We start from the raw sequence: 115,343 nt of genomic DNA on the forward strand, positions 1-115,343 counted from the left end.
GAGCGGCGGGCGCGGCTTCCTTCTTCGGCGCATCCTGTTTCGCAGGCGCTTTCGCGGGCGCCACTTCACCCTCGCCCGACAGGAGCAGAATGACCGTGCCGACCTTCACGCCATCGGCGCCCTCGGCGACAAGGATCTTCTCCACGGTGCCTTCGTCCACGGCCTCGAATTCCATCGTCGCCTTGTCGGTCTCGATCTCGGCCATCAGGTCGCCGGCCCTGACCGTATCGCCTTCCTTCACCAGCCATTTGGCGAGCGTGCCCTCCTCCATCGTTGGCGAGAGCGCGGGCATTTTGATCTCGATCGGCATTCAATTCCCCGAGGAACGGTGGGTAGTTCCGATCGTCTCTCGCGCCGCACCCTTGCGCGGTCAAGCCCATGGGCCGATAACCGATCGCATTGGGGGGCATTGGTCATGCGCATCTATCTGACCGTGATCGACGATACGCCGGAGGCGGAAATCGCGCTGCGCTTCGCCGCGCGGCGGGCGGTGAAGACGGGGGGCGGCGTCGAAATACTCGCGCTGGTGCCCAAGCAGGAGTTCATCGCCTTCGGCGGCGTGCAGGCGACGATCGAGGAGGAGGCGCGGCTCCACGCCGAGGGGCTGGTGGCGAAGGCCGCCGGCACGTTGATCGAGGAATCGGGCCTGCGCCCGTCGATCACCGTGCGGCAGGGCGACGGGCGAAAGATCATCCGCGAGGTGCTCGCAGCGAATCCCGATATCTCCGCGCTGGTGCTGGGCGCCGCGAACAATGGCGCGCCCGGCCCGCTTGTCGCGCATTTCGCCGCCGATCTCAGCCTGTTGTCCGTCCCGCTGATGATAATCCCCGGCAATCTCGATCAGGCCGCGATCGACCGGCTCAGTTGATTCCCGGATGATGCGGCTTGCCTGAACGCGCGCGCCGCGCCACCGTCCGCGGATGCGCATTCTCCTGCCCCTCGCCGCCGCCACGCTGATCGCCACCCCCGCCGCCGCGCGCGATGCGCCATCGCCCGAGCGGCTGCGCGGCACGGTGGAAAAGCTCGTTTCGTTCGGGACACGGCATTCGCTCTCATCCGCCACCGATCCCCGGCGCGGGATCGGCGCGGCGCGCAACTGGGTGGCGGGCGAGTTCGTCGCGCTGTCAAGGCAATGTGGCGGATGCATCACCGTAGAGCGCTTGTCCCGCCGCTTCGTCGTCCCGCGTGCGCCCAATGGCGTGGTAATCGAGGACATTCTCGGCATCCAGAAGGGCACAGACCCCAACCGCTTCATCATCATCGGCGCCCACATCGACAGCCGCGTAACCGATGTGATGAACGTCACCGCAGATGCGCCGGGCGCGAACGACGATGCCTCCGGCGTCGCGCTGGTGATGGAGGCGGCGCGCATCCTGTCGAAGGAGAAATTCGCCGCCAATATCGTCTATGTCGCTTTCTCCGGTGAGGAACAGGGGCTGTTGGGCGCCACCCTGCTGGCGCAGACCGCCAAGGCGCGCGGCTGGCAGGTCGATGCGATGCTCAACAACGATATCGTCGGCAATTCGGTCGGCCAGGGCGGGGTGAAGGTCGCCGATCGCGTCCGGGTTTTCTCCGAAGGCATCCGTTCGAGCGAAAACCTCGCCGAGCAGATGGAGCGCCGCGCGATCGGCGGCGAGGATGATGGGCCGAGCCGCGCGCTGGCGAAGGCGATCCGGGGTGTCGCGGGCGCCCTTCCGGGCGGATTCAACGCCTTCCTCGATCGTCGGCCCGATCGCTTCGGGCGCGGCGGCGATCACGAACCCTTCCTGCGTGAAGGCTATCCGGCGGTGCGCTTCACCGTCGCGGTGGAGAATTGGGATCGCCAGCATCAGGATCTGCGCACCGAGAACGGTCGCGCCTATGGCGACACGGTCGACGGCATGGATTTCGATTATCTCGCGAAGGTGACCGCGATCAACGTCGCCACGCTGGCGCGACTCGCGGCGGCACCGGCGGCACCGGCCAGCGTCTCGCTCGCCGGCGCGCTGGGGCTGGACACGCGGGTCACCTGGTCGCCGGTGCCGGGCGCGCACGGTTATCGCATCCACTGGCGCCGCGCCGACCAACAGGACTGGACCGATTCGCGCGACGTGACCGGCGCGACCGATATGGTGCTGAAGGAGGTGCCGGTTGACGATCACTTCATCGGCGTGTCCGCGATCGGCGCGGATGGCGCGGAGAGCATCGTCTCATTCGGCGGGCGCGCGCCGGCAAAGTGACGCGCGCGATCAACCTGAAGCGCGGCTGACCAGGCTTTTCAACGATCGTTCAGTTGCGATTCGGCAGAACGATCGGACGGGAGTGGATGCCTTGAGCGAAAGGAATTCACATGAACACGTCACGGATCGCCATGATCGCCTGCGCGCTTGGCGCAATTGCCGGGCTCAGCACCGCCGCCTCCGCTGAAACACGCTGGGGGCGCCATCATCCGCGCCAGCACGAGGTGCTGAAGCGCGCACATCACCAGATCGCGCGCATCAATCACGAGCGGCGCGAAGGCGAGATCACCGGCGCGCAGGCCCGCGCCGATCGCGCCACCGATCGCGCGATCATGCGGCAGGATCATGCCGATGCGCGCGCCAATGGCGGGTACATCACGCGCGCCGAGCAGCGCCAGTTGAATGCCGAGGAAAATGCCCAGAGCCGCACGATCGGCAAATGACGGGATCGCGCCTCGCCTCGGCAGCGGGCGGGGCGCGTTTTCAGCGCCGCCGCGGCTTGTGTCTGCGCGTTGCTCGATGCGCGGGCCTTGGCGTATAGGTGACTGTATCGCTGGCGATCGCAGGCCCCATTCGCTCCTTCCGGATGGTAACCGTCGTGATCGTGGGGGCGGGATAATAATAGCCGTCGGCGTAATAGCCCGGCGTCGTGCCGGTGGTACTCGTCGTCACCACCGTCGTTCCATCCGGGCTGCGCACGACGCTGGGCGGCGGCAACGGCTGCTCTCCATAATAACCTGCATCCAGGCCCGGCCCGTCGAGGCGATCCCAGTCCACCCCCGCAACCCAATCATAGACGCGGCCACGCGTGTCGATCAGCACCGCATCGTCGTAGTAACGCGACCAATTGTAGCCATAGGGCGGCTGCGGCAATCCATAGCCGCGCCAATCGCCGACATACCAATCGGGCGCGACCCAATAAGACGGCAGAACGCGGCCACGCGTCGGCTGACGATAGGCCCGCCAGCCGCCCGGCGCCCCGGCCCCGCCCCACCAACGCCCGTCAACCCGCCCACCCCAGCGGCTTTCGCGCCGGGGATGATGGAGCGGCGCTGGCGGTACGCCATGCCAGTCCCCGGCAGGGCCGCCCGGCCCCGGCACCGCGACGCGCTGGGCGCTGGCTACCCCGGCGGTGCCAAGAAGCGTCAGCGCGGCGACCGACAGGATCAGCGTGCGCATGTCATTTCTCCCTGTTTTCAAGCCGCAACGATCAGGCAATCCCTGACGGATTGCTTACCATCCCGCCGGGGGAGTCTCCAGCACGGGCACTGTCCCGAATCGGATCAGGCGATACGCTCCGCGATCAGCGCCACCAGCACCTCGCACCCCGCCGCATCCTCGGCATCGAACCGTCCGACATTGGGACTGTCGAGATCGAGCACCCCGATCAGCCGCCCGGCGAACACGATCGGCACGACGAGTTCGGACGCGCTCGCCACGTCGCACGCGATATGCCCGGCGAAGGCGTTCACGTCCTCCACCAATTGCGTCGCCCGCGTGCTCGCCGCCGCGCCGCACACGCCCTTGCCAAGCGGAATGCGGATGCACGCCGGCTTGCCCTGAAACGGGCCAAGCACCAGTTCGTCCCCGATCATGCGATAGAAGCCCGCCCAGTTGAGATCGGGCAGATATTGCCACAGCAACGCGGCGGCGTTGGCCATATTGGCGATCGCATCCGGCTCATTCGCGGTCATCGCGTCCAGCGCGCGCGTGAGTTCGCGGTACAGTTCCGCCTTCGATCCGGCGGCGATATCGAATTGATACATGCACCCGATCTAGGGCGGCCCGCCCGATCAATCCAGCCACACCCGCGCGGATGGCAGCCAAGCGGCCAAACTGCTACCAGCCCGCGCCATGCTGCTGCGCGTCAACCATCGTCTGGAAATCGAGATCGAGGAATCCGCCACGCGTTCCGGCGGGGCGGGCGGCCAGCACGTCAACACGACGGACAGCGCGGTGATCCTGCGGTTCGATCTGGTGGCCGCCCCTTTGCCGGTAAGCGTCAAATACAGGCTCGCGCATCTCGCCGGCTCGCGGATGACCAGCGACGGCGTGCTGATCCTGCGCGCGGAAGGCTCGCGATCGCAATATGACAATCGCGCGGAGGTACGCGCGCGGCTGATCGAACTGGTCAATCAGGCACTCGTCGTCCCCAAGAAACGCCGCCCGACCAAACCGACCAAGGGCTCTCAAAAACGGCGGGTCGAGGGCAAGAAAGCGCGGGGCGATATCAAGGCCGGGCGCGCGAAACCACGAGAATAACGCCGCTTCATGCGGCTGGCGCGTCGAACCCCGCGCTCACGAAACGCTCGGGCCATGGCGCTGTTGCCGCGACATCCGCCTTGCCGGCGCGCGGCACGATCAGTTCGATGGCGTGGAGCATCATTCCGGCTGGATGGGGGGTGCCGTAGAACGGGTCGCCGGTCACCGCGTGGCCGAGCCCTTCGAGCGCGTGGACGCGGATCTGATGCGTGCGCCCGGTCGCCGGGCGGAATTCGACGAGCGCGCGGCCATCGCGGGTATCGAGCAGCCGCCAGGCGGTGCGCGCAGGCTTTCCCTTCGGATCGGTGGTCATCCGCCAGCCCTTTTCGCGCGTCGATACCTTGCCCAGCGGCAGGTCTATCTCGCCCGCCTCGCTCTCGGGCACGCCATCGAGCACCGCGATATAACGCTTCATCACCGCCCCCGCCTCAAACGCCTGTTGCAAACGGGCGTGGGCCTTTGGGTTGCGCGAAAGAAGCAGACAGCCGCTCGTGTCGCGATCGAGGCGATGCACCGCCTGCGGCCAGCGGCGGAAGCCGAAGGTCAGGCTGTCGAGATGATTCTCGAGGCTGATCGAGCCATCGCGCGGCCGATCGACCGGCAACCCCGCGGGTTTGTCGATTACCAACGCCTCGCCGTCGAGGAAGAGCACCCGGTCGCCCAGCATGACGCGCCCCTTGCCACCAAGGGCGCGCGGAGGCCAGAGAAAGCCGCATGAATCTGCGCCCCTTGTTCCTGATCCTGTCACTGCTCGCCGCGCCGGTGGAGGCGCAGGTCTGCGGCGGGACGAGCGCCAGCGTCGCTGCCGACGGGCGCGCGCTGGGGCATCTGCCTTATGGCGACGTGCCGGATCGCGATCTCGTCACGGCCCCGCCGGGGGTGGCGATCCTCGGCACATGTCGGCTGCGACCGGAGGCGATGGCGGCGTTGCAACGGCTGCTCGCGGCGGCGGCGGGCGATCCGGCGGTGGAGGGGCAGCTCTATGCGCTGTCCTGCCATCGCTCGATCGAATCGCAGGAGGCGACCTTCTGCAAGCCGCGCGCCGAGGCGAGCGACGGCGATCGCTCGATCTCCGTCGCGCCGCCGGGACATAGCGAGCATGGCACCGGCTATGCGCTCGATTTCACGGTGCGCCCGACCGACGGCTGCCGCGATGCCGAGGCGTGCATGGCGGCCAAGCCCGCCTTCCGCTGGCTGCGCGAAAACGCGCCGCGCTTCGGCTTCGAACTGTCCTTCCCGCCGGGCAACAGCCAGCGCGTGAAATGGGAACCGTGGCACTGGCGCTGGGTGGGGACGAGCGCCGACGAGCCGGGCGCGGCACGCGCGCGCTTCATCTTCGCGCGCGCCCGGCGCGAATTTCCGGCCGATCCGGCGCTCATTGACAGGCTTGCCGCCACGCCGGGCGGCGCGACACAGGCTCAGGCGAAGGAATAAGCGTCCATCGCCAGCACGCCATAAGTGTAGCTGTGGTGGAGCCTGCTCGCCCGCGCGCCCTCCCCACCCGCGCCAAGCGCACCGGGGAGCGGCAGGAAGTGATCCGGCGTCGGATGGTTGCGATGCCCGTTCGGGCCAAGCGCGATCGCATCGAGCACCGCCGGCGTGTCTCCAGCGGCCAGCCGATCATGTATCCAGTCGGCGAACGCGCTCACCCATTCGGGTGTCGGTGAATCGACCGTCCGGCGCCCGGCGAACACCTCGCGCAGGTTATGCGTCATGCTGCCCGATCCGATCACCAGCACGTTCTCCGCGCGCAGCGGCGCCAACGCGCGGCCAATGCGATAATGCCAGTCCGCGCCATGGGCCGTACTGATCGAGAGCTGGACGACCGGGATATCCGCCGCCGGCCAGCCAAGCAGCAGCGGCACCCACGCGCCATGATCGAATCCGCGCACCGGATCGGCCCGCACCGGAACGCCCGCCCCCTCGACCAGCGCGGCGACGCGCTCGGCGAGCGCCGGCGCGCCGGGCGCGGGATAGCGCAGACGATAGAGTTCGTCTGGAAAGCCCCCGAAATCGTGGATCGTCCCCGGATGCGCGGCGGTGGTCACCACCGCGCCGGGCATGTCATAGTGCGCTGAGAGCATGACGATGGCGTCCGGCCGCGCCAGCGTTGCGCCCAGCCCGCTCAGGAAATCGCGCGCCGCGCTCGGCTCGGCAACGATCATCGGCGATCCGTGAGAGACGAACAATGCGGGCTGGGTATTCATGGCGATGTCCTCGAAAATGCGGCGCCGGTGCGCTGAACGACGCACCGGCGAACGACTTCATCCCTTCAGCTTCGCGGCGGTCTCGGCGATGCGGCGGCCCTGATAGCGCGCGCCGTCCAGTTCCTCCGCGCCGGGCTGGCGGCTGCCGTCGCCATTGGCGATCGTCGTCGCGCCATAAGGCGAGCCGCCGCGCACCTTGTCTACGCCCATCTGCTCGGTGAAGCCGTAATCGAGCCCTATGATCGTCATCCCCTGATGCAGCAGGTTGGTGATGATCGAGAATAATGTCGTTTCCTGACCGCCGTGCTGGCTGGCGGTGGAGGTGAAAGCGCCGCCAACCTTGCCGATCAGCCCGCCACGCATCCAGATGCCGCCGGTCGTATCCCAGAACGCCGCCATCTGGCTTGGCATCCGGCCATAGCGGGTCGGCGCGCCGACGATGATCGCGTCATAATCGAGCAGCGCCTCCGGCCCCTCGATCACGGGATGCGCGGTATCGGTCTTGAAATGCGCGGCCTTCACCACCTCCGGCGGCGCGGTTTCGGCGACACGGCGAATATGAACCTCCGCACCAGCGGAACGCGCGCCCTCGGCCACCGCGTCGGCCATCTGCTCGATATGGCCGTAGGACGAATAATAAAGAACGAGAACCTTGGTCATCACATTGCTCCCATCGGGAAAGGGGGTGCCGCCCGGCGGGGGAAGGCCGGGCGGCGGGGGAAGGAATTATTCGGAATCGACGAGCACAAGCTCCGCATCCTCCTCGGCGGTGATCGTGAAGCTGCGGCCACCAGACAGCGCCGCGCCGTCTCGCGCCCCGAACGCCTCGCCATTGATCTCGATCCGCCCGGTGGCGGGGACGAGATAGGCATGGCGCCCCTCGCCCAGATCATAGCTGACCGTCTCGCCGGCCTTCAGCGTCGCGCCCATCACACGGGCGTCGGCGCGGATCGGCAGCGCGCCCGCGTCCTCGGCAAACCCGCTCGCCAGCGTGACGAAACGGCCCGAACGATCCCCTTTGGGAAACGGCTTGGCGCCCCAACTCGGGCTGCCGCCACTCGCGCGCGGCATGATCCAGATCTGGAACAAGGTGGTCGGCTCATCCTCCAGATTATATTCGGCGTGGCGGACGCCCGAGCCAGCGCTCATCACCTGCACGTCGCCAGCCGCGGTGCGGCCGCGATTGCCCATCGAATCCTGATGGGTGATCGCGCCGGTGCGAACATAGGTGATGATCTCCATGTCGCGATGCGGATGCGGCGGGAAGCCGTTCTGCGGGGCGATCAGATCATCGTTCCACACGCGGATCGCGCCCCAGCCCATCCGGGCGGGATCGTAATAATCGGCGAACGAGAAATGATGACGGGCATCGAGCCAGCCGTGATTGGCGTGGCCCAGGCTTTCGAACGGGCGGCGTTCGATGCCGCTATTGGCCTTTGTCAGTGTGTCGGTCATGGCAACCTCCATTGCTTGACCGGAAGATAGGCCGGCGCGATGATCGCGAAAACGGAAACGAATGAAACGGATCGTTTCCAAAATGGAGCATAAGATGCGGTTACCCGATCTTGAAGGCTGGGCGACCTTCGCCACCGTCGTCGATCACGGCTCGTTCAGCGCGGCGGCGATCGCGATCGGCGTATCCAAGGCGACCGTCTCCAAGACGGTCGCGCGGCTGGAGGCGTCGCTCGGCCAATCCTTGTTCCACCGCACCTCGCGCCGCCTGACGCTGACCGAGGCGGGCAAGCCGCTCGCCGAACGTGCGCGGCGGATGCTGGCGGAGGCGGTGGCGGCAGAGGAAGCCGCGCACGACGCCGCCGCCGCTCCCGCCGGGCGCGTGCGGCTCGCCGCGCCGATGACTTTCGGAGTCAGCAATGTCGCGCCGCTGATCGCGGAATTTCTTGGCCTGCATCCGGGGATAGAGATCGAACTCGCGCTATCCGACGCGCGTGTCGATATCGTCGCGGAGGGCTTCGATATCGCGCTGCGCATCGCGGACCTGCCGGACAGTTCGCTCCGCGCGCGGCGGCTGTGCGCGATCGCCAGCCATATCGTCGCCGCGCCCGCCTATCTGGCGCGCCACGGCACGCCGCACCATCCGGGCGAACTCGGCGAGCACCGGCTGCTCGGCTATACCAACGTCACCGGCCCTTGGCGCTTTCGCGGGCCAGGCGGCGCGGAGGTGGTGGTGCGCGCGGAAGGGCCGCTCGCCGCCAATAGCGGCGACGCACTGATGCCGGCATTGCTCGCCGGGCTGGGCATCGCGCGGCTGCCGGATTTCATCCTCGGCGATGCGCTGGCCAGCGGGCAGGTGATCGAGATCCTGCCCGATTGGCGCCCGGCCCCGGTCGGCCTGCACCTGCTCACCCCGCCCAGTCCGTTGCGCCCCGCGCGGGTGGAGGCGCTGATCGCCTTCCTTTCCGAACGGCTGCGCGATTGAGGTGCGCGCGCGATGGCGGGTTGATCTGTCATTTTCCCGGAGTATGAGCGCCGCCATTGAGCCAATCCCGACTCGCCACAAGGACGCCTGAACCCAATGCCCCGATCTAGCCCGTTGTCGGGCGACGGAGACAGTAGAAGCCGCGCTTCGCTGCCCCCGATCGCTCCCGGCCCGGTGGCGGTTCGCAACGGTCGGCACGACGCCTGACCGCGCGCTCCTCCTCGGGCTCATCACGAACCCGATGGAAGTCGCAATGACCAGAATTTCAATTTTCACGGCAGCCGCCGGCTGCCTTGCCGCGCTCGTGCCTCCCGCCGCCGCGCAGACCACCGACCAGCCGACGCAGGATTGGGCGGTCCACGGGCAGGCCAGCTTCGTCGTGCAGGGCGTGGGCGGATTCGCCGCGCCCTATTCCGGGGCGAACAGCCTGGCGCCGCATCAGGTGCGCGAAACCGGCGATGTCACCGCCTTCATTGGCGCGCGTCCGTGGGCGGGCGCCGAAATCTGGGCCAATCCGGAAATGGATCAGGGCTTCGGCCTGTCGGACACGCTCGGCATCGCGGGTTTCCCCAGCGCGGAGGCGTATAAGGTGGGGCGGGCCAACCCCTATTTCCGGCTGCAACGCCTGTTCATCCGCCAGACGATCGGGCTGGGCGGCGCGCGTGAGGCCATGGCGCCCGGCGCGAACCAGCTCGGCGGGATGCGCGACACTGATCGCATCGTCATCACCGCCGGCAAGTTCGGCGTCGACGACGTGTTCGACACCAATGCCTACGCCCATGATCCGCGCGGCGATTTTCTCAACTGGTCGGCGGTGAGCGCTGGCACGTTCGATTATGCCGCCGATGCCTGGGGCTATTCCACCGGCGCGGCGGTGGAACTCTATCGCGGCGCATGGGCCGTGCGGCTCGGCGCGTTCAACCTGTCCAAAGTGCCCAATGGCGAAACGCTGGAGCGCGATTTCAGCCAGTATCAGATTGATGCCGAGATCGAGCATCGCCACGCGATCGCCGGCCATCCGGGCGCGGTGCGCGTCACATTGTTCCGCAATCACGGGCGGTTCAGCCGCTTCGACGAGGCGCTGGCGCTCGCACAGGCGACGGGCGCGGCGATCGACCCGGCGCTGACGCGGCGGCCGATGACGCGGCTCGGCGTGCATTTCAATCTGGAGCAGGAACTCGCCGGCGATCTCGGCCTGTTCGCGCGCGCCGGCATCGCCGACGGCGCGATCGAGCCTTATGATTTCACCGACATCGACCGCACGGCGCAGATCGGCGCGGTGCTGCGGGGCGCGCGCTGGCGGCGCCAGAACGATCGCATCGGCCTCGCGCTGATCGCCAACGGCATATCGGCGGAACATCGCCGTTTCCTCGATGCCGGGGGGATAGGCGTGCTGGTCGGCGACGGGCGATTGCCGCACGCGGGCGCGGAGCGGATCGCCGAATTGTTCTACGCCGCGCGCCTCACCCCCGCGCTGGAGGCGACGATCGACGCGCAGCATATCGCCAACCCCGGCTATAATCGCGATCGCGGGCCGGTGAACGTCCTCGCGCTCAGGCTCCACGCCGCGTTCTGACTTGCCAGCGGCGCGGACTTCGGCCCTTAACTGCCGCCATGCGCGAAGATCCCCTGCTCGACCATGAGGAGCCGGTGCCCCCCGGCGTCGCCCACCCCAGCCCGCTGATGCTGGGCGGCGGGCTGATCGCGCTCGCCATCATCGCCGCGCTGGCGGCGGGCGCGCTGGTCACGCGCCATCCGTTCGGCTTCGATCGGGCGATCATCCTCGCGCTGCATGAGGCCGGGCCGATGTGGCTGCGCCATGCGGTGATCGACGTGACCGCGCTGGGCGGCGTAACCGTGCTGGCGTTCGTGGTCGCCGCGACCACCGGGCTGCTGCTCGTCCGCCGCCTGTGGCTCACCGCGGCGCTGGTCGTGGCGGCGACGACGATCGGCTCGCTGGTGGTGGACGTGCTCAAGACGATCTTCAGCCGCCCCCGCCCCGAGATCGTCGACCACATCGTCGCGGCGAATGGCTACAGCTTCCCGAGCGGCCATGCCGCGAACAGCGCGATCGTCTATCTCACCATCGCGGCATTGGTATCGCAAGTGACGCGCGGTCACGCGACACGGCTCTATATCGCGCTGATCGCGGGCACGCTGGTTGCTGCGATCGGGCTGAGCCGTGTATATCTCGGCGTCCACTGGCCGTCCGACGTGCTCGCGGGGTGGAGCTTCGGGACGTTATGGGCGCTCGGCTGCTGGTCGATCGGGGCCAAAGCGCGGATGCGTCTAATCCACCAGCGCGAGTAGCCGCCGCGCCGCCTTCAGATGCGGCGCGTCGATCATCCTGCCGTCGATCTGGAGCACCCCTACCCCCGGATTGGCCGCGAACGCCGCCACCACCGCACGGGCGTGGACTATCTCATCGGGCGAGGGGGTGAAGGCTGCGTTGATGACCGCGATCTGGCTCGGGTGGATCGCCATCATGCCGGTGAAGCCATCGCGCCGCCCACGCGCGGCATAAGCGGCAAGCCCGTCGAGATCGCGGAAATCGGGATAGACCGTCTCGATCGCCGGCACCCCCGCTGCGTGCGCACCGAACAGGGTGAGCGCGCGCACCACCTTATAGGGATCGGTATAGCCGCCATCCGCCTCGCGCGCGGTCGCCGCGCCGATCGCCGCGGGCAGATCCTCCGCCCCCCATGTCAGCCCGGCGAGCCGTGCACCGCCATAAGTGCCGAGCGCGAACACCGCGCGCGGCGTTTCGCTCGCGATCGGCAGCACGACATAATCGCCCGCCAGCCGCGCGCACAGATCATCGACCGACGCGCCGCCTTCGGCCTTGGGCAAGGTGATCCCCGCGACCGGCAGCCCCGCCAGCGCCGCGAGATCATCCGCCACCAGCGCCGAATCGAGCGGGTTGATCCGCACGAACAGCGCCGGCCCGTCGGCCACCCGCGCGACGAATTCCCGCACGGCCTGCCGCGCACGCTCCTTGCTGGCGAGCGCCACCGAATCCTCCAGATCGAGGATCAGCGCATCGGCCCCCAGCCCCAGTGCCTTTTCCATCCGCTCGGGCCGGTCGCCGGGGACGAACAGCAGCGACCGCAGCCTCATTCGCCCATTCCCGCGAGCTTGCGTTCCCACGCCAGCGCGTCGCGCACGATCCCGTCGAGGTCGTCGCGCTTCGGCCGCCACGGCAACGCCTTGAGGATCGCACGGTTATCCGCGACCAGTTCCGCCGGATCGCCCGCGCGACGCCCCTCGAATCGGCGCTCGATTTTCATGTTGGTCACGCGATCGACCGCGTCGAGCACCTCCATCACGGAGAAGCCGCGCCCATAGCCGCAGTTGAGCGTGTGGCTGTCCGCCGGTCGCGCGATCAGCAGCCCCAGCGCCGCGACATGCGCGTCGGCGAGATCGGAGACGTGGATGTAATCGCGCACCCCCGTGCCGTCGCGGGTGGGGAAATCGGTGCCGAACACGCCGACATGCGCGCGCTTGCCCGTCGCCGCCTCCACCGCGATCTTGATGAGGTGAGTCGCGCCGATCGTCGATTGCCCGCTGCGCGCCTGCGGATCGGCGCCGGCGACGTTGAAATAGCGTAGCACGCAATAATTGATCGGATGCGCCGTCGCCACGTCGCGCAGCATCGCCTCGGTCATCAGCTTCGACATGCCATAGGGATTGATCGGCACGGTCGGATCGCCTTCCGCCACCGGCACCTTGTCCGGCGTGCCATAAGTCGCGGCGGTGGAGGAGAAGATGAAATGCGGCACGCCCGCCACCACCGCGCTCTCGATCAGGCTGCGCGAGGCAGCGGTGTTGTTGCGATAATATTTGAGCGGATCGCTCACCGATTCGGGCACCACTACCGATCCGGCGAAATGCAGGATCGCGCGCACGCGATGTTCGCTGAGCACATCACGGACGCGATCGTCCTCCACCGCCATCTCGATCAGCGTCGCACGGGGGTCAACCGCCCAGGCGAAGCCGGTGACGAGATTGTCGAGCACCACCACATCATATCCGGCGTCGAGCAGCGCCAGCACCGCATGGCTGCCGATATAGCCGGCGCCGCCTGTCACCATCACCTTGCCGTCGAATGTCATCCGCCACTCCTTTGCGTGGGCGTTAGCGGCTTACTACATTGGCCGCAAAGGAGACCTCATCCCATGATCGAATATGCGACGCTCGCCGGTGGCTGCTTCTGGTGCACGGAAGCGGTGTTCAACGACGTGATCGGGGTGGAATCGGTCGAGAGCGGCTATATCGGCGGCACCGCGCCCAACCCCACATACAAGCAAGTGTGCGGCGGAGACACCGGCCATGCCGAGGCGATCCGCGTCGGCTTCGATTCCGCACAGGTGAGTTATGCCGACCTGCTCGACATCTTCTTCGCGACGCACGATCCGACGCAGTTCAACCGGCAGGGCAATGACATCGGCACGCAATATCGCTCCGCGATCTTCCCCATGAGCAACATGCAGGAGGAGCAGGCCAACGCGGCGATCGCGCGGACGCAGGCCAATCACGACAAGCCGATCGTCACCACCATCGAATATGCCGACGAATGGTGGCCGGCGGAGGATTATCACCAGAGCTATTGGGAAGGGGAAGGCCAGCGCAATCCCTATTGCATCGCCTCGATCCCGCCCAAGCTGCAAAAGCTGCGCAAGAGCTTCGCGGCGCGCGCGAAAGCGGCAGCAGTCAGCGAGGAGTAACAGAGGATGACGATGCGCAACCTGCTCGGCGCCCTGACATTGGGCATGTCGGGCTTTGCCCCGGCAGCGGCGGCGGCGCCCCATTATCCGCAGATCGCGGCGATCGACGCGCAGCCGACCGCTGCCGAGGCGGCGATCGTCCGCAGCGTGCTCGGGCGGTCGTTCGGGAAGGAGTGGAGCGATTACGAGAGATCCGGTCACCGGGTGGGCTTCACGATCGGCCATGGCGATCTGAACGGCGACGGTCGCCCCGATCTGCTCGTTCTGTTCAACGATCCCGGCTTCGGCTATTGCGGCGCGGCGGCGTGCGCGGGCTATGCCATATTGGCGACACCGCAGGGCTATGCGGCCAAGCCGATCGACCTGGCATATTTTGTCGAGCGGGTGGTGATCCTCCCCACGGTCCATGGCGGGATGCACGATCTTCGCTATGACGACGCGCACGTCGTCTTCAAGTGGAACGGCAAGGGATATCAGTGAGCCGTCCTCGTGGCGCTCAATCGCGGGATTTCGTCAGTTCCTTGCGCATCCTGACGAGCGGCACGGGCACCCCGTCAACATCGTCGGTGACCGTCTCGACCGGGCGATAGCCGCAGGCGGCATAGAGCGGCTGTCCGCTCATCGTGCCCATCAGCTCGATCGCGCCGAACCCGGCTTCCGCCGCGACCCGCTCGCAATGATCGAGGATCAGCCGCCCGACGCCGCGCCGCGCGAAATCGGGATGGGTGTACATCGCGCGCACCCGCGCCGCATCGCGCGCCGGATCGAGCAATTCGGGCCGGCGCAGCGACACGCTGTGATCGCCGCCATATAGCGTCGCGCGGTTGCTCCATCCGCCGCATCCGGCCAGCACGCCATCTTCCTCGACCATGAAATAGGTGCGATCGGCGATCAATTGCGTGTCCAGCCCCATCACCGCGCGGCTCGCGACGATCTGCTCGGGCGAGAGGAAGCCCTGTTGCAACGTGTCGATCGCCAGCGCCATCACGGCGCGCAGCGCGGGCAGATCGGCTTCGGTCGCGGTGCGGATCGTGAAGGTCATGTCGCTCCTCTAACCTGTCGTGACATAGCATGGATCCCGTCCGTCATTCCCGCGAAGGCGGGAATCCATAAGCACAATCGTTCCAGTTCCAGCCGCAAGGCCAGCGCGAATGGATTCCCGCCTCCGCGGGAATGACGAAGCATTCCTAGCGATGCGCGGCGCGGCGCAGCCGGTCGTTGATCGCCGCGCCGATCCCCGCGTCGGGCACCGGCGCGACCGCGATTCGGCCCGGCTTGCTGGCGTCGGCGCGGTGCAGCGCATCGAACAGCCGTGCCGCCGCCTCCACGAGATCGCCGGATGCGGACAATGTGTCGTCGCCCTCGACCGCGCCGAAGCCGATCAGCCATTCCCCGGCCTCTGCTCCAGTCGCATCGAGCCGCAGCGGCTTGGCCGGCGCATAATGCGTGGCGAGCTGGCCGGGCGCCGTTACCTTTCCCGCCGCTTCAGCCAGCGGCAAGCCCAATTGTTCGGAGGAAATCGGGCCGGGGCGCAGGATGCGGCCCTGCATCACGATGGTCGATTCCAGCCCCGCCGGGCACGCCCCATCATCGACGATCAGCGGCACCCGTTCGCCAAGGCTCGCCGCGACATGCTCTGCACGCGTCGGGCTGATGCTGTTGCTCGCATTGGCGGATGGGGCGGCAAGCGGCTTGCCCGTCGCGGCGAGCAGCGCCCGCATCGCGCGATGCGCCGGCACCCGGAGCGCGATCGTATCCAGCCCGGCGGTGACGAGCGCGGCGATCCCCGCATCGGGCCGCGCGGGCAACACCAAAGTCAACGGCCCCGGCCACCAGTTGGCCGCCAGCGCGCGCGCGACATCATCGAATATCGCGATCCGCTCCGCCGCCGCGAGGTCCGGGACATGAACGATCAGCGGGTTGAAGCTCGGCCGCCCCTTGGCGGCATAGATGCGCGCCACCGCGCGCGAATCGGTCGCATCGGCGGCGAGGCCATAGACCGTCTCGGTCGGCACCGCGACGATGCCGCCGCGCGCGATCTCCGCCGCCGCTTCCGCGATCGCCGCTGTGCCGTAGCGTCTCAGGCCGGGGTGTTGAGCTGTCATCCCATGGGGCTATAGCGGCGCGCGCAAGGAGATAGAAATGCCCTTCACTGCCCCGATCACCGAACAGCGCTTCATCCTCGATCATATCGTGCGCCTTGGCGAACTTGCCGCGACCGATCGCTTCGCCGCGGCATCCGATGACGTGATCGACGCGGTGCTCGAAGGAATCGGCCAGTTCGCGGCCGGCGAATGGGCGCCGCTCGCCCGCGCCGGCGACACGGTCGGCGCGAAATGGACGGCTGACGGCGTGGTGATGCCGGCGGGCTATCCGCAAGCCTATCGCGCCTTTGTCGAGGGCGGCTGGGGCACGATCGGCGCGCCTGAAGCGTTCGGTGGGCAGGGGCTGCCCTTCACGATCCAGACGGCGGTGCTGGAAACGCTCGGCACCGCGAACATGGGGTTCGCGCTCTGCCCGATCCTGACCGTCGGCGCGATCGAGGCACTGGCGCATCACGGCACGCCGGAGCAGCAGGCGGCCTATCTCCCACGCCTCACCACCGGCGAATGGACCGGCACGATGAACCTCACCGAGCCGCAGGCGGGCAGCGATGTCGGCGCGCTCAAGACGATGGCGAAGCCGCGCGGCGACGGTAGCTGGTCGATTAAAGGGACGAAAATCTTCATCTCGTTCGGCGATCACGACATGGCGGAGAATATCGTCCACCTCGTGCTGGCCCGCACCCCTGACGCGCCCGCCGGAACGCGCGGCATCTCGCTGTTCCTCGTCCCCAAATACCGGCTCGACGCCGATGGCAATCCGGGCGCATTCAACGACGTTCGCGTCGTCTCGATCGAGCACAAGATGGGGCTGCACGCCTCCCCCACCTGCGTTCTTTCGTTCGGCGACCATGACGATTGCATCGGCCACCTGATCGGCGCGGAACATGCCGGGATGCGCGCGATGTTCACGATGATGAACAACGCCCGCCTCAACGTGGGCCTGCAAGGCGTGCAGGTGGCGGAAGGCGCGACGCAGAAGGCGGTCGAATATGCCCGCGAGCGCATCCAGGGCACGCGCGGCGGCCAGCCGACCGCGATCATCGAATTTCCCGACGTGCGCCGGATGCTGATGCGGATGAAGGCGCAGACGCTCGCCGCGCGCGCGCTCGTCTATTACGCCGCCGGTCAGGTCGATTACGCCGGGCTGGGCGACGCGGCCGCGAAGGACCGGCTGGAGTTGGTGACCCCGCTCGCCAAGGCGCACGCCACCGATATCGGCAATGAGGTCGCTAGCCTCGGCGTGCAGATCCACGGCGGCATGGGCTTCATCGAGGAAACCGGCGCGGCGCAATTCTTCCGCGAGGCGCGGATCACCCCGATCTACGAAGGCACCAACGGCATTCAGGCCGCCGATCTCGTCGGGCGCAAGCTCGCTTTGTCGAACGGCGGCGCCTTCTCCAGCCTGATCGCCGATATCCGCGCCGAGGCGCAGGACGCCGGGCTGATCGCGCTGGTCGACGCGTGCGAGCGCATCGGGCGGCGGCTCCAGACCGCCGATGCCGATGACCGGCTGGCGGCGAGCTATCCCTTCCTCAACATGCTGTCGGTCGCCACCGCCGGCTGGCTGGTCGAACGGCTGGCGCGCGAAAGCGCCGATGATGCGCCGGGGCGCACGCGTCGCGCGATCGCGGCCTTCTATCTCGCGCAGATTCTGCCTGAGGCCAGCGGGCAGATCGCCGCTGCCGAGGCCGATGCGAGCGCGCTCTACCGGCTCGACGCGGACGCCTTCATGGCCTGACTCACGTGTCGTTCAGCCGATCCGTGCGTTATGGCGCGGTGAACTGGACGATCGCCGCGCCGGAGAACCGCCACCGCCTCGTCGCCGCACTGGCGGCAGCGGTGGTGCAGGTGCTGCTCGTCTGGGCATTGCTGAGCGGGCTGACGGTGCGCATCCCGCATGTGATCGCGCGCAGCATGGCGGTGTTCGGCGTGCTGCCCGATCCGCCACCGCCGCCCAAACGCGTCCCTCCGCCGCCACCACGCCACCGCGTCGCCGCGAAGGGCAGCCCCTCGCCACCCAATCTGCGCTCGCAGGCCACCCCGGTCGCCGCGCCCATTCCCGTGATCCCGCTGCCGGTTCCCCCGGTGATGGTCACCACGCCCAAGCCCTATATCGGCGCACAGGCAACGACCGGGGCGAGCGACGTGGCCGGCCCCGGCACCGGCGATGGCGGGCAAGGCAATGGCTATGGCGGCGGCGGCGATGGAGACGGCGGCACCGGCCCACGCTGGCGCAGCGGGCGGCTGAAGGATTCGGATTATCCCGCCGATGCCGGGCGCGCCGGCGTCAGCGGCACCGTCTCGGTCCGCTACCTCGTCGGCACCGACGGGCGGGTAACCGAATGCGACGTGACCCGTTCCAGCGGCAGTGCCGCGCTCGACGACACGACATGCGGCCTGATCCGGAAACGCTTCCGCTTCTCCCCCGCGCGCGATGGCAGCGGGCGCCCGGTGCCGGCGTGGATCGTCGAGAATCACACATGGGTGATCGAACATGATCCGACACCGCCGGATGAAGGTGACCGGCGCGGGCGATGATGCCACGATCGGCGGCGGCGCATGGAAACGGACCCGGCGATGCTTCGTGCGCGTTGACGCCGCATCGAAGGAACGATCCATGCCGGCGGCATCCAGTCTCCGCAGCGCGATGGTTGATGCCCAGATCGCCGCGCGTGGCGTGCGCGATCCGGCGGTGCTTGGCGCGATGCGCGTCGTCCCGCGCGAGCGCTTCGTCCCCGCGCACCTCCGCGAACTCGCCTATGAGGACATGGCGCTGCCGATCGAGGCGGGGCAAACGATCTCCCAGCCCTATATCGTCGCTTATATGATCGAGAGCGCGGGAATCGCGCGCGGCGCACATGTGCTGGAGATCGGCGCCGGCTCGGGCTATGCCGCCGCGGTCATGAGCCGGATCGCGGACAAGGTCTATGCGGTCGAGCGCCTGGCGGAACTCGCCGATCGCGCGCGCGAACGGATGGCGGCCCTCGGCTACACCAATGTCGAGATACGTACCCGCGACGGGATAGATGGTTGGCCCGAGGCAGCGCCGTTCGATGCGATACTCGTCGCGGCGGCGGCCCGCTCAATCCCCGAACGCTTGCCCTGGCAACTGGCGATCGGCGGCCATCTGGTGATGCCCGTCGGCAAGCGCGACCAGCAAAGGCTGGTGCGTGTGACGCGCCGCGCCACCGCTGCCTTTGATGAAGCCTGTCTCGGCGATGTGCGCTTCGTCCCGCTGATTAGCGCGCATGGGCAGGCGTAGCGCGCAAGGACAAGGTCAAAAGACGCTATGCGCTACACGCGCTCCGCCATCAGATCGGCCAGGTCCAGCCCGAGCAACTCGATATAGCCCCGGATGCGCGGCCATTGGTGTTGCACGAACGTCTCGCGCTCGGCCAGCCGCAGGCGCTCCACCGCGCCGGGGAGAACGAACATCCCCACCCCGCGCCGCACCTCGACATAATCCTCGTCCTGAAAGCTCTGATAGGCCTTGGCGACGGTCAACGGGTTCGCGCCATGCTCGGCGGCGAGCGCGCGGACGGAGGGAAGCTGATCCCCCGCGCGATAGTCCCCGCGCAGGATAGCCGCCGCGATCGTGGCGCGCAGGCGGATGTAAACCGGGCTGTCCTCGTTGCTCAAAGCTGTCATGGTGCCTTAATACAGCAAATGAGGTAAAAAGCCAGTCCTATCCGGGCCAATGGCTGATTACCGCGCCCGTTTCGGGGCGCGGGCGCTCCTCCAGCGGTTTCGCCGGCGTGCCGATGAACACGAAGCCGGCGATGCGCTCCGGTGCCGCGCCGAACGCATCGCGCACGCGATCGGAGAACGCCGCCCAGCCGGTCAGCCAGCCACCAGCGAAGCCCATCGCGTGCGCGGCATGGAGCAGGTTCATACACGCGGCACCCGCCGACAATTCCTGTTCCCACAAGGGAATCTTGCTCTCCGCGCGCGGCGAGGAAAGCACAACGACCAGCGCCGGCGCCTGATGCGCGAATTGCTCGAGCGCCTCGATCTCGATCCGTTTCGCCTCGGGCCGCTCGGCGCGATAGGCATCGACGATCACCTGCGCGAGCGCCGCGCGACGCTCAGCCGCAACGATAACGAAGCGCCACGGCGCGAGCTTGCCGTGATCCGGCGTGCGCGCGGCAATGGCGCACATCGCCTCCAGTTGCGCCGGATCCGGGCCGGGCGCGGCAAGATCGCGCGGCTTGGCCGAACGGCGGGTGGCAAGAAGCGAGAGCGGCGTGGAGCGATCGTTGAACATCGCGATTCCCCCTACCCGCCCCTCGCGCCAATTTACAACGCGTGGATTGTCGTGGCGTTGTGCTGATCGCGTTTGCGCAGTAGTTTCCGATGCAACAAAACCTTCAGGGAAAGTTGAGCGCAGATGGTGGACACCCCGACCGCGGATACCCCGCGCGAACCGGATATCTCCCACGTCAATCCGGCCGCCGAGGCAACGTGGTTCGGCCATCCTCGGCAACTCGCGCGGCTGTTCTCCACCGAAATGTGGGAACGGTTCGGCTATTACGGGATGCGTGCGCTCCTCACGCTCTATCTCACGCAGCATTTCCTGTTCGGGGATCGCGAGGCGACGGGGCTGTACGGCGGCTATACCGCGCTGGTTTACCTGACCCCGCTGATCGGCGGCTATCTCGCCGATCAGTATCTCGGCTCGAAGCGCGCGGTGAAGTTCGGCGCGATCATCATGGCGCTCGGCTATTTCACCCTGTGCTTCGGCGGGCAGACCGCGAAGCCCTTCGCCATCGTCGACGGCCAGCGTTACGAGGTGCAGATCGAGGGCAGCGACAATGCCCAGACGCGCTATGTGCTGGATGGCGGCCAGCGGCTGAAGATCAAGGGTAATGACGACAAGTCGATCGACCTCATGGCCGCCGACGGCAGCGTGAAGCGCCATATCGCGCCCGGCGCCTTCAAATCGGATGCGGAGCGCAGCCAGCTACACGTCATGATCCTGCTGATCGCGCTGTGCATGGTGTCGGTCGGCAACGGCTTCTTCAAACCCAATATCTCCACCATGGTCGGCGAACTATACGCGCAGGGCGACCGACGGCGCGACAGCGGCTTCACGATCTTCTATATGGGGATCAATCTGGGATCGTTCTTCTCGCAATTGCTCTGCCCGTGGCTCGCGGTGGCGGTCGGCTGGTGGGCCGGCTTCGGGCTTGCCGCGATCGGCATGTTGTTTTCGTGGTTCCTGATCCAGTTCAACGGCGGCAAACTCGATGGCTATGGCGAGCCGCCCCGGCGCGACGGCCCGGATCGGGCGCTGGTGATCTATGGCTGCGCGCTGCTCGCGGTGCCGGTATTCTATTTCCTCTATACCAATCTGATGAGTTCGGCGGCGGCGGAACCGGGCGAGGGCATCGTCGGCTATATCCTGTCGCTGCCACTGATGGGCAAATTGCTGTTCGGCACCTTCCTCCTCGCGGTGCCCGGAATCCTCATCTGGTCCTATGCCGCGGGCGATCGCCGCGAGTTTCAGATGATGGTGGCGGCGATGGTGCTCATCGTGTTCAACGTGGTGTTCTGGACGTTGTTCGAGCAGGCCGGATCGAGCCTGACGCTCTATGCCGACCGCAACACCGATCTCAGCGTGTTCGGCCTGTTCTCGATCACCGCCGGGCAGACGCAATTCTTCAACGCCGCCTTCATCGTCATGCTGGCGCCGGTGATGAGCATCCTGTGGAACGCGCTTGCCAAGCGCGGGCTGGAGCCGACCGTCCCCGTTAAATTCGGCATCGCGCTGATCGGCGTCGGGCTGGGCTTTCTGTTCCTCGTCTGGGGCGCCCGATTTGCCGGGCCGGATTTCAAGGTGGCGATCTGGTGGCTCGCGGGCCTCTACCTGATCCACTCGGTGGCGGAATTGTGCATCTCGCCGGTGGGCCTCAGCATGATAACCAAGCTGTCGATCGCGCGCATCGTGGGACTGATGATGGGCGTATGGTTCCTGTCGATCTCGGTCGCGCAATATGTCGCGGGCGTTGTGGCGCAGGTGGCGAGCGTCGAAACGGTGGGCGGGCAGGTCACCAACCTCAAGGTCAGCCTCGATACGTATAACGGCGTGTTCTGGACGATCGGGCTGGTCGCGGCGGCGATCGGGGTGTTCCTGCTGCTGATCTCGCCGCTCATCAGGAAGTGGATGCACGGCGTGCAGTAAAAACCGGCGATGAGGGAGAGGATGCGATGGAGAATGTCGTGGCGGCGGCGGTCGCTTTCGTGGGAACCCATTTCCTGCTGTCGCATCCGTTGCGCGCGCCGATCGTCAGCCGGATCGGCGCACGCGGCTTCCTCGGGCTGTACAGCCTCGTCGCCTTCGCGACGCTGATCTGGCTCGCCCTCGCCTATCGCGCCGCGCCGCCCGCGCCATTGCTCTGGCCGGTCAGCGGCGCGCTATGGGCGGTGGCGAGCATCGTGATGCTGGTGGCGAGCGTGCTGTTGATGGGCTCGCTGATCCGCAACCCGGCGCTGCCCGAGGCGAAGACAAATATCGTGCCCGACGCGCGCGGCGTGTTCGCGATCACGCGCCATCCGATGATGTGGGCCTTCGCCCTGTGGGGGGCGGCGCATATCCTGATCTATCCCGCGCCATCGAACATCGTCGTCGCGCTGGCGATCATCGTGCTGGCGCTGGTGGGCGCCGCGATGCAGGATCGCAAGAAAGAGGCGCTCCAGCCCGAATTCTGGCGCGAATGGGAAAGGCGAACGAGCTACTGGCCGTTCGCCGCCATCGCCGGCGGTCGCGCGCGGCTCGGCGGATTCGGGATGCACGCATTGGCCGGTGGACTAATCGTCTGGCTGGTCGCAAGCTGGGTGCATATCCCGCTGGCTGGATGGCGCGCCGGCATCTGGTACTGGTTGGGCTGAAATTGCCTCACAAGCGGACTTCCATAGGAAGCTAAGTTTTTCTATGTGAGCCGGACATAAGGATGGGAGAGGTTGTAAATGCTCGGGTTGATGCAGCATGGCTCGCTGACGGTGGACAAGTTCCTCGATCATGCGGCGGCATGGCATAATGATCGCGAGATCGTTTCGCGCGATGCGGACGGCATCGTCACCCGCAGCAGCTATGGCGCGATCCACACGCTGGCGAAGCGCGTCTCGAACGGCCTCGCCCGCGCCGGCATCCGCCCCGGCGATCGCGTGGCGACGATGGGCTGGAACTCCACCCGCCACCTCGCCGTCTGGTATGGCGCGGCGGGGATGGGCGCGGTGCTGCATACGCTCAACCCGCGGCTGTTCCTTGAGCAGATCGCCTATATCGCCAATCATGCCGGCGATCGCATCCTATTCGCCGATCCTTCCTGCGCCGATCTGATCGGCCAGTTGCTGCCGCTCGCGCCGACGATCGAGCGGGTGATCTTCATGTGCGATGCCGCCGCGCTGCCCAGGACCGATTATGCCGCCACCGCGTTCGACGCATGGGCGGAAGGCGAGCCGGCCGAATATGCCTGGGGCGGGTTCGACGAGAATACCGCCTGCGGGCTTTGCTACACCTCGGGCACGACGGGCAATCCCAAGGGCGTGCTCTACGGGCATCGCTCGAACTATATCCACGCGCTGATGACGCTGCAGGCGGATGCGCTCGCGCTGTCGGGGCGCGACAGCGTGCTGATGGTCGTGCCGATGTATCACGCCAACGCCTGGGGCATGGTCTATTCCGCCCCCGCCGTCGGCGCGAAGCTGGTGCTGCCGGGGCAGAAGATGGATGGCGAATCGCTCGTCGACCTGATCGAGGCGGAAGGCATCACCTTCTCCGCCGCGGTGCCGACGATCTGGCAGGGCGTGCTGCAATATCTGAAGTCCAGCGGGCGCGGGCTGGGCACGTTGCGGCGCGTGGTGATCGGCGGATCGGCGGTGCCCGAAATGCTGGTGCGCGCCTTCCGCGACGATTACGGCGTAGAGATCACCCAGGGCTGGGGCATGACGGAAACCTCGCCGCTCGCCACCATCTCCACCCCTTCCGTCGAGGTCGCCGCGCTCAGCCCCGACGAGCAGATGCGTTATGCGATCAAGCAAGGCCGCCTGCTGTGCGGGCTGGAACTCAAGCTGACCGACGACGAGGGCAAGCGGCTGCCGCACGACGGTAAGACGCCGGGGCGGCTGATGATAAAGGGGCCGACGATCGTTGCCGGCTATTTCGGCGGCGATGGCGGCGACGTGCTTGACGAGGAAGGCTTCTTCGACACCGGCGACGTTTCGACGATCGACGCCCAAGGCTATATGCAGATCACCGATCGCGCCAAGGATGTGGTGAAATCGGGCGGCGAATGGATCAGTTCGATCGAGATCGAGAATATCGCGGTCGGCCATCCGGCGGTCGCGGTGGCGGCGGTGATCGGCGTCGCGCATCCCAAATGGGATGAGCGCCCGATCCTCTTGTGCCAGCTCAAGCCCGGCGCCACCGCCTGCCGCGAGGATCTCACCGCCTTTCTCGATGGAAAGATCGCGCGCTGGTGGATGCCCGACGACGTGCTGTTCGTCGATGAAATCCCGCTCGGCGCGACCGGCAAGATCGACAAGAAGCTGCTTCGCCAGCGGATGACCGGCTATACCCTGCCGTTCGAGGCGGCGCGCTGAGGCACGGCACCGGCGTTCATGATTACGGGGAGTGAGAGGAAGTTGTTGAACCACCCGACCGGCAATCGCCGCCGGCAGGGCAGGCGCTGGATCGCCGCCCCGCTGCTCGCCGCCTTATGCGCCACGCTTTCCGCCTCGCCCGCGCTCGCGCAGGATTATGCCGCGCGCGTCGCGCGCATCCTGCGCACCACGCCGCTGATCGACGGGCATAACGACTGGCCCGAGGCGCTGGCCGACCGCGAGGGCGCCCGGCGCTGGACGATGGACCTGCGCGATCTCTCCCACGTCTCCGGCGAGCCATATGACACGGATATCGCGCGGCTGCGCAAGGGCATGGTCGGCGGCCAGTTCTGGTCGGTCTATGTCCCCGCCGACCTGCCCGGCAAGGAGCAGGTGGAGCGCACGCTGGAACAGATTGATCTCGTGAAGTCGATCGTCGCGCGTTACCCGGACACGTTCGTGCTGGCGCGCACCGCCGCCGACGTGCGCCGCGCCCATGCCGCCGGAAAGATCGCCTCGATGATGGGGGTAGAGGGCGGCGGGCAGATCGACGGCAATCTTTCGATCCTACGCAGCTATGCGGCATTGGGGGCGGGTTATCTCACGCTCACCCATTCGCGCACCATCGACTGGGCGGATTCGGCGACGGACAATCCGCAGCACAACGGCCTCACCCCGTTCGGCAAATCGGTGGTGCGCGAGCTGAACCGGCTAGGGATGCTGGTCGATCTGTCGCACGTCAGCGAGGATACGATGCGCTCTGCGCTCGCCGAGACGAAGGCGCCGGTGATCTTTTCCCATTCGGGCGCGCGCGCGGTCAACGATCATCCGCGCAACGTCTCCGACGATGTGCTGCGGCTGGTGGGCGCGAATGGCGGCGTGGTGATGGTGGATTTCGCACCGGGCTATGTTTCGGACAGGAACCGGCGCTGGGCCGCGGATTCGGCAGCGGAGAAGACCCGGCTGAACTCGCCGCCGTTTCGCGGCCTCTATATCGGCCAACCCGAAAAGGCCGCCACCGCTTATGCCGCATGGCTGAAGGACCACCCCGAGCCACGCGCCACGCTGGCCGAGGTAGCCGATCATATCGAGCATGTCGCACGCATCGCCGGCAAGGCGAGCGTCGGCCTCGGATCGGATTTCGATGGCGTCGGCCACCCGCTGCCGACCGGGCTGGAAGATGTCTCCACCTATCCCGCGCTGCTCGCCGAGATGATGCGGCGCGGCTGGTCGGACGCGGACGTGGCGGGGCTGGCCGGCGGCAATGTGCTGCGCGTTATGGAGCGCGCCGAACAGGTCGCGAGGACGATGAACGCAACGCCCGCCGGCTGATTCGCCCGCGCACTGATGGAACCCGGCGGCCCGGCAAGCATTGCCATATGCCGGATCAGACCGGGGCAGGCGAAAGGGGATCGAATTGGCGAGAGGGGGCGGATTGCAACATATCGCGGGGGCGCTGGCGTTCTTTGCGCTGGTTCTTGTCGGGCCAGCCGCCGCGCGCGCAGGCACGGTCGCGCTGACCTTCGACGATCTGCCGGCGCTCTCGATCCTGCCCGATCAGGCCTATGTCGATGATCTGAACGCGCGCCTGTTGTACAAGCTGAAGCGACACCGTTTCCCGGCGATCGGCTTCGTCAACGAAAGCAAGATCGGCGATCTCCAGCCCGAGCATCAGATCACCAATCTCGCGCGCTGGCTCGATGCCGGGATGCTGCTCGGCAACCACACCTTCTCGCACGATTCACCCAACAAGCTGGGCGCGGAAGGATATATCGCGGACATCGCGCGCGGCGAGCAGATCACGCGCCCGATGCTGGAGAAGCGCGGGCTGAAGCTGCAGTGGTTTCGCCATCCCTATCTGGAAACCGGCTATCCCGCGGCGGTGCGCAATCAGATCGACGGCTGGCTCGCCACGCATGGCTATCGCATCGCCCCGGTGACGATCGACGCGGAGGACTGGGAGTTCGCCGAGCCTTATGACGACGCGATCGCGCGGCATGACATCGCGCGGCAACAAAGCATCCGCAAAGCCTATCTCGCTTATACCGCGATCCGCATCCGCTGGTCACAGACGAGCGCGCGGGTGCTGTTCGGGCGCGATATCGCGCATGTCATGCTGCTCCATTGCACCCGGCTCAACGCGGATACGCTGGACGGCCTGGCGAAACTGCTCCGCGCGGCGCACCTTCGCCCGGTTTCGCTCAATCGGGCGATGCGCGATCGCGCTTATCGCACGCCGGATGATTATGCCGGGAAGGATGGCATCACCTGGCTCGAACGATGGGCGATCACCCTGCACAAGACTTTGCCCGAGCAAGGCGACGAAGACCCGCCCGCCGAAATTCAGGCGCAATATGATCGCGTGGACAATGATCGACAAAGTAACACGAATCGCTGATTGTTTCATAAGCGTTCTATTGAGCGTTGCCCGATGGGACAGAACCTCTTACCCTGCACAATATAAGCCAGTTATCCGGAGCACGTACGTTGACCGAAAAGCGAACGACCCGTCACCCGCCAGAATATTACAAGAATCCAGAGAACAGCATCGGCTATCTCACGCGGATCGTGTTCCGCAACTTTTCACGGTTGCTGGAACGCCATACGTTGCAGCATGAAATTTCCGCCGGGCAATGGCGTTTCCTGCGGCAATTGTGGGTAGAGGACGGCATTACCCAGCGCGAATTGAGCGAGCGTGTCGGTATGCGCGAGCCCACTACCGTCGTCGCGCTGAAGGGGCTGGAAGCCGCCAAGCTGATCCGCCGCGAGAAAAGCCAGATAGATCGGCGCAAAATCTATATTCATCTGACCCCGTTCGCGAAATCGCTGGAAGCGAAGCTGACCCCGCTCAATGCCGAGGTACATGCGACCGCGACCGCCGGGATGAGCGATGATGAAGTGGAAACATTGCGGCACCTGCTGCGGCGGGTGATCGGCAATCTTACCGCCGAAACCAGCCATGATTCGCCCGATCTGAACAGCGATCCTGACGGAAAGGCTTGACTGGATCGCCATCGCCCTCATTACTTAGGTAGTTAATTTACCAAGGGGTGGGCGATGTCGGTTCGGATAGCGGTGATTTCGGGAAGCGTGCGCAACGGATCGCACAACAGCGCGCTTGCGGCGCTCGCCGCCGCGCGCATCGCGGCGGCGGGCGGCGAGGCCGAGGTAATCGACCTCGCCACCTATAACCTGCCGGTCTATTCGCAGGATCTGGAGCTTCAGGATTGCCCGCCCGATGCGCGCCGGCTGAAGGCGGTGCTGGCGGGAAGCGACGGCGTACTGATCGCGACGCCGGAGCATAATGGCTCGATCTCCACGTTGCTCAAGAACGCGATCGACTGGGCTTCGCGACCCGGCGAGGGCGAGACCCTGGTTACGCTCTCCGCCTTTCGCGGCAAGACCGCCGGGATCATGGCGGCGTCGATCGGCCCGTTCGGCGGGATGCGCGCGCTTGCCCATCTGCGCCAGATTCTGGGCACCGTGCAGATGATGGTCGTCCCCGAGCAACTCGCGGTGCCGTTCGCGGATCGCGCCTTCACAGCAGAGCGCGCGCTGGCGGAGCCGCTGCCGAACATGATCCTCGACGGGCTGGTCGCGCGCGTGCTGGAGGTGGCCGAGCGCCTTCGCCCATGACGACGACAGGCTTGCGCTGCTCGCCAGTCGAATATATCTTAGCAATCTAAGCATTGTTGAGGATCATCGTGGGGCCACTTTCGGATATTCGCGTCGTCGAGCTGGGACAGCTGATCGCCGGGCCGTTCTGCGCCCAGTTGTTCGGCGATCTCGGCGCGAACGTAATCAAGATCGAACCGCCCAAGACGGGCGATCCGATGCGCCAATGGGGGGCGGGCGATCCGCCGGTGTGGTGGGAGGTGATCGCGCGCAACAAGCGTTCGGTCGCCGCCGATCTGCGCACGCCCGAGGGGCAGGAAATCGCGCGGCGCCTGATCGCCACCGCCGATGTGCTGATCGAGAATTTCCGCCCCGGCACGCTGGAAAAGTGGAATCTCGCGCCCGCTGATCTGTGCGCGGCCAACCCCCGGCTGATCGTGGTGCGCGTTTCCGGTTACGGGCAGACCGGCCCCTATTCCACACGCGCCGGCTTCGGCGGGATCGGTGAGGCGATGGGCGGCTGGCGCGCGTTGGTCGGCACGGCTGACCGCCCACCATCGCGACTCGGCGTTTCGATCGGTGACAGCCTTGCGGGCACCTATGGCTGCCTCGGCGCGCTCGCCGCGCTGCACGAACGTGAGAAAAGCGGACGCGGCCAGGTGGTCGACGTCAGCCTGTTCGAATCGGTGTTGCAGGTGATGGAGGGCCTCGTCCCCGAATATGCCGCCGCCGGCCATGTCCGCGTGCGCTCCGGCTCGATCCTCAAGGGCATCGCGCCGTCCAACGTCTATCCGTGCAGCGATGGCGAGTTGCTGATCGCGGGCAATCAGGATGCGATCTTCCGCCGGCTGGCGACCGCGATGGGCCAGCCCGAGCTTGGCGAGGATCCGCGCTTCGCCACGCATGTCGCGCGCGGGCAGAACCAGGCGCTGCTCGACGAGATGATCGCCAACTGGACCCGCGGGCAGACCGTCGCGGCAGTCGAAAAGCTGATGGAGGAATATGCCGTCCCCGCCGGGCGGATGTTCGCCGCGCGCGACATGCTCGCCGATCCGCATTTCGCGGCGCGTGAGGCGATCGTCTCGGTGGAGACCAAGCATCACGGCACGCTGCCGATGCAGGGCGTGTTCCCCCGCCTCTCCCGCACGCCCGGCGGCGTGCGCGCCGCCGCCCCGGTCACGGTCGGCGCGGATACCGACGCGCTGCTCGGCGAGGTCGGTTACGACGCCGCGGCGCTCGCGGACCTCAAGCAGCGCGGCATCGTGTGAGCGGCACCCTTTTCGATCACGTCTGGGATCGCCACCGCATCCTGGAAGACGGCGGCGAGACGTTGCTCTACGTCGACCTTCACCTGCTCCACGAGGTCACCTCGCCGCAGGCCTTCGCCGGGCTTGAGGCGCATGGCCGTCCCGTGCGTCAGCCGGCGCGCGCGCTGGCGCTGTTCGATCACAATGTCCCCACCGTCGGGCAGGAAGACGGCATTGCCGCCGTCGCCGATCCGCAGGCCCGCGCGCAACTCACCCGGCTGGTGGAAAACAGCACCCGCTACGGGATCGAGCGGTTCGACATGGGCGATCCGCGCAACGGCATCGTGCATGTCGTGGCGCCCGAACAGGGCCGCACCCATCCCGGCATGACGATCGTGTGCGGCGACAGCCACACCTCCACGCACGGCGCGTTCGGCGCGCTGGCGTTCGGCATCGGCACGACCCAGATCGAACATGTGCTGGCAACGCAGACGCTGCGGCTACGCAAGCCCAAAACAATGCGCGTCAACGTCACCGGCGCGCTGCCCGCGCACCTTTCGGCCAAGGATCTCGCGCTCGGCATCCTGCGTGCGATCGGGGTGGGTGGCGGGCTTGGCCATGCGATCGAATTCACGGGGCCGGCGGTGCGCGCATTGTCGATGGAAGGGCGCATGACGCTGTGCAATCTCGCGGTGGAGATGGGCGCGCGCGCCGCGCTGATCGCGCCGGACGAAACGACCTTCGCCTATCTGCGCGGGCGCCCCGGCGCGCCGCAGGGCGACGAATGGGATCGGCAGGTCGCACACTGGCGCACGCTCGCCAGCGCGCCCGACGCCAGCTTCGATCGCGAGGTCGAGGTCGACGCGGCGGGGCTGCGCGCGATGGTCACCTGGGGCACCAACCCGTCGCAGGTGGTCGCGGTGGACGAAGCTTTGCCCGATCCGCGCGCCACCACCGATCCGCTCGATCGCGCCGCCCAGGAACGCGCGCTCGCCTATATGGGGCTCTCCCCCGGCCAGCCGATCGCCGGATTGCCGATTGATCGGGTGTTCATCGGATCATGCACCAACAGCCGGATCGAAGACCTTCGCGCCGCCGCCGACGTCGTGCGCGGTCGCCGTGTCGCGGCGGGCGTCGGGGCGATGATCGTGCCCGGTTCGGGGCTGGTGCGCCAGCAAGCCGAGGATGAGGGGCTGGCCGATATCTTCATCGCCGCCGGCTTCGAATGGCGCGAACCCGGCTGCTCGATGTGCGTCGGCATGAACCCGGATCGCCTCGCGCCCGGCCAGCGTTGCGCGGCGACCTCGAACCGCAATTTCGAGAACCGGCAGGGCGCGGGCGGGCGCACCCATCTGATGAGCCCCGCAATGGCCGCCGCCGCCGCGATCGCGGGCCGCATCATCGACGTGGCGGCGCTTTAGCGGGGCGCGGGTTATCAACGTGCGAAACGCCTCGCGGTTTGTTTGGCAGCATGACGATAGCACGATTGTGAATACCGAGTGCGAGACTATGGTGCTCACATGTGGCAATTGGCTGTCTTTACTTTGGCGTCTTCGCTTCCGGCGGGGCAACGGAGCCTTATCTTCGATGGCGAGGCTTTCGGACCGCAACGAGCCCTTACCTGCACTTGGTTCACCAACTTCGAAAACAGTCGGTTCAAGCAATGTCACGATGCGACAGGCAAATTGCTTCAGGAGGACGATGGAGCGTCGATCAAATGCCTTCGAGACACATGCGCGCGATTGGACACCGCAGCCCGAAAGGCGGCGGGTTGGCGGAAGCCTGAGCCGCCTTGGGGAACATATACGGTAAGGCTGGTCGGCCGCCTCAGCCTATATCCCCATGCAAAGCGCTACCTCGGCGACGCGACCCGAACCGTTCTTATAGAGGAACTCGCCAGCGTTAGCATATCGAAATAGCAGGCCCATTCATGGGTTCACGGCCTAGTCGACGCGCGATCCTCGAACGCGTCGATCGCTGCGGCGTGGCGCAGCGTGCGGCCGATATCATCCAGCCCGGCAAGCAGCGCCTCGCGCAGATCGGGATCAATCGCGAACGTCATGCGCAGCGCACCCGCGCTGATGGTGCAATCGGGCAGGTTCACCGTGACGGGCGTGCCCGGCGTCTCCGTCAGCAGATCCACCAGCGCGGCATAATCGCCGGGTGCGGGCGCGACGAGCAACAGCCCGTTGGTCGCCGCGTTGCCGCTGAAAATCCCGCCGAAGCTCGGCGCGATGACACAGCGGATGCCATGATCGTCAAGCGCCCATACCGCGTGCTCGCGCGACGAACCGGAGCCGAAATTGCGCCCCGCCACCAATATCCGCGCGGCGGGATCAATCAGGAAACGCGAATCGATCGCACGCATGTCGGCGAACAGATGCGCGCCGAGCCCGCGCCGATCCAGGCCCTTCATGAACCGTGCGGGAAGGATCTTGTCGGTGTCGATATCCGCATCGCGCAGCAGCGCCGCGCGCGAGGTGACGATCGTCCATGGCTTCATATCGGCTTGCCCCAATCCGCCGCCAGCGTTTCGAGCAACATTTCGAACCGTTTCTGCCCCACCTTCGCGGTGATCTGCGCGACAAGCTCGCTCATCGCGTCCTGCGCATCGCCGCGCATCTGTTCACCGAACGGGGTGAGCATCAGGCGCTTGTGGCGGGCGTCGTCGGGATCGTCCTCCAGCGTGACGACATCCTTCTCCACCATCTGCGCGATCGTGCTGTGGATCGCCTGACGCGAAACGCCCATGCGGCGGGCGATTTCCGACGGCCGGGTGACCCCGCTGACGATATTGACCATCACCATTGATTGCGCCCGGCTGATATCCGGCCACCCCCTGTCATGGACCCGCGCCTGAAGGCCCTCGTCGAGCCAGCAGAAACGCTGGAACAGATGAATGATTAATTCGATCGACCGCATGAACTCGCTTAAACGGTGTTGCATCGCGCGGCGCAAGCCGTGCCGGCGGCTATGGACCAGCTTGCGGACGCGATTTACTTAGTATACTATCTTTTTCGGAAGGAGCAATCATTGCCTGCTATCGAAATCGTCGAGGTCGCGCCGCGAGACGGATTGCAGAATGAGGCCCGCATCGTTTCGACCGCGCACAAGCTGGAACTGATCGACCGCGCCATCGTCGCGGGTGCGCGCCGGCTGGAGGTGACGAGTTTCGTCAACCCGCGCCGCGTGCCGCAAATGGCGGATGCGGACGAGGTGGTGGCCGGCCTGCCGGATCGCGATGACGTGACGTTCATCGCCCTGGTGCTCAACCGGCGCGGCGCGGAACGCGCGCTCGCCACGCGGATCGACGAGTTGGGCGCGGTGTGCATCGCCAGCGACACGTTCGGCATCCGCAATCAGGGGCAGACGAGCGCCGAGTCGCTCGACGTGGCGCGCGAGACGGTCGCGCTGGCGCGGGCGGCGGGGCGCAGCGCGCAGATCACCATCGCCACCGCCTTCGGCTGCCCGTTCGAGGGCGAGGTTCCGCTCGATCGCGTGGTGGAGATGGCGAAACGCGCGGCAGATGCTTCCCCGCGCGAAGTCGCGCTGGCGGATACGATCGGCGCCGCGGTGCCGGGGCAGGTAAGCGAGGCGGTCGCGCGCGTGGCGGAGGCGATCGCGCCGCTTCCCGTGCGGGTGCATTTCCACGATACGCGCAACACCGCTGTCGCCAATGTCTGGGCCGCGATCAACGCCGGCGCATCCGTGATCGACGCGGCACTCGGCGGGCTCGGCGGCTGCCCGTTCGCCCCCGGCGCATCAGGCAATGTCGCAACCGAGGATGTCCTCTATCTGCTCGATCGTTCGCGCATCGCAACCGGCTATGACCGCGCGCTGGCGATCGACGTGGCGAACTGGCTGACCGGCGTGGTGGGGCGCGATCTGTCGGGCAAGGTGCGTTGCGCGCCCGCCTTCCCTGCCGTCACAGCCTGAGCCCGCATGTGGGGCGAGGCAAGTTTTGGCACGGATGGGCTGGACCTCGCCGGTTCACGACGATAATCTTCGCTATCTAAGCAAATTGAGAGGAGCGGCAATGGACCCGCGCGACACCAACGGACTTGACGTGCAATTCATCGGCAAGGTTTCCCCCACCGCGCCGCGCATTCTTGCGGGCGGCCACCCTTGCCAGGGCATCTATTGGACGCCGGCGGGCAAGAAGCCCAAGACCGCGGTGATCGCGACCCATTACAACGTCGATTTCACCGAACATTATATCGCGCCCTATTTCGCGCGGCGCGGGATCGGCTTCCTCGGCTGGAACACGCGCTATCGCGGGTTCGAGGATCAGTTCCTGCTGCATCACGCGGTGCTGGACATCGGCGTGGGGATGCGCTGGCTCAAGGAAGTGGCGGGCGTCGAGCGGATCGTGATCCTGGGCAATTCGGGCGGCGGCTCGCTGATGGGCGCCTATCAGGCAGAAGCGATCAAGCCGACGCTCGGCAGCGAGCTTTCGGGCGCCGGGCTGGATGCGCTCAACGATCTCATCAAGGCCGATCTCTACATCTCGCTCAACGCGCACCAGGGCCGCCCCGAAGTGCTGACCGACTGGCTTGACGCATCGGTGGTGGACGAAAATGATCCGGTGGCGACCGATCCGTCGCTCGATCCGTTCAGCGCCGAGAACGCCCCGCCCTATTCGGAGGAGTTCGTCACCCGTTACCGCGCGGCGCAGCGCACGCGCAACCAGCGCATCACCGATTGGGCGAAGGTCGAACTGAAGCGGCTCAACGATGCCGGCGTGCCTGACCGGCTGTTCCCGCTGTTTCGCGTGTGGGGCGATCTGCGCTGCATGGATCCGTCGCTCGATCCGTCAACGCGCAAGCCGCGGCTGTGCTATCGCGGCGATCCCGTCACCGCGAACCGCACGCCCTCGATCGGGCGCTTCAACACGATCAAGACCTGGCTCAACATGTGGAGCCTGGAAACCTCGCCGTGCCAGGGCGCACCGCATCTCGCCAAGTTCGACACCCCCGCGCTGGTGGTGCAGGGCACGGCGGACACCGGCGTGTTCCCGAGCGACGCGCGCAAGATCTTCGACAATATCGGCTCGACCGACAAGCAGATCGAACTGATCCCCGGCGCGCATTATTTCGAGGATTCGAATGCGGAACGCGACGTGGCCGCCGACCTGATGGTCGCGTGGATCGAAGCCAAGAGCTGAGCGAGGCATTGAGCGTGACCGACACGGGCGAGGCAGCCACCATCACATCCCTGCGCCGCGCGGGGCTTGCCCGCGACGGCCAGCCGGTCACGCTCACCCCGCTTTCGGGCGGGGTATCGTGCGACGTGTGGCTGGCGCGGATCGGTGACGAGCCGCCGATCGTCGTCAAGCGCGCGCTGCCGCAATTGCGCGTTGCGGCGGAGTGGCTCGCCCCTGTCGAGCGGGCCGAGAATGAGGTGCGCTGGCTGCAATGCGCGCGGCGGATCGACGCGCGGCTGGCGCCGGAAGTGGTGGCGGCGGTGCCGGACGAGCATTTGTTCGCGCTCGCCTATCTGGAGCCGGAAGCGCATCCGGTGTGGCGCGACGAACTGATCGCGGGCCGCGTCGATCCCGGCTTCGCGAGCGGCTTCGGCCACGATCTCGCCCGCATCCATGCCGCGACCGCCGACGACGCGGCGATGGCGCGCGATTTCGACAGCATGGACCTGTTCGACGCGCTGCGCATCTCGCCGTTTCTGCGCTATGTCGCGGGGAACCGGCCCGAGGTGGCGGCGCGGCTGAACGCGATCGCGGACGATCTTCAGGCGCGGCGCGGCGCACTGGTTCATGGCGATGTCAGCCCCAAGAATATCCTGTGCGGGCCGGAAGGCGGCGTGTTTCTCGATGCCGAATGCGCGGTCTATGGCGATCCCGCGTTCGATCTCGCCTTTTGCACCACGCATCTGCTGCTCAAGACGATCTGGCTCGCCGATCATGCCGCGCCGCTGAAACAATCGGCAAGCGCGTTCGTCGCGCGCTATCTCGCTGGCGTAACGTGGGAACCTGCCGAGGCGCTCGCCGCACGGGCCGGAGCCCTGCTCTCCGCGCTGCTGCTCGCGCGGGTCGAGGGCAAATCCCCCGCCCCCTATCTCGATGCGACGGCCCGAGAGGTGGTGCGCGCCCGCGCGCTGGCGCTGCTCGCCGCCGACACCCCGACGATCGACCAACTTATCGCCGACTGGCCCATGGAGTTCTGATGACCAACCGTATCGCCAACATCCTCGCCCGCCAGCTTTGGGATTCGCGCGGCCGCCCGACCGTCGAGGCCGAGGTTCGGCTCGAAAACGGCGCGATCGGGCGCGCCATCGCGCCCGCCGGCGCCTCGCGCGGCGCGCATGAAGCGATCGACCTGCGCGACGGCGGCGACGCTTTCGGCGGGATGGGCGTGGCGCGGGCGGTGGCGAATGTCGCAACCGAAATCGCACCCGCGCTAAACGGCATGGATGCGCGCGACCAGGCGGCGATCGACCGCGCGCTCGTCGCGCTGGACGGCACGCCCAACAAGGAGCGGCTCGGCGGCAATGCGCTGGTCGCGGTGTCGATGGCGGTGCTCCATGCCGCCGCCGCCGCCGAGCGTGCGCCGCTGTGGCGCTATCTCGCCGGCGGGCGCAAGGTGCGCATTCCGCTGCCTGAAATTCAGATCTTCGGCGGTGGCGCCCATGCCGGTCGCCGCACCGACATTCAGGATTTCATGGTGATGGCGCCGCGCGCCGGCAGCTTCCGCCGCGCGCTCGAAATCACCGACGCGGTATATCGCGCCGCCGGGGAGTTGATGGCCGCGATGGGGCCGCTTTCGGGCGTTGCCGACGAAGGCGGCTGGTGGCCGAATTTCTCCTCCAACGAACAGGCGCTCGATACGCTGACCAAGGCGATCGAGCTTGCCGGTTTCCGCGCCGGTGAGGACGTGTTCATCTCGCTCGACATCGCCGCCAACGAACTGGGCGACGCGACCGGCTATTCCCTTGCGCTCGACGATCGCCGGATGGACGGCGCGGCGATGGCCGAGGAAGTGATCGGCTGGACCCGGCGCTATCCGATCCTGTCGATCGAAGACCCCGCCTCGCAGGACGATTTCGCAACCATGGCGACGGTGGTGCGCGCGGTGGGCGATAAGGTGCAGGTGATCGGCGACGACGTGCTCGTCACCAATGCCGCGCGCGTGGCCAAGGCCGCCGAGGCGGGCGCGTGCAACGCCGCGCTCATCAAGGTCAATCAGGTCGGCACCGTAACCGAGGCGCATGAGGCGCTGGAGGCGGCGCGCGCGCGCGGCTGGGGCATGATCGTTTCGGCACGTTCGGGCGAGACCGAGGACGTGACGATCGCGCACCTCGCGACCGGCTGGGATGCGGGCCAGCTCAAGGTTGGCTCCTTCACCCGTTCCGAGCGGATGGCGAAGTGGAACGAAGTACTGCGGATCGAGGAGGAAATGGGCGCGGATGCGGTGTTCGCCGGCGCCTCCGCCTTCGCCGCGCCGGTCGCCGCGCGGCTGGGCTGATGCGGCTCGCGATCGACACCATCCCGAGCGCGGGCTTTCAGGCTGAGATCGACGCGGTGTTCGGCGCGGGCGCGGTGCTCGCGGTTCAGCCCGGCTCGCCGCCGGGCGACGCGGAAGTGTTGCTCCATGTCCTGGCCCCGGTCTCGGCGGAGGCGATCGCCGCCGCGCCCTCGCTGCGGCTGATCCAGAAGCTCGGCGTGGGGGTGAATACGATCGCGCTGGAAGCGGCAAAGGCGCGCGGCATCGCGGTGTGCAACATGCCCGGCGTCAATGCGCAGGCGGTGGCGGAATGCGCGCTGACGCTGCTGCTCGCGGTGTTGCGCCGCACCGTGGCGCTCGATGCCGCCACCCGCGCCGGGCAATGGGCGGTGCCATCCGATGTCCTCGACAATATGGGCGAGGTTTCGGGCCGCACGATCGGGCTGATCGGGATGGGCAACAGCGCCGCGCGCCTCGCCCGCGCGCTGGAGGCGCTGGGGGCGGAGGTGGTGTTCACCGCCCGCAGCAGCCACGCGGACAAGCCGTGGCGGCAATTGCCGCTGGCCGAGCTGCTCGCGGTAGCCGATGTCGTTTCGCTGCACGTGCCGTTGACCGATGAGACCGCCAATCTGGTCGATCCGCTGGCGATGAAGCGCGGCGCGGTGCTCATCAACGTCGCGCGGGGCGGGCTGGTCGACGAAGCGCGACTGGCGGACGCGCTGCGCTCCGGCCATCTGCGCGGCGCGGGGCTGGACGTGTTCGCGACCGAGCCGGTCGATCCCGCCGATCCCTTGCTCACGCTCGCCAATGTCGTCGTCAGCCCGCATGTCGCGTGGCAGACGCCGGAAACGCTCGCGCGCAGCCTCGCGACGGCGGCGGAGAATGTCCGCCGGCTCACGGCGGGCGAACCCTTGCTCAATCAGGTGATTTGATGACCAGCCTTCCGATCGTTCTCGCGTCCGGCCAGTTGCTGACGCAGGAGACGTGGACGCCGCAGATCGCCGCCTGGGCGAAACGCGACGTGCGCCACGCCGATCACCGGCATGACGACACGATCGCCGGGATGGCACAGCGGCTGCTGGACGCGGCACCGGCACGCTTCGCGCTGGTCGCCCATGCGTTGGGCGGGTTCGTCGCGTTCGAGGTGATGCGGCGCGCGCCCGAACGGGTGGCGCGGCTGGCGCTGATCGCCACCCTCGCCTCCGCCGATGGCCCGGCGCAGACCGCGCGGCGGCAGGGCTATATTGATCTGGTCGAATCCGGGCGCTTCGATCAGGTGATCGAGGAGCGTATCCCGATGCTGTTCCCGCCGGAAAAGCGCGACGACGCGGAGCTGCTCGGCCTCGCGCGACGGATGGCGGCGGATACCGGCGCGGAAACCTTTCTGCGCCAGCAGCGCGCGATCATGGCGCGGATCGACAGCCGCCCGACGCTCGGCGCGATCGCCGCGCCCGTGCTGCTGATCCGCGGCGCGGTGGATGGAATCACCACGGTGGAGCAACAGCAGGAAATGCTCGATGCGATCCCCGGCGCGCGGCTGGAAACGCTGGCGGGCGTCGGCCATCTGCCGACGGTGGAGGCGGCGAAACAGACCACCGCGCTCCTCACCGACTGGATCGACCGGGGCTGACGCCCCGCGCGATCACCGCACCGAATAGAGCCGATGCCGCGCGCCGAGATCGGTGCGCTCGCCCACGCCGATCGCCACCGTCCCGTTGAGCCACGCATAATCGGGGCTTGCCGTCTCGAACAATGACGCGATGCGCAGATAATAGCGCGACGGATCGACTTTCGAGGCAAGCGCGGGATCGGCGAATTCGCGGCGCACGTCGTCCGGGATCACGCTGCGCCCGAAATAATTGACGTAGATCAGCGCGCCATCATGGGTGCGCAGCACCGCGCGCGCATCGAGCGTGCCGACAGTCGCATCCTCACCCAGTCGCCCGCCGACGGACCAGTTGCCGCCGCCCGGCAATACCTCGCCAGACAGGCGCGGGCCTTCGAACTTGCCGCCGGTGATATAGCCGATCCGCCGGTCGTTGAACGGCGCGGCGCCGACGTGGATGATCCCGCCGGCGACGTGAAAGTCGACCGTGCAGAGAAAATCGCCGAGCACCTGTGTCTTTTCGGTCACCATATTCAGCACCCTCCTACTGGACTAAATCGGCGATAGTTCGTAATCTAAGTTTGTCAGAAAACAAGGCACGCATTGCGCCGCGTTAAGGAGAAGGGGGGCCATGTCCCAAAATTTCAATCGCTTGTTAACCGGCATCGCCGCTTCCGCGCTCGTCACCGCGCTGGGAATCGCATCGCCCGCCTTCGCTCAAACCGCCACCGATTCGACCACCGCCGCGCCGACCGAGACCAGCGGGGCCGATATCGTCGTCACCGCGCAGAAGCGCGAACAGAAGCTGCAGGATGTGCCGATCTCGATGGAGGTCGTTTCCGGGCAGAAGGTCGCCGATTTCGCCGCCGCCGATTTCAAGGCCGTGCAGAATTTCGTGCCGAACATGTTCGTCCAGCAGACCAACGGCAACGACACGATCTATATCCGCGGTTTCGGTTCGCCGCCCCAGAACTTCTCGTTCGATCAGGCGGTCAGCGTCTACATGGACGGCGTTTACGCGGGCAAGATGCGCCAGGCGCTGAACCCGTTCTTCGACGTTGCCCGCGTCGAGGTGATGCGCGGCCCGCAGGGGGCGCTTTACGGGAAGAACACGCCCGCGGGCGCGATCAGCGTCGTTTCGGCTGGCCCGACCAAGACCTTCCAGGCCGCGCTCACCGGCACGTATAATTTCGATCTCAAGGGCTATGACCTGACGGGCTATGTTTCCGGCCCCGTCACCGACACGCTTTCGCTGCGCGTCGCGACGCGCGTTCAGGATCAGGATGGCTACATCAAGAACCTGGCAAACGGCAACGAGGAACCGCGCAACAAGCTGCAACTGTTCCGCATCAGCGCGCTGTGGGAACCGAGCGATACGTTCGATGTATCCGCAAAGCTGGAACTGTCGAATTACGAGCGCATCGGCGGCCTGGGCGTTTCGACGCCGGATAATACCGAGCAGCGGCCAACGCTGGTCCGCTATGCGGATAATTACCCACTTGGCCGCGAAGGCTATACCAACAGTTCGGCGCTTGGCTCGGTCACCGCGAACCTGAAGGTGGGCACGCACACGCTTACCTCGATAACCGGCTATTCGTGGTTCAACGGCGCCGTGACGAACTATTTCGATCAGCGTGTTCCGGGAACCGGGCAGGTGATCGAAAATTCCGTCGCCAACAAGTATCCCGAGGACTTCCACCAGTTCTCGCAGGAATTGCGCCTGTTGTCCCCGACTGGCGGCGTGCTCGAATATGTTGTTGGCGCTTATTACGACAAATCTACCTACAACGTAGATCCGTATCTCTATTACAATATTCTTGCGTTCAACCTGGTCTCGCTCAACCAGACCTATTTCCACCAGAGCGCCCGGACGCTGTCCGGATTCGGGCAGGCGACGCTGCGACCGGCGAACGGGCTTCGCCTGATCGGCAGCCTGCGCTATACCAACGTGCAGAAAGACGGGACGTTCAGCGGCAAGCTGCTCAGCGGCCAGCCTTTCCGGCCACTCACCAGCGCCAGCGGCTCGATCGACGAAGGCCTCGTCGATCCGTCGATCACGGTCCAGTACGATGTTTCGCGCAATCTGATGCTCTATGCGGTCTATGGCCGTGGCTCGAAGTCCGGCGGCTTCGTATCGAACACGCTGGGCACGAAGGACGCGACGTTCATCTACAAGCCGGAACGGTCGCGGAACTGGGAGGCGGGGTTCAAATCCACGCTGTGGGATGGCCGTGCAACGCTGAACGTGTCGGCATATGACACCAAGTTCACCGATCTGCAGACTTCGTCGTACAGTTCCACGCTGCAGACCTATATTACCGGAAACGCGGCCCAGGCGACCTCGCGCGGCGTCGAAGGATCGCTGCGCATCGCGCCGAGCCGCTATTTCGACATCACCGCGTCCGCCGCGTATATGGACATCAAGTACGACAAATATCCGGGCGCGCCGTGCCTCGCGACGGCGCAAGGTCCAGCGCCCGCCGGCGTGTGCGACCTTTCCGGTCGCCGTCCGCCCTATACGTCGAAGTTCACGGGCAACGTGTCGGTCCATGGCCGGGTCGACATCAGCGATTACAAGCTGGACGGCACCGCGATCCTCGGCGGTCGCTCGGGCTTCTTCAACTCGGACGATCAGAGCCCGAACTACGGCTATCAGAAGGGCTATGCGAAGCTCGATCTGCGTATCCAGTTCGCGCCACAGGACGAGCGCTGGCACATCGCGCTGATCGGGAAGAACCTGACCAACGAACTGACCAGCGGCAGCGCGTTCCGCCTGCCCGCACCGATCACCACCGTTTCGCGCGCGATCATGTTCGTCGAGCCACCGCGCAACATCGCGATCGAGGCGGGCGTGAAGTTCTGATCCCCCTCCCCTCCCCCACGCGGGGGAGGGGAAGGTTTCATCTTATAGCGGCGTGTCGTGGCCCCATTGCCGGGTCACCACGCCGTTTTCTTTTCTGACCGCAACCCAATCGCCGCCGGCCAGCGCATCGTCGTGGATCAGATCAATCACCGCCGCCGCGATATCGCCGGGCGCGCAACGCTCATTGTTCGCCAGCACCGGCGCCATCCAGTCCGCCGCGCGATCGCCACCCGTGGTATGCAGGATCGGCGTATCGGTCAGCCCCGGCAAAACGCCGGCGACCCGCACCCCCCATTCCTCCTTGAGCGAGGCGCAGCAACGGGTGAGCATCATCACCCCCGCCTTGGTGACGGCATACATCGCATCGCGAAAACCCGGCCCCAGCGCGACGGTGGACACGGTGTTGACGATCACGCCGCCGCCGCGCGCGCGCATCCCTTGCGCGATCGTCTGCGTCGCGAGCACCAGCGAGGTGAGGTTGACATCAACGATCCAGCGCAGCCGATCGAGCGGCATTTCGGGAAACGCCCCGGCGCCCGATACGACCCCGGCATTGTTGTGCAGGATATCCGGCGCGCCATCCGCAACCACGCGATCGACCCACGCGCCCGTGGCGGCCAGATCGGCGAGATCGAGCCGCATCACCACCGGCTCCGCACCGCCCGCGCGAACGAGATCGGCGGTTTCGGTCAATCCCGCTTCATTCACATCGACCAGGGTGATCCGCGCCGCGCCCGCCGCCGCCAGCCGCGATGCCGTCGCGCGGCCTATTCCCGAAGCGCCGCCGGTGACGATCGCGGCCTTTCCCCGAATATCCATATCACTCTCCCGCAATTTGCCGCGTCACCTGTGTCTGCGATCGTCGGCTGGTTGACACATATTCTTACGTATCTAAGCATCATCCGGGAGTCGACGCCGCTCGATCGCAACAACGGATAAGGATGGGAATGGCTACTGGATCGGCGACAACGCTCGCGACGCGCGAAGCAGCCCCGGCGACACGCCGCACGGTGGCGCTGTGGATGCTGTTCGCCATTGGCACGCTCAATTTCGTCGACCGGCAGCTATTGTCCGTGCTGGTCGAGCCGATCCGCGCCGAAATGGCTTTCACCGATACGCAATTCGGGCTGCTTACGGGCCTGAGCTTCGCGCTGTTCTACGCGCTGATGGGCATCCCGCTGGCGATGGTGGCAGATCGCTGGCATCGCGTGCGGCTGATCGCGGCGGCCTGTGTGGTGTGGAGCCTGTTTACCGCCGTCTGCGGGCTGGTGCAGAATTTCACCCAGCTCGCGCTCGCCCGGTTTGGCGTCGGCATCGGCGAGGCGGGCGGCGGGACGCCATCCTATTCGGTGCTCTCCGATTATTACCCGCCGGAACGCCGCCCGCTGGCGATCGGGCTTTACACGTTGTGCGGCCCGATGGGCGTGTTCCTTGGCGCGGGCCTGGGCGGCTGGGCGGCGGCGACGATCGGGTGGCGCGGCGCGTTCATCGCGATCGGGCTGGTCGGCGCCCTGGTCGCCGCGCCGATGCTACTGCTGCTGGTGCGCGAGCCGCCGCGCGGCCAGATGGACGCGGGCCGGCAGACCAACGAGGCCGCGCCGTCGATCGGGCAGAGCCTGTCAGCCTTCACCAGCAATCGCTCGCTCAGGGCGGTGGCAATCGCCAGCGGGCTGTGCGCGTTTGTCAGCTATGGAATGCTCAACTGGATTCCAGCCTTCCTGATGCGCACGCAGGGAATGCCTGTCGGCGCGCTCGCCACCTGGTTCGCGCCCGCCGCCGGGATCACCTTCGGCCTTGGCAATTGGGGCGGCGGCGCGCTGGTCAACCGTTTCGCACGGCGCTCCGCCGCCGCTTATGGCATGGTGCCGTGCATCGCGATGCTGCTGCTGGTGCCGAGTTTCGGCGCGGCGCTGTTCGTGCAGAGCTGGCAATGGTCGCTCGCGATCATGCTGCCGCCTATGATCGCGTGCACCATCTTCGTCGCGCCGGCGATCGCGCTGGTGCAGAACTTGTCGCCGCCGCGCGCGCGCGCCACCGCGACCGCCGTGCTGATGCTGATGTTCAATCTCGTCGGGCTGGGCTGTGGCCCGCTCGTGGTGGGGATCATCAGCGACGCGCTGACCCCGCTTCACGGCGCGGCGAGCCTGCGCTTCGCGCTGCTGTGCACCTTGCCGGTCGCCGCGCTCGCCGCCTACGCGCAATATCGCGTCGCGCGCGTCGTGCCGCGCGACCTCGACGAGCCGATCAAGGAAAACTGAGAAACCGATTTAGGGAGAGAGCCGATGAACGACAGTGAGATGCGCGCCTTCGCCACGGGCTTTTTCGATGCGATCGAACGAGGCGATATCCCCGCGATGCAGGCATGTTTCACGCCCGATGCGGAGATCTGGCACAATACCGACGAACTGATCGTGAGCCCGGCGGACACCGCAAAGGTGCTGGCCGGCATGGTCGCGCGCATCAGCGATCCGCGCTATGCCGATCGCCGCATCAACGTCTTTGCCGGCGGCTTCGTCCAGCAGCATGTGCTGGAAGGAAAGCGCGTCCACGATGGCGGCGCGGTGCGGCTGCCCTGCGCGATCATCTGCAAGGTCACCGATGGCCGAATCACGCGGCTCGACGAATATTTCGATTCGGCGCACGTCGCCGAATTCCGCAAATACGCACAAGCTTGAGGAGAGAGAGACGATGCCGGTTCTACGCCAGGTTCCCCGCAGCGAGGTAACGGACGAAACCGTGCTCGCTTACTACAACCGCCTGTTCGGGGATCGCGATCCGGTCAGCGAACCGGGCACCGCGACCGGCACGCCGGGCGACTGGTGGACGGTCTACGCGCTCGCGCCGGATATCTTCAAGCACGCGGTCGACGGCTTCGCGGTCTATCGCCACCCGAGCCGCCGCATCTCGCCGGTATTGCGCGAATTGGGGCAGACCCGCGCGGGCTGGGTGAAGGGCAGCCAGTTCGTCTTCTCGCAACATTGCAAGTCGCTGCGCGGCCTTGGCGTCAGCGAGGAGAAGATCGCGGCGATCCCCTATTGGACCGTCGCCGATTGCTATGACGAGCAGGAACGCGCGGTGCTCGCTTACGCCGATTGCCTGGCGCAGGCCGGCGGGCGCGTGCCCGATCAGGTGTTCGACAAGCTGCGCACCTTCTGGGACGACGAGCAGATCTTCGAATTCACCTACATCACCTGCCTTTACGACATGCACGCGGTGATTACCCGCGCGCTGCGCATGGAATTCGACAACCGCGAAGACCCGATCGTGGAAATCGCCGCCCCCGAAGGCTTCGACGCGGCGGACTTCCTCAGCGCGCGCCCGTCGCGATAACCGTCAATATAATTGACAGTTATCGCGATTCGGCTTATGCTCGCGAACATAATACGGGAAGGTGGCGAGTCGCCTGGGCGCACCGGCGCTTCACCTTCCCGACAGTTTCCCCGGACCGCACCCACGCGCAATCCGGTTGATGGCACAAGAGGAGACGGATGATGCCGGCCACCAACACCCAGTTCGAATTCAAAGGCGTCAACCATCTGGCGCTGGTCTGCAAGGATATGGCCCGGACAGTTGAATTCTATCGCGACGTGCTGGGGATGCCGCTGGTCAAGACGATCGACCTGCCGGGCAATCGCGGCCAGCATTTCTTCTTCGACATGGGCAATGGCGACAGCCTCGCCTTCTTCTGGTTCCAGGGCGCGCCGGAAGCGCATCCGGGCATCTCCGCGCCGGAGGCTCTGCCGACGCAGGGCAATTTCATGTCCGCGCACGGATCGATGAACCATATCGCGTTCAACGTGCCGGCCGAGAAGTTCGACGAATATTATGAGCGGCTCCAGTCGAAGGGGATCGCGGTCACGCGGATTCTGGATCACGACAATTCGGAAACGCAGGTGGCCGATCACATGCACGACGGCGTGTTCGTCCGCTCGGTCTATTTCTTCGATCCCGATGGCGTGTGCCTCGAATTCGCGGCGTGGACCAAGGAGTTCACCGATGCCGACGTGGCGCACGATCCGGTGACCGCCGACGGCACCAAGGTGGAGGGCATGATCGTCCAGAAGGCACTCGCGCGGAACGACGTCACGGAAATGGCGCTCGCCAAGTAATCATGCGGGAAAGATCGGGAGGTTTCGCGCCTCCCGGTCGCTCCGGCGCTTGCAGTCGCTTATATTGCTAAGTATCCTTTGCGCTCCTTCCGTTTAAGGGGTGACATGGCCAACGATATCCTTCTGCCGACGACCATCGTGGGCAGCTATCCACAGCCCGATTGGCTGATCGACCGTGAGCGGCTGAAGGCGAGCCTTCCGCCGCGCACCCGCGCCCAGGAATTGTGGCGTATCCCCGAGCCCTGGCTGGGCGACGCGCAGGAAGCCGCGACGCTCGTTGCCATTCGCGATCAGGAACTGGCCGGCATCGACATCGTCGGCGATGGCGAAATGCGCCGCGAAAGCTATTCCAACCGCCTCGCCAACGCGCTGAGCGGGATCGATATCGACAATCCCGGCGTGGCGATGGATCGCACCGGCAAGCCCAACCCGGCACCGCGCGTCAGCGGCCCGATCCGCCGCATCGGCGGGATCGAGGTGCAGGACGCCCAATACCTCAAGCGCCATTCGACGAAGCCGGTGAAGCTCACCCTCCCCGGCCCGTTCACGATGACCAAGCAGGCGCAGAACGATTATTACAAGACCGACGCCGATCTCGCGATGGATTATGCCGATGCGGTGAATGCGGAGATCAAGGATCTGTTCGCCGCCGGCGTCGATGTCGTCCAGCTTGACGAGCCGTATCTTCAGGCCCGCGCGACCGACGCGCGCGATTTCGCGCTTGCCGCGATTGATCGCTCGCTCGAAGGCGTTACCGGCACGACTGCGCTGCACATCTGTTTCGGCTATGCGCTGGTCCACGGCAATCAGGTGACCAAGCCCAAGGCCTATGACTTCCTGACCGAACTCAACCGCTCGCGAATCGACGTGATCTCGGTCGAGGCGGCGCAGCCGGGGCTCGATCCGTCGATCCTCGCCGAACTGCCCGACAAGATCATCATGTATGGCGTGCTCGATCTGTCGCATAACGAGATCGAGCCGGCGGAACTGATCGCGGCGCGCATCCGCGAGGCGCTGCGCCATGTGTCGTCCGACCGGCTGTGGATCGCGCCCGATTGTGGCATGAAATATCACTCGCGCGAGGTCGCCTTCGCGAAGCTCGCCGCGATGGTCGAAGGCACGCGCATCGTCCGCAAGGAGCTTGGCGCGGCATGAATATCACCGGCCCGACGCCGGAATGGCGCGGGCCGGTCGTTTCCCCGGACGCAGTGTGTCCAGGGGCGGGATTTTGAGGAGAGGCCAATGAGTAGTAACGATTTCAGCCGCCGCACCTTGCTTGCGAGTGCTGGCGGCGTGGCGGCGGTGGCAGCGGCGGTTTCGATGGCGAAACCGGCCGAAGCGGCCCCGGCGACGATCGAGCGCCCGCGTGGCAAGCGCCGCACGGATGGCCGCTACAACATCCTGATGATCGTTACCGACCAGCAGCGTTCCTTCGCCGACGTGCCGAAATCGCTGCCGATGCCGGGGCAGGACATGATCCGCCGCCGGGGCGTCTCGTTCGACAATTACCTCATCAACACCAATCCGTGCGGGCCATCGCGCGCGGTGATGTATACCGGGCAGCATACCCAGCAGAACGGCGTGTATCTCAATCCGAACAGCCAGCCCTTCCCGGAATTGCGCAAGGACATACCGACGATCGGCCATATGCTGCGCGACGCGGGCTATTACACCACGTACAAGGGCAAGTGGCATCTGTCCGACATCGAGCTGCCGCAGGTTTCCGAGCGCAAGCTGAAATATCCGCGCGGCGACGATCTCCTCGAACCGTTCGGCTTCTCGGACTATAATTTCGACGGCGAGCGCGTCGGCCTGACCTGGCAGGGCTTCATGGACGACGGGACGACCGCCGCCGAAGCGATCAACACGCTGCGCGATCTGGAGGGCGGCAAGGCCGGCGACAAGCCGTGGTTCATGGCGGTGAATTTCGTCAATCCGCACGATATCATGTTCTTCGACGCGCGCGGTGACGGCGAAAAGACCCGCATAATGCCCAATCTGATCGCGCCGCTGTTTCCAGCGCCCGGCGATCCGATCTACGACGCGGACTGGAAAGCGCCGCTTCCCAAGAGCTTCTATGCCGACGATCTGTCGACCAAGCCCAGCGCGCACGCCGCGATCCGCGCCGCTTCATGGGCGTTCTACGGCAAGCTCGATCATGCCGACGAGGCGGCGTGGCAGCGTTTCCAGAATTACTATTTCAACTGCATTCGCGATGTCGATCGCCACGTCGCGGCGGTGATGACCGCGCTGGAGGAAAGCGGGCAGATCGACGACACGATCGTCATCTACACCTCCGATCACGGCGAGCGCGGCGGCGCGCACGGGCTGCGCCAGAAGGCCGGCACGGTCTATAAGGAGGATATCGGCGTTCCGTTCGTCATCGCGCATCCAAAAGGCGCGAAGGGGCAACAGACCGCGGCGCTCGGCACCACGCTCGATATCGCGCCAACGCTGCTCAGCATGGCCGGCGTCGATGCAGCGAAGCGCCCTGCCACGCTCAAGGGGCACGATCTCACCCCCGCCGCGATGCACCCGGATGCGCGCACCGGCCGCGATCAGCAGGGCTCGCTGCTCAATTATGCGGTGGCCTATGGCTGGAACCAGCCGGACGTGCCGCCCGGCGTGGAGAATGTGAAGCCGCTCGCCGCGCCCGATGTCGCGCTGCGGCGGCTGTATCGCGGGGTATTCGACGGGCGCTACAAGTTCGCGCGCTATTTCGCGCCGGACCAGCACCATATCCCGACGAGCTGGGAAATGCTGACCAGGCTCAACGATCTGGAATTGTACGACACGCTGCGCGATCCGGACGAGATCGTGAACCTCGCCAGCCCGGCGAACCGCGAGAAGAACCGCGCGCTGATCCTGCGGCTCAGCAAGATGACCAACGCGCTGATCGCGCGCGAAGTGGGCGTGGACGACGGCGCGCTCTACAAGGGCCAGTACAAGGTCACCAACAAGACGGCGTGATCCGGCTTCGCCCGCCCGGAAAACCGGGCGGGCGGCATGGCCGGCAACACGCGCAAAAAAGGGGGCGGGCCGCGCAGATCGCGAGGCCCGCCCCCCTTTTTTGCAAGTTATCCGATCAGAAGTTCTTCGACACCTGGAGCGTGATCGTCCGCGCCGGATTCACGAACACCGAGGTGGCGCCAGTGACGAACGGAATGCCGAATCCCTGGCTCCAGCTTACCGTGTTGCTGAGATTGCGCCCGATCAGCGCGATATCCCAGCCCTGCGCCTTGTTGGTGACGGCGATACGCGCGTCATAGGTGGTATAGGCCGGCATCATCGTCGATGGCGCCTGCGTATCCTGATAGTTGGTCAGCCCGGTATAATTCGCCGAACCGCGCGCCGTGAGGCTCAGATCGTCGCTGATCGGCGCGTCGATCTGCGCATAGGCGGTCCATTTCCATTTGGGCGCGCGCGTCAGGCGATAGCCCGCAAGGTTCTGCGACACGCACGTCGGCGGCGCCCCGTAAACGCAGGTGGCACCCGGATAATCGAGATACTTCGCATCGAGATACGCCACGTTGCCGCCAAGCGTCAGGATCGAAACCGGGCGGACATTGCCTTCGAATTCGATGCCACGCGAGCGGACCCTCGCAGCGTTTCCGGTAACGAAGCTGACGCCATTGTAGGTGGAAACCTGGAGATTGTCGAAATCGGTGCTGAACACCGCGAGGTTGGCATCATAAACGCCGCCCGCCCCGCGCATTTTCAGCCCAGCTTCCCACGACTTCGCGCGCTCGGGATCGAACTGATATTTGCCGGTCAGCCCAAGCCGCGTGTCATTCGAAACGAAGCCGCCGCCCTTGCTGCCGGTGGCGTAGCTTACATAAACTTGGCCGCGGCTGCTGAATTTGTAGCTGACCTTGCCTGAATAATCCCACAGCTTTTCCACGCGCTTGCCACGGATATCATAGGGCACGAACGCCAGCGGCCCCGGCAATTGCTGCATCCGCGCCTGCTTGTTTTCATGGCTGTAGCGCAGGCTGCCGTCGATGGTGAGGCCGGGGAGCACTTCAAGGTTCGCCGCGATGAACGGCGACACGGATTCGCTCGTCTGATCGAACGGCAGCACCGAATTGCCGTTCACTACCGGCGGCACCGGCAGCCCGGCGGTGCGCCAGAAGATATTCTGCACGATATGCGATTTGGCGTAATAATATTGCACGCCACCGAACAGCGAAAGCGCGCCGATCGAGCCGGAAAGCCGGGCTTCCTGCGAAATCTGCGTGGTGCTTTCGGTGTGGAGATTATCCGAGAAGTTGAGCGGGCTGTTGTCGATATCGGTTTCGGTGCTCGCCTTGAGGTGGTTGTAGCCGCCGATCGTGGTGAGCTGGACCCCGCCACCGAGATCGGTGTTGGTAGTCAGCGTCACGGCGACATTCTCGGTGCGCGAGAATTCGGGATAGGGCGAGGACTGGACGCGGACGAAGCCGGGCGTTTCGGGAACGCCGCCAAATGCCGCATCAGTAGTGCGGACGAGATTGGCGAAGGCAGACGTGCCCAGCCCGTTATAGGCCCGGTTGCCGCCCTTGTAATCGTTCTTGCCGTATTCGACCTTCAGCTTGGCCGACATGCCCTTCATCGGCTCGAACAGCAATTGCCCGCGAATGCCGAGATAGTCGTTCGAATTGTCGCGCTTGCCGGTCGCGCGGTTATACATATAGCCGCCGGCATGGCCGCCCTGCGCGCTCAAACGGGCCGAGAGGGTGTCGGTCAGCGGGCCGGACAGATAGCCTTCCCCGTTCCACCCCTTGTTCTCGAATTCGTAGCCACCGCTGACGCGGCCCTCGAAATCGCGCGTCGGCGCGGCGGTGATGACGCTGATCGCGCCGGCATCGGTGTTCTTGCCGAACAACGCGCCCTGCGGCCCGCGCACCACCTCGACCCGCGCGACATCCATCATCGCGGTTTGCAGCGAGCGCGCGCGCCCCGAATAGATGCCATCGACGAAGAAGCCGACCGATTGCTCAAACGCCAGATTGCCGCCGCCCGAGCCGAGCCCGCGCATACTGATGACGAAATTGCCGTTGGTCTGGTCGATCTGGAGGTTGGGGACGCTGCCCTGGAGGTCGTTGAACTGGCGCGTGCCCATCTTGTCGAGATCGGCACCGGAAACCACCGCGACGGACAGCGGCACATCGAGCAGGGTCTGCGGACGCCGCGTCGCGGTAACGATAACGTCATTGCCGGTGGCGGCGGTAGCGCGCTGATCGGCGCTATCGGTGGCAGGCGCCGCCTCCTGCGCATAAGCCGGCATCGCCAGAAACGGCACGGCCGCCCCCATCAGCAACGCAATACGCCTGTTCCTGAAACCCTTCATCGCGTCCTCCTCCTGCTATCGTGGACCGGAGGGCGATTGCCGCCCGCCGATCCTGATTCCGACTGGCTGGTCCCGAATTTCGCCAGCCATTATTAACTTAGTATTCTAATTGAATCGCCGTGCTGGCGTCAATACGTCTGGGCGTTGGGCGCCAGGCCGATCAGCGAGCGCCCGTGAAGCTCCGCGGCGCCGTCCTTGTCGTAAACGATATGGTTCGACATCACGTTCACGTCGCGCAGGTAGCGTTGCATCGGGTTGCTCCGCAGATGGGAGCTGGCGCCGCTCGCCTCCGCCACCATCATGATCGCGTGGCGGCACAGCTCCATCGCCTGCGCGATCTGCAACCGCATCCGCGAACGCTGTTCGAAATCGGCGCGCTTTTCCGGCGTGGCGAGCGCGATATTGCTGTTCAGCGCATCTCGCAGCAGCAATTCCGCCGTCCGCGCCATCACGCTGGCATTGGCGAGGCGCATCTGCGCCGCCGGCTTTTCGGACTGGGTGATATTGGTGCCCATCACCATGCGCTCGGCGAGTTGCTCGCGGAACAGCGACACCGCCGCCCGCGCCGCGCCGACGCCGGAGATCGCCGCGGTCACGCCGAGCAACGGCAGCATCGGCTGGCGATAGATCGGGTTATCGTACAGCCGCGAGCCATGGGCGGTGCCGGCGCGCATCTCCGCCATGTCCATCGTGCGATGCTCGGGGATGAAAACATCCTCGATCAGGAGATCGTGGCTGCCCGTCCCCTCCATGCCGTCGATATGCCAGGTGTCGAGCACGGTGACCTGCTCGGTCGGCAACGCGCAGAACAGCACCACATTGGCCGGGCCGTCGACGATCATGTTGGCGACCAGCACCCAATCCGAATGCATGACGCCGGTGCCCCATTTCCAGCGCCCGGTGATGCGATAACCGCCATCGACCTTCACTGCCTTTCCCGGCGGGGCGGTGGCGCCCGGCGCGATCACATAAGGAACGCGATCGCCATCGAGCGTGCCGAACACCTCGTCCTGAAACTGTTCCGGAAACTGGGTGAGCATCCAATTGTGTTCGACGCAGAAAGCGGTGACCCAGCCGGTTGACGGGCAGCCTTCGCTCAGCGGCAACATCGCATCAATGAAGCTGTCCGCATCGAATTCCAGCCCGCCATATTTCTTGGGGATGAAATGATAGAAGCAGCCGGTCTTGCGGATTTCGTTCCACACCGATTCGATCGGATGGCGCGCGCGCTCGCACTCCGCGGCATGGGCGGCGAGCAGCGGCTTCAGCGCGGTGGTGCGGCGGATCAGCTCCTGCGGCGTCAGGCTCGCGAGATCGCCACGGGTCAGAAAATCATCGTTGGCGGGGATGAAGGGCTGAACCCTGGGGGCGGACGCGGCACTGCTCATCATGCTCTCCTGACACTATCTTTCGTCATACCCCTTCGCACGGGGCCTGAGTCGATATTGTCAGGTTGCCTGCCTAATTACAATTAGAAATCTAACTGATCCGCCGCATCGACCCTACAGCATCTCGTAAACGTCATATTCCACCGCGCCGCCGACCGACGCGCCGATCGCCACCGTGACGATATCGTTGAGCCACTGATAATCGGGATGCCCGGTTTCGAAGACCGGCGCGGTGCGGAAATAGACCTGCGCATGATCCTCCGCCGTCTTCGGCCCGCCGCGCCGGATGAGTTCGCGCACCTTGTCCAGCGGGCGCAGCACGCCGCGATATGAGGCGTAGATCAGCGCGCCATCATGCGTTTCCAGCGTGACCCGCGCGTCGAGCCGCAGCACGCCGCGATCATCGAACGTCGCCCAATCGCCGCCGCCCGGCAGTACCCTGCCGGAAAGGCGATCGCCCTTCACGATCCCGCCCGTCAGCGCCGCGATCATCCGCGTGCCGAAATGGCCGCGGCCGACCATCTGCTGAGGCTCGGAAAACTCCGCGCGATAGGAGCAGAGATACGCGAAACGCGGCTCCAGCATCGGGATGTTACGGGTCACGCGCGTCTCTCCTGCCTGTTCGGTTCGGCGGAGGCTCGATCTCCTCGACCATGCGGCATCGCGCCACCTGGCTGGATACGATCGTAAAAACCATTGGCCGACCGAGTTTGCTTCGAATACTAACTACATATGGCGCAGCCGATCCGTCAAGCGCGGGCGGCCGCGTTGCTAGCGTGTGGCCCCGCTCCTACAGGCGATAGGGCGAGGCACGACGACAAGGTGACGAACCGATCATGACGGCGGAACAGGATTGCATCGAAAAGCCAGCCACGCCCGGCGGTGGCGACGACACGCTCCCGATGCTGATGATGAATCTGGTTCGCGCGGTCTATTGGTATGACGAAGCGTTGCAGGCCGCGCTCCGCCGCGCCGGCTGGCCGCCCGTCACCCGTATGCAATCCATGCTGTTCGCCAATATCGCCAACGGGGTGACTCGCCCCGCGCGGCTCGCGCACAATCTGGGCATGACCCGCCAGTCGATGGGCCAGATGATCGACGAACTGGTGCGGCGCAGGATTCTGCTCGTCACGCCCGATCCCGCCGATGGCCGCGCGAGCATCGTGCGGTTCAGCCCCGAGGGACGGGCACTGACCAGCGCGGCGCGCGCAACCATGCGCGCGATCGAGCGTGAACTTGCCGAGCGGCTGGGGCCAGCGGCCGCCGAACAACTCGAAACCCTGCTGGCGCGCGACTGGGGGGCGCCCCCGGATGTCGCGGCGCCACCCAACGAACCGACCGACAAGGAGAAAATCATATGAGCATCGGAATCGACAAGGCGCTGGAGATCGCCGATCGCGTCGAGCATTTCGTGCGCGAGGTGATCGTGCCCTATGAACAGGATTCCCGCCGCGATCACCATGATTGCCCGACCGACGAACTCGTCATGGAAATGCGCGAAAAGGCGCGTGCGGCGGGCGTGCTCACCCCGCACATCCTGTCCGACGGCAGCCATCTGTCGCAGCGCGAAACGGCGATCGTGCTGGAACGCACCGGCCTGTCGCCGCTCGGCCCGCTCGCCTGCAACACCGGCGCGCCGGACGAGGGCAATATGTATCTGCTCGGCAAGGTCGGCAGCCCGGAGATCAAGGAGCGTTTCCTGAAGCAACTCGTGGAAGGCCGCTCGCGCTCCGCCTTCTTCATGACCGAGCCGGCAGCGGAGGGGGGCGCGGGCTCAGACCCCTCGATGATGCTCACCACCTGCCGCCCGGACGGCAATCACTGGGTGATCGACGGGCGCAAGGCGTTCATCACCGGCGCGGCCGGCGCGAAGGTCGGCATCATCATGGCAAAGGCCGATGAAGGCGCGTGCATGTTCCTCGTCGACCTGCCCGATCCGGCGATCACGATCGAGCGCGTGCCGAACACGATCGACAGCTCGATGCCCGGCGGCCACGCCACGATCCGCATCAACCAGCTCCGCGTCCCCGCCGATCAGATGCTGGGGCAGGCGGGCGAAGGCTTCAAATACGCCCAGATTCGCCTGTCCCCGGCGCGCCTGTCGCATTGTATGCGCTGGTATGGCGCGTGCGTGCGCGCGAACGAGATCGCCACCAATTACGCCTGCCGCCGCCAGGCGTTCGGCAAGGCGCTGGTCGATCACGAGGGCGTCGGCTTCATGCTGGCGGAAAATCTGATCGACCTGAAACAGGCCGAATTGATGATCGACTGGTGCGCGAGCGTGCTCGACACCGGCGCGCTCGGCACGGCGGAAAGCTCGATGGCGAAAGTCGCGGTATCCGAGGCGCTGATGCGCATCGCCGATCGCTGCGTGCAGGTGATGGGCGGCAGCGGGGTGACCGGCGACACGATCGTCGAGCAGGTGTTCCGCGAAGTCCGCGCGTTCCGCATCTATGACGGCCCGACCGAGGTTCACAAATGGAGCCTCGCCAAGAAGGTGAAGCGCGACTGGAAGGCCGCCCACGGCGGCTGAGTTGTATCGCGCGGCGCCGGCCCGCTCCCCCACCCGGCCTCCCGCAGCATATCCTTGATGGGAGGCCGGGTGGGGGAGCGGGCCGGGGCCGACTCTGCAAACAGCTCGCGCCGCTCAGATCAGGTGCAGATCGCGCGGCTTCGCGTTGGGGAACAGGCTGTTGAGCCGGTCCGCTCCCAGCCCGTATTGCCGCGCGACGATCCCGCCGATCAGCGCGCGATAATCGGTCAGCACCGGCAGATCGCGCGCCTGATTGAGCGTCGCGGGCGAGAGCGCGACCTGCTCGCCCGCCAGCCGCCCGCCGGAGACACCGCCGCCCATCACCCAATAGATGCTGCCATGGCCGTGATCGGTGCCCTTGTCCCCGTTCTCGCGGAAGGTGCGGCCGAATTCGGATACCACCACCACGGTCGTGCCGCGCCACGCCGCCGGCCCGATCGCTTCGGCGAACCCGGCCAGCCCGCGCCCCAGTTCACCGATCCGGTCGGCGAGATAGCCGGTCGCGCCGCCCTGATTGACGTGCGTATCCCACCCGCCGACATCGACGAAGGCGAGGTTGAACTGATCGCGCATCAACGTGCCGATCCGGCTGGCCGACAGCGCGAAGCCCCTGGCGCTCACCGCCCCCCGGCTCGCCGCCTTCATCTCCTCATCGAGCGTGCGATATACCGTGTCGCGGACCGCGAACCCTTCCGCCACGGAGCGCGAGAGCGCGGGCTGGGTGGCGTACATGCCCTCGATCAGCTTCGCCTGCCGCTGGTCGATCGGCTTGCCGACATTGGCGAGCGCAAGGTTCGGCACCGGCGATGCCCCGCCCCGGAAGCACAGCGGCAATTGATCGGTGAAGGCGATCGGCTTGTCGCCACGCCCGAGCAGGCCGGCCAGCCGCGCCATGAAGCCCGATCCGTAATCGCGATGCCCGCCGATCGGCTGCCCCAGTTCGATCGTGTCCTGCGTCTCGAAATGGCTGCGCGTCATGTCGTCGGTGCCGGCAAACGGCACGAAGGCGATCTGGCGTTGCTGCCACAATGGCAGGATGCTGTCCTTCAGCGCGGGGTGCAGGCTCCAGTCCGCATCTAGCGGCAGCGGCGCCCTGGGATCGTTCGGATCGGGCTTGCCCAGCGCGATCGTCGGGCGGGCCTGATGATAGAAGTCGCTGGCCGTAGGCGCGATCACATTGGTCGCGTCATAGGCGCCGCGCAGGAACACCACGAGCAGCCGGCTCCCGGCCTGCGGCGCGGCGAACGCCCGCCCCGCGATCACGAACGGCGCGGCGGCGGCGGCCCCTATCAGCAGATCGCGGCGATGGATGTGCGGCAACATGGCGGCCTCCTCGGGCGCTAACGGTGCATGAACTCGGGGGAGGACAGGAACAGCCCGTTCCATTCCTGCGGCGTATTGGCCTGCGCCAGCGCGGCACGGGTCGGCTGGGCGAGCGTGTCTTGCAGGCCATTGAAATATAGCGCGTTCTGCAATTGCGGAAAGGCGGGCAGATCGGCTTTGGCATCGGGCGCGCGGAACAGGCCATAGGCGCCGCCGCCGATCTGCCGCGCGATATCGAAGCGCGTCGCCATCTGGCCGGGGCCGGACCAGGCGGCGGAATGGAGATCATAACCATCGGGCGTCTCGTGATTATACGACCCCTGCCCCATGCGATTGAGCCAGTTGATTACCGGCTGCGCGTTGAGGATCACGCGATCGCCATAGGTCAGCCGCACCGCCGAGATCGCATAATGGATCGGATCCTTGAACGCCTTGCCCAGCGACGCGGCAAATTCCGGCGAGCGGATCATCACCCGCATCACCTGCGCGATATCGCCGTGGCTGTGCTGGAAGGTCTGCGCCATGCGATCGACCAGCGCGGGCGGCGGAGCGTCACCCATGAAGAAGGTCGCGATCTGCGCCGACACATGGTGCGCCGTGGCGGGCGCGGCGGCGATCAGATCGAGCGCCTGCTCCACCTCGGCATAGCCCGTGCCCCGGATCACATGGCCAAGGAAATGCTTCTCGCCGAAATCGTGGCGCGCGGGATTGAACTCGAACAGGCCGGCGCGGAGATAGAGCGGCTGAAGCTGCGGGCGCAACCGCGGGGCATCGGGCTTCAGATCGACCCCCACGCCGGTCAGGATACGGGCCAGCTCCTGCACGTCCTGCTGGGTATAGCCGGCGCCGACGCCCATGGTGTGCAATTCCATGATCTCGCGCGCGTAATTCTCGTTGATGTGCCCGGCGGCATTCTGATCGTTATCGAGATAGCGCAGCATCGCGGGATGGCGCAGCGTCGCTTCGAGCAGATCGCGGAAATGCCCGAATGCGTGGGCACGGATCACATCCTCATAATCGCCGACCATCGCGCGGATATCGCGTTTCTGGGCCTGCACGTTGAAATGGTTGAACCAGAACCACGTCATCTGTTCACGCAACTGATCGGGCGCGTAGAGATCGCGCAGGATCGAGCGGGTGCGCGCCTCGTTCGCCAGCGCGTTCATGCTTTTCTGATAGGCGTCGCGCGCGGCTTTCTTCTGCTCGGGATCGGCCAGCGCATTGGCATCGCGCTGCATCGCCTGCTGCTCGACGACGATCTGCGCCAGCGGCTCGCGGCTGATCCGCATCTGCGCGATCTGCGCGGCGGCGGCGGGCGGAAGCTCGGCGGGCGGGCCGTGAAGCTGCGCGTCGAGCCAGCGCTCGCTGCCCGGCCCGACGCTTTCCGAAAGATCGGCGGCGGTCGCGCCCCAGGTCAGCCGGTTGGCCCAGGCGATCCGGTCCGCCGCCGGCGTCGCCTGCACCGGCACCGCGGCGCACAGCATCGCGATGCCGGTGATCGAACGGGCAGGCCGCGATAGTCCGAACCTCATCCCTTGCCTTTCGAGCGAGCGGCACACGAATCCCGCCGCAGTGCCCGGCACGTTGCGCGCATCGGGCTGAACACGCTCTGACCCGCGCATGAAAAAACCGTCATTGAATTAGCGTTTACCACGAGGCGGCGAGGCGCCCGCGTTCAGCAGCCGCTTCCGTCGCCCCGCGTGCATTCATGCCAGCCGCCCCCGATCGCCTGCACCAATGCGATAGAGGCGATCTGCTGATCGACCACCGCCTGAATCTGCGCCTGCTGCGCGCTCAACGCCGCCGTCTGCGCAACCACGACCGAGGTGAAATCGACCGTTCCGGCGCGATATTGATTGTCCGCGATCGTCGCCGCGCGCGACGCCGCCTCGCTCGCCGCGATCCGGCTGCCGGTCACATCGGCGAGCACGCGCGTGGCGGCAAGATTGTCCTCCACCTGCTGGAACGCGGCCAGCGCCGTCTGGCGATAGCTTGCCACCGCCTGCTCGTATTGCGCGCGCGCCTGCAGCACCTGCCCGTGCCGCGCCCCGAAATCGAGCAGGGTCATCAGCCCGCTCAGCCCGAATGACCACAGGCTGGTGGCGGCGGAGAACAACTGGCTCACCGCGCTGCCGCTCGTCCCCGCGCTACCCGAAAGCGTGACGGCGGGGAAATAGGCCGCGCGCTGGATGCCGATACTGGCGTTGGCCGCCGCCACCCGGCGCTCCGCCGCCGCCACGTCGGGGCGGCGTTCAAGCAAGGTCGAGGGCAGCACGCCGGGCACCACGGGCACCACGGGCTTCCACGCCGCCGTTCCGATCGAGAAGGTCGAGGGGTTTTCGCCCGCCAGCACCGCGATGGCATGTTCCAGCAATGCGCGCTGCCGATCGAGATCCTGCCGCGTCGCGGTCGCGTTCGATAATGTGGTCTGCGCCTGATAAACATCCGAGCGGGCGACCGTCCCCGCTTTATATTTGTTGTTCGCGATGGTCAGCGAGCGTTGGTAATCCGCGATCGAACGATCGAGCAGCACCCGCTGCGCCTCGATCCCGCGCAACTGGATGTAATTGGTCGCCAGTTCGCCCTGCGCCGAAAGGGTGGCGTTGGCGAGATCGCCGGCGCTCGCCTGCGCATTGGCCTTCGCCTGCGACACGGCATTGCCGAGCTTGCCCCACAAATCCGGCTCCCAACTGCCGCCGATGCTGAGCGCGAAACGCGAGCCGGATGTGGTGACGGTGGGGGTGCCCGCGCCAGTGCCCGTACCCGTGCCGCCCCCAACGCTCGTCGCCGTGCCACCCGTGAAAGCGCCCGAATGCTGCGCGCTCGTCGAGCCGGTGATGGTGGGGAACAGCGCCGAGCGCTGCACCATCACCAGCGCGCGCGCCGCCTGATAGGCCGCGCGCGCGGCGGCGACATTCTGGTTGGTAACCACCACCTTGCGCTCCAGCGCATCTAGCGCCGGATCGTTGAACAGGCGCCACCATTCGCCGCGCGCCGCCGCATCATCTGGCTTGGCGACGCCCCAGCCCGGCGCTTCCTTGAACGACGCAGGGATCGCGACGGTGGTGGGCACGCGATAGGCTGGCGCCATGCTGCACCCGGCGAGCAGCAGGGCGGCGGCGGCGGGCAGGACACGCTTCATGCGATGGCTCCGGGGGAGGAAAGCGGCAGATCGCCGTGCCGCGCCAGCGCGCGTTCGTCCGCCCCATGCCGGCGACGGAATCGATCGAGCGCGAGATAGACGACCGGGGTGGTCAGCAGGGTGATGAACTGGCTGGCGATGAGGCCGCCGAAGATCGCGATGCCGAGCGGGCGGCGCAGTTCCGCGCCGTCGCCAAAGCCGATCGCCAGCGGCAAGGCGCCGAGCGCGGCGGCCAGCGTGGTCATCAGGATCGGGCGGAAGCGCAGCAGCGACGCCTCGCGCACCGCCGCGAGCGGGCTAAGCCCCTCACCCCGCTCCGCCTCAAGCGAGAAGTCGATAATCATGATCGCATTCTTCTTCACGATGCCGATCAGCAGGATGATGCCGATCAGCGCGATCACATCGAACTGGCCGCCGGTGGCGATCAGCGCGATCATCGCGCCGACGCCGGCGGAGGGGATCGTGGAAAGCGCGGTGAGCGGGTGGATCGCGCTTTCGTAAAGAATGCCGAGCACGATATAGATCGCGAGCAGCGCGGCGAGGATCAGGATCGGCATCGAGCCGGTCGATTGCGCGAACACCTTCGCCGTGCCGCCGAATTCGCCATGGACGGTCGCGGGCAGCGCGAGGCCGGCCTGCACCTGCGTTATCGTTTGCGCCGCCTGCCCGAGCGACACGCCATTGGGCAGGTTGAACGAAATGGTCGCGGAAGGCTCGCCATCCGAATGGCTGACCGATGCGTTGGTCGATGCGGTGGACCAATGCGCGATCGCCGACAGCGGCGTCATCGTGCGCGCGGCTGTGCTGACCGCGCTGCCCGCCGCCACCGCCGCGCCGCCCGCGCCGGTTCCTCCGGTGCTGCCACCCGGCGCATTGCTGGTGGTGCCCGCGCTCGTCGTGGCGGTCGCGCTCCGCCTGGTCGCGCCGCTCACCGCTTTGTCCGGGGGCGAGGTGAGCGGGAGATAGATATTCTCGAGCGAGGCGGGCGATCCGTTGAACCGGCGCGCCGCCTCCATCACCACATGATATTGGTTCAGCCCGGAATAGATGTTCGCCACCTGCCGCTGGCCGAATGCGTCATAAAGCGCCGCGTCGATCGCCTGCATCGTCACGCCGAGCCGCGCGGCGGCATCGCGATCTACCTCGACAAAGGCGTTGGCGCCGGCATCCTGCTGGTCGATATCAACGTCGGTCAGCGTTTCGGGATGCTTCTTGAGCGCGTCGACCAGCTTTTGACCGGCGGCTTTCAGCACATCGGGATCATCCGCCTTCAGCACATATTGATAGGTGCTGTTGGTCTGCCGCCCGCCGACCTGGAGATCCTGCACCGGATTGAGAAACAGGCTCACCCCGCTGACCGCGGCGAGCTTCGGGCGAAGCCGGGCGATCACCTGCTGCACCGGCGGGCGCTGCGAACGCGGCTTCAGCGTCGCGAACATGAACCCCCCGCCCGCGCGCGATCCGCCGGTGAACGCAACCACCGTCGCCACCGCCGGATCGGCATCGACGATCTTCGTGATGCGGGTGAGCTTGTCCTGCATGTCGGTGAAGGAGATACTCTGATCCGCGCGCAGGCCGCCGATCAGGCCGCCGGTATCCTGTTGCGGAAAGAAGCCCTTGGGCGCCACGCCGATCAGGAAGATGTTGAGCGCCACCGTGCCCGCGAGCAGCAGCAGCACCGCGCCCCTGTTCGCCAGCGCCCAATCCAGCGCGGTGGCATAGCGCGCCTGCGCCCAATCGAACGCGCGTGCCGCCGCGCGCATCACCGCGCCGCCGCTTTCCTCGTTACGGAGCACGCGCGAGGCGAGCATCGGCGTGGTCGTCAGCGAAACGACCAGACTTATCAGCACCGCGATCGACATGGTGAGCGCGAATTCGCGGAACAGCCGCCCGACGAGCCCGCCCATGAAGATCAGCGGCACGAACACCGCGATCAGGCTCAATGAAATCGACAGCACGGTGAACCCCACCTCGCGCGCGCCGTTCAGCGCGGCATCGAGCGGCTTCATCCCCGCCTCGACATGGCGGCTGATATTTTCCACCACCACGATCGCGTCATCGACGACGAACCCGGTCGCGACGGTCAGCGCCATCAGCGACAGATTGTCGAGGCTGAACCCGGCAAGATACATCGCCGCGATCGTGCCGAGCAGCGAGGCGATCACCGCCGCCGCCGGGATCAGCGTGGCGCGCCAGCTTCTGAGGAACAGGCTGACCACCAGCACCACGAGCAGGGTGGCGATCAGCAATGTTATCTCCACCTCGCGCAGCGAGGCGCGGATGGTGAGCGTGCGATCGCTCGCCACATCGAGGTGGATGTCGGGGGGAACCTCGGCGCGCAAGGCGGGAAGCTGCGCCTTCAGCGAATCCACCACCTGCACGATATTCGCGCCGGGCTGGCGGCTGATGATGACGGGAACCGCGCTTTTCCCGTTGAACAGCCCCATGGTACGGATATCTTCCGGGCCATCCACCACATTGGCGATATCGGACAGGCGCACCGCGGCATTGTTGCGCCACGCGATCACGGTGTTGCGATAATCGGCGGCGTGGAGCCCCGGCTGATTGGAATAGATCTGCCAGCTATAGCCGCGCGCATCGAGCACGCCGCGCGGGCGGTTCGCGCTTTCGGATTGCAGCGCGGTGCGCACATCCTCCAGCGCGATGCCATAGCGCGACAGCGCCAGCGGATTGACCTCGACGCGCACCGACGGCAGCGCCGCGCCGCCCAGTTCGACATTGCCGACGCCCTGCACCTGCAACAATTTCTGCTGCACGACGGTGGATACCGTGTCGTAGATTTCGGACGGGCTGCGCGTGGGCGAGGTGAGCGCGAGGATCAGCACCGGCGCTTCGGCGGGATTGGCCTTGCGATAGCTCGGGTTGGTCCTGAGCGTCGCGGGCAGGTCCGCGCGGCTGGCGTTGATCGCCGCCTGCACGTCGCGCGCCGCGCCGTCGATATCGCGCGACAGATCGAATTGCAGCACGATCGACGATGAGCCGACGCCCGAACGCGAGGTCATTTCCGATACGCCCGCGATCGTGCCGAGATGCCGCTCAAGCGGCGCGGCGACGCTCGACGCCATCGTCGAGGGGCTGGCGCCGGGCAGCCTCGCCTGAACCATGATCGTCGGGAAATCGACCGCCGGCAGCGGCGCCACCGGCAGCATGAAGAACGCGGCCACCCCCGCCAGCATCAGGCCGATCGTCAGCAGGATCGTTCCCACCGGCCGCCGGATGAAGGGCGCGGAAAAGTTCACGCAGGCTTCGCCTCGCCCGGATCGCGGCGGGTGAACCAGCCGCGCTCGCGCCATTCCTCCAGCCCCAGGAAGATGACCGGCGTGGTGAACAGCGTCAGCACCTGGCTGAAGATCAGGCCGCCGGCGATCGCGATGCCAAGCGGCTGGCGCAGTTCATGCCCCATCCCGCCGCCGAAGATCAGCGGCAAGGCGGCGAACAATGCCGCAAAAGTGGTCATCATGATCGGGCGGAAACGCAGCAGCGCCGCCTGCCTGATCGCGTGCGGCGCATCCGCCCCCTCCTCGCGCATCGCATCGAGCGCGAAGTCGATCATCATGATCGCGTTCTTCTTCACGATCCCGATCAAGAGGACGATGCCGATGATGCCGATCACGCCCAGCCCCGATCCGGTGAACCACAGCCCGAGCAGCGCGCCGATCCCCGCCGAGGGCAGTGTGGACAGGATCGTGACCGGATGGACGAAGCTTTCGTAGAGCACGCCCAGCACGATATAGACCACGACGATCGCCGCGAGGATCAGCCACAATTCGTTCGCCAGCGACGATTTGAACGCACTGGCCGCGCCGGTGAAATTGGTGGTGAGCGCGGACGACATCGCGATCTGCTGCTCGGCGCGCTCGATCGCGTTGACCGCGCTGCCCAGCGACACGCCCGGCGCGAGATCGAAGCCGATCGTCGCCGAGGGGAATTGCGCTTCCCGCGCGACGACCAGTGGCGCCGCCTCGGTGCGGATCGTCGCCACGGCGGAAAGCGGCACGCTCGCGCCGCCCGCCAGCGGGATTCGCAGATCGCCCAGCGCCTGCGGATCGCTGACGCTGCCGGGCAGCGCCTCCAGGATCACGCGATTCTGGCTCGACTGGGTATAGATGGTCGAAACGATGCGCTGGCCGAACGCGTCATAGAGCGCATTGTCGATCGCCAGCGCGCTCAGCCCGAGCCGGCCGGCGGTGTCGCGGTTGATATCCACCACCACCGATCGCCCGTCCGCCAGCACGTTCGTGGTGACGTTGCGCAGATGCGGATCCGTCTTGAGCACCTCGGTGAGCCTGGCGCCCCATTGTTCCACCTGCCCCTGATCGGCGCCCTGCAATGAAAAGCGATAAGCGTTGACCCCGGTGGAGGTGTCGATCGTCAGATCCTGCACCGGGCGGAAATAAACGCGCATCCCGGCAACATTGCCTGCCGCCTTCTCCAGCCCGGCGAGCACCTCGGCAAGGTTCCCGCGTTCGCCTTCGGGCTTCAGGTTCACGATCATCCGCCCCTGCGACAGGGTAGCGTTCTGCCCATCGACGCCGATCGCCGAACTGAGGCTGGCGACCGCCGGATCGGCGAGCAGCGCCTGCGCCACCTTCTGTTGCAGGCCGGCCATCCGCGCATAGCCGATATCCTGCGCCGCGCTGGTCGTCACCGCGATCTGGCCGGTATCCTGCTCGGGAAACAGGTTTTTCGGGATCACGTAAAACAGCACGCCGGTGACGATAAGGGTGGCCGCGAACACCAGCATCGTCAGCGTGCGCCGCAGCATCACCCAATCGAGCGCGCGGGCATAAAGATGCGAAAGCCGATCGAACCAGTCACGCGTGATCTGCGAAATGCGGTGCTGCCGCTCCTCATGCTCGCCGCGCAGCCAGCGCGCCGACAGCATCGGCACCAATGTCAACGCCACCACCGCCGACAGCAGGATCGTCACCGCGAGCGTCACCGCGAATTCGCGGAACAGCCGCCCGACGACATCGCCCATGAACAGCAATGGGATCAGCACCGCGATCAGGCTGACCGTCAACGAAATGATCGTGAAGCCGATCTCGCTCGCGCCCTTCAGCGCGGCTTCGAACGGGCGCATCCCGGCCTCGATGTGGCGGGAGATATTCTCCAGCACGACGATCGCGTCGTCCACCACGAACCCGCTCGCGATCGTCAGCGACATCAAGGTGAGGTTGTTGATCGAAAAGCCGAGGAAATACATCGCGGCGAACGCGCCGACGAGCGACAGCGGCACCGAGATGCTGGCGATCACCGTCGCGCGGAGCGAGCCGAGAAACAGGAAGATCACCAGCGTCACCAGCAGCACCGCGAGCAGCAGTTCGATCTTCACATCCGTCACCGACGCGCGGATGCCCGTCGTGCGATCGGTGAGCAGGGTGACATGAACGTCGGCGGGAAGCTGCGCCTCCAGATCGGGCAGCGCGGCCTTGATCGCATCGACCGTGCCGATCACATTCGCGCCCGGCTGGCGCTGCACGTCGATCACCACCGCGGGCGCGCCGTTCATCCATGAGCCGAGCCGCACATTCTCCGTCGCCTCGACGACATTGGCGACATCGGACATGCGCACCGGCGCGCCATTGGCGAAGGCGATGACGAGATTGCGATAGCTGGCGACATCGGCAAGCTGATCGTTGGCGTCGATCGTCCAGCTTTTGGTCGGGCCGTCGAAACTGCCTTTGGCGGCATTGGCATTGGCGTTGCCGATCGCGGTGCGGATCGTTTCCAGTGAGAGGCCGCGCGCGGCGAGCGCCTGCACGTTCGCCTGAATGCGCACCGCGGGGCGCTGGCCGCCCGACATGGAGACGAGGCCGACGCCTGAAACCTGTGAAATCTTGTTCGAGAATTGCCGCTCGACGATCCCCTGCACCTCGCCCAGCGGGCGCGTTTCCGATGTGACGCCGAGCGTCAGGATCGGCGCGTCGGCGGGGTTGACCTTGGCATAGATCGGCGGCGCGGGGAGGTCGGTCGGCAGCAGGGTGTTCGCCGCGTTGATCGCCGCCTGCACTTCCTGTTCCGCCACGTCGAGCGAGAGATCGAGCCGGAATTGCAGCGTGATGACCGATGCGCCGGAGGATGAGGCCGAGGTCATCCGCGTCAGCCCCGGCATCTGCCCGAACTGCCGCTCCAGCGGCGAGGTGACGGTGAGCGCCATCACATCAGGGCTGGCGCCGGGATAGAGCGTCGACACCTGGATCGTCGGATAATCGACCTCGGGCAGCGCGGACAATGGCAGCGCGCGATAGGCGACCAGCCCCGCGAGCAGGATCGCCACCATCAGCAGCGTGGTCGCCACCGGGCGCAGGATGAACGCGCGCGACGGGCCGCCGGATGCTGGCGGCGGCGATGGCGCGTCGGGCACGGTGGTGTCGGTCATCCCGCCTGATTGCCCGGCGCGCGGTGATGCCGGCCCTGGCCCTTCTGGCTCTGACCGCCACCCCCGCCGGGGCCGCCCTTGTCGCCGGGCAGGCGCACGCTCGATCCGTCCTCAAGCCCGTCGGCTCCCTCGACCACCACGGTCGCGCCGGCCGACAAGCCAGAGAGGATGGCGACCTGCCCGTTGGTGCTCGGGCCGATCTTCACCGGCGCCAGCTTCACCGTGCGATCTTTTTGCAGGATGAACACGAAATCGCCCGGCGCGCCGTGCCGGACCGCGCTTACCGGCACGGTGACGACGTTGTGGAGCGTTTTCACCAGCATGGAGATATTGACGAACTGGCTGGGAAACAGCGCGTTATGGCTGTTATCGAACCGCGCCTTCGCCTTCACCGTGCCCGTAGTGGTATCGACCTGATTGTCGAACGTCAGGAAGCGCCCGGTGGCGATCCGCGCATTATCGTCCTGATCGCTCGCCTGCACCGGCAACCCCGCGCCGCTGCCCACGGCATGGCCGATCGCGGAAAGCTGCGCCTGCGGCAGCGAGAAGGCGACGTCGATCGGGTCGAGCTGCGTCACCACGACGATGCCGTTGGTATCCGACGGCGTCAGATAATTGCCGATATCGACCTGGCGGATGCCGACGCGCCCGGTGGTGGGGGCCTTGATCGAGGTATAATTGAGGTTGAGCCGCGCGGTGCCGATCGCCGCGCGGTCCGCCGCGACGGTGCCGGTGAGCTGGTGAACGGTGGCGCGCTGCGTATCGACCTGCTGGCTGGCGATCGAATCCTGCTTGAGCAACGTCTGATAGCGAGCGAGATCGACCTGCGCGGCGGCAAGCTGCGCCTCGTCGCGCGCCAGATTGGCTTGCGCCTGCGCCAGCGCCAGCCGGTACGGGCGCGGGTCGATCTGCGCCAGCACCTGCCCTTCGCGCACCATCTGCCCCTCGTTGAAGAACAGCTTGAACAAGGTGCCCGCCAGTTGCGTGCGCACCGTGGCGGTGACGATCGGCTGGACGGTGCCGAGCGCGGCGACGCTTACCGGCATGTCGGCAAGCGTCGCCTTGCCGACGGCGACCGCGGCGGGCGGGCGTCTGTTGCCACGATCGCCCCCACTCCTCGATATGCGATACGCGCCGAACGCGATCAGCGCGAGAACCGCGACGATGATGACAACGATCCTCCACGATCGCCGGCGTGACGGTGCTTCGGCTGGTGTTTCGGAATGAACGGAGGGTTGATCGCGATCGTCCGTCATGCGCATCCTTCATCCTGGCTTCGATCACGATCTTCGGTGCCGCACAAACACCTGTCGTCGTTTTTTGTGCCTTTGCCTTTCGTGATCCTTACGGCACCCCCCTTCCGTCAAGTCGCAATTCGTCGATCACATCGCGAAACGCCTGGGCCGTTGGGGAAAGCACCGCCCCGTGGATCAGCCACAACCGGCTCGCGAGCGGACAGACGAAACTGCGATATATGACATTTTCGAGATGCAGCCGCTCCAGCGAGCGCGCCAGGATCGTCGCGCCGAACCCGGCGGCGACAAGGCCGAGCAACGTTGCGAAGCTGCTCGCTTCATGCGCGATATCCGGCTCGAATCCGGCGTCGCGGCACAGGCTGAAGAAATGCTCGTTGAACCCCGCGCCGAGCGGTGCCGCATAAAGCACGAGCGGCACGCCGGCGAGATCGGCGATCGTCGGGTCCGCCGCGCAATCCGCAAGCCGGTGCCCGGCGCGCATCGCCACCACCATATCCTCCTCGATGATGCAGCGCGCGACGATATCGGGGGGCAGCGGCGGCGGTTCGGCACCACGCACCAGCACGATATCCAGCGCGCCGCGGCGCAGTTCCTCCATCTGCTCCTCGCGCCCCAGTTCACGCAATGTCAGCTCCACGTCGCGGTGGCTTTCGCGAAAACGATAGAGCGCGGAGGCGATGAGCGGCACGAACGGACCCGACGAGGTGAAACCGACCCGCAACCGGCCCAGCTCGCCGCGCCGGGCCAGCCGCGCGATTTCGATCGCGCGCTCGGCCTGGAGCAGCGTCTGCCGCGCCTCGGGCACGAACAATTCGCCCGCCTCGGTCAGCCGCACGCGCCGGCTGGTGCGATCGAACAGGCGGACGCCGAGTTCGTCCTCCAGCGCGCGGATCTGCTGGCTGAGCGGCGGCTGCGAGATGCCAAGCCGCTGCGCCGCGCGGCCGAAGTGCATTTCCTCCGCCACGCACAGAAAATAGCGCAGGTGGCGAAGGTCCATCAATCAAGTCCTCAAACCTATCAATCGAGCCGTATTATATATTAGACGCGACCGGACCAAGAGCGCATTCCCGCGCTCCGGCGTGGGCGCCAACTGGCGGCCCGTTGCCGGAACAAACAGAACGCGCCTCTTGACCGGGCGGGAAGGCGCGACGATTCCCCCGAATGATTTGGGAGAGCCGATTCATGGCTGGGCGGCTTCGGGTCGATGCGACGCAATTGAGGGTAATGGATGATCGGAATCGTCAGGATCGCGCTTACCCGGCCGCTGACCTTCATCGTTATGGCTATCCTGATCGCGATCATCGGCACGATGGCGGCGGTGCGCACCCCGGTAGATATTTTCCCCAATATCCGCATCCCGGTCATCGCGGTGGCCTGGACCTATGCCGGGCTGCCGCCGGAGGACATGTCGAACCGCGTCATCACTCCATATGAACGCGTTCTGACCACGACGGTCAACGATATCGAACATATCGAAAGCCAGTCGCTACAAGGCGTTGGCGTCGTGAAAATCTTTTTCCAGCCGGGCGCCGACATCCGCACCGCCACGGCGCAGGTGACCTCGGTTTCGCAATCAATCCTGAAGCAGCTTCCCCCCGGCACCAATCCGCCGTTCATTCTGAATTACAGCGCGTCCACCGTGCCGATCATCCAGCTTGCGCTATCGGGCAAGGGGCTGTCCGAACAGCAATTGTTCGATATCGGCCAGAACCAGATACGCCCGCAACTCGTCACCGTGCCGGGCCTCGCCATGCCTTATCCGTCGGGCGGCAAGCAGCGCCAGGTGCAGATCGACCTCGATCCGCTCGCGCTCCAGTCCAAGGGGCTTTCGGCACAGGATGTCAGCAACGCGGTCGCCGCGCAGAACCAGATCAACCCGGCGGGCTTCGTCAAGATCGGCCCGACGCAATATAGCGTCCGGCTCAACAACGCGCCCAGCTCGATCGCGGCGCTGAACGATTTGCCGGTGAAGGTGGTGAACGGCGCCACGATCTACATGCGCGACGTGGCGCATGTCCGCGACGGCAACGGCCCGCAGACCAATATCGTGCACGTCGAAGGCAATCGTTCGGTGCTGCTCACCATCCTGAAGAACGGCGCCACCTCCACGCTGGCGATCGTCGACGGCACCAAGAACGCGCTGCCGCGCATCGCGGCGACACTGCCGGACGCGCTGAAAATCCTGCCGGTCGGCGATCAGTCGCTGTTCGTGAAGGCCGCGGTGAAGGGCGTGATCCACGAAGGCGCGATCGCGGCGGCGCTGACCAGCGTGATGATCCTGCTGTTCCTCGGCTCCTGGCGCTCAACGGTGATAATCGCCATTTCGATCCCGCTGGCGATCCTCGCCGCGATCGCCGCGCTGGCGGCATTCGGGCAGACGCTCAACGTGATGACGCTGGGCGGCCTCGCGCTAGCGGTGGGCATCCTGGTGGACGACGCCACCGTTACGATCGAGAACATCAATTGGCATCTCGAACAGGGCAAGAGCGTGGTGGACGCGATTCTCGACGGCGCGGCGCAGATCGTGACGCCCGCCTTCGTCTCGCTGCTGTGCATCTGCATCGTGTTCGTGCCGATGTTCTTCCTGCCGGGGATCGCGGGCTTCCTGTTCGTGCCGATGGCATTATCGGTGGTGTTCTCGATGATCGCATCGTTCGTCCTCTCGCGCACCCTCGTGCCGACGATGGCGATGTTCCTGCTGAAGCCGCACAAGCTGGGGGAGGACACGCATCTCGCGGGGAGCGCGGATTCACGTAACCCGCTCGTCCGCTTCCAACGCGCGTTCGAGCGCAGGTTCGAGCGCGCGCGCAGTGCCTATGGCGGGATGCTCGCGCGGGCGCTGGGCGCGCGCAAGCCGTTCCTGATCGGGTTCCTCGCGGTGGTGCTGCTGTCTTTCGGGCTGCTGCCATGGCTGGGCAGCAATTTCTTCCCAAGCGTCGATTCCGGGCAGATCCTGATGCATGTCCGCGCGCCGGTGGGAACGCGGATCGAGGAAACCGCCGCGCGCTTCGATCGCATCAGCCGCACGGTGCGCGAAATCGTTCCGGCGAGCGAACTTGCGTCGATCACCGATAATATCGGCCTGCCGGTCAGCTCGATCAACACGATCTACAACAACAGCGGCACGATCGGTCCGCAGGACGGCGATATCATGGTGTCGCTGAAAAAGGGGCATCGCCCCACCGACACGATCGTCGCGACGCTGCGCCGTGAACTGCCGCGCCGTTTCCCCGGCACGACCTTTTCGTTCCTGCCCGCGGATATCACCAGCCAGATCCTGAACTTCGGCGCGCCGGCCCCGATCGACGTGCAGATTGCCGGCAAGAACCAGGCGGCCAATCGTATCTATGCCGCCAAACTGCTGGCGAAGATGGCGACGATCCCCGGCCTTGCCGATGCGCGTATCCAGCAGCCCGGCCGCGCGCCGCAGCTCGATGTGGATGTGAACCGTTCGCGCGTCGGCCAATATGGCCTCAACGAACGCGATGTGACGAACAGCCTTTCGGCCTCGCTCGCCGGCACCGCGCAATCGGCGCCAGTATTCTTCATCGATCCCGCCACCGGCGTTTCCTATCCGGTGATCGCGCAGGCGCCCGAATATTCGGTCGGGTCGATCAGCGAACTCAGCAATGTGCCGATATCGGGCGCGGCGGGCGGCGCGATCCAGCCGCTCGGCGGGCTGGCGCAGATCAGCCGTTCCAATACCGTGCCGGTCGTCTCGCATTACAATATCCAGCCGGTCGTCGACGTTTACGCCGCGATCCAGGGCCGCGATCTCGGCGCGGTTTCCGCGGACGTGCAGCGCGCGATCAAATCGCTGGAGAAGGAACTGCCCAAAGGCTCCACCGTCACGGTCCGCGGGCAATACGCCACCATGAACACGGCGTTTTCGGGCCTGTCGCTCGGCCTCGCCGGCGCGATCGTGCTGATCTATCTGCTGATCGTCGTCAATTTCCAGAGCTGGCTCGATCCGTTCGTGATTATCACCGCGCTGCCCGCCGCGCTCGCAGGGATCGTGTGGATGCTGTTCATCACCGGCACCACATTATCCGTGCCGGCGCTGACGGGCGCGATCATGTGCATGGGCGTGGCGACCGCAAACTCGATCCTCGTCGTCAGCTTCGCGCGTGAGCGACTCGCCGAGCTTGGCGATGCGGCGAAGGCGGCGCTGGAGGCGGGCATGGTCCGTTTCCGCCCGGTGCTGATGACCGCGCTCGCCATGATTATCGGCATGGCCCCGATGGCGTTGGGGTTGGGGGATGGTGGAGAACAGAACGCCCCGCTTGGCCGTGCCGTGATCGGCGGCCTGTTCTGCGCGACGATCGCCACCCTGTTCTTCGTTCCCGCCGTTTTCGCGCTTGTCCATCGCAAGCGCGATTCCGCCGCCGTGCGGCAACCCACCGTCGAGATGCACCCCGCCCATGGCTGACGTATCCGTTATGAATCACCCGAACGCCGATCGTGCCGCGATCGACGACATTCCGCCGGGCGCCCCGGCCATCTCCGCCGACACCGGCCCCAGCCCGCGTGCGCTGAAACGCGCCGGGATCATCGCCGGGATCGTGGCGCTGGCGATGGCCGGCGCCGGCATCGCGACCCGCATCACCGCGACCGACGAGTTAAAGCGGGTCGCGACGGCCACCGCGACGCCGACCGTAGCGGTGGTGCGACCGACCCGCGCGGCAGCAGGCGACGCTTTAGTGCTGCCGGGCAATGTGCAGGCACTGAACAGCGCGGCAATCTATGCGCGGACCAACGGCTATGTCCGCCGCTGGCTTGCCGATATCGGCGATCACGTCCGCACCGGCCAGCCGCTCGCGATCCTCGACGCGCCGGAGGTGGATCAGCAACTGGCCCAGGCCAGCGCCGATTATCAGACCGCGCTCGCCAACCAGAAGCTCGCCGCCACCACCGCACAACGCTGGAGCACGATGCTGGCGAAGGACGCGGTGTCGCGGCAGGAGGCCGACGAGAAAGCGGGCGACCTCGCCGCCAAATCCGCGCTCGCCAATGCCGCGCTCGCCAATGTCCGGCGGCTGCGCGCGATGCAGGGCTTCACCCGCCTCTACGCCCCGTTCAATGGCGTGGTGACGAGCCGCTCGGCGCAGATCGGCCAGCTCGTCGTTGCCGGCAACGCCGCCGCGCAGCCATTGTTCACCATATCCGACGCCAGCCGTGTCCGCGTGTTCGTGCGGGTGCCGCAGGGCGCCTCGGCCGAAGTGCATCCGGGGATGACCGCCACATTGTCGCTCCCCGAATATCCGCAACGCACCTTCCCCGCGACGATGACGCGCAGCGCGCAGGCGGTGGATGCGCAATCCGGCGCGGTGCTGGTGGAGCTTCAAGCCGCCAATCCGGACGGCGCGCTGAAACCCGGCGCGTTCGCGCAGGTGAGTTTCAAGGTCGGCGCGGGCGCCGGCAACGCGCTCAGCCTTCCGGGCAGCACGATCATCTACGCCAGCGACGGCCCGAGCGTCGCGGTGATCGACGGCAATGGCCGCGTGACGCTGAAGCGTGTCACCATCGCGCGAGACGAGGGCCGGACGGTCTCGATCTCACAGGGCATCGGGGTGGACGATCGCGTGGTGGATAACCCGCCCGACGCGATCCGCACCGGCGATCATGTGCGCGTGCAGGGCGCGCCGAAAAGTGTCGCCGATGCCGAATAAGGCAGCGCGCGCGCGGGCGATCGCGCTGTCGCTGCTGCCGCTTGCCGGCTGCTCGATGGCGCCCGCCTATCGCCCGCCCACAATCGCGCCACCGGCCACATATAAGGAAACTCCCGGCTGGACGGCGGCGACCCCGCTCGATGCCGCGCCGCGCGGCGAATGGTGGACGGCGTTCAACGATCCGGTGCTCGACGATCTGGAGCGGCGCGCCGAACAGGCGAGCCCCACGCTCGCCACCGCGCTGGCGCGTTACGACGCGGCGCGCGCGGCTGCACGCGCGAGCGGGGCCGATCTGTTCCCCGAAATCGGCGCGGGGGCGCAGGCCGCGCGCCAGCGGCTTTCCGCCAACCGCCCGCTCGGCGGCGGAGCGGCGCAGACCTATGACAATTATGTCGTGGGCGCGTCGCTCGATTATGAGATCGACCTGTGGGGCCGCGTTCGCAACAGCGTGAAGGCGGCGCGCGCCGATGCGCAGGCGAGCGCGGGCGATCTCACCTCCGCGCGGCTCAGCCTGCAGGCGGCGGTGGCGGACGCTTATACCCGGCTGCGCGGGCTGGATAGCGAGGCCGATCTGCTGCGCCGCTCGGTCGATGCCTTCACCCGCGCCTATGATCTCACCACGACGCGGCACGACGGCGGCATCGCCTCCGGCGTCGATGTAAACCGCGCGCGCACCATATTGGCGAATGCGCGCGCGCAGATTTCCGCCATCGCCAATCAGCGCGCCGCGACCGAGCATGAGATAGCGGCGCTGATCGGCGCGGTCGCATCCGATTTCACGATCGCGCCGCAAATCCTTCAGCCGGGCACGCTGACCTTGCCGGGCACCGCGCCTTCCACCCTGCTCCAGCGCCGCCCCGACATCGCGGCGGCGGAGCGGCGGATATATGCCGCCAACGCCCGCATCGGCGTGGCGCGCGCGGCGTTCTTCCCATCGCTCTCGCTCGGCCTCGCGGGCGGGTGGCAGACGACCGGCGGCGCATTGCTGAGCACGCCCAGCAGCTTCTGGGCGCTGGGGCCGCTATCGGCGGCACTGTCGCTGTTCGATGACGGGCGGCGCCGTGCGCAGATCGACATCTCCCGCGCGCAATATGACGAGGCGGCAGCCGATTATCGCGCAACCGTGCTCGGCGCGTTCCGGCAGGTCGAGGATGCGCTCGCCGCGACGCGCCTCCTCGCGACGCAGGCGGTGGAACAGCGTGACGCCGCCACCGCCGCCGCGCGCACCAGCGATCTGGCGCTTACCCGCTACCATGATGGCGCGGCGGATTATCTGGAGGTCGTCACCGCGCAGACCGAGGCGCTCGATTCCGAACGCGCGCTGATCGCGGTCGAGACCAGCCGGATGCGCGCCAGCATCGCGCTGGTGAAGGCATTGGGCGGCGCGCCGACCGCCTGATCGCGCGCTACGGCTTGCCCGGTGGCGGCGCGGCCTCATTCGCGCCCCAGCCGCCGCCGAGCGCGAGGAACAATTGCGCCTGCTCATCCGCCACAGCGGCCTGCGCGGCGGCAAGCGACACCTCCGCATTGGCGAGCGTGGCCTGCGCGCTCAGCAGGTTCAGGAAATCGCCGCGTCCGAAGCGAAACAGCTTTTCCGCCTGCGCCGTCGCGGTGGCGGCGCTGTCGCGCGCGCGCGCGAGCGCGGCGACCTGATCGCGCCCGCGCGCATAAGCGGACAGCGCCGTCTCCACATCGCGCAGCGCCCCCAGCACCGTGCCGTCGAACGCGGCGAGCGCCGCATCGGCATTGGCCCCCGCCTGGGCGATCTGCGCGCGGACGATGCGGCGGTTCGGGAAGCTCCAGCTCATCAACGGGCCGAGGCTGAAGTTGAAATCGTTGCGCTCGCCCAATGCCGATAGCGGCCCGGTATAGCCGATCGACCCGCCGAAGCTCACCTGCGGATAGAGGCTCGCCGTCGCCACGCCGATCCGCGCGGTCGCGGCGGCAAGGCGGCGTTCGGCGGCGCGGATATCCGGGCGGCGGCGCAGCAGCGCCGCGCCATCGCCGACCGGCAGTGGCCCAGCGAGCGCCGGCAGCGCGGCGCAGTTCGCCACCGCGCGCGGATAATCCGCCGGTGGATGCCCGGCGAGCGTGGCAAGCTGATAGAGCGCCGTCTGCCGCTGCGCCGCAAGCGTGGGCACCAGCGCCTCGCTCTGCTCGACGGCGGCGCGCGCGCGCGTGGTATCGAATGCGGTTCCGCGCCCGCCACGCTCCAGCCGCCGCGTCGCCTCATAGGTCTGCCGTTCGACGCCGAGCACGCGATCCGCCGCCGCGATGCGCAGATTGGCCGCGCACGCGGCGAGATAGGCCCGCGTCGTCGCCGCCGCGACCGTCACGCGCACCTCATCACGCACCGCGGCGACGACCGCGGCATCGGCCCGCGATGCCTCGATCGCGCGACGGATGCGCCCCGACAGATCGAGCGGCAGCGATGCGTTCAGCGCCGCGCTGTACGAAAACTCGCCCGTCCACGGCAAAGAGGTGGCATAGGGCCGCACCGGGCCGGTGCTGGCGTCAACCGTGGTCTGCACCGTCCGCCCCGCCTCCGCCTGAAGCACCACCGCCGTCGCCGCGCGCAGATTGGCATCAGCGGCGCGCAGATCGGTGTTGGCCGCCAGCGCCTCCGTCACCAGCCCGTCAAGCACCGGATCGCGATACAGCCGCCACCAGCGATCGGGGAGCGGCGCGTCGGTGAAGGCGGCGTCGTGGCTCGCGTCGAACTTGCCCTGCGCCGACGGCGCGTTGATCGCGGCACGATCCGGGCGCACATAATCCGGCCCGGCGACGCACCCCGCCAGCAGCGCGGCGACCGCCAATACGGCTCGCTTCACTTCTTCAGCTCCGTATCCGGCAGGATCGTCACCGTCGCGGTGCGCCCCGATACCAGCCGCAGATCGGCGGGCACGCGATCGAGCTTGATCCGCACCGGAATGCGCTGCGCGAGGCGGACCCAGTTGAATGTCGCGTTCACATTGGGAAGCAGATTGCCGGTATTGGTCAATTCGCTGTCGCTGATCCCGGCGGAGATGCTTTCCACATGCCCCGCGATCACGCGATCGTCGCCCATCAGCTTGATATGCGCCTTCTCACCAATGTGAATCCTGCCGAGCTTGGTTTCCTCGAAATAGGCCTCGACGCGCAGGCTGTCGCGATCGACCAGCGCCATCGCCTGTTGCCCCGCCGCGACATAATCGCCGGGATGCAGATCGAGGTTGGTCACGGTGCCCGCGACAGATGCCTTGATATTGGTGCGCGCCAGATTGAGCCGCGCGGCATCCGCCTGCGCCTCGGCCTGGGCGAGCGCCGCCTGGGCGGTGGCGACCCGCGCGAGGTTCTGCTCATGCGTTTCCGCCGCGACCAGGTTGCCGAGCGCCAGATCGCGCTTCGCCTCGCGCCGCGCCTGCCCCAGCGTGGCGCGGGCCGCCTCGATCGCGGCATTCGCCTGCTCCAGCGCAAGCGCGTAACGCGGGCGATCGACGACAAACAGCAGATCGCCGGGGTTGACCTGTTGATTGTCGCGCACGCGAACCTCGGTGATGAGGCCGCCGACATCCGGCGTGACGCGCACCACGTCCGCCCGCACCCGCCCGTCACGCGTCCAGGGATCGACCTCGTAGCGCCGCCACAACCATATCGCGATGAGCACCGCGACCACGACCAGCAGCAATGTCGCGGCGATACGGCCAAGCGGGGCGAGATAACGGTTCATGGCAGCCTAACGTCCGATACGAAAAGAAGAACCAGCAGGCCGAGCACGATGACGAACAGCGCGACATCGACGAGCGGGCGATAAGCGATCAGGCGATAGGCGCCGACCATCCCCAGCAGCCGGGTCAATATGCCGGTGATGACCAGCGCCGCGAACGCCAGCACGAGCAGGCCGGGCATATAGACGCCCGCGATATCGACCTCGCCGTTCATGCGGCCACCCCAGCGCCATAAGGCGGCGCACCCGGAAACAGATTCCGGCGCAACCCGGTCAGCGCGAGCACCGCGCGGCGGCGCACATCGGCATCCTCGTCATACGAAAAGGCCCGCATCGCCTGATCTATTCCTTCCAGCAAAGCCGCGTCATCGGGCGGCGGCTGATCGAGTCGTCGCGCGGCATAATAGCGGCCTACCCCATGAAGAACCGGGGCGATCAACCCGGCCGCCGCCTCGCCCACGTCAACCCGCAGGTCGCGCAAATGGCCCACCGTCACCCCGACGCGCAAATCCCGAAGCGCATCGAGCATCGGGCGCCCCGGATCGTCGCCCATCGCCGCCAGCCGGGGGGCGAGCAGCCCGATCCGGTCGAGCATCTTGCTGACCCATGCGGTGACATTGGATCGCCCCGGCAAGGTGCTGCGCCGCGCGATATCGCGCCAGCCCGCGCGGATGATCCGCGCCGCGCTGCGGTCCGCGCCGATCACCTGAAACAACCCCACCGTGACAGCCGCGAACGCGGTGCCGACGATCTGCGCCAGTGCCCCATTGGCGAAAGCGACGAAATCGGCGGAATAATGATCGTTCAGCCCGACGATATTGATGAACCCCATCATCGCACCCGTGGTAATCAGCGCGGCCCTGGGCACGGTCAGCAGACTGCCTATCACCAGCAGCACCGGCGCGAGCACGGCGGCGAGCGTAATGAAATCGGTGACGCGCGGCATGATCGCGAAGGCATAGATCGCCGCCAGCACGACGCCGATGATCGTGCCCCACAGGAACGACAGGATCATCGGGCGCGGATCATCGCTCGCGCCGAACAATGCGCAGGCGACACCGGAGATCAGGACCGCGCCCGCGCCGTCCGCCCAGCCGGTGCCGATCCAGAACGCGCAACCGAGCAGGATCGTCATGATAGTGCCCAGCGCGGCGCGCAACGCGGCGGGGCGATCCCGGTGAAACGCGCGGCGCGAGGTCTGCGCCAGCGCAGCCGCGACGACCGGGCTGACCGCGCGGCGGGTGGGCGAGCGCATCTGTTCACGCAGATCGCGCACGGCATGATGCGCCGACACAAGATCCGCGAGCCGCGCGGCGAGGCTGAGCAACAACGCATCGCCCCAGACGAGCGGGGCCGCCGCCGCAGGCTCAAGCGCGCGCGCATCGGCGAGCAATTCCTCGATCAGCGCGGCGCGCGTCTCCACGTCGAGCGGCGGCATGGCGAGCCACTCACGAATCCGCGCGACCAGCGCCTCCGCCGCCGGGGGCAAGGCGCCGATCGCGCGAAGCTGAATGATGCGGTCCTCGGCCGCGCTCGCCAGCGGCAGGATCAGCGACAATTGATCCTGAAACGCGCGCACCGTGCGCACGCGCGGCAGGAAACGCGCGGTATCGAACGGCAAATGGATGGAAAGCTGATGCAATTCGTTGATATCAAGCGCCAGCCGCCGCCGATCGCGATCGAGCGCCTCATCACGCGCTTCGCCCAGCGCGTCGCGGGTCCATCGCTCCACATCGTCAAGGATCGCCTCGATCCGGTTCAGCAACTGGCTGGTCACGGTTTGCGGCAGGATCACCGCCTGCGCCAGGCTGCCGCACAGGATACCGAGCGATATCTCCTGCACACGCAGCAGCGCGGTGGTGAATACCGCGCCCGGCGCCTCGACGCTGGGAAAGCCGATGATGCTCGCGGTATAGCCCGCGAGCAGGAAGACGTAGCTTCGCGGGGTGCGATCCTGCAACGAGATGTAGAGGCACAGGCCAAGCCATAAAGCGAGCCCCAGCGAGAGAAGCTCCGGCGCATTGACCAGATTGGGCACCAGCACCACCGCCGCCGTCGCGCCGAGCGCGGTGCCGATCAGGCGGAAGATCGCCTTGGAAACGGCGGCCCCCGCCAGCGGCTGCGCGACGATATAGGCGGTGGCGACCGCCCAATAAGGCCGCGTCAGCCCGATCCGAAGCGCGATCCAATAGGCCAGCATCGCGCCGATGAAGCATTTTGCCGAAAAGAGCGCGGCATTTGCCCCCCAGCGCGCAGTCACCCTTCTCCTCCGCGCACGCCGGGCGAGGCAATTGCAACTGGATCAGGCACGGCCAACAAACACAACCTCGGCAGGCGACTCCGCGTTGGCCACGCCTAGGAGCCTTGAAACACCGAAACAACAGAATCCGGGAAATCATATGCCCGACATTGCGGCTGGCACTGCGGCCCCTTGCGCCGCTTCGCGCAAAGTCTCACCCCTGCCGCCATGTCCCGCAAGGGCCGACTCCATCGGAGGAATTGTTTGATGGCACTTCGCTTTATCATTTCATCGGCGCTGCTCGCCGGCACCGCCAGCCTCGCTTTGCCCTCGTCCGCCCAATCCCCGCGCGCCAATCCCTTCACGACACCGAGCACATTGCCATTTCAGGCGCCGCGCTTCGATCAGATCAAAGACAGCGATTATCAGCCCGCGTTCGACACGGCGATGAAGCTCCATCTGGCCGAAATAACGAAAATCGCGCACAATCCCGCCGCGCCGACCTTCGACAACACGATCGCCGCGCTGGAGCGGTCGGGCCGGATGCTGGATCGCGTGAGCCTGACGTTCTTCGGCGTGGTGCAGGCCAATACCAACGACACGCTCGACAAGGTGCAGGCCGCGGTCTCGCCGAAGCTCTCGCAGCATCAGGACGCGATCAACCTCAACCCCAGGCTGTTCCGCCGGGTGAAGACGCTGTGGAACGAGCGCGCCGCGCTGAAGCTGACGCCGGAGCAGGCGCAGGTATTGAAGGTCTATTATGACGGCTTCGTCCACGCCGGCGCCGAGCTATCCGCCGCCGATCAGACGAAGCTCAAGGATTACAACACCCGCCTCGCCGGGCTGGAAACGAGCTTCCAGCAGAAGCTGCTCGCCGCCGCCAAGGCCGGGGCGCTGGTGATCGACGACAAGGCGCGGCTCGCCGGGCTGGACAATGGCAAGATCGCCGCCGCCGCGAGCGCCGCGCACGATCGCAAGCTCGACGGCAAATGGGTGATCCCGCTCCAGAACACGACGCAGCAGCCCGATCTGGAAGACCTGACCGATCGCGCGACACGCGAGGCATTGTTCAACAGCGGCTGGACCCGCGCCGAAAAGGGCGACGCCAACGATACCCGCGCCACGATCCAGCAGATCGCGCAGTTGCGCGCGGAAAAGGCCAAGCTGCTCGGCTATCCGAACTGGGCCGCCTATACGCTTTACGACCAGATGGCGCGGACGCCCGAGGCCGCAACCGGCTTCATGCGCGAACTCGCCACCGCGACGGAGCCGGCGCAGAAACGGGAGGCCGCCGAGCTTCAGGCGCAGATCGACGCGACCGGCGGCAAATTCCAGCTCAAGCCATGGGACTGGGATCATTATGCCGCCGAGGTGCGCAAGGCGAAATACGATCTCGATCAGAATGAGGTGAAGCCATATTTCGAGCTGCATCGCGTGCTGGAAGACGGCGTTTTTTATGCCGCCAACCAGCTTTACGGCATCACTTTCAAGAAGCGCACGGACATTCCCGTCTATCAGCCCGACGTGATGGTCTATACCGTTTACGACAAGGACGGATCAGAACTCGGCCTGATGTATTTCGATTATTTCAAGCGCGACAATAAAAATGGCGGCGCCTGGATGTCTAACTTCGTGAACCAATCGAAGCTGCTCGGCACCAAGCCGGTGGTCTATAACGTCGCCAACATCACCAAGCCCGCCCCCGGCCAGCCAGCGCTCGTCAGTTCGGACGATGTGACGACGATGTTCCACGAATTCGGCCATGCGCTGCACGGGCTGTTCGCGAACCAGACCTATCCGGCGGTATCCGGCACCAATGTCGCGCGCGATTTCGTGGAATTCCCGTCGCAGTTCAACGAACATTGGGCGTGGGATCCCAAGGTGCTGGAGCATTACGCGAAGGATTATCGCACCGGCGCGCCGATGCCCGCCGCGCTGATCGACAAGATCAAGAAGGCCGCGAAGTTCAACCAGGGTTATGCGCTGGGCGAGGTGATCGCCGCCGCGATGCTTGACATGGACTGGCATTCGCTGCCCGCGAGCGCGCCGAAGCAGGATGTCGATGCGTTCGAGGCGAAATCGCTCGCCGCGACCGGGCTGGACGTGGCGGACGTGCCGCCGCGTTATCGCAGCAGCTATTTCCTGCACATCTGGTCGAACGGCTATTCGGCGGGTTATTACGCCTATCTATGGACGCAGATGCTGGAGCATGACGCCTATCACTGGTTCATGGACCATGGCGGGATGACCCGCGAAAACGGCCAGCGTTTCCGCGACATGATCCTGAGCAAGGGGCATACCGAGGATTATGGCCCGATGTTCAGGGCGTTCTACGGCAAGGCCCCCGATATCGGCCCGATGCTGGAGGAACACGGCCTGACGGCACCAGCGAAATAGTCAGCCCAATCAAGCCCCTCCCCTTCAAGGGGGGAGGGACTTAAGCGGCGTATTACTTCGCGATGCCCGCCGCGCCGATGACGGTGGCGAGGCTCATCGTCATGTAGCGCAGGGTATCCTCGCGATCGAGCTTCAGCCGCTCGCCAGGCGAATGCGAACGCTCGGAGGCGAAGCCCGAGCCGATCGTGATCGCGGGAATGCCCAGGCTCATCGGCATGTTGGCGTCGGTCGAGCTGCTTTCCAGTTCCGGCTTGCCGCCGCCAACCGCGATCGCGGCATAAGCGGTGCGCACCAGCGCATTGTCGTCGGCGGTGTGGCCGACCGGACGATCGCCGATCAGCTTCGCCTCATAGCTGATCTTGCCGCGCGCGGTGGAGCGGGCGGCATTCTCGCGATCCACCGCGCCGGGCAGGATCGAATGGAGATAGGCGTCGGCCTTGGCCAGTTCGTCCTTGCTCTCCGAGCGCATGTCCACCGTCATCGCGGTTTCGAACGGGATAGAATTGACCGAGGTGCCGCCCTCGACCACACCGACGTTGAAGGTGGTGCGCGGGTGCGCCGGCACCTTCATCTTGCCGAATTCAACGATCGCATCGCCCATCGCATAGGCCGGGCTGACCAGCCCGAACGCGCCATAGCTGTGCCCGCCCGGCCCGGTGAAGGTGACCTTGTAGCGCTTCGACCCGACGCCGCCGTTGGTCACGCGATCGCGGCCCGGCTCGATCGAGATGAACTGCGCGATGCGGCCCTTGTACTTGCCCTTGGTGAACAGGTGCCGCATCCCGCGCAGATCGCCCGGCCCCTCCTCGCCCACATCGCCCATGAACAGGATGTCGCTCCTGGTGCGGATGCCCGCCTTGTCGAGCGCGCGGATGAAGGCGAGCAGCACCGGCAGACTGCTGGTATCGTCGCCGATCCCCGGCGCATGGAGATAATCGCCCTCGCGGCGCACCTTGATCGGCGTGCCTTCGGGGAAAACCGTATCGAGATGCGCAGCGACGACCAGCAGCGGGCCGCCGCCGGTGCCCTTGCGCAGCCCCATCACATTGCCCTCGGCATCCATTTCCACATCCTGGAGCCCGGCGGCGCGCAGCATTTCGAGATAAGCCGCGGCGCGCTTCGCCTCCTTGAACGGCGGCGCGGGAATCTCGGTCAGCGTGGTGATTTCGCTGACCATGCGATCATAATCCGCCGCGAGCGACTTGCGCGCGACATCGAACGGGCGGCTCGCATAAAGCGCGCGCATCGACGCTTCGGCGCCCGCTGCCGGCTTGGCGGCGCCGGGCGTTGCGCCGAGCATCGCGAAAACCGGCAGGCAGGCGGAAAGGGCAAGCTGGAAACGATTCATCTAATCCCCCGTAATATCTGCGAACTGATCTAGCTTATTTTCCCGCGCTGGAAACACGGATCACGCCAACGCCCTTTTCGATCGCGATTTTCGTGCCGAACGGCTCCGAAAGCCGCGCGAGGCGATCGAGGATGCGCGCGCCGACGGTCGCGTCCGCCAGATGCGGCACGCCGCGCTCCGCGCCCTTCGCGCTCACGCCGAGATCGACCGGATAGAGGCGGATTTCCGCGATCCGCCCATCGACGTAGCGGCTTTCCGCGATCACCGATTCATAAAGGTTCGGATCGGCGAAAATCGCCGAGCCGCGCGCCTGGAGGAATTCCGGCGCGGTAACCTCCGCCGGATTGACGCCGAACTGCTCGTACATGTCCGCCGGCAGATGATCGAGCGAGTTGTTCATCATCGCGAAGTTGCCGAGCGAATAGAAGATCGGCTTGCCCTTGTAGATCTCGATCCCGCGCAACTGATGCGGGCCATGCGCGATGAACGAATCCGCGCCCTCGTCGATCGCGCGACGCGCGAAATCGACCGTGAACGCGGGCGGCTGCTGGGTCGATTCATTCGGCTCGTGATTGTGGAACGAGAAGACGACGAAATTGCCGTTCTGCTTCGCCTGCCGGATCGAACGCAGATTGCCCGCCTCATCCTTCGTATTCGGCTCATATTCGATCGTCACCGGCGCCTTGGGCGAAGGCGTGGCGCGATAGGTGCGCTCGCCGAGCTTCACCGCCGCGCCGGGCTTCGCGCCCGCGATCCGCGCCAGCACCGCGAGGTCCGCATCGGAAACCAGCCCGATCTCCTTCGTGCGGATCACATTGGCGCCGGGCCGCCCCGGCACCATGCCGAGCGGGTCTGCCGCGGGCGTCATCGGCGTGAAGGTGGAGGTGGCGGCGACCAGCCCGATCCGGCCCTGCGGCGCATCGAGGAACTTCGGCGCGCGCGCCTCCGTCATGGTGCGTCCGGTGCCGGCATGGACCAGCTTCGCCGCGTCGAGCCGCTTGATCGTTTCGATCAGCCCTTCCGCGCCCCAGTCGGTCGCGTGATTGTTGGCGGTGCTGACGATATCGAAGCCCATCGACACGAGATCGTCGACCACCTTCGGATCGCCGAGCATCCAGGTGCCGCCGGATTCAGCCTGCGGCGCGCCCTTGAAGGTGGGCAGATCGAAGACGACTTCCTCGAAATTGCCATAGGTCACGTCGGCACGGCGCAGGATGCGCAGCATCTCGGGCGACTTTTTCTCGATCGTCGCCAGCATCGGGCGAAGATAGATCAGATCACCAACGGCGGTGAGCGTGAACTGGCCTGCGATCGCCGTGCTCGGCACCGGCGTGATCGTCAGCGCGTCGCGCTCCTTCGCCATCGCCGGCGTGACGAGCGTGGCCATCGCCACCGCCGCCAGCGCGACACGCGAAGCCGCCATCCATCCCAAACGCCCAGCCGCCATCTGCCATTCTCCCGTATTTCGATGCGGCGCAGGAATCCCTGCGCGAACTACGAAGCCGGTCTAGGCGGTATCGCTGTCGTCAACCTGTCATACGCCACGGGCGAGGCGACTATTGCGCGGCGCGAAAATCCACCACGACCCGCAGCCCCACGCCGCTTTCGGGTGTTGCGAGCGCCACCGTCGCGCCCATCCGCTCCGCCAGCGCGCGAACGATCGGCAGACCCAGCCCGCTGCCGGGCGGCGCCCCCTCCCGCGCGACACGGTAGAAACGCTCCCACACCTTCTCGCGCTCGCTCTCGGGGATGCCGGGGCCGTCATCCTCCACCACAAGGCGCGCGCTGCCCGGCTGATGCTCGATCGCGACGCGCACCGTGCCGCCGGGCCGGTTATAACGGATCGCATTGTCGATCAGATTGCCGGCAAGCTCCCGTGCGAGGCCGGGATCGCCCAGCGCCTGCACCGGGCCGCCGGCGGAAAACAGGATGTCGATGCCGTCATCCTCGCCCTGTGCGGCGCGATCCGCCGTCACCCGCCCGGCCAGCGCGGTGAGATCGAAGCGCTGGAGCGGCGCGATCGGCTGCTCATCGGTACGCGCCAGCGCGATCAACTGGAGCAGCAGCCGTTCGAGCGATTCCACCGCATAAGTGATGTCGCCGATCGCCGCGCTGGCAAGCGGCGCATGTGGCCCCGCGCGGCGCAGCACATCGAGATGCACGCGCGCCACCGCCAGCGGCGTGCGCATCTGATGCGAGGCGCTGGAGGTGAACTGGCGCAGCGACTCGTTCACCTTTTCCAGCCGCGTCATCAGCCCATTGAAGGATTCGACGAACGGCACGGTTTCGCGCGGCATATCCGGCTGGAGCTGCAGGCGGAATTGCGGCGCGGGATCGCTCTGTGCGTCGCGCACCTGCCGCGTCAGCGCCGTGAACGGACGCAGCCCCCAGCCGATCGCCAGCCACACCAGCAACCCGGCGACGAACAGCACCAGCACGCCTTCCGCCACGATCTGCGCGAAATAGCCGTAATTATAGACGCGCTGATCGTCGACATAATCGGCGATCTGGATCGCGACGAGTTCGCCATTATCCCGCAAGCGGCGGATTTCGGTCGCGATCCGCGCCGGGCGGCCATGCAGCACGCCATCGCGTAGATAGGCCGCCTGCACCACATTGTCTGCGTCCCCGGCATCAATATAGCCGCGCACCATCGGCGTATCGCGCGCCTGCTTCTTGAATTCGGCGGGGGGATGTCGGTCGATCACGCCGTGATCCGCCACGCCATAATCCGCCGGCGGGCGCAGCGCGGGATCGCCCATCAGCACATGGCGCCCGTGATAGACGCTGAAATTCACCACCGGGCGCGCGCGCCGCTTGAGCAGATGGATGATGAGCGGGGCGATCTTCTGCCGCACCTCGGGCGGCTGGTCATAAGCGAGGCTGAGCGTGCGGACCGACCCCACGAGCACGCGATCGAGCGTGTCCAGATCGGTATCGCGCACGACCCATCCGGTGATCCCGGCAAGCAGCATGACGAGCAGCGCCAGCGGCAGCATCACCGCGACGATCAGCCGCCTTTGCAATGATTTATAGCGGCGGTGCATCGCGCTCACGCCGCCTCGATCATATAGCCCAGCCCGCGCACGGTGCGGATCACCGGCCCCTTCTCGCCGAGCTTGCGGCGTAGCCGGCCGACATAGACCTCAAGCGCGTTGATCCCGACATTGTCGTCGAAGCTGAACACCTCGGCGGAAAGCTGCTCCTTGCCGACCAGCCTGCCAGGGCGGGTCATCAGCGTTTCAAGCACCGCCAGTTCGCGTGGACGCAGTGGCACCGCCACCCCTTCCAGCAGCACGCTGCGGCTGGAACGATCGAATTCCAGCGCGCCCAGGCGCAGCACGGGCGCCGGCGTGCCATGCGCCCGCCGCATCAGCGCGCGCACCCGCGAATGCAGCTCGCGCGGATCGAACGGCTTGACCATATAATCATCGGCGCCGCGATCGAGGCCGGTGATGCGATCGTCGACGCGATCGCGCGCGGTGAGGATCAGGATCGGCGTCGCCACCCCGATCTGGCGCAGCCGGTGCAGCAGCTCGATCCCGTCCATTCCGGGCAGGCCGAGATCAAGCACGATCGCGGCATAAGGCTCGCTCGGCGCGATCATCAGCGCATCCTCGCCGGTGCCGAAAATATCGACCGACAGCCCCTCGGATTCCAGCGACGATGCGATGCCCCGCGCCAGCGCGACGTCATCCTCGACCAGCATGATGCGCATTCCCGCCTCCACTCGGGCGCGATCGCCCGGCCAATTGCCCTGCCCCTTTTACAGATTTTGCCGATTCCGGCCCGCCTGTGCCCCGGCTGCCGCAGGTTTGCGTTCTCATCCCCGCCCCGCGCCGTCAACCCACCGGGCGGGCGCGAAGCCGCCATATGCGAAAAGGGGCGATCGCATCGCGACCGCCCCTTCCCTCACTCAGTCATCCGCGTGCGGGCTCAGAAATGAACCTTCGCGCCGACGTTCAGATAGCGACCGATCGAATCGTAGAAGATCGAGCCATAGGTGGTGAGCGGCGCCTTGCGATCGAACACGTTGTTGACGCTGGCGAACAGCGTGAAGCCGCCAACCGTCGTCTGCCCGCCGAGATCGAGATAGGTGCGGCTGGTGATCTTGTTGTTCGCGATATCGAGCGTGTGGTCATAGACCCCGCCGCCGACATAGCGCACCCGCGCGTCGATCGAGAAATCGCTGTTCGTATAGGTGATCGAGCCGGTGCCGCGCCACTTCGGCGTGCCGAAGTTCACATTGTCACCCACGTCGCCCGCGCGCTGGATCACCGCGACGCCATTGTTGATCTCCACCTTGGGCACATAGGTCGCCAGCGCGCGGAAACGCAGCGAGCCGGGCATGTTGCTGATGCGGCTCATCGGCAACACATAGGACGCCTCGATATCAAGCCCGCGCGTCTTGTATTGCGCGAGGTTGATATAGGTGGAGTGGATCACCGTCGGCGCGCCAAGCGTCGCCGGCGGGATAGCCGGAGCACGCTCGATCTGGGCGCAGGCATTGGCATTGCCCAGGCTGCAGCTCGTGACGATGTCCTGCGCGCCGAGCGAGACGATCGCGTCCCGGATCTCGATATTGTAGTAATCGACCGAGAGGTTGAGCCCCGGCACCGCGGTCGGCGTGAACACCGCGCCCACCGTCAGCGTGCTGCCGATTTCCGGGCGCAGCTTCGGGTTGCCGCCGGCGTAGCGCGTCACCGGATAGGTCTGGCCGTTCTCCGCGACCGACGAGAAGCTCGTGGCGACCGTGGTGTACATCTCCGTCAGGCTGGCCGAGCGGATATCGCGCGAGCGCGAGAAGCGCAGCAGCAGGTTGTTGAAGATGCGATCGGTGGCGCCGACCTTCCACGACCAGATGCCGCCCGAGGAGCTGTAGTGGCTGTAACGCGCCGCGCCGTTGATATCGAGCTTGCTGAACGGCTGGTCGAGCAGCGGGATCGCGACTTCGCCGAAGCCTTCCTGCACGTTGAACCCGCCGTTGAGCGGCGAGAAGTTGAAGCGGCTGAAGCCCTTCGCCGCCGACACCGGATCGAGCGAGTTGGTGGTGATGCTTTCCCAGCGCGCTTCGCCGCCGACCGCGACCGAAACCGGCCCCGCCCAGGTGTTGAACGCATCGCCGCGCAGGCTGAAGCCGGTGGTGTCGAGCTTGGTGGTGTAGGCCACGCTCGCCTGATTGCCGAACACATAGCGCACCGCCGCCGGATCGGCGCGGCCCGCGCCGAGGATGTTGAGCGGGCGGCACGCGGTGGTCGGGTTGGTCAGCGCATCACGGCATACGATGTTGCCGCCCGCGTCATACACCGCATCGAGCGCCAGGGTGAGGTTCGCGCCGGTGATCTGGTTGTCATAGCTCTGCGCGTTGCGCAGTTCGCCGTGCGCGTAATAAGCGCTGTACTTCCAGTTGCCGCCGCCGATCGTGCCATCGACGCCGATCGCGCCCTCGATGTTGCGGCGGCTGAACCCGAAGGTGCGCATACCGTAATCCTCGAACACGCGACCGACCTTGATCGTGCCGGTCGGGGCGACCTGTCCACCAAGCGCCTGCTGCACGAACGGGTTCACGCCGCTCAGCGTGTAGGTGCCGGTTTCGGCGTAGAACGGATATTTCGCCCAGATGCGGCTGAACGTGGCATCGGCCCAGAAGGTCGCCTGGCCGACATCGTAGCTGAGGCGGGCATAGCTGTTGTAGCGCTGATACGGATTGGTCAGCGTGTGCTCGCTGTTCGACGAAACGCCCTCGCCGCCCACCATCGTGGTGCCGCCGAGGCCGACCTGGCCGAACTGGAACGGACGCACCGTGCCATTGGCGTTGAACGTCTTGCCGATCAGCGACGCCGGGCCGGAGGTAATCAGGCCGTTCGTGCCGAAATTGGCGTAGAACACGTCGGGCGACAGCACCAGATTGTGCCCGTTCGCGCCGCCGACCGGCGAGAACAGATCGGTGCTGCCGAGATTGGGGCGCGAGAAGCGATCGAAGATGCCTTCGTCACGCTGATATTCGCCGCCGATCATGAAGTGGCCGCGCCCACCCGCGAAGCTGGTGCCGAACGAGCCGTTGAAGCTGTAGCGATGGCCGTCGCCGCGCGACGAAATGCCGTTCTGCGCGCCGACCGTGAGGCCCTGAAGCTTGTTGTCGAGGATCAGGTTGACCACGCCGCCGACCGCGCCGGAGCCCCATGCCGCGCTCGCGCCGCCGGTGACGACCTCGACGCGCTTCACCATGTTCTGCGGGATCGTGTTGAGATCGGCCGAGCCGGTGAAGCGGCGACCGTTGAGCAGCGTCAGCGTGCGCGTCACGCCGAGGCCGCGCAGATCCATCGCGGACGACGAGGAATTGGTGTTCGCCACCGTGCTCGTCGGGCTCTGCGTCGCGCGGAACTGCGGCAGATCGTTGAGCGCCTGCGCGATGCTCGGGCGCGCGCCCATCTGCAGCTCCGCCTCGCCGACAACGGTGGTCGGCGTCGGCGCGTCAAAGCCGGCCTTGTCGATGCGCGAACCCGTCACAACGATATCGGTGGCGGCATCGGCGTCCGCATCGACTGCCACGGGTGCAGGCGCGGTCTGCGCGAGTGCTGCCGCGCCGAAAAGCGGCGAGATGAACAAGGCGGTTCCGGCGGTGCCCCGCAGGAGCGCGCGGCGCAGGCTTTCACGATGGATCGACATAAGCATATCCCTTTGGTCAGTTTGATCGAGCCAGCTCGCCGGTTTTTTCCGGGGCTGGCTTTGTTGTTTGCTTCGAAGGGGCGCCCGGCTCAGCCGGTTCGCCGGAACAGAAGATTGAAAGCGCGTGTCTCGCCGACGCGCAGCGCCGCGACGCCGCCCGCTGCGTCGCGCTGGAACTTCAGGACGAAACTGGATTCGAGCGCCCCGGCATCGCCCGTGAACACGTCGCGATAGGCGGGTTCAAGCGGCTGGCCGCTCCAGCGCGGGCCGCTGAACACGAGGCGCGCGCCATCCACCTTGACGGTGATGCATGACGCGACCTCGTCCGAACAATAACGCCCGGCATAAGGCGCGAGATCGGCCACCGGCGCGGCGACGTGATCGAACGGCTGGCGTTCGCCCTCGCGCGTTTCGCGCACCAGCGCCGACCCGGAGAACGCGAACACGTCCTCGCGCAACTGCCACCGCCCCGGCCCGACCGGCACGAGCGCGCGCCCGTTGACCGTCATGCCGCCCTTGCCATCAGCCGCGAAACGATAGGGAAAGCCGGTCAGCCGATCCACCCACACGCCCGTCGGCAGCGCCCCGCGCGGCGCATAGGATTTGGCGCGAAACGCCGGCAGATAGAGATCCGCCACCTGCCGCCCGAGCGTCGGCGTATCCGCCTCGCCCGTATTGCACAGCAGCGACACCGCGAGCTTCTGCGCCGGATAGCGCGCCATCCATGCGCGATAGCCGCCGGTGGAGCCGGAATGGCTCACCTCGAACACGCCATTGTGATCGCCACCGACCAGCGCCAGCCCGTAAGCCATCCTGATCCCGCCAGCGAGCACGAACGGCCGCTCCATTTCCGCGACGAAGCCCTTGCCGAAGAAGTCGCTGTCGAGCGCGGCCTGCCATTTGACGAGATCGCCAACCGTAGTCAGCAATCCGCCATTGCCATAGGCGTCCTCGATCACCTGCTCGTTGCGATAGCCAGCCGCCGACGCCTCATAGGCGCCGGTACGCCCGACGACGAGGCGGTGGTAATCGTCCCGCCAGCTCGTTTGCGTCATGCCGAGCGGCTTGAAGATGCGATCGCGCGTGAAGTCCGCCAGCGACTGCCCGCTCACCCGCGCGACGACGATCGCGGCGAGGTTATAATTGCTGTTGCTGTAAAGATAATGCGTGCCGGGCGCGAAGTTCAGCTCCTTTTGCTGCGCGACCAGCTTCAGCACGTCATCATTGTTGGCGGTGCGGCTGTTGCGCGGCCAGCCTTCGAGCGCGCCCAGCGAGCCCCAGTCGCGCAGCCCGCTGACGTGATGGAGCATCTGCCGCAATGTGATCGTCGCGCCGTAGTCGGGCAGTTCGGGAAGATATTTGCGCACATCGTCGTCGAGCGACAGCTTGCCGTCACGCGCCAGCATCAGCAGCGCGGCGGCGGTGAACTGTTTGGAATCCGATCCCGCCTCGTAGATCGAATCGACCGTCGCCGGGATCGCGTGCTCAAGATCGGCCATGCCATAGGCACGCATGGCGATCGCCTTCCCGTCGCGAGACACCGCCACGGCACAGCCCGGCGCATCCTTGCCCGACCAGCGCGCGAAGATCGCGTCGACCTGGGCGAGCGCCGGATCGGCGGAAGCGGGCGCGGCAGCGGCGAGCGCAACCATGCCGACGGTGGCGGCGGTCAGGCGGCGCGCGATTGATGCCAATAATGTCCCTTGTGCAGCAGCGCGCACCCTGTTCTCCGATTCCTGAGCTTCTCTCCGTCGTCGCGGCGCGCGCGGAGATATTTTGACTGGCGCCCGATAACGCGCGTCGCTGTCATCAACCTGTCATCAATCGAAAAAACGCGCCGCGCGCGATCGGGCTGACGGCGATCAGGCGGGTAGCGCCACCGTGATGATCGAACCGCCGGCGCGCCGCGAGACGCAGCGGGATGCGCCATCGCCGGACGATGCCCGAATCACCTCGCCCGACAGATCGGTTTCGATCGCGCGCGGATCGGCGGCGTCGGCGCGGGCGAAACGCTTGGCATGGGCTTCCTTCGCGGTCCAGCGCAGCAGGCGATCGCCGCCATCATGCAGTTCGCGCGGGGTGAACAAATCGTCGGGCAAAGCGGGCTGGTCGAGCGGCTCGATATCCACCCCGATCGGCATTCGCGCGAGCGCGATCGCGCAATGCGCCCCCTGCCCCGCGACGCTCAGCCACCAGCCAGCGGGCGCGACCACCGCGAGCGCGCCGAAGCGCGAGCGCGCCAGGACGATCGTATCGGGATGCACCCCCGCCAGCGCGGCGAGCAAGGCGCGTGTCGCCCGCCGCCGCTCCGCGCGCCACGCCGCGCGCGGGCGCCTGGCGAGATCGGCGAGATCGCCCGCCGTCAGCGCCGCCCGCGTCAGGAGCGCGCGAGCATCATCGAGCGGGCCATGCCAGACGCAAACGCCATCCGGGGCGAGCGGCGGGATCGCCGCATCCCCCGTCACCCATTCGATGCGCATCACCCGCCGCGCGAGAGGCGGGCGGGCGAACCTTCCCATGATGTGCCGTCCGGCAGCGATTCGCCCTTCATCACCACGGACAGGTCGCCAAGCTGCGCGTCCTCGCCGATCTCCGCATCGTAGAGCACGATGGCATAGGAGCCGATCGTCGCGCGATCCTTCACGGTGACGCCGCTCACCTTCATCACGCGATCCTCGAACAGATGCGTCTGCAAGCCGGCGAAATCGTTGAGCGCGACATCGTCGCCGATCGTCACCAGATCGTGTTCGGTGAGATCGGTGGTGTCGAGATAGCAGCGCTTGCCGATCCGGCAGCCGAGCAGCCGGAAATAGGCGGGCAGCCATGGCGTGCCGCGGAGTGGCTCCAGCAGATTGGGCACCGCGAGATTCTCATAGGTCGCGGTCACCAGTTCGGTGCGCCAGACGAAGGTGCTCCACAACGGCTGGGTGGTGGGCCTGTAGCGCCCCATTACCAGCCATTTCAGCGCCACCACCGCCAGCCCGCAGCCTAGCGCGAAGCCGATATAGAGGAAGGGAAAGGCGACCAGCACGAGATAGCCGCCGTTGCGCATGTCATCCAGTTCGCCCACCGCCGACAGCAGCAGCGTGAAGAAGACGATGAACGCGGTGAGCGACAGGGTGACGCGGATCGCCTCGATCGCCAGCCGCTTGGCAACCAGTTTCGGCCCCGGATTGAAGCGCGCGCCCTCGTCGAACAGCCCCACCTTCTGCCTGACGGGAAGCGAGATCGGCGGGGAGCCGAACCAGGTGCCGTCCGCGCGCGCCGCCTCGCCGTTTTCGGGGGGCTTGGAAAGCACGCCGATCAGCACGCCGTCGCCGATCGTCGCGCCGGTCGGCAGCAGCGCGGAATTGCCGATGAAGCTGCGCCGCCCGATCCTTGTATGGGCGAGCCGGATCGCGCCCGGCTCCACCCGCGCCGCGCCGAACAGCACGGCATCGGCGATGAAGCTCTCCGGCCCGATATCGACCAGATCGGGAACGATCGCCGCCGCGGTCGAAATCTCCGCGCGCCGCCCCACCTTCACGCCCAGCGCGCGATACCAGGGGATGACGTAAAGCGTCGCATAGATCGGGTGAAGCAGCCTGAGCGCGAGATCGTTGACCTGCTGGACGAACCAGAAGCGAACGTAGAACCAGCTATCCATGCGATAGCGACCGGGGCGGACACGGCCGAGGAACAGCCGCTTGGCGATCACCGTCAACACGCACATCAGGATGACATAAGTGGTGGCGAGCAGCGGCGCGATCAGCAGATAGGTGTAGCTCTCGCTGCGCCAGTCGATCTCGATCATCGCGATCAGCCCCGGCGCGATCGGCACGATGGCGACCAGCGGCAGGATCAGCGCGGCAAGCGTGAGCGCAAGGCCGACCGCGAAGCGCCGCGCGAAGCCGCCGCGCGGGCGCGGCTCCCACGCAAGGCCGTGTTCGACGCACGCGGCGGGCGAACCGCTCCAGCGTTCGCGCGGGCCGATGCGCGCGCCGACCGGCAGGGCCGAGAGATCCTCCAGCGCCGCGCCCTCGCCGATCGCGCAATCGCGCCCGACCACCGCCATCGAGCCGACGAAGGCTTTGCGCCCGATATCGGCGCGCCCGAGCCGAAGCAGCCCGCGCTCGACCGAACTGGTCGCGAGCATCGCATAATCGCTGACGATCGCGCCGTCCCCGATCGTCACCAGATCGGCGGCGTCGATATTGCCGCGCCCGATAAAGGCATCGCGGCCCACCTTCGCGCCGAGCAGCCGGTAATAGGTGCGGATCAGCGGCGTGCCCGCGAGATAGGGCGTCGCGATCACCTCCGAAAAGCGACGAACGAACCACCAACGGAAATAATAGCTGCCCCACAACGGGTAATCGCCCGCGCGAAACCGCCCGATCACCAGCCATTTGACGAGGATCGAGGCGAGCATCGCCAGCGGCGGGATGAAGACGAAGCTCAGCCCGCTAATCAGCAGCGCCGGCACGCGATCGACCTGATCGGTGAGCCGCGTATAGGCGACATAAGGGAAGAACCATTGCAGCCCGGCGATGGTGAAGATCGGGATCAGCGCGATCGTCTGCGCGAGGCCACACAACCAGCGTTTCCACGCGGCGATACGATGGAACGGCAATGCGACGGCCACATGCTCCGGCGCGGCGCTCTCCAGCCGGGCGGCGAGCGCACGGATATTGGGCGCGGCATAGAGATCCTGGATCGAAACGCCCGCCAGCCCCGGCGCCTTGCGGATCGCGGAAACCAGCCGCGCGGCCTTGAGCGAATGGCCGCCCAGATCCTCGAACAGATCGTCGAGCACCGATACCTTCAGCGGCGCGAACGCCACCGCCCAGATTTCGTGGAGCGTCTCCTCCAGCGGCGTCGCCGGGGCGACCGTCTCGCGATCGGCGGCGGGGGCGAGCGCCGGGCGCTGCAAGGCCTTGCGATCAACCTTGCCCGATGCGGGCAGCGTCGGCAGCACATCCAGCAACTGATAGGCCGCCGGGCGCATATAATTGGGCAGGCGATCGCGCACCCGCGCGCGCACCGCTTCCAGATCGACCTTCGCGCCACCGCGCGGCACGATGAAACCGGCGAGGAACTCCGCCCCGTCATCATCGCGAAACAGATGGACCACCGCCTGCGCCACCGCCGGATCGTCCGCGATCACCGCCTCGATCTCGCCCAGTTCGACGCGGAAACCGCGAATCTTCACCTGGGTGTCGATCCGCCCGACGAAATCAATATCGCCCACCGCGTCGAGCCGCACGAGATCGCCCGAACGATAGATCAGCACGGTCTCGCCATCCGGCCCCTCGAACGGGGTCCGGACGAATTTCTCGGCGGTCAGATCGGGACGGTTGACATAGCCCGCGCCGACGCCGGGGCCGCCGATCACCAATTCCCCTTCCGCGCCCGCGGGCACGGGCCACAGACTTTCGTCGACGATCCACGCGGTATAGCCGGGCAAGGGCCGCCCGATCGTGATGCGCCGGCCGGGCTGCACCTCCGTCCAGGTTGCCGTCACCGTGGTTTCGGTCGGGCCATAGGTGTTGAGGATGCGCAGCCCCGGCCGCGCCCAGCGATCGACCAGATCGGGCGGGCAGGCCTCCCCGCCAAGATTGAGCAGCCGCAGCGCCGGCATGTCGGTTTCCACCAGCGTGAGCAGCGACGGGACGACGTGCCACACCGTCACCGCTTCCGCCGCGAGCACGATCGCCATGTCCGGTCCGGCACCGGCCAGCGCCTCGGACGCCACGAGCAGTGTGGCGCCGACGAAGAACGCGCTCCACATCGTCTCGACCGACATGTCGAAAGCGAGGCTGAAGCCGCCGAACACCCGATCCGTCGCATCGAGCGCGAGGATCGCGCTTTCGGAGCGGACGAGGTGGCACGCGTTGCGATGGGAGATCATCACGCCCTTGGGCCGCCCGGTCGTGCCCGAAGTGTAGATGATATAGGCCAGATCGTCGGGCGTCGCGCCGGTTTCGGCGCGGTCGAGCGGATCGGCGGGGCGCGCGGCGAGATCGCCCAGCGCCGCGTCCACCGCCAGCGCGCGGATCGGCATCGCCTCCGCCCGCTGGCTGGCGGTGACGACGAGCACCGCCGCGCTATCCTCCGCGATATAGTCGATCCGCTCCTGCGGGTAGCTCCAGTCGACCGGCACATAGCAGGCGCCGCACCACAGCGTGCCCAGGATCGCCATATATTGATCGAGCCCGCGCGGAAGGCAGATCACCACGCGATCGCCGCGTTTCACGCCAAGTTCGCGCAGCCGATGGGCGAAGCGCAGCGCGCGATCGCGCAACTCGGCATAGGTCAGTTCGGCCCGGCGGCTGCTTTCGGCGTCTATGTCGATCTGCCGCACCGCCTGATGCGTGGCATATGCGTGGCAGGCGGCCTCGAAAATCTCATGGAGAAGCTCGTCACGCGCATAAGGCTCGTCATCCCTGAGCGCGGGGGACGGCGCGATCGGGGCGAAGATGGTGGGCGCGATATCCGTTGCGGTTGCCATCGGCTCAGCCTGCGCGATTACGGCGCGATTTACCACCCGCCCCGATCGCGGCTCAGGCGAAATCCGCCTCGCGTTCGCCGATCGTCACGGCAAGCGGGCCAAGCCCCGCGATCGAAACGGTCAGCCGGTCACCGGGCGCCACCGCGCCGACGCCAGAGGGCGTGCCGGTGTAGATCAGATCGCCCGGCAGCAATCGCTCCAGCCGCGAAAGGTGGGCGATCACCTCGGCGACATTCCAGATCATATCGCCGATATCGCCGCGCTGACGGATAACGCCGTTGAGCGCGAGTGTGATCTCGCCCGACGCGAGATGGCCGGCGTCCGCCACACGGCGCAGCGAACCGATCGGCGCGGAAAAGGCGAAGTTCTTCGCGATATCCCACGGGCGCCCCTTGTCCTTCGCCTGCGCCTGAAGATCGCGCCGCGTCATATCCAGCCCGGCGGCATAGCCATAGACGAGATCGAGCGCGCGCTCCGCCGCCACCGCCGCGCCCTCGTGGCCGATCGCGACGACCAGTTCCGCCTCATAATGCAGATCGCCCGTCACCGGCGGATAGGGGATCGTGCCGCCCCCCGGCACCAGCGCCTGCGCGAACTTGCTGAAGAAGAACGGGGGTTCGCGATCGGGATTGCTTCCCATCTCGCGCGCGTGATCGGCATAATTGCGCCCGACGCAGAATATCCGCCCGACCGGGAAGCGCCCGTCGTCTCCGTCGATCGCGACGGTCGGCAAGGCGGGCAGATCGAAGACATTGGGCATGAAGATTCGCTCCGGATGCGGCGTTGATTGCGCGCTCTGACCATCGGGTGGCCCCAAGGCAAGGGGCGGATCAGGCCGGCAGCAGGGTCGTGCGCAGTTGCGCGAGTTCATCCGCCAGCGCGACGATTTCCGCTTCCCCGCGCGCACCGGCGAAAAGCGACGCCGACAGGCAGAAGCCCGGCGCGATTTCGGCGATCGGCACCGCGACGGTGCAGATGCCGCGATGCGCGAAGCCATCGTCCGCGGCGAAGCCGCGTTCACGCGCCAGCCGCACCTGCGCCGCGTAATCGGCGAACGGCAGAGCCGTCTGCCAGCGTACCGCGGCATAGCGCCGCGCGAGTTCATCATCGTCCACGCCCTCAGCCGCCGCGAGCGCGCGCCCAACCGCCCCGCCGCCAAGCGGCTGGCGCTGGCCGTCGGCCATGGCGACGCGCAACCCCGCATCGCTCTCCGCGCGGAGGATGAGGCGCACCCGTTCGCGCGAGATCACTTTCCACAGGCCGATCGCGGCGTCGTTCGTCTGCGCGAGCCTCGTCATCGCCGGGCGCGCGCGCTCCGCCAGCCCCTGCGCCGCATCATCGCGCAACGCCTCCGCCGCCGCCCAGACGCGCGTGAGGCGATATGATCTGGTGCGTGCATCCCGCTCGATCGCACCTTCGTCGAGCAGGGTTTTCAGCAGGTTGAAGCAGCTCGACGGGCTGATCCCCACGATGCGCGCGATATCGGAAAGCGTCATCGGGCTGCTCTCGCCAAGCAGGCGAAGGATCGCGAACGCTTGCGCGACGGAGCGGATCGGGCCGGTCATCGCGCTACGATAATTTTCATATATGTGAAATTCAATTCGAAATGTTGAAGAAATCTGGCGTGCGGTCTATCGCCCGGCGGATCGACTCAAAGGAGAAATGCGATGAGCCGCATTCTGGAGGGGAAGGTCGTCGCGATCACCGGCGCGGGGCGCGGCATCGGGCGCGAGATCGCCCTGCTCTGCGCGCGCGAGGGCGCGGCGGTGGTGGTGAACGACCCCGGCGTCGCGCAGGGCGGCGATGGCGGCGACGCGGGGCCGGCGGAAACCACCGTTGCCGATATCGTCGCGGCGGACGGCCAGGCGATCGCCAATCTCGCCGATGTTGCCGATCCCAAGGCGGCGGCGTCGATCGTCGAGGATGCGGTGCGGCGCTTCGGCCGGATCGACGCGGTGGTGAACAACGCCGGCATCCTGCGCGACACGATCTGGCACAAGATGAGCCATGCGGACTGGACGAGCGTTATCGACGTGAACCTCACCGGCGCGTTCAACGTATCGAAGGCCGCCACCCCCTATTTCCGTGAGCAGCAATCGGGCAGCTTCATCCACTTCACCTCCACCAGCGGGCTGATCGGCAATCTGGGGCAGGCGAATTATTCCGCCGCCAAGCTGGGGCTGGTGGCGATGTCGCAGTCGATCGCGCTCGACATGGCGCGGGTGGGCGTGCGATCCAATTGCATCGCCCCTTTCGCCTGGAGCCGCATGACCGCCTCCATCCCCGCCGAGACGCCGGAGCAGAAGCAGCGCGTCGAACGGATGCAATCCATGAGCGCGGACAAGATCGCGCCGCTCGTCGCCTATCTGGCGTCGGATCGCGCGAAGGATGTGACCAACCAGATATTCTCGGTGCGCCGAAACGAGATCATGCTGTTCTCGAAACCGCGCCCGATCCGCTCGATGGTGAAGGCGGACGGCTGGACGGCACAAAGCATCGCGGACGAACTGATCCCCGCCTTCCGCCCCAGCTTCGCGCGCGCCGACGAGGTTTCGGCGCATGTCTTCCCCTATGATCCGGTCTGAGGAGCCCGCATGAGCACCACCAATCCCGGCATGGATGCGGACGTGTTCGAACAGTTCATCGAACAACTCGCCCGTTTCGTTCGCGAGCGGCTGATCCCGGCGGAACGCGCGATCGTCGAGAGTGACCAGATTCCCGCCGACATCCTCGCCGAGATGCGCGACATGGGATTGTTCGGCCTGACGATGCCGGAGGAGTTCGGCGGCGCCGGGATGAACGTCAGCCAATATGTGCGCACGATCCACACGCTGAGCTATGCCATGCCCGCGTTCCGCTCGGTCATCTCGATCAACATCGGCATGTTCTGCTCCGCGCTGAAGAATGGCGGAACGGCGGCACAGAAAGCGGCATGGCTGCCGCGCGTCGCGAGCGGCGAGATCGCCTGTTTCGGGCTGACCGAGCCGGGATCGGGATCGGATTCCGCCGGGCTTCAGACCACGGCGATCAAAATCGACAGCGGCTGGGTGCTCAATGGCACCAAACGCTATATCACCAATGCCCCGCACGCGCGGGTCGGCCTCATCATGGCGCGCACCTCGAAGGAGAATCTGCCGAAGAACGCGCATGTCTCCGCCTTCATCGTGCCGATGGACGCGCCCGGCGTGTCAGTAGGCAAATCCGACAGGAAGATGGGCCAGTCCGGCAGCCATATCGCCGATATCGTCATGGAGGATGTTCACCTAGCCGATGATGCGCTGCTCGGCGGCGAACTGGGCAAGGGCTTCGTCTATGCGATGATGAGCCTCGATAACGGGCGCATGTCGGTCGGCGCGGCGGCGGCGGCCTATGCGCGGCGCGCGCTCGACAGCGCGATCCGCTACGCCACCGAGCGCAAGGCGTTCGGGGAGCCGATCGCCAATTTCCAGCTCATCCAGCAGATGCTCGCCGACAGCGAGATCGAAATCTACGCCGCCGAATGCATGATGGCGGACGTGACGCGCCGCGCCGACGCGGGCGAGAACGTGTTGCGCAAGGCCGCCGCATTCAAGGTGTTCGCATCCGAGATGTGCGGGCGCGTGGTCGATCGCTGTGTGCAGGTCTATGGCGGGGCGGGCTATCTCGCCGAATATGATGCGGAACGCTTCTTCCGCGATGCGCGCATCTATCGCATCTACGAGGGCACGACGCAGATCCTCCAGCTCCAGATCGCCAAGCATATGCTGCGCGAATTCAACGCGGGTGTTTAGGGCAGCGCCTAAAGCCCCTCCCCTTCAAGGGAGGGGTTGGGGTGGGGCAGTCAAGAGCGTTGGTCTCGATGAAACCTCCCCCACCCCCCACCCCTTCCCTGAAGGAGGGGGGCTTTGCCTTGGCGTAGGAGGCGCGCATGTATGACATCCTCACCGGCCTGTCGGTGATCGAGGCGTCGTCGTTCGTCGCCTCCCCCACCGCGGGGCTTTATTGCGCGCAGATGGGGGCGGAGGTGATCCGCGTCGACCAGATCGGCGGCGGCCCCGATTTCCGGCGCTGGCCGGTGACGACGGCGAATGACTCGCTCTATTGGGAGAACCTGAACCGCGCGAAGAAATCGGTCGCGCTCGATCTCGCGCGACCGGAAGGGCGGGAATTGTTGCAGGCGCTGGTGCGCGCGACGGGCCAGGTCATCACCAATTTCCCGGCGAAGGGCTTCATGGCGCATGACGTGCTGGCTGAAGGCCGCGCCGATCTCGTCACCGTGCGCGTGATGGGTTGGGCGGATGGCGCGCCGGCGCTCGATTATACGGTCAACAATGCGGTCGGCTATCCGATGCTGACGGGCGCGGGGCCGGAGCCGGTGAACCATGTGCTGCCCGCATGGGATCTGCTGAGCGGGGCCTATGCCGCCTTCGCGCTGCTCGCGGCGCTGCGTCGCCGGACGGAGACCGGCGACGGTGGCGAGGTGCGCATCCCGCTTTCCGATGTCGCGATCGGCACGGTCGCGAATCTCGGCAGCATGGCCGAGGTGCTGTACACCGGCGCCGATCGGCCACGGCTCGGCAATACCGTCTACGGGTTATTCGGGCGCGATTTCGTCACCGCCGATGGCGTGCGGACGATGATCGTCGTCGTCACGCCGCGCCAATGGGCCAATTTGCTCGCAGCACTCGATCTAGGTGCGGCGGTCGCGGCGGCGGAAGCGCGGCTGGGCGTGTCTTTCACGCGGGACGACGGGCTGCGTTTCAATCATCGCGACACGCTGTTTCCATTGTTCGAACAGGCATTCGCGCGGCGCACCCACGCCGATCTCGCCGCCGCGCTCGATGCAGGCGGCGTGGTCCATTCAGCCTATCGTGCCATGTCCGATGCAGTCCGCGATCCCGCGCTGGTGCGCGACAATCCGATCTTCGGGCCAGCGGAGAACCCGAGCGGCTTCGCCTATCCCGCCGCCGGTGCCTTCGCCACCGTGCCGCAACTCGAACGCCGCCCGCCGGCATCGGCGCCGCGCAACGGCGAACATTCCGAGCAGGTGCTTGCCGAGCGCCTGTCGCTATCCTCGGGCGAGATCGCCCGTCTCATCGACTCAAACATCGTAGGAATTGCCCAATGACCCTGCGCCGCGCCGCCATCGTCGCCCCGATCCGCACCCCCGTCGGCAAGTTCGGCGGCGCGCTTGCCGGCATGAACGCCGGGCAGCTCGGCGCGGTGATCCTGAAGGCGCTGATCGAGCGGACGAAGATTGATCCCGCCCGCGTCGACGACGTGGTGTTCAGCCAGGGTTACGGCAACGCTGAGGCGCCCGCGATCGGCCATTGGTCCTGGCTTGCCGCCGGGCTGCCAATCGAGGTGCCGGGCTATCAGCTCGATCGGCGCTGCGGCTCGGGGCTTCAGGCGGTCGTCAACGCGGCGATGATGATCCAGACGGGCATGTCCGACGTGGTGGTCGCGGGTGGCGTGGAGAGCATGTCGAACGTCGAATATTACACCATCGAAGGGCGGCGCGGCACGCGCGCGGGCGGGCTGATGCTTCACGATCGGCTGACGCGCGGGCGGCTGATGTCGCAGCCGATCGAGCGTTTCGGCGTGATCTCGGGAATGATCGAGACGGCGGAAAACCTCGCGCGCGACTACGGCATCTCCCGCGAGGCGGCGGATGCCTATGCCGTCCGCTCGCACCAGCACGCGGCGGCGGCGTGGGAAAAGGGGCTGTTCGACGACGAACTCGTCCCCGTCGCCATCCCGCAGCGCAAGGGCGATCCGGTGATCTTCGCGCACGACGAGGGCTATCGCGCCGATGCCAGCATGGCGACGCTTGGCGCGCTCAAGCCGCTGGAGGCGAAGGCGATTCCCGGCGCGATCGTCACTGCGGGCAACGCCAGCCAGCAGAATGACGCGGCGGCGGCCTGCCTCGTCGTGGCGGAGGACAAGCTTGAGGAACTCGGGCTGGAGCCGATCGCCTGGTTCCACAGCGCCGCTTCCGCCGGCTGCGATCCCGCGCGGATGGGGATCGGGCCAGTGCCGGCGGTGGAGCGGCTGTTCGCGCGCAACGGCCTTGGCTGGGGCGATGTGGATCTGGTCGAGCTGAACGAGGCGTTCGCGCCACAGGTGCTCGCGGTGCTGAAAGGTTGGGGCTGGAGCGCAGACGACAGCCGCAACGACATGCTCAACGTCAACGGATCGGGCATCTCGCTCGGCCACCCGATCGGCGCGACCGGCGGGCGCATCCTTGCCAATCTCACCCGCGAACTGCAACGACGTGGCGGGCGCTATGGCCTCGAAACCATGTGCATCGGCGGCGGGCAGGGGATCGCGGCGATCTTCGAGCGCGCCGCATAGGGATTTGGGGGACGCGATGGACGATTGGAGCGAATGGGCCGGGCGGACCGAGACGCAGACCGACCGGGCTGATCCCGGCGTGCTGGCGCGCTGGTGCGCCACGCTCGACCGCGCCGCGCCGCTCGACGGCACTGCCCCACTCGGCTTCCACTGGTGCCTGTGCCTGCCCGACGCGCCGACCGCGATGCTCAGCCCCGACGGGCACCCCCGCCGCGATCTCGGCCCGCGCAGCTTCCTGCCGCCAATCACGCTCCCACGCCGCATGTGGGCGTCGAGCCGGATGGAATTCCTCCAGCCGATCCGCACCGGCGACGCGATTGAGCGGCGATCGCGCATCATATCCGTCACGCACAAACATGGCGCGTCGGGCGAACTGATCTTCGTCGATCTGGCGCATGACGTGCTTGCCGCCGGGGAGCTTGCGCTGCGCGAGGTGCAGTCGATCGTCTATCGCGAGGCTGCGCCGAAGAACGCGCCGCCATCGCCGCCGCTGCCCGGCATCGGCAGTTTCGATCCCGCCGGCTGGGACGCGATACGGACGATCGCGCCCGCGGCACCCCTGCTGTTCCGCTATTCGGCGCTGACCTTCAACAGCCACCGGATTCATTACGATCTGGCCTATGCCACCGCGAAGGAGGGGTATCGCGGGCTGGTGGTCCACGCCCCGCTCACCGCGACGCTGCTGCTCGAACTCGCGCGGCGCGAACTGGGCGAGCAGGCGCTCAAGACCTTCTCCTTCCGCGGCGTTTCGCCCGCGATCGCCGGTGAGACGCTGCACCTCGCGATGCGCAGCGACGGCGAGGCGATCGAGCTGGGCGCGTTCGCCGCGGACGGGCGCCGCGTGATGCAGGCACGCGCCGATCGCTGAGGATCACGCGCCCTTGCGGGTGGCCCGGCGATAGAGGCCGCGCAACAGCATCAGCACGATAAGCGCCACCGCGAGCACCAGAAGCGCGACCATCGCCGCCACCCACGGGCTGGCGAAGGCGGCGAGCAGCAGGCTGACCGTCGCGATATCGCCGCCGGCCGACAGAACCGCGTTCGACACCGGCTCCGGGCTGGCGTTGACCAGCGCGCGCGTACCCGCCTTCGCGCCATGGGTAAGCATCGCCGCGCCGCCACCGAGCAGCAGGGCCACGACCTGCCATTTGGGGTCGCCGGGATCGACGATCGCCAGCGCGAGCAGCGCGCCCCCCACCGGGCGGATCAGCGTGTGAACCATATCCCACCCGCTATCGACCCACATCACCTTGTCCGCGAAAAATTCCGCCAGCGCGCCGATGCCCGCCACCGCGATCACCCACGGACTGGCGAGCACATCGAGCATATGGAGATGCGCGGGCATCGCGATCCAGCCGAAATGCATCGCAAGGCCGGTGACGAACACGCAAAGGTACAGCCGCCATCCGCTCAACAGGCTGACGCTTGCCGCCAGCCCAAGGATGCCCGCCGCCGTCATCCCGCCATTTTAGCACGTTGCGAACTGGCGCGCATCCGGCGGCGATCCTTACCGGACCCGTTCGACCGCGACCGATGGGGAATGATCGGCGGGGCCATCGACCAGCGGCATCCGCACGGTGAAGACGCTGCCCTTGCCCGGCCCGCCGCTCGCCACCGTGATGGTGCCGCCATGCAGCGCGACGAGCTGTTTGACGAGCGCCAGCCCGATGCCCAACCCACCTTGCGCGCGCGCGCGATGATCCTCGACCTGCGCGAAAATCTGGAAGATGCGCGATTGCATTTCGAGCGGGATGCCGATGCCCGTATCGGCGATCACGATTTCCACGTCGCCGCCCACACGCCGCGCCGTCAGCGATATCTCGCCGCCCGCCGGCGTGTATTTGGCGGCGTTGTTGAGCAGGTTGCCGATGACCTGCGCCAGCCGCGTATGATCCGCATCGAGCCACACCGGCTCGTCCGGCAATTGTTGCGTGAACACATGGCCGCCGGCTTCGAGATTGGGGCGGCTTACCTCGATCGCCGAGCGCAGAACCTCGTTCAGCGCCACCCTCTCCCGCTTGAGCGAGATCTTTCCCTCGCTGATCCGCGAGATATCGAGCAGATCCTCCACCAGCCGCGAGAGATGGAACAATTGCCGCTCCATCTGTTCGCGGATCGCAGCACCCTGTTCGGAATCGCCGCGCCGCTTGAGCAGGTGGAGCCCCCCGCCCAGTGCCGCAACCGGATTGCGCAATTCGTGCGCGAGCACGGCGAGAAACTCGTCCTTGTGCCGATCGGCATCGCGCAAGGCGCGAGCGGCGGCTTCCAGTTCGTCACGTTGCGCGGCGATCTGCTGGCGCTGGCGGTGAAGATCGAAGAAGACGTTGGCCTTGCTGCGCAGGATATCCGGCTCGATCGGCTTCTGGATGAAATCCACCGCGCCCGCGCCATAGCCACGAAAGCGCCGCTGGCTGTCGGCGCTGCCCGCGGTCACGAAGATGATCGGGATATGGCGCGTCCGCTCGCTGCCGCGCATGAATTCGGCCAGTTCGAACCCGTCCATCCCCGGCATCTGCACGTCGAGCAGTGCAAGCGCGACATCATGGTGGAGCAACAGCTCCAGCGCCTCCTCGCCCGAACGCGCCTTGAGCACGACGAGATCGTCACGCCGCAGCAAGCCTTCGAGGGAAAGGAGATTGCCCTCCAGATCATCGACCAGCAGAACGTGGACCTGCTCCATCGCCTCCTTCATACACCTCCCAGATCAAGCAGACAGTGCGCGATCGCGTCGATCGACAGCGCGCGCGCCGCGCGACATTCGTTGAGCGCCGCAAGCGGCATCGCCGATGAACAGGCGCTTGCCGGGTCTTCCACCAGCGCGATCCCGCCCGCCGCCTCCACCGCGGCAAGCCCGCGCGCGCCATCCTGATTGGCGCCGGTCAGCACCACCCCGGCAAGCGCAGGGCCATAAGCCTCCGCCGCGCTTTCGAACAACACGTCGATCGACGGTCGCGAATAGAGCACGGGCTCGTCCGCAGACAGCGACAGCGTGCGATCGACTTCCACCAGCAGATGATAATCGGGCGGCGCGAAATAGACCGTGCCGCCGACGACCAGCTCCTTATCCTCCGCCTCGCGCACCGCGACACGGCATTTGGACTGGAACAGCGGCGCCATCACATTGCGCCGGTCTGCGGGCACATGGACGACGACGATCACGGGCAATTGATAATCCGCCGGCAGGCGCGGCAAGATCGCCGACAATGCCTCCACCGCGCCCGCCGATGCGCCGATCACGATCGCCTCGATCCGCGCCGCGCTCATGCCTCGCGCCTCTGGTAGATTTTCTCGTCCCGGTCGAAATCGGCGAAAGCGCGCGCATGATCGGAAAAGCGAAGGCTTTCCTTGGCGCCGAGCCCCAGGAAACCGTTGCGCGTGAGCGAATCGCGAAACAGCCCGATCGCGCGATCCTGCAACGGGCGATCGAAATAGATCAGCACATTGCGGCACGATATCAGGTGCATCTCCGCGAACACCGCGTCGGTGACCAGGCTGTGATCGGAAAACACCACGCGGCTGCACAGGCTCTTGTCGAACGCAGCCCCGCCATAAGCCGTGCTGTAATAATCGGAGAGCGATGATTTGCCCCCGGCGCGCTGGTGATTTTCGGTGAAGGTCTTGATGCGATCGAGCGAATAGATGCCGTTCGATGCCGCCGTCAGCGCATCGGGATTGATATCGGTGGCATAGAATATCGTGCGTTCCTCAAGCCCTTCCTCGCGAAACAGGATGGCGAAGGAATATAGCTCCTCGCCGTTGCTGCATCCCGCGATCCAGATGCGCAGCGACGGATAGGTGCGCAGATGCGGCACGACCTTTTCGCGGATCGTGCGGAAATACTGCGGATCGCGAAACATCTCGCTCACCTGCACCGTGAGATAGCCGAGCAGCGCGCTCAGCATCGCCGGATCATGCAGCAGCCTTTCCTGCATCGCCGAGAAATTGGGCAGGCCCATCTGCTCACGCGCCTGCCGCAGCCGGCGCTTGATCGAGGCACGCGCATAATTGCGGAAATCATAATGATAGCGCCGGTAAAGCGCATCGAGCAGCAGCTCGATCTCGATATCCTCGATCTCGTCGCGCAACGCCCGCGCGCCTTATCGCGGCATCCAGACGCGGACGAGCGAGAGCAGCTTGTCCACATCCAGCGGCTTGGCCATGTAATCGTTCGCGCCCGCCTCGATGCAGCGTTCGTGATCGTCGGGCATCGCCTTGGCGGTAAGCATGATGATCGGCAGCCTGCGCCAGCGCCCGTCCTCGCGGATCGTGCGCGTCGCGGTCAGCCCGTCCATCACCGGCATCATCACGTCCATCAGCACGAGATCAATCACCGGCGCAGCCCCCTCCGCCGCCTTGTCCAGCGCGTCGATCGCCTCGCGCCCGTTGCGCGCGATCTCCACGATCGCACCGCGCGGCTCAAGGATGTTGGTGAGCGAATAGACGTTGCGCACGTCATCCTCGACGATGAGGATGCGCCGCCCTTCGAGGATCGCATCGCGGCTGCGCGCCTTCTGGATCATCTTCTGCTGTTCGGGCGGCAGTTCGTTCACCACCTGATGGAGGAACAGCGAAACCTCGTCGAGCAGCCGTTCGGGCGAGCGGGCGCCCTTGATGATGATCGAATCCGAATAACGGCGCAGGCGCTGTTCCTGTTCGGGCGAAAGATCATGCCCGGTATAGACGATCACCGGCGGGAAGGCATGATCGCCATCCGCGCGCAATGTTTCGAGCAGCGAGAAGCCGGTCGCATCGGGCAGGTTGAGATCCAGCACCATGCAATCGAACGTCTGCTCCTTCAGCCGCTCCAGGCATTCGGCCGCCGTGCCCGCGCCGACCGTTTCGACCTCGCCGGAAGCGAGCAGCTTACCGACCGCCTCGCGCTGGCGCGGATCATCCTCAACGATCAGCACGCGGCGCATCGTGCGGGTAAGCGTGGAGGATAGCGAATCCAGCACGGTCGCCAGTTCCTCGTGCTTCACCGGCTTCATCAGATAGCCGATCGCGCCAAGCGACAGCGCAGTCTGCGTATGATCGGCGCCCGAGATGACATGGACCGGGATATGCCGCGTCGCGACATCGCGTTTCAGCCGATCGAGCACCGCGAGCCCCGATTGATCGGGCAGCCCGACATCGAGCACCACCGCGTTCGGGCGATACTTGCGGGCAAGGTCGAGCGCCTCCTCCGCGGTGCCCGCGACAAGGCATTGAAAGCCCATTTCACGCGCCAGATCGCGAACGATGCCGGCGAAGGCCGCGTCATCCTCTACGACGAGCAAGATGCGCCGCGCGTCGCTCAATCCATCGCGATCATCGTCCACGCGACGTGGCAACGTGGCGGGGCGCGGCGGGCGGGCCGGCGGCGATTGCCGGATCGCGGCGACCGGATCGGCGGGGCTCGCCGCCTGCGACGCATCGCGCGGGGCGACCAGCGCGGGATCGTAACCGAGCGGCAGGGTGACGGTGAAGCTGCTGCCCTGCCCTTCGGTGCTCTCCAGCGCGATCGTCGCGCCGAGCAGCCGCGCCAGCTCACGCGAGATCGACAGCCCCAGCCCCGTGCCGCCATAGCGCCGGCTGATCGTGCCATCGGCCTGGTGGAAGGCTTCGAAGATGCCGCGCTGCTGCTCGGCGGGGATGCCGATCCCGGTATCGGTGACGGCAAAGGCAAGGCGATCGTCGCCCGCGCGCGCGATCGTCAGCCGAACGCTGCCCTCGGCGGTGAACTTGAACGCGTTGGACAGCAGATTCTTGAGGATCTGTTCCAGCCGCTGCCGGTCGGTATCCATCGTCGGGGGGCAATCCGGGGCGATGCCGATCTCGAATTGCAGGTGCCGCTCATCCGCCACCGGCTGGAACAGCGGGCGCAGATCAGTCGCCAGCCGCTCCAGCGCCACCGTTTCGGGGCGGATCTGCACATGCCCGGCCTCGATCTTCGACAGATCGAGGATATCGTTGATGAGCCCGAGCAGATCATTGCCCGACGAATGGATCGTCCGGGCATAATTCACCTGCTCCTCGGAAAGATTGTCCTCCGCATTGTCGCCGAGCAGCTTGGAGAGGATCAGCAGCGAATTGAGCGGCGTGCGCAGTTCGTGCGACATATTGGCGAGAAAATCGGATTTGTAGCGGCTGGCCTGTTCCAGTTCGCGCGCCTTCAGCTCCACCGCCGCATTGGAACGGGCGAGGTCGTCACGCTGCGCCTCAAGCTGCTGCGCCTGTTCCTCAAGCTGAACATTGGTCTGTTCCAGTTCCGCCTGCTGCTGCTCCAGCCGGCCTTGCGAATCCCGCAGCGCGCGGCTCTGCTCCTCCAGCTCCTCGTTCGAAACGCGCAGTTCCTCGCTCTGGACCTGCAATTCCTCCGACTGGCGCTGGGTTTCCTCCAGCAGATTCTGCAATTCGCCGCGATAGCGCGCGGAACGGAGCGCGATGCCGATCGCGCCCGCGGATTCGGTGAGCAGTTCGAGCGCGCGATCGTCGATCCTGTGCAGGAAGCCAAGCTCGACCACGCCCTGCACCACCCCGTCCGCGTGCGCCGGCGCGATCGCCAGATGGCGCGGGCGATCGCGCCCCAGCGCCGAGCCGATCGTGAGATAGCCCTCCGGCACATCGCTCAGCACCGTCGGCGCATCATCGGTGACGACCTGCCCGAGCACCCCCTCGCCGCGCGCGAAATTCTGGACGATCCCGGCGTCGGACGGCACGCCATAGGTCGCGATGCGGCGATAATTGCTGCCGTCACCGATAAAGATCGCCCCCGCTTCCGCACCCAGGAACCGCGCGAGAAAGGCGAGGATATTGTCGCCAAGCTGCCCCACCCCCAGATCGCCGAGCACCGCGCCACCCAGTTCGATCCGACCGGACAGCAGCCAATCGCGCCGATCGCGCTCCAGCGCCACGCGGCGGACGAGCGCGCCGATCGCGATCGCCAGCGCGATGCCCACCAGCCCGGTCACCGCGATCGTCAGCCACACCACGCGATAGGCGCCGGCCATCGCCGCGATCCCCTCGCCGCGCAGCCGCGATTCCTCCTGCAGCATCAGGCCTAGTTGCTCGCGGATCGCATCCATCTCGATCTTGCCGCGATCGCTATTGAGCACCGTCAACGCCGGCGCCACGCCGCTGGTGCGGCGAAGCTCGATCGTTTCGGCCAGTTCGGCGAACTTGTCGCGGATATGGCGGCGCAACACGATCATCCGCGCCACCTCCGCCGGATTGCCCGCGATGAGCGACGCCACCTCGTCAAGTTGCGCGGGCAGGCCGGCCACCGCCGCGCGATACGGCTCAAGATAGCGATCGTGGCCGGTCAGCAGATAGCCGCGCTGGCCGGTCTCGGCATCCTGCACCCTCGACAGCAGATCGTCGATCGAGCGGATGACCGTGTGCGAATGCTGGATGCGCGCCGAATCCTCCACCAGAACGCGCACGTTGAAATAGGTGATCGAGCCGCTGATGATGAAGAACAAAATCATCGCGGCCAGCCCCGCAACGGTGCGCGCGTCCAATCCGGTTTTTCGAGCCAGGGCCGAGCGCACGGGGGCTGTATTCATTCGCCTCTCGACATTTGCCGCCGAAAATCATCGGCACGGGCCTTGAGGAATAGAGAAACCGCGCCTGTTAGCAAGCACCTGGCGCATTTACCGGCGCCATGGCCACCGCGTCCGCCAACCGATCGCGCGCACGCCACCGATCGAGCAGCCGCACCGCGCAGATCAGCGCGCCGATCAGCAACACCGGCCCGATATCGAAGCGCGCGCGATTATTCTCCCACACGTCGAACGAACTGGAGATCACCACAACCCAGCCGCCGAACAGCAGAAGCGCCGCCTCGCTCGCAAGCGTCACGGGCATTGCCGACAACGCGCGCGCGCGCAGCAAAGCGATGAGCCGCGCGCCCACCGACAGCGCGAACCCGGTATAGAGCAGCAGCGCGACCAGCTCGGTCAGCGAAACCTGAAGCAACGGAGCGGTGTTTCGTGCGGGATCGTCGATCCGCCCGAGCCACGCCGCCGGCTGAAGGCCGACAATCGCATTGCCCAGCCGCTCCCATGGCGCGATCACCGCGCGATTGCGCTCCAGCCCCTTGAACTCGCTCGGCGGCCTGTTGAAGTGATAGAGCGAGGTGGCGAGCACGCCGGCGAACCCCGCCGGATCGGCCATCAGCCCGACGATCGCATCGCGCGCCCGCGCCCCGCCGATCTTCGTGTAGAGGATGTGGTTCCAATTATCCTGGCCGGTCGACTTGCGCAGATTGTCGAGGCTCGGCTCGCCGGTTGGCGCGATCGGCGGGAGCATCGCGAGATAGACCGGCGGCGGGGAGAAACCATCCACCACCGCGAAGCGCGACAGCTTCCCCTCGCGGATCATCGCCACGCGCGTCGCCAGCGGCAGGCGATCGACCGTGGTGTGATCGACGTTGAGCGGCGCCCAGCTACTGAGCGCGGTCGAGCCGAAGATCACGAGGTTCTTGAGCATCACCGCCCCGATCATCGCGCCCGGCAGCGCGGCGGCAAGCAGCACCCGGCGGCGTTGCCCCGCGCCCGCGAGCAGCGCGATCACCAGCATCGCCACGAACAGCACCGGGTGGATCATCGAGCGCAGCAGGATCGTCGCCGCGAGCATCGCGAACCCGAACAGCAGCCAGCCGGGCGATCGCCGCGTCAGCCCGGCGTGGACGCCCCACAGCGCCATGCACAACAGCCACGGCACCAGCCCGTCATAATAGAGCTTTTGCGAAAACAGCAGCACCGCCGGCGACACGCACAGCCACGCCGCCACGACGAGCGCGAGCCGTGGCCGCCCGGTCAGCTCGCGCAGCAACGCATGGACCGCGAGGATGCCGCCAAGCGTGACGATGGCGTAGATCGCCCCCATCACCCAGGGAAAACCCGCCGGCCCGGCGCGCAGCGCCAGCCCCACGATCAGGTTGAACAACGGCGGCTGGCTGTGGAGATACCAGAGCGTGCGCCACAGATGCTCGCGCAACAGCGCAAGATCGGCGATCTGCATCCAGCTTGCGAGATTGTCCGCGTCAAACCGCTGGCCGAGCGCCAACACGATCAGCCGCACCGCGACGAATAGCGCCGCCAACCCCAGCGCCGATCGCGCGTTTCTGCCCAGCGCCATCATATTCGCCCCCCCCGGTTCCGCGAGGGCTGGTTAGCGACCCAACGGTAAAGGTCGCGATAACAATGGCGATTGCCCGCGATCTCGCGCGCCGCAGCCACGAACCCCGCGTGCCTCGAAACCGGGTGGTAGATATATCATTATAGACTTATGTATAAAACACCTGTAATCCTTGCCCATGGAACGCCGCGTTGGCGTTTCTGCGACAAATTATGGGATCCGTATCAGCGGGGCCATCGCGCCAAAAAAATCGACCAGCGAATTGCTGGCGGGGGAGGAGCGTGATTTGCGACACATTTCTTGGATGCTTGCGAGCGCCGTGTTCGTGGCGGTGCCGGTTGCGGCGCAGACGCAGGATGCCGCGCCAGCGGCAAATCAGGCGGACCCCGGCACGGGGCTGGCCGATGTCATCGTCACTGCGGAGAAGCGCAGCGTAAACCTGCAGGATACGCCGCTCGCGATTTCGGCATATACGTCCGACGCGCGCCAACTCGCGGGCATCAACACGCTCGGCGATTTCGCGAATTTCACGCCGGGGCTGAGCTATTCGGCGAGCAACGATCGCGTCTTCATCCGCGGCATCGGGCGCCAGACGAACACCAATGGCAGCGATCCCGGCGTTTCCACCTATACCGACGGCATCTATGATGCGGCGACCAACACGATTTCCGCATCTGATTTCTTCATCCAGCGGGTGGAGGTGCTGCGCGGGCCGCAGGGCACGCTTTACGGGCGCAATTCGATCGGCGGCGCGATCAACGCGATCTCCAAACGCCCGACCGAGGATCTGAACGCCGATCTTCGCGGCACGCTTGGCAATTACGACGTTTACAATCTCGAAGCGTCGATTTCCGGGCAGTTGGTGAAGGGGCTGCGCGCGCGCGCCGCCGCCGGGCTCTACAATCAGGATCAGGGCTATTACAAAAATCTCGCTGGCGGGATCAGCGAAGGCGGGCGCGGCAAGCGCCGCTATTACGAATTGCAACTCGAGGCCGATCTCGGCCCCGATGCGGGGGCATGGGTAAAGGTCTTTTCCGGCAACACCGATCTGCACCCGCGCTCCAACAATCGCGTCGGGCCATATGATTTCGCCCCCTATCCCACCGGCGCGATCACGCCGGGATCGGCGTTCGGCTACCTCATTCCGGGCGCGGTAACCGCCTATCCCGTGCCGCAGCCGCCGGGCGCGACCGATATCCGCAATTTCAGCACCACCACCACCCAGCGTGAGCGGATGCGCGACAATTTCGGCGTCGCGGGCGACATCAAATGGACATTGCCCGCCTTCGACGTTCACCTGCTGGGCGGCTATCAGCATTATCTCATCGAGAATTCCTACGCGCTCGATGATACCGGGGTGGTTTCCTATTCCTTCCCGCTGTCGCCGGGCGCGGTGTGCGGGTTCGTGCCGGGATGCACGCCGCTCACCGTCTATCCCGCGTCGCAACTCAATCTGCGCAACAAGAAATCGTTCGGCAGCGGCGAACTCAACCTCACGTCGAACACCAAGGGGCCGTTCCAATGGGTCGCCGGCGTCTATTATTATCAGGAGACGCTGGCGCAGGAATCGCACTTCAACGCGCCCAATCAACCGCAATTGCGCGCGCCCATCGCGCTGACCGGCCTGCCCGCGCCGGCGAACCCGGTCGGAGACTTCGTATATGCGGCATCGACGCTGACCACCAAGTCGATCGCGGCGTTTGGCCAGGTGGATTATCAGGTCTCCGATACGCTACGCATCACCGGCGGCCTGCGTTACACGCACGATACGAAAAGCGGGGCGGAGGCGTTCAGGATCGTCTGCCTCGGCTGTGATCCCAGCGTTTCGCCCAATCTTCTGGGCTCGTTGACGCCCGCGCTGGATTTGACGCCGGTTCAGATTTCATACGCGCCCGCGCCGGGCATATCCTCGCCCGTCGCGATCGACCCGGCGACGGGCATCGCGCGGCGCGGCCTGTCCAATAGCTGGGACGCCGTCACCGGCACCGCGGCGATCGAATGGCAGCCCACGCGGGACGAACTGGCGTTCGTGCGCTATAGCCGTGGCTACAAATCCGGCGGGTTCAATGCCGGCGGCGTCTCCGCGCTGCCGCAGACCGGGGCGGAGCATGTCGACGCGTTCGAGGCGGGCTACAAGCGGACGCTTGGCGCGCAACTGCGCATCAATCTGGCCGGCTTCTATTACGATTATCAGGGGCTTCAGGTGCCGCTCACCGTCACCCAGCCGGGCGGCGCGCAGCTTACCCAGTTCTTCAACCTCGCCAGTTCGCAAAGCTATGGCGCGGAGGCGGAAATGGTGTGGCAGCCGGTGCGCGCGCTGCAACTGTCGATCAATTATGGTTATGGCCATACGCGGATCAGCCGGGGATGCTGCTTCGTCGACGGGCAGGATCCGCTCGCGCTCCAGCCGGGCGCGCAGCCATCCGGGCCGATCGTCGCGGGCCAGCAGCCGCAAAGCGTCGCTGGCGCGCAATTGTCCGATACGCCGCGTCACAAGGTGGCGCTCAACGCGATGTACAGCTTGGATTTCGATCCCGGCACCTTCACGCTATCGGGCAATTACGTCTGGCGCGGGCCGGCCTATAGCAACATCTTCAACCGTTATTACAATCGGATGCCGTCTTACGATCAGGTCGACCTTCGCGCGATCTGGACGGGGCGAAACGACAGCTATCGGATCATCGGCTTCGTGAAGAACCTGTTCGATACCGTGGGTTATGACAGCGCGACCGGCAGCCTGCTCGCATCGTCGAACGCGGTTCCCAAGGCCGTCGCGCAGACCTATTCGTTCACGCCACCGCGAACCTATGGCGTGCAACTGGAATTCCGGTTCCGATAGGGCGGGGCGTGTTGCGTACCACCTTGCGCGCGCCCGACGCGCTGCCGCTCAGGACACGGCTGCTCTACGGCTCCGGCATGATCGCGTTCGGGGTCAAGGATCACGGCTTCAGCGCGTTGCTGATGCTGTTCTACAATCAGGTGATCGGGCTGCCGGCGGCATGGGTTGGCTCGGCGATCATGATCGCGATGATCGCCGATGCGCTGCTCGATCCGCTGCTTGGGCAGATGTCGGACAATTTCCGCTCGCGCTGGGGGCGGCGGCACCCGTTCATGTATGCCGCCGCCGTGCCGATCGCGATCGCCTATCTGCTGCTGTGGATGCCGCCCTCGGCCTCGCACGGCGTGCAGTTCATCTGGCTGGTAGCGAGCGCGATCGCGGTGCGTTTCTCGATCAGCGTGTATGAGATACCGTCCACCGCGCTGCTGGCGGAATTCACCAGCGATTATGATGAGCGCACCAAGCTGGTCGCCATGCGCTATTTCTTCGGCGTGTGCGGCGCGATCCTCATGGCGGTCATCACCTTCGGCTATTTCCTGCGCCCTACCGCCGCGCAGCCGGTCGGCCATCTGAACGCCGCCGGCTATATCACTTATGCCTGGGCCTCGGCGGGAATCATGATGGTATCGGTGCTGGCATCGGCGCTCGGCACGCAGAAAGAGATATTGAAGCGCCCGCCCCCGCCGCCGCCGGAGCGGGCGTCGATCGGGCAAATGCTGCGCGAGATGATCGGCATCATGGCGCATCCGGCCTATGTGTCGATCCTGCTCGCCAGCCTGTTCTTCGCGGTGACATCGGGGCTCTACACCGCGCTCGCGGTCTATTTCTCCACCTATTTCTGGGAGTTGAGCGCAAGCCAGATCGCAACCGTCGCCTCCGCCAGCACCGTCGGCATCTTCCTCGCCTTCGTCGTCGTCCTGCCGATCTCCGCGCGATACGGAAAGAAACAATCGGCGATGCTGATGTTCGCGCTGTCGCTGGTGGTGAGCGGGACGCCGCTGGTGCTGCGGCTGCTCGGCCTGTTTCCGGCCAATGGCGATCCGCTGCTGTTATGGCTGCTGATGGGGCAATTCGCGCTTTTCATCATGTCGACGATCGCGGGCGCGATCCTCGCTGTGTCGATGGTGGCCGACGTGACCGATCAGATTCAGCTCGAAACCGGGCGACGCTCCGAAGGGCTGCTGTTCTCCGCCGCAACGATGGTCAACAAGGCGATATCGGGAATGGGCATCCTGCTGTCGGGGCTGGTGCTCGCCTTCGTGAAATTCCCCGAGCACGCCCAGCCCGGCCATGTCGGCGGCGATGTGCTCCAGTCGCTCGCGGTGATCTATATCGTGCTGACCGCGCTGGCGACCGCGATGGCGATCGTCTGCCTGGCCTTCTATCCGATCAGCCGCTCGCACCATGACGAGAATATCCGGCGATTGGGGGAAAACGCCGCCTGAGTGCCGATCACCCGCGCGAAAGCGGCAACCCGTTCGCCAGCAGCGCCTCCGCCGCGTCGAGCAATCGCTCATTCTCGGCGACGAGATCATGCACCCGGCCGCTTTCGATCCAGCTATCGAACGCCATCCGCCCGCCGGCGACCAGCATCGCCGCGGCCATTTGCGCGCGGTGATCGGTGGCGGGATCTATCCCCAGTTCGTCCGCGATATAATCGGTCATCAAGTCGATCTGGAGCCGCTGGTGCGCGAACCACACCGGCAGCAA

At 66.4% G+C, this 115,343-nt stretch carries 96 protein-coding genes (1 of these 96 running past the window's edge); 48 read left to right on the plus strand and 48 right to left on the minus strand.

The window, feature by feature from the left end; all coding sequences use genetic code 11:
• A partial coding sequence (locus tag Q0316_RS04515; protein ID WP_298670206.1) for a biotin/lipoyl-containing protein occupies positions 1–310 on the minus strand: 310 nt, incomplete at its 3' end.
• 105 nt (positions 311–415) lie between these two features.
• Here Q0316_RS04515 and Q0316_RS04520 point away from each other — a divergent pair.
• From Q0316_RS04520 to Q0316_RS04530, 3 genes are all read left to right on the plus strand, one after another.
• Positions 416–868 (plus strand): universal stress protein, encoded by a 453-nt coding sequence (locus tag Q0316_RS04520; protein WP_298670208.1) that lies wholly within the window; start codon positions 416–418, stop codon positions 866–868.
• Between the two features lie 52 nt (positions 869–920).
• A complete protein-coding gene (locus tag Q0316_RS04525) occupies positions 921–2,219 on the plus strand; it encodes a M20/M25/M40 family metallo-hydrolase (protein ID WP_298670210.1) in 1,299 nt (432 codons plus the stop codon).
• A 110-nt stretch (positions 2,220–2,329) separates the two neighbouring features.
• Complete coding sequence (locus Q0316_RS04530; protein ID WP_298670212.1) at positions 2,330–2,662, plus strand: hypothetical protein; 333 nt, start codon at positions 2,330–2,332, stop codon at positions 2,660–2,662.
• A gap of 40 nt (positions 2,663–2,702) precedes the next feature.
• Here the strand turns inward: Q0316_RS04530 and Q0316_RS04535 are convergent, their stop codons facing one another.
• Both Q0316_RS04535 and Q0316_RS04540 read right to left on the minus strand, forming a co-directional pair.
• Positions 2,703–3,398 carry an RcnB family protein gene (locus tag Q0316_RS04535; protein WP_298670214.1) on the minus strand — a complete coding sequence of 232 codons (696 nt, stop codon included), beginning with the start codon at positions 3,396–3,398 and terminating at the stop codon, positions 2,703–2,705.
• Between the two features lie 104 nt (positions 3,399–3,502).
• Positions 3,503–3,985 carry a GAF domain-containing protein gene (locus Q0316_RS04540; protein WP_298670216.1) on the minus strand — a complete coding sequence of 161 codons (483 nt, stop codon included), beginning with the start codon at positions 3,983–3,985 and terminating at the stop codon, positions 3,503–3,505.
• 124 nt (positions 3,986–4,109) lie between these two features.
• Between Q0316_RS04540 and arfB the strand changes: the two genes are divergently transcribed.
• Entirely contained in the window at positions 4,110–4,481 is a 372-nt protein-coding gene (gene arfB, locus Q0316_RS04545; RefSeq protein ID WP_367179633.1) for an alternative ribosome rescue aminoacyl-tRNA hydrolase ArfB, read from the plus strand.
• A 7-nt stretch (positions 4,482–4,488) separates the two neighbouring features.
• Here arfB and Q0316_RS04550 read toward each other — a convergent pair whose 3' ends face one another.
• Complete coding sequence (locus tag Q0316_RS04550) at positions 4,489–5,148, minus strand: RluA family pseudouridine synthase (RefSeq protein ID WP_298670220.1); 660 nt, start codon at positions 5,146–5,148, stop codon at positions 4,489–4,491.
• Positions 5,149–5,195: 47 nt separating this feature from the next.
• Between Q0316_RS04550 and Q0316_RS04555 the strand changes: the two genes are divergently transcribed.
• The gene (locus Q0316_RS04555; protein ID WP_298670222.1) at positions 5,196–5,915 is read left to right on the plus strand and encodes a M15 family metallopeptidase; all 720 of its coding nucleotides are present in this window, start codon (positions 5,196–5,198) and stop codon (positions 5,913–5,915) included.
• Here the strand turns inward: Q0316_RS04555 and Q0316_RS04560 are convergent.
• The 3 genes from Q0316_RS04560 to Q0316_RS04570 form a co-directional block, all read right to left on the minus strand.
• Positions 5,900–6,688, minus strand: a complete 789-nt coding sequence (locus Q0316_RS04560) for a class III extradiol ring-cleavage dioxygenase (protein ID WP_298670224.1) — start codon at positions 6,686–6,688, stop codon at positions 5,900–5,902. The genes Q0316_RS04555 and Q0316_RS04560 overlap by 16 nt on opposite strands.
• A gap of 57 nt (positions 6,689–6,745) precedes the next feature.
• Positions 6,746–7,348 (minus strand): NAD(P)H:quinone oxidoreductase, encoded by a 603-nt coding sequence (gene wrbA / locus Q0316_RS04565; protein ID WP_298670226.1) that lies wholly within the window; start codon positions 7,346–7,348, stop codon positions 6,746–6,748.
• A gap of 66 nt (positions 7,349–7,414) precedes the next feature.
• Complete coding sequence (locus Q0316_RS04570) at positions 7,415–8,143, minus strand: pirin family protein (RefSeq protein WP_298670250.1); 729 nt, start codon at positions 8,141–8,143, stop codon at positions 7,415–7,417.
• Between the two features lie 94 nt (positions 8,144–8,237).
• Between Q0316_RS04570 and Q0316_RS04575 the strand changes: the two genes are divergently transcribed.
• The 3 genes from Q0316_RS04575 to Q0316_RS04585 all read left to right on the plus strand — a co-directional run bounded on the left by Q0316_RS04575 (position 8,238) and on the right by Q0316_RS04585 (position 11,435).
• A complete protein-coding gene (locus tag Q0316_RS04575) occupies positions 8,238–9,125 on the plus strand; it encodes a LysR family transcriptional regulator (RefSeq protein WP_298670252.1) in 888 nt (295 codons plus the stop codon).
• 253 nt (positions 9,126–9,378) lie between these two features.
• A complete protein-coding gene (locus tag Q0316_RS04580) occupies positions 9,379–10,701 on the plus strand; it encodes a carbohydrate porin (RefSeq protein WP_298670254.1) in 1,323 nt (440 codons plus the stop codon).
• A gap of 38 nt (positions 10,702–10,739) precedes the next feature.
• Positions 10,740–11,435, plus strand: a complete 696-nt coding sequence (locus tag Q0316_RS04585) for a phosphatase PAP2 family protein (RefSeq protein WP_298670256.1) — start codon at positions 10,740–10,742, stop codon at positions 11,433–11,435.
• Here the strand turns inward: Q0316_RS04585 and Q0316_RS04590 are convergent.
• Both Q0316_RS04590 and galE read right to left on the minus strand, forming a co-directional pair.
• A complete protein-coding gene (locus Q0316_RS04590; RefSeq protein WP_298670257.1) occupies positions 11,415–12,242 on the minus strand; it encodes a CoA ester lyase in 828 nt (275 codons plus the stop codon). The genes Q0316_RS04585 and Q0316_RS04590 overlap by 21 nt on opposite strands.
• Positions 12,239–13,237, minus strand: coding sequence for a UDP-glucose 4-epimerase GalE (gene galE, locus Q0316_RS04595; RefSeq protein ID WP_298670259.1), 999 nt, complete (start codon positions 13,235–13,237; stop codon positions 12,239–12,241). Before galE ends, Q0316_RS04590 begins: the two co-directional genes overlap by 4 nt.
• Positions 13,238–13,300: 63 nt before the next feature.
• On the opposite strand from galE, the gene msrA reads away from it, so the two are divergent.
• Positions 13,301–13,849 (plus strand): peptide-methionine (S)-S-oxide reductase MsrA, encoded by a 549-nt coding sequence (msrA, locus tag Q0316_RS04600; RefSeq protein WP_298670261.1) that lies wholly within the window; start codon positions 13,301–13,303, stop codon positions 13,847–13,849.
• A gap of 6 nt (positions 13,850–13,855) precedes the next feature.
• On the plus strand, positions 13,856–14,329 hold the full coding sequence (locus Q0316_RS04605) for a hypothetical protein (RefSeq protein ID WP_298670263.1): 474 nt from the start codon (positions 13,856–13,858) through the stop codon (positions 14,327–14,329).
• A 16-nt stretch (positions 14,330–14,345) separates the two neighbouring features.
• On the opposite strand, the gene Q0316_RS04610 is transcribed toward Q0316_RS04605, so the two are convergent.
• On the minus strand, positions 14,346–14,891 hold the full coding sequence (locus tag Q0316_RS04610; protein WP_298670265.1) for a GNAT family N-acetyltransferase: 546 nt from the start codon (positions 14,889–14,891) through the stop codon (positions 14,346–14,348).
• A 145-nt stretch (positions 14,892–15,036) separates the two neighbouring features.
• Positions 15,037–15,954 carry an L-threonylcarbamoyladenylate synthase gene (locus tag Q0316_RS04615; RefSeq protein ID WP_298670267.1) on the minus strand — a complete coding sequence of 306 codons (918 nt, stop codon included), beginning with the start codon at positions 15,952–15,954 and terminating at the stop codon, positions 15,037–15,039.
• A gap of 37 nt (positions 15,955–15,991) precedes the next feature.
• Here Q0316_RS04615 and Q0316_RS04620 point away from each other — a divergent pair, with 37 nt between their 5' ends.
• Genes Q0316_RS04620 through Q0316_RS04630 form a run of 3 tightly spaced genes read left to right on the plus strand, consistent with a single transcriptional unit; the run spans position 15,992 to position 19,216 of the window.
• Positions 15,992–17,692 (plus strand): acyl-CoA dehydrogenase, encoded by a 1,701-nt coding sequence (locus Q0316_RS04620; protein ID WP_298670269.1) that lies wholly within the window; start codon positions 15,992–15,994, stop codon positions 17,690–17,692.
• A 5-nt stretch (positions 17,693–17,697) separates the two neighbouring features.
• Entirely contained in the window at positions 17,698–18,492 is a 795-nt protein-coding gene (locus Q0316_RS04625; protein WP_298670270.1) for an energy transducer TonB, read from the plus strand.
• The gene (locus tag Q0316_RS04630; RefSeq protein WP_298670272.1) at positions 18,449–19,216 is read left to right on the plus strand and encodes a protein-L-isoaspartate(D-aspartate) O-methyltransferase; all 768 of its coding nucleotides are present in this window, start codon (positions 18,449–18,451) and stop codon (positions 19,214–19,216) included. Before Q0316_RS04625 ends, Q0316_RS04630 begins: the two co-directional genes overlap by 44 nt.
• A 32-nt stretch (positions 19,217–19,248) precedes the next feature.
• Here Q0316_RS04630 and Q0316_RS04635 read toward each other — a convergent pair whose 3' ends face one another.
• Positions 19,249–19,602: a GntR family transcriptional regulator gene (locus tag Q0316_RS04635; protein ID WP_298670274.1), complete on the minus strand. Its 354-nt coding sequence runs from the start codon at positions 19,600–19,602 to the stop codon at positions 19,249–19,251.
• 37 nt (positions 19,603–19,639) lie between these two features.
• Entirely contained in the window at positions 19,640–20,218 is a 579-nt protein-coding gene (locus Q0316_RS04640; RefSeq protein WP_298670276.1) for a nitroreductase, read from the minus strand.
• Positions 20,219–20,341: 123 nt separating this feature from the next.
• On the opposite strand from Q0316_RS04640, the gene Q0316_RS04645 reads away from it, so the two are divergent.
• The 9 genes from Q0316_RS04645 (at position 20,342) to leuC (ending at position 30,838) form a co-directional block, all read left to right on the plus strand.
• The gene (locus Q0316_RS04645) at positions 20,342–22,135 is read left to right on the plus strand and encodes a peptide MFS transporter (RefSeq protein ID WP_298670278.1); all 1,794 of its coding nucleotides are present in this window, start codon (positions 20,342–20,344) and stop codon (positions 22,133–22,135) included.
• A gap of 26 nt (positions 22,136–22,161) precedes the next feature.
• On the plus strand, positions 22,162–22,842 hold the full coding sequence (locus Q0316_RS04650; RefSeq protein WP_298670280.1) for an NnrU family protein: 681 nt from the start codon (positions 22,162–22,164) through the stop codon (positions 22,840–22,842).
• Positions 22,843–22,920: 78 nt separating this feature from the next.
• Entirely contained in the window at positions 22,921–24,555 is a 1,635-nt protein-coding gene (locus tag Q0316_RS04655; RefSeq protein WP_298670282.1) for a long-chain-fatty-acid--CoA ligase, read from the plus strand.
• Between the two features lie 102 nt (positions 24,556–24,657).
• On the plus strand, positions 24,658–25,887 hold the full coding sequence (locus Q0316_RS04660; RefSeq protein WP_298670511.1) for a dipeptidase: 1,230 nt from the start codon (positions 24,658–24,660) through the stop codon (positions 25,885–25,887).
• Positions 25,888–25,990: 103 nt separating this feature from the next.
• Complete coding sequence (locus Q0316_RS04665; protein WP_298670284.1) at positions 25,991–26,953, plus strand: polysaccharide deacetylase family protein; 963 nt, start codon at positions 25,991–25,993, stop codon at positions 26,951–26,953.
• An 89-nt stretch (positions 26,954–27,042) separates the two neighbouring features.
• Positions 27,043–27,558, plus strand: a complete 516-nt coding sequence (locus Q0316_RS04670; protein WP_298670287.1) for a MarR family winged helix-turn-helix transcriptional regulator — start codon at positions 27,043–27,045, stop codon at positions 27,556–27,558.
• Between the two features lie 54 nt (positions 27,559–27,612).
• A complete protein-coding gene (locus tag Q0316_RS04675; protein ID WP_298670289.1) occupies positions 27,613–28,191 on the plus strand; it encodes an NADPH-dependent FMN reductase in 579 nt (192 codons plus the stop codon).
• Positions 28,192–28,256: 65 nt separating this feature from the next.
• The gene (locus Q0316_RS04680) at positions 28,257–29,438 is read left to right on the plus strand and encodes a CoA transferase (RefSeq protein ID WP_298670512.1); all 1,182 of its coding nucleotides are present in this window, start codon (positions 28,257–28,259) and stop codon (positions 29,436–29,438) included.
• Positions 29,435–30,838 carry a 3-isopropylmalate dehydratase large subunit gene (gene leuC, locus Q0316_RS04685; protein WP_298670291.1) on the plus strand — a complete coding sequence of 468 codons (1,404 nt, stop codon included), beginning with the start codon at positions 29,435–29,437 and terminating at the stop codon, positions 30,836–30,838. The genes Q0316_RS04680 and leuC overlap by 4 nt, the downstream gene beginning before the upstream one ends.
• A 515-nt stretch (positions 30,839–31,353) precedes the next feature.
• Here leuC and leuD read toward each other — a convergent pair.
• Both leuD and Q0316_RS04695 read right to left on the minus strand, forming a co-directional pair.
• Positions 31,354–31,920 carry a 3-isopropylmalate dehydratase small subunit gene (gene leuD / locus Q0316_RS04690; RefSeq protein ID WP_298670293.1) on the minus strand — a complete coding sequence of 189 codons (567 nt, stop codon included), beginning with the start codon at positions 31,918–31,920 and terminating at the stop codon, positions 31,354–31,356.
• Positions 31,917–32,339, minus strand: coding sequence for a MarR family winged helix-turn-helix transcriptional regulator (locus Q0316_RS04695; RefSeq protein WP_298670295.1), 423 nt, complete (start codon positions 32,337–32,339; stop codon positions 31,917–31,919). Before Q0316_RS04695 ends, leuD begins: the two co-directional genes overlap by 4 nt.
• Positions 32,340–32,450: 111 nt before the next feature.
• Here Q0316_RS04695 and Q0316_RS04700 point away from each other — a divergent pair, with 111 nt between their 5' ends.
• The 6 genes from Q0316_RS04700 to Q0316_RS04725 all read left to right on the plus strand — a co-directional run bounded on the left by Q0316_RS04700 (position 32,451) and on the right by Q0316_RS04725 (position 38,504).
• The gene (locus Q0316_RS04700) at positions 32,451–33,353 is read left to right on the plus strand and encodes a hydroxymethylglutaryl-CoA lyase (protein WP_298670297.1); all 903 of its coding nucleotides are present in this window, start codon (positions 32,451–32,453) and stop codon (positions 33,351–33,353) included.
• 100 nt (positions 33,354–33,453) lie between these two features.
• Complete coding sequence (locus tag Q0316_RS04705; RefSeq protein ID WP_298670299.1) at positions 33,454–34,581, plus strand: alpha/beta hydrolase; 1,128 nt, start codon at positions 33,454–33,456, stop codon at positions 34,579–34,581.
• On the plus strand, positions 34,560–35,597 hold the full coding sequence (locus tag Q0316_RS04710; RefSeq protein WP_298670301.1) for an aminoglycoside phosphotransferase family protein: 1,038 nt from the start codon (positions 34,560–34,562) through the stop codon (positions 35,595–35,597). The genes Q0316_RS04705 and Q0316_RS04710 overlap by 22 nt, the downstream gene beginning before the upstream one ends.
• A complete protein-coding gene (gene eno, locus Q0316_RS04715; RefSeq protein ID WP_298670303.1) occupies positions 35,597–36,895 on the plus strand; it encodes a phosphopyruvate hydratase in 1,299 nt (432 codons plus the stop codon). The genes Q0316_RS04710 and eno overlap by 1 nt, the downstream gene beginning before the upstream one ends.
• Positions 36,895–37,806 carry an NAD(P)-dependent oxidoreductase gene (locus Q0316_RS04720; protein ID WP_298670305.1) on the plus strand — a complete coding sequence of 304 codons (912 nt, stop codon included), beginning with the start codon at positions 36,895–36,897 and terminating at the stop codon, positions 37,804–37,806. The genes eno and Q0316_RS04720 overlap by 1 nt, the downstream gene beginning before the upstream one ends.
• Positions 37,806–38,504, plus strand: a complete 699-nt coding sequence (locus Q0316_RS04725) for an alpha/beta fold hydrolase (RefSeq protein WP_298670307.1) — start codon at positions 37,806–37,808, stop codon at positions 38,502–38,504. Before Q0316_RS04720 ends, Q0316_RS04725 begins: the two co-directional genes overlap by 1 nt.
• 12 nt (positions 38,505–38,516) lie before the next feature.
• Here Q0316_RS04725 and Q0316_RS04730 read toward each other — a convergent pair whose 3' ends face one another.
• The gene (locus Q0316_RS04730) at positions 38,517–39,008 is read right to left on the minus strand and encodes a DUF3237 domain-containing protein (RefSeq protein WP_298670309.1); all 492 of its coding nucleotides are present in this window, start codon (positions 39,006–39,008) and stop codon (positions 38,517–38,519) included.
• A gap of 103 nt (positions 39,009–39,111) precedes the next feature.
• On the opposite strand from Q0316_RS04730, the gene Q0316_RS04735 reads away from it, so the two are divergent.
• Entirely contained in the window at positions 39,112–41,343 is a 2,232-nt protein-coding gene (locus tag Q0316_RS04735; protein ID WP_298670311.1) for a TonB-dependent receptor, read from the plus strand.
• Positions 41,344–41,385: 42 nt separating this feature from the next.
• Here Q0316_RS04735 and Q0316_RS04740 read toward each other — a convergent pair whose 3' ends face one another.
• Positions 41,386–42,162 (minus strand): SDR family NAD(P)-dependent oxidoreductase, encoded by a 777-nt coding sequence (locus Q0316_RS04740; RefSeq protein ID WP_298670313.1) that lies wholly within the window; start codon positions 42,160–42,162, stop codon positions 41,386–41,388.
• A 128-nt stretch (positions 42,163–42,290) separates the two neighbouring features.
• Between Q0316_RS04740 and Q0316_RS04745 the strand changes: the two genes are divergently transcribed.
• The 6 genes from Q0316_RS04745 (at position 42,291) to Q0316_RS04770 (ending at position 48,422) form a co-directional block, all read left to right on the plus strand.
• Positions 42,291–43,601 carry an MFS transporter gene (locus tag Q0316_RS04745; protein WP_298670315.1) on the plus strand — a complete coding sequence of 437 codons (1,311 nt, stop codon included), beginning with the start codon at positions 42,291–42,293 and terminating at the stop codon, positions 43,599–43,601.
• A 24-nt stretch (positions 43,602–43,625) separates the two neighbouring features.
• Complete coding sequence (locus Q0316_RS04750; RefSeq protein ID WP_298670317.1) at positions 43,626–44,018, plus strand: nuclear transport factor 2 family protein; 393 nt, start codon at positions 43,626–43,628, stop codon at positions 44,016–44,018.
• Between the two features lie 13 nt (positions 44,019–44,031).
• Positions 44,032–44,673, plus strand: coding sequence for a carboxymuconolactone decarboxylase family protein (locus Q0316_RS04755; RefSeq protein ID WP_298670319.1), 642 nt, complete (start codon positions 44,032–44,034; stop codon positions 44,671–44,673).
• Positions 44,674–44,834: 161 nt separating this feature from the next.
• Positions 44,835–45,452: a VOC family protein gene (locus Q0316_RS04760; RefSeq protein WP_298670321.1), complete on the plus strand. Its 618-nt coding sequence runs from the start codon at positions 44,835–44,837 to the stop codon at positions 45,450–45,452.
• Between the two features lie 105 nt (positions 45,453–45,557).
• A complete protein-coding gene (locus Q0316_RS04765) occupies positions 45,558–46,607 on the plus strand; it encodes a 5-methyltetrahydropteroyltriglutamate--homocysteine methyltransferase (protein WP_298670323.1) in 1,050 nt (349 codons plus the stop codon).
• An 87-nt stretch (positions 46,608–46,694) separates the two neighbouring features.
• Positions 46,695–48,422: a sulfatase-like hydrolase/transferase gene (locus Q0316_RS04770; RefSeq protein ID WP_298670325.1), complete on the plus strand. Its 1,728-nt coding sequence runs from the start codon at positions 46,695–46,697 to the stop codon at positions 48,420–48,422.
• A gap of 115 nt (positions 48,423–48,537) precedes the next feature.
• Here Q0316_RS04770 and Q0316_RS04775 read toward each other — a convergent pair whose 3' ends face one another.
• The 3 genes from Q0316_RS04775 to Q0316_RS04785 all read right to left on the minus strand — a co-directional run bounded on the left by Q0316_RS04775 (position 48,538) and on the right by Q0316_RS04785 (position 52,772).
• The gene (locus tag Q0316_RS04775) at positions 48,538–50,781 is read right to left on the minus strand and encodes a TonB-dependent receptor (RefSeq protein WP_298670327.1); all 2,244 of its coding nucleotides are present in this window, start codon (positions 50,779–50,781) and stop codon (positions 48,538–48,540) included.
• A gap of 128 nt (positions 50,782–50,909) precedes the next feature.
• On the minus strand, positions 50,910–52,169 hold the full coding sequence (locus Q0316_RS04780; RefSeq protein ID WP_298670329.1) for an acyl-CoA dehydrogenase family protein: 1,260 nt from the start codon (positions 52,167–52,169) through the stop codon (positions 50,910–50,912).
• Positions 52,170–52,283: 114 nt separating this feature from the next.
• Positions 52,284–52,772 carry a DUF3237 domain-containing protein gene (locus Q0316_RS04785; RefSeq protein ID WP_298670331.1) on the minus strand — a complete coding sequence of 163 codons (489 nt, stop codon included), beginning with the start codon at positions 52,770–52,772 and terminating at the stop codon, positions 52,284–52,286.
• A gap of 233 nt (positions 52,773–53,005) precedes the next feature.
• On the opposite strand from Q0316_RS04785, the gene Q0316_RS04790 reads away from it, so the two are divergent.
• Positions 53,006–53,530, plus strand: a complete 525-nt coding sequence (locus Q0316_RS04790) for a MarR family winged helix-turn-helix transcriptional regulator (RefSeq protein WP_298670333.1) — start codon at positions 53,006–53,008, stop codon at positions 53,528–53,530.
• Entirely contained in the window at positions 53,527–54,702 is a 1,176-nt protein-coding gene (locus Q0316_RS04795) for an acyl-CoA dehydrogenase family protein (RefSeq protein WP_298670335.1), read from the plus strand. The genes Q0316_RS04790 and Q0316_RS04795 overlap by 4 nt, the downstream gene beginning before the upstream one ends.
• Before the next feature lie 114 nt (positions 54,703–54,816).
• Here the strand turns inward: Q0316_RS04795 and Q0316_RS04800 are convergent, their stop codons facing one another.
• The 7 genes from Q0316_RS04800 to Q0316_RS04830 form a co-directional block, all read right to left on the minus strand.
• Positions 54,817–56,025: a DUF1501 domain-containing protein gene (locus Q0316_RS04800; protein WP_298670337.1), complete on the minus strand. Its 1,209-nt coding sequence runs from the start codon at positions 56,023–56,025 to the stop codon at positions 54,817–54,819.
• A gap of 17 nt (positions 56,026–56,042) precedes the next feature.
• Positions 56,043–57,557 carry a DUF1800 domain-containing protein gene (locus Q0316_RS04805; protein WP_298670339.1) on the minus strand — a complete coding sequence of 505 codons (1,515 nt, stop codon included), beginning with the start codon at positions 57,555–57,557 and terminating at the stop codon, positions 56,043–56,045.
• A gap of 143 nt (positions 57,558–57,700) precedes the next feature.
• Entirely contained in the window at positions 57,701–59,167 is a 1,467-nt protein-coding gene (locus tag Q0316_RS04810) for an efflux transporter outer membrane subunit (protein ID WP_298670341.1), read from the minus strand.
• A complete protein-coding gene (locus tag Q0316_RS04815; RefSeq protein WP_298670343.1) occupies positions 59,164–62,427 on the minus strand; it encodes an efflux RND transporter permease subunit in 3,264 nt (1,087 codons plus the stop codon). The genes Q0316_RS04810 and Q0316_RS04815 overlap by 4 nt, the downstream gene beginning before the upstream one ends.
• A complete protein-coding gene (locus Q0316_RS04820) occupies positions 62,424–65,570 on the minus strand; it encodes an efflux RND transporter permease subunit (RefSeq protein WP_298670345.1) in 3,147 nt (1,048 codons plus the stop codon). The genes Q0316_RS04815 and Q0316_RS04820 overlap by 4 nt, the downstream gene beginning before the upstream one ends.
• The gene (locus Q0316_RS04825) at positions 65,567–66,826 is read right to left on the minus strand and encodes an efflux RND transporter periplasmic adaptor subunit (RefSeq protein ID WP_298670346.1); all 1,260 of its coding nucleotides are present in this window, start codon (positions 66,824–66,826) and stop codon (positions 65,567–65,569) included. Before Q0316_RS04825 ends, Q0316_RS04820 begins: the two co-directional genes overlap by 4 nt.
• A gap of 88 nt (positions 66,827–66,914) precedes the next feature.
• Positions 66,915–67,823, minus strand: coding sequence for a LysR substrate-binding domain-containing protein (locus Q0316_RS04830; protein WP_298670348.1), 909 nt, complete (start codon positions 67,821–67,823; stop codon positions 66,915–66,917).
• Positions 67,824–68,054: 231 nt separating this feature from the next.
• Between Q0316_RS04830 and Q0316_RS04835 the strand changes: the two genes are divergently transcribed.
• From Q0316_RS04835 to Q0316_RS04845, 3 genes are read left to right on the plus strand one after another with little or no spacing between them, the layout of a single operon-like run.
• On the plus strand, positions 68,055–71,255 hold the full coding sequence (locus Q0316_RS04835; RefSeq protein WP_298670350.1) for an efflux RND transporter permease subunit: 3,201 nt from the start codon (positions 68,055–68,057) through the stop codon (positions 71,253–71,255).
• A gap of 10 nt (positions 71,256–71,265) precedes the next feature.
• Positions 71,266–72,495, plus strand: a complete 1,230-nt coding sequence (locus Q0316_RS04840) for an efflux RND transporter periplasmic adaptor subunit (protein ID WP_298670352.1) — start codon at positions 71,266–71,268, stop codon at positions 72,493–72,495.
• Entirely contained in the window at positions 72,485–73,894 is a 1,410-nt protein-coding gene (locus Q0316_RS04845; protein WP_298670355.1) for an efflux transporter outer membrane subunit, read from the plus strand. Before Q0316_RS04840 ends, Q0316_RS04845 begins: the two co-directional genes overlap by 11 nt.
• 7 nt (positions 73,895–73,901) lie before the next feature.
• Here Q0316_RS04845 and Q0316_RS04850 read toward each other — a convergent pair whose 3' ends face one another.
• Genes Q0316_RS04850 through Q0316_RS04865 form a run of 4 tightly spaced genes read right to left on the minus strand, consistent with a single transcriptional unit; the run spans position 73,902 to position 78,461 of the window.
• Positions 73,902–75,326 carry an efflux transporter outer membrane subunit gene (locus tag Q0316_RS04850; RefSeq protein WP_298670357.1) on the minus strand — a complete coding sequence of 475 codons (1,425 nt, stop codon included), beginning with the start codon at positions 75,324–75,326 and terminating at the stop codon, positions 73,902–73,904.
• Positions 75,323–76,204, minus strand: coding sequence for an HlyD family secretion protein (locus tag Q0316_RS04855; protein WP_298670359.1), 882 nt, complete (start codon positions 76,202–76,204; stop codon positions 75,323–75,325). The genes Q0316_RS04850 and Q0316_RS04855 overlap by 4 nt, the downstream gene beginning before the upstream one ends.
• Positions 76,201–76,416, minus strand: a complete 216-nt coding sequence (locus Q0316_RS04860) for a DUF1656 domain-containing protein (RefSeq protein ID WP_298670361.1) — start codon at positions 76,414–76,416, stop codon at positions 76,201–76,203. Before Q0316_RS04860 ends, Q0316_RS04855 begins: the two co-directional genes overlap by 4 nt.
• On the minus strand, positions 76,413–78,461 hold the full coding sequence (locus Q0316_RS04865; protein WP_298670363.1) for an FUSC family protein: 2,049 nt from the start codon (positions 78,459–78,461) through the stop codon (positions 76,413–76,415). Before Q0316_RS04865 ends, Q0316_RS04860 begins: the two co-directional genes overlap by 4 nt.
• 246 nt (positions 78,462–78,707) lie before the next feature.
• On the opposite strand from Q0316_RS04865, the gene Q0316_RS04870 reads away from it, so the two are divergent.
• Positions 78,708–80,837: a M3 family metallopeptidase gene (locus Q0316_RS04870; protein WP_298670365.1), complete on the plus strand. Its 2,130-nt coding sequence runs from the start codon at positions 78,708–78,710 to the stop codon at positions 80,835–80,837.
• A 52-nt stretch (positions 80,838–80,889) separates the two neighbouring features.
• Here Q0316_RS04870 and Q0316_RS04875 read toward each other — a convergent pair whose 3' ends face one another.
• The 10 genes from Q0316_RS04875 to Q0316_RS04920 all read right to left on the minus strand — a co-directional run bounded on the left by Q0316_RS04875 (position 80,890) and on the right by Q0316_RS04920 (position 96,906).
• A complete protein-coding gene (locus Q0316_RS04875) occupies positions 80,890–82,185 on the minus strand; it encodes a M20/M25/M40 family metallo-hydrolase (RefSeq protein ID WP_298670367.1) in 1,296 nt (431 codons plus the stop codon).
• Between the two features lie 34 nt (positions 82,186–82,219).
• Positions 82,220–83,608: a CapA family protein gene (locus Q0316_RS04880; protein ID WP_298670369.1), complete on the minus strand. Its 1,389-nt coding sequence runs from the start codon at positions 83,606–83,608 to the stop codon at positions 82,220–82,222.
• Between the two features lie 133 nt (positions 83,609–83,741).
• Positions 83,742–85,232: a HAMP domain-containing sensor histidine kinase gene (locus Q0316_RS04885; RefSeq protein ID WP_298670513.1), complete on the minus strand. Its 1,491-nt coding sequence runs from the start codon at positions 85,230–85,232 to the stop codon at positions 83,742–83,744.
• A 5-nt stretch (positions 85,233–85,237) separates the two neighbouring features.
• Positions 85,238–85,903 carry a response regulator gene (locus Q0316_RS04890; protein WP_298670371.1) on the minus strand — a complete coding sequence of 222 codons (666 nt, stop codon included), beginning with the start codon at positions 85,901–85,903 and terminating at the stop codon, positions 85,238–85,240.
• Positions 85,904–86,121: 218 nt separating this feature from the next.
• Positions 86,122–88,854 (minus strand): TonB-dependent receptor, encoded by a 2,733-nt coding sequence (locus Q0316_RS04895; RefSeq protein WP_298670373.1) that lies wholly within the window; start codon positions 88,852–88,854, stop codon positions 86,122–86,124.
• Positions 88,855–88,943: 89 nt separating this feature from the next.
• The gene (locus tag Q0316_RS04900; RefSeq protein ID WP_298670375.1) at positions 88,944–90,548 is read right to left on the minus strand and encodes a serine hydrolase; all 1,605 of its coding nucleotides are present in this window, start codon (positions 90,546–90,548) and stop codon (positions 88,944–88,946) included.
• Positions 90,549–90,716: 168 nt separating this feature from the next.
• Positions 90,717–91,373: a 4'-phosphopantetheinyl transferase superfamily protein gene (locus Q0316_RS04905; protein WP_298670377.1), complete on the minus strand. Its 657-nt coding sequence runs from the start codon at positions 91,371–91,373 to the stop codon at positions 90,717–90,719.
• Positions 91,334–95,341, minus strand: a complete 4,008-nt coding sequence (locus tag Q0316_RS04910; protein ID WP_298670379.1) for a Pls/PosA family non-ribosomal peptide synthetase — start codon at positions 95,339–95,341, stop codon at positions 91,334–91,336. The genes Q0316_RS04905 and Q0316_RS04910 overlap by 40 nt, the downstream gene beginning before the upstream one ends.
• A 52-nt stretch (positions 95,342–95,393) precedes the next feature.
• The gene (locus tag Q0316_RS04915) at positions 95,394–96,101 is read right to left on the minus strand and encodes a fumarylacetoacetate hydrolase family protein (RefSeq protein WP_298670381.1); all 708 of its coding nucleotides are present in this window, start codon (positions 96,099–96,101) and stop codon (positions 95,394–95,396) included.
• A gap of 70 nt (positions 96,102–96,171) precedes the next feature.
• Complete coding sequence (locus Q0316_RS04920) at positions 96,172–96,906, minus strand: helix-turn-helix domain-containing protein (RefSeq protein ID WP_298670383.1); 735 nt, start codon at positions 96,904–96,906, stop codon at positions 96,172–96,174.
• 102 nt (positions 96,907–97,008) lie between these two features.
• On the opposite strand from Q0316_RS04920, the gene Q0316_RS04925 reads away from it, so the two are divergent.
• From Q0316_RS04925 to Q0316_RS04945, 5 genes are all read left to right on the plus strand, one after another.
• Positions 97,009–97,926, plus strand: a complete 918-nt coding sequence (locus tag Q0316_RS04925) for an SDR family NAD(P)-dependent oxidoreductase (RefSeq protein ID WP_298670385.1) — start codon at positions 97,009–97,011, stop codon at positions 97,924–97,926.
• A gap of 9 nt (positions 97,927–97,935) precedes the next feature.
• A complete protein-coding gene (locus Q0316_RS04930) occupies positions 97,936–99,111 on the plus strand; it encodes an acyl-CoA dehydrogenase family protein (protein ID WP_298670388.1) in 1,176 nt (391 codons plus the stop codon).
• A 137-nt stretch (positions 99,112–99,248) separates the two neighbouring features.
• Complete coding sequence (locus Q0316_RS04935) at positions 99,249–100,448, plus strand: CoA transferase (RefSeq protein WP_298670390.1); 1,200 nt, start codon at positions 99,249–99,251, stop codon at positions 100,446–100,448.
• Complete coding sequence (locus Q0316_RS04940) at positions 100,445–101,674, plus strand: acetyl-CoA C-acetyltransferase (protein ID WP_298670392.1); 1,230 nt, start codon at positions 100,445–100,447, stop codon at positions 101,672–101,674. The genes Q0316_RS04935 and Q0316_RS04940 overlap by 4 nt, the downstream gene beginning before the upstream one ends.
• Positions 101,675–101,690: 16 nt before the next feature.
• Entirely contained in the window at positions 101,691–102,542 is an 852-nt protein-coding gene (locus Q0316_RS04945; protein ID WP_298670394.1) for a MaoC family dehydratase N-terminal domain-containing protein, read from the plus strand.
• A gap of 3 nt (positions 102,543–102,545) precedes the next feature.
• Here the strand turns inward: Q0316_RS04945 and Q0316_RS04950 are convergent, their stop codons facing one another.
• From Q0316_RS04950 to Q0316_RS04975, 6 genes are all read right to left on the minus strand, one after another.
• The gene (locus tag Q0316_RS04950; protein WP_298670396.1) at positions 102,546–103,133 is read right to left on the minus strand and encodes a DUF4126 domain-containing protein; all 588 of its coding nucleotides are present in this window, start codon (positions 103,131–103,133) and stop codon (positions 102,546–102,548) included.
• 48 nt (positions 103,134–103,181) lie between these two features.
• Positions 103,182–104,366 carry a hybrid sensor histidine kinase/response regulator gene (locus tag Q0316_RS04955; protein ID WP_298670398.1) on the minus strand — a complete coding sequence of 395 codons (1,185 nt, stop codon included), beginning with the start codon at positions 104,364–104,366 and terminating at the stop codon, positions 103,182–103,184.
• Entirely contained in the window at positions 104,363–104,938 is a 576-nt protein-coding gene (locus tag Q0316_RS04960; RefSeq protein ID WP_298670400.1) for a chemotaxis protein CheB, read from the minus strand. Before Q0316_RS04960 ends, Q0316_RS04955 begins: the two co-directional genes overlap by 4 nt.
• Positions 104,935–105,759, minus strand: coding sequence for a CheR family methyltransferase (locus tag Q0316_RS04965; RefSeq protein ID WP_298670402.1), 825 nt, complete (start codon positions 105,757–105,759; stop codon positions 104,935–104,937). Before Q0316_RS04965 ends, Q0316_RS04960 begins: the two co-directional genes overlap by 4 nt.
• A gap of 12 nt (positions 105,760–105,771) precedes the next feature.
• Complete coding sequence (locus Q0316_RS04970; protein ID WP_298670514.1) at positions 105,772–109,140, minus strand: response regulator; 3,369 nt, start codon at positions 109,138–109,140, stop codon at positions 105,772–105,774.
• 145 nt (positions 109,141–109,285) lie between these two features.
• Complete coding sequence (locus tag Q0316_RS04975) at positions 109,286–110,794, minus strand: glycosyltransferase family 39 protein (protein WP_298670404.1); 1,509 nt, start codon at positions 110,792–110,794, stop codon at positions 109,286–109,288.
• Positions 110,795–111,080: 286 nt separating this feature from the next.
• On the opposite strand from Q0316_RS04975, the gene Q0316_RS04980 reads away from it, so the two are divergent.
• Complete coding sequence (locus tag Q0316_RS04980; protein WP_298670406.1) at positions 111,081–113,633, plus strand: TonB-dependent receptor; 2,553 nt, start codon at positions 111,081–111,083, stop codon at positions 113,631–113,633.
• 11 nt (positions 113,634–113,644) lie between these two features.
• Positions 113,645–115,078, plus strand: a complete 1,434-nt coding sequence (locus Q0316_RS04985) for an MFS transporter (RefSeq protein ID WP_298670408.1) — start codon at positions 113,645–113,647, stop codon at positions 115,076–115,078.
• Between the two features lie 7 nt (positions 115,079–115,085).
• Here Q0316_RS04985 and Q0316_RS04990 read toward each other — a convergent pair whose 3' ends face one another.
• Positions 115,086–115,343: the final stretch of a TetR/AcrR family transcriptional regulator gene (locus Q0316_RS04990; protein WP_298670410.1), read on the minus strand. 375 nt of this gene lie beyond the right edge of the window; only the last 258 of its 633 coding nucleotides appear in the window; its start codon lies off the right edge, out of view — the gene reads right to left on this strand; its stop codon occupies positions 115,086–115,088.

Source organism: uncultured Sphingomonas sp., from assembly GCF_937871615.1.
Lineage (GTDB): Bacteria > Pseudomonadota > Alphaproteobacteria > Sphingomonadales > Sphingomonadaceae > Sphingomonas.

What these genes read in the sequence shown, in the direction of transcription:
- Q0316_RS04740 (WP_298670313.1), bottom strand. Translation starts at nt 42,162, where the DNA reads ATGGATATTCGGGGAAAGGCCGCGATCGTCACCGGCGGCGCTTCGGGA.
- Q0316_RS04590 (WP_298670257.1), bottom strand. Translation starts at nt 12,242, where the DNA reads ATGAGGCTGCGGTCGCTGCTGTTCGTCCCCGGCGACCGGCCCGAGCGG.
- Q0316_RS04605 (WP_298670263.1), top strand. Translation starts at nt 13,856, where the DNA reads ATGACGATGCGCAACCTGCTCGGCGCCCTGACATTGGGCATGTCGGGC.
- galE (WP_298670259.1), bottom strand. Translation starts at nt 13,237, where the DNA reads ATGACATTCGACGGCAAGGTGATGGTGACAGGCGGCGCCGGCTATATC.
- Q0316_RS04920 (WP_298670383.1), bottom strand. Translation starts at nt 96,906, where the DNA reads ATGACCGGCCCGATCCGCTCCGTCGCGCAAGCGTTCGCGATCCTTCGC.
- Q0316_RS04525 (WP_298670210.1), top strand. Translation starts at nt 921, where the DNA reads ATGCGCATTCTCCTGCCCCTCGCCGCCGCCACGCTGATCGCCACCCCC.
- Q0316_RS04620 (WP_298670269.1), top strand. Translation starts at nt 15,992, where the DNA reads ATGCCCTTCACTGCCCCGATCACCGAACAGCGCTTCATCCTCGATCAT.
- Q0316_RS04555 (WP_298670222.1), top strand. Translation starts at nt 5,196, where the DNA reads ATGAATCTGCGCCCCTTGTTCCTGATCCTGTCACTGCTCGCCGCGCCG.
- Q0316_RS04955 (WP_298670398.1), bottom strand. Translation starts at nt 104,366, where the DNA reads ATGAAGGAGGCGATGGAGCAGGTCCACGTTCTGCTGGTCGATGATCTG.
- Q0316_RS04800 (WP_298670337.1), bottom strand. Translation starts at nt 56,025, where the DNA reads ATGTTGCCGCACATCCATCGCCGCGATCTGCTGATAGGGGCCGCCGCC.
- Q0316_RS04950 (WP_298670396.1), bottom strand. Translation starts at nt 103,133, where the DNA reads ATGACGGCGGCGGGCATCCTTGGGCTGGCGGCAAGCGTCAGCCTGTTG.
- Q0316_RS04940 (WP_298670392.1), top strand. Translation starts at nt 100,445, where the DNA reads ATGACCCTGCGCCGCGCCGCCATCGTCGCCCCGATCCGCACCCCCGTC.
- Q0316_RS04735 (WP_298670311.1), top strand. Translation starts at nt 39,112, where the DNA reads ATGTCCCAAAATTTCAATCGCTTGTTAACCGGCATCGCCGCTTCCGCG.
- Q0316_RS04805 (WP_298670339.1), bottom strand. Translation starts at nt 57,557, where the DNA reads ATGAGGTTCGGACTATCGCGGCCTGCCCGTTCGATCACCGGCATCGCG.
- Q0316_RS04645 (WP_298670278.1), top strand. Translation starts at nt 20,342, where the DNA reads ATGGTGGACACCCCGACCGCGGATACCCCGCGCGAACCGGATATCTCC.
- msrA (WP_298670261.1), top strand. Translation starts at nt 13,301, where the DNA reads ATGATCGAATATGCGACGCTCGCCGGTGGCTGCTTCTGGTGCACGGAA.
- Q0316_RS04795 (WP_298670335.1), top strand. Translation starts at nt 53,527, where the DNA reads ATGAGCATCGGAATCGACAAGGCGCTGGAGATCGCCGATCGCGTCGAG.
- Q0316_RS04705 (WP_298670299.1), top strand. Translation starts at nt 33,454, where the DNA reads ATGGACCCGCGCGACACCAACGGACTTGACGTGCAATTCATCGGCAAG.
- Q0316_RS04630 (WP_298670272.1), top strand. Translation starts at nt 18,449, where the DNA reads ATGATCCGACACCGCCGGATGAAGGTGACCGGCGCGGGCGATGATGCC.
- Q0316_RS04550 (WP_298670220.1), bottom strand. Translation starts at nt 5,148, where the DNA reads ATGCTGGGCGACCGGGTGCTCTTCCTCGACGGCGAGGCGTTGGTAATC.
- Q0316_RS04615 (WP_298670267.1), bottom strand. Translation starts at nt 15,954, where the DNA reads ATGACAGCTCAACACCCCGGCCTGAGACGCTACGGCACAGCGGCGATC.
- Q0316_RS04790 (WP_298670333.1), top strand. Translation starts at nt 53,006, where the DNA reads ATGACGGCGGAACAGGATTGCATCGAAAAGCCAGCCACGCCCGGCGGT.
- Q0316_RS04575 (WP_298670252.1), top strand. Translation starts at nt 8,238, where the DNA reads ATGCGGTTACCCGATCTTGAAGGCTGGGCGACCTTCGCCACCGTCGTC.
- Q0316_RS04825 (WP_298670346.1), bottom strand. Translation starts at nt 66,826, where the DNA reads ATGACGGACGATCGCGATCAACCCTCCGTTCATTCCGAAACACCAGCC.
- Q0316_RS04860 (WP_298670361.1), bottom strand. Translation starts at nt 76,416, where the DNA reads ATGAACGGCGAGGTCGATATCGCGGGCGTCTATATGCCCGGCCTGCTC.
- Q0316_RS04635 (WP_298670274.1), bottom strand. Translation starts at nt 19,602, where the DNA reads ATGACAGCTTTGAGCAACGAGGACAGCCCGGTTTACATCCGCCTGCGC.
- Q0316_RS04580 (WP_298670254.1), top strand. Translation starts at nt 9,379, where the DNA reads ATGACCAGAATTTCAATTTTCACGGCAGCCGCCGGCTGCCTTGCCGCG.
- Q0316_RS04770 (WP_298670325.1), top strand. Translation starts at nt 46,695, where the DNA reads ATGAGTAGTAACGATTTCAGCCGCCGCACCTTGCTTGCGAGTGCTGGC.
- Q0316_RS04840 (WP_298670352.1), top strand. Translation starts at nt 71,266, where the DNA reads ATGAATCACCCGAACGCCGATCGTGCCGCGATCGACGACATTCCGCCG.
- Q0316_RS04780 (WP_298670329.1), bottom strand. Translation starts at nt 52,169, where the DNA reads ATGAGCAGTGCCGCGTCCGCCCCCAGGGTTCAGCCCTTCATCCCCGCC.
- Q0316_RS04530 (WP_298670212.1), top strand. Translation starts at nt 2,330, where the DNA reads ATGAACACGTCACGGATCGCCATGATCGCCTGCGCGCTTGGCGCAATT.
- Q0316_RS04885 (WP_298670513.1), bottom strand. Translation starts at nt 85,232, where the DNA reads ATGCACCGCCGCTATAAATCATTGCAAAGGCGGCTGATCGTCGCGGTG.
- Q0316_RS04755 (WP_298670319.1), top strand. Translation starts at nt 44,032, where the DNA reads ATGCCGGTTCTACGCCAGGTTCCCCGCAGCGAGGTAACGGACGAAACC.
- eno (WP_298670303.1), top strand. Translation starts at nt 35,597, where the DNA reads ATGACCAACCGTATCGCCAACATCCTCGCCCGCCAGCTTTGGGATTCG.
- Q0316_RS04895 (WP_298670373.1), bottom strand. Translation starts at nt 88,854, where the DNA reads ATGTCGATCCATCGTGAAAGCCTGCGCCGCGCGCTCCTGCGGGGCACC.
- Q0316_RS04905 (WP_298670377.1), bottom strand. Translation starts at nt 91,373, where the DNA reads ATGGGAAGGTTCGCCCGCCCGCCTCTCGCGCGGCGGGTGATGCGCATC.
- Q0316_RS04970 (WP_298670514.1), bottom strand. Translation starts at nt 109,140, where the DNA reads ATGATTTTGTTCTTCATCATCAGCGGCTCGATCACCTATTTCAACGTG.
- Q0316_RS04855 (WP_298670359.1), bottom strand. Translation starts at nt 76,204, where the DNA reads ATGAACCGTTATCTCGCCCCGCTTGGCCGTATCGCCGCGACATTGCTG.
- Q0316_RS04650 (WP_298670280.1), top strand. Translation starts at nt 22,162, where the DNA reads ATGGAGAATGTCGTGGCGGCGGCGGTCGCTTTCGTGGGAACCCATTTC.
- Q0316_RS04540 (WP_298670216.1), bottom strand. Translation starts at nt 3,985, where the DNA reads ATGTATCAATTCGATATCGCCGCCGGATCGAAGGCGGAACTGTACCGC.
- Q0316_RS04675 (WP_298670289.1), top strand. Translation starts at nt 27,613, where the DNA reads ATGTCGGTTCGGATAGCGGTGATTTCGGGAAGCGTGCGCAACGGATCG.
- Q0316_RS04810 (WP_298670341.1), bottom strand. Translation starts at nt 59,167, where the DNA reads ATGAAGCGTGTCCTGCCCGCCGCCGCCGCCCTGCTGCTCGCCGGGTGC.
- Q0316_RS04960 (WP_298670400.1), bottom strand. Translation starts at nt 104,938, where the DNA reads ATGAGCGCGGCGCGGATCGAGGCGATCGTGATCGGCGCATCGGCGGGC.
- Q0316_RS04890 (WP_298670371.1), bottom strand. Translation starts at nt 85,903, where the DNA reads ATGCGCATCATGCTGGTCGAGGATGACGTCGCGCTGGCGCGGGGCATC.
- Q0316_RS04870 (WP_298670365.1), top strand. Translation starts at nt 78,708, where the DNA reads ATGGCACTTCGCTTTATCATTTCATCGGCGCTGCTCGCCGGCACCGCC.
- Q0316_RS04935 (WP_298670390.1), top strand. Translation starts at nt 99,249, where the DNA reads ATGTATGACATCCTCACCGGCCTGTCGGTGATCGAGGCGTCGTCGTTC.
- Q0316_RS04610 (WP_298670265.1), bottom strand. Translation starts at nt 14,891, where the DNA reads ATGACCTTCACGATCCGCACCGCGACCGAAGCCGATCTGCCCGCGCTG.
- Q0316_RS04925 (WP_298670385.1), top strand. Translation starts at nt 97,009, where the DNA reads ATGAGCCGCATTCTGGAGGGGAAGGTCGTCGCGATCACCGGCGCGGGG.
- Q0316_RS04910 (WP_298670379.1), bottom strand. Translation starts at nt 95,341, where the DNA reads ATGGCAACCGCAACGGATATCGCGCCCACCATCTTCGCCCCGATCGCG.
- wrbA (WP_298670226.1), bottom strand. Translation starts at nt 7,348, where the DNA reads ATGACCAAGGTTCTCGTTCTTTATTATTCGTCCTACGGCCATATCGAG.
- Q0316_RS04835 (WP_298670350.1), top strand. Translation starts at nt 68,055, where the DNA reads ATGATCGGAATCGTCAGGATCGCGCTTACCCGGCCGCTGACCTTCATC.
- Q0316_RS04775 (WP_298670327.1), bottom strand. Translation starts at nt 50,781, where the DNA reads ATGAAGGGTTTCAGGAACAGGCGTATTGCGTTGCTGATGGGGGCGGCC.
- Q0316_RS04745 (WP_298670315.1), top strand. Translation starts at nt 42,291, where the DNA reads ATGGCTACTGGATCGGCGACAACGCTCGCGACGCGCGAAGCAGCCCCG.
- Q0316_RS04820 (WP_298670345.1), bottom strand. Translation starts at nt 65,570, where the DNA reads ATGACCGACACCACCGTGCCCGACGCGCCATCGCCGCCGCCAGCATCC.
- Q0316_RS04875 (WP_298670367.1), bottom strand. Translation starts at nt 82,185, where the DNA reads ATGAATCGTTTCCAGCTTGCCCTTTCCGCCTGCCTGCCGGTTTTCGCG.
- Q0316_RS04640 (WP_298670276.1), bottom strand. Translation starts at nt 20,218, where the DNA reads ATGTTCAACGATCGCTCCACGCCGCTCTCGCTTCTTGCCACCCGCCGT.
- leuD (WP_298670293.1), bottom strand. Translation starts at nt 31,920, where the DNA reads ATGAAGCCATGGACGATCGTCACCTCGCGCGCGGCGCTGCTGCGCGAT.
- Q0316_RS04750 (WP_298670317.1), top strand. Translation starts at nt 43,626, where the DNA reads ATGAACGACAGTGAGATGCGCGCCTTCGCCACGGGCTTTTTCGATGCG.
- Q0316_RS04760 (WP_298670321.1), top strand. Translation starts at nt 44,835, where the DNA reads ATGCCGGCCACCAACACCCAGTTCGAATTCAAAGGCGTCAACCATCTG.
- Q0316_RS04915 (WP_298670381.1), bottom strand. Translation starts at nt 96,101, where the DNA reads ATGCCCAATGTCTTCGATCTGCCCGCCTTGCCGACCGTCGCGATCGAC.
- Q0316_RS04830 (WP_298670348.1), bottom strand. Translation starts at nt 67,823, where the DNA reads ATGGACCTTCGCCACCTGCGCTATTTTCTGTGCGTGGCGGAGGAAATG.
- Q0316_RS04720 (WP_298670305.1), top strand. Translation starts at nt 36,895, where the DNA reads ATGCGGCTCGCGATCGACACCATCCCGAGCGCGGGCTTTCAGGCTGAG.
- Q0316_RS04585 (WP_298670256.1), top strand. Translation starts at nt 10,740, where the DNA reads ATGCGCGAAGATCCCCTGCTCGACCATGAGGAGCCGGTGCCCCCCGGC.
- Q0316_RS04695 (WP_298670295.1), bottom strand. Translation starts at nt 32,339, where the DNA reads ATGCGGTCGATCGAATTAATCATTCATCTGTTCCAGCGTTTCTGCTGG.
- Q0316_RS04945 (WP_298670394.1), top strand. Translation starts at nt 101,691, where the DNA reads ATGGACGATTGGAGCGAATGGGCCGGGCGGACCGAGACGCAGACCGAC.
- Q0316_RS04520 (WP_298670208.1), top strand. Translation starts at nt 416, where the DNA reads ATGCGCATCTATCTGACCGTGATCGACGATACGCCGGAGGCGGAAATC.
- Q0316_RS04570 (WP_298670250.1), bottom strand. Translation starts at nt 8,143, where the DNA reads ATGACCGACACACTGACAAAGGCCAATAGCGGCATCGAACGCCGCCCG.
- Q0316_RS04535 (WP_298670214.1), bottom strand. Translation starts at nt 3,398, where the DNA reads ATGCGCACGCTGATCCTGTCGGTCGCCGCGCTGACGCTTCTTGGCACC.
- Q0316_RS04765 (WP_298670323.1), top strand. Translation starts at nt 45,558, where the DNA reads ATGGCCAACGATATCCTTCTGCCGACGACCATCGTGGGCAGCTATCCA.
- Q0316_RS04880 (WP_298670369.1), bottom strand. Translation starts at nt 83,608, where the DNA reads ATGGCGGCTTCGCGTGTCGCGCTGGCGGCGGTGGCGATGGCCACGCTC.
- Q0316_RS04655 (WP_298670282.1), top strand. Translation starts at nt 22,921, where the DNA reads ATGCTCGGGTTGATGCAGCATGGCTCGCTGACGGTGGACAAGTTCCTC.
- Q0316_RS04930 (WP_298670388.1), top strand. Translation starts at nt 97,936, where the DNA reads ATGAGCACCACCAATCCCGGCATGGATGCGGACGTGTTCGAACAGTTC.
- Q0316_RS04975 (WP_298670404.1), bottom strand. Translation starts at nt 110,794, where the DNA reads ATGGCGCTGGGCAGAAACGCGCGATCGGCGCTGGGGTTGGCGGCGCTA.
- Q0316_RS04845 (WP_298670355.1), top strand. Translation starts at nt 72,485, where the DNA reads ATGCCGAATAAGGCAGCGCGCGCGCGGGCGATCGCGCTGTCGCTGCTG.
- Q0316_RS04725 (WP_298670307.1), top strand. Translation starts at nt 37,806, where the DNA reads ATGACCAGCCTTCCGATCGTTCTCGCGTCCGGCCAGTTGCTGACGCAG.
- Q0316_RS04560 (WP_298670224.1), bottom strand. Translation starts at nt 6,688, where the DNA reads ATGAATACCCAGCCCGCATTGTTCGTCTCTCACGGATCGCCGATGATC.